Origin of the sequence: Pedobacter flavus, from assembly GCF_036324285.1 — a bacterium.
Lineage (GTDB): Bacteria > Bacteroidota > Bacteroidia > Sphingobacteriales > Sphingobacteriaceae > Pedobacter > Pedobacter flavus.
Map to the genome: position 1 here is coordinate 1,059,132 of NZ_JAZDQU010000002.1, position 101,365 is coordinate 1,160,496.

110 protein-coding genes, 1 tRNA gene, 1 rRNA gene and 1 pseudogene (1 of these 113 running past the window's edge) are annotated in these 101,365 nt (G+C 32.2%); 44 read left to right on the plus strand and 69 right to left on the minus strand.

Annotated features, from left to right (window positions below; genetic code table 11):
- A protein-coding gene (locus VRU49_RS10870) for an FUSC family protein (RefSeq protein ID WP_330146809.1) crosses the window boundary here: on the minus strand, nucleotides 1–214 show its 5' portion. Its footprint begins 344 nt before the window's first position; only the first 214 of its 558 coding nucleotides appear in the window; its start codon is at nucleotides 212–214; its stop codon lies off the left edge, out of view.
- Between the two features lie 157 nt (nucleotides 215–371).
- On the opposite strand from VRU49_RS10870, the gene VRU49_RS10875 reads away from it, so the two are divergent.
- Complete coding sequence (locus VRU49_RS10875; protein ID WP_330146810.1) at nucleotides 372–752, plus strand: DoxX family membrane protein; 381 nt, start codon at nucleotides 372–374, stop codon at nucleotides 750–752.
- Nucleotides 753–811: 59 nt separating this feature from the next.
- Here VRU49_RS10875 and VRU49_RS10880 read toward each other — a convergent pair whose 3' ends face one another.
- Nucleotides 812–1,282 (minus strand): Dps family protein, encoded by a 471-nt coding sequence (locus VRU49_RS10880; protein ID WP_330146811.1) that lies wholly within the window; start codon nucleotides 1,280–1,282, stop codon nucleotides 812–814.
- Nucleotides 1,283–1,413: 131 nt separating this feature from the next.
- On the opposite strand from VRU49_RS10880, the gene VRU49_RS10885 reads away from it, so the two are divergent.
- Nucleotides 1,414–1,725 carry a phosphoribosylpyrophosphate synthetase gene (locus VRU49_RS10885; protein ID WP_330146812.1) on the plus strand — a complete coding sequence of 104 codons (312 nt, stop codon included), beginning with the start codon at nucleotides 1,414–1,416 and terminating at the stop codon, nucleotides 1,723–1,725.
- Between the two features lie 2 nt (nucleotides 1,726–1,727).
- Here VRU49_RS10885 and VRU49_RS10890 read toward each other — a convergent pair whose 3' ends face one another.
- Nucleotides 1,728–2,309, minus strand: coding sequence for a YceI family protein (locus tag VRU49_RS10890; protein ID WP_330146813.1), 582 nt, complete (start codon nucleotides 2,307–2,309; stop codon nucleotides 1,728–1,730).
- 213 nt (nucleotides 2,310–2,522) lie between these two features.
- Complete coding sequence (locus VRU49_RS10895; protein ID WP_330146814.1) at nucleotides 2,523–3,407, minus strand: carboxypeptidase-like regulatory domain-containing protein; 885 nt, start codon at nucleotides 3,405–3,407, stop codon at nucleotides 2,523–2,525.
- Between the two features lie 200 nt (nucleotides 3,408–3,607).
- Between VRU49_RS10895 and VRU49_RS10900 the strand changes: the two genes are divergently transcribed.
- Nucleotides 3,608–5,254, plus strand: a complete 1,647-nt coding sequence (locus VRU49_RS10900) for a M28 family peptidase (protein ID WP_330146815.1) — start codon at nucleotides 3,608–3,610, stop codon at nucleotides 5,252–5,254.
- Between the two features lie 29 nt (nucleotides 5,255–5,283).
- On the opposite strand, the gene VRU49_RS10905 is transcribed toward VRU49_RS10900, so the two are convergent.
- Nucleotides 5,284–6,756: an aminotransferase-like domain-containing protein gene (locus tag VRU49_RS10905; RefSeq protein WP_330146816.1), complete on the minus strand. Its 1,473-nt coding sequence runs from the start codon at nucleotides 6,754–6,756 to the stop codon at nucleotides 5,284–5,286.
- Nucleotides 6,757–6,819: 63 nt separating this feature from the next.
- Here VRU49_RS10905 and VRU49_RS10910 point away from each other — a divergent pair, with 63 nt between their 5' ends.
- Nucleotides 6,820–8,679, plus strand: coding sequence for a TonB-dependent receptor plug domain-containing protein (locus tag VRU49_RS10910; RefSeq protein WP_330146817.1), 1,860 nt, complete (start codon nucleotides 6,820–6,822; stop codon nucleotides 8,677–8,679).
- Between the two features lie 50 nt (nucleotides 8,680–8,729).
- On the opposite strand, the gene VRU49_RS10915 is transcribed toward VRU49_RS10910, so the two are convergent.
- Nucleotides 8,730–9,188: a GNAT family N-acetyltransferase gene (locus VRU49_RS10915; protein ID WP_330146818.1), complete on the minus strand. Its 459-nt coding sequence runs from the start codon at nucleotides 9,186–9,188 to the stop codon at nucleotides 8,730–8,732.
- A gap of 159 nt (nucleotides 9,189–9,347) precedes the next feature.
- Here VRU49_RS10915 and map point away from each other — a divergent pair, with 159 nt between their 5' ends.
- Complete coding sequence (gene map / locus VRU49_RS10920; RefSeq protein WP_330146819.1) at nucleotides 9,348–10,109, plus strand: type I methionyl aminopeptidase; 762 nt, start codon at nucleotides 9,348–9,350, stop codon at nucleotides 10,107–10,109.
- Between the two features lie 37 nt (nucleotides 10,110–10,146).
- On the opposite strand, the gene VRU49_RS10925 is transcribed toward map, so the two are convergent.
- The gene (locus VRU49_RS10925) at nucleotides 10,147–11,781 is read right to left on the minus strand and encodes an ABC-F family ATP-binding cassette domain-containing protein (RefSeq protein ID WP_330146820.1); all 1,635 of its coding nucleotides are present in this window, start codon (nucleotides 11,779–11,781) and stop codon (nucleotides 10,147–10,149) included.
- A gap of 314 nt (nucleotides 11,782–12,095) precedes the next feature.
- Here VRU49_RS10925 and VRU49_RS10930 point away from each other — a divergent pair.
- Nucleotides 12,096–12,175, plus strand: a tRNA-Leu gene (locus VRU49_RS10930).
- Between the two features lie 396 nt (nucleotides 12,176–12,571).
- Here the strand turns inward: VRU49_RS10930 and VRU49_RS10935 are convergent.
- The 13 genes from VRU49_RS10935 to VRU49_RS10995 all read right to left on the minus strand — a co-directional run bounded on the left by VRU49_RS10935 (nucleotide 12,572) and on the right by VRU49_RS10995 (nucleotide 25,375).
- Nucleotides 12,572–13,963, minus strand: a complete 1,392-nt coding sequence (locus VRU49_RS10935; RefSeq protein WP_330146821.1) for an MORN repeat-containing protein — start codon at nucleotides 13,961–13,963, stop codon at nucleotides 12,572–12,574.
- 468 nt (nucleotides 13,964–14,431) lie between these two features.
- Nucleotides 14,432–14,707, minus strand: coding sequence for a DUF3817 domain-containing protein (locus VRU49_RS10940; RefSeq protein ID WP_330146822.1), 276 nt, complete (start codon nucleotides 14,705–14,707; stop codon nucleotides 14,432–14,434).
- Between the two features lie 26 nt (nucleotides 14,708–14,733).
- Nucleotides 14,734–15,261, minus strand: coding sequence for an iron-sulfur cluster co-chaperone HscB C-terminal domain-containing protein (locus VRU49_RS10945; protein ID WP_330146823.1), 528 nt, complete (start codon nucleotides 15,259–15,261; stop codon nucleotides 14,734–14,736).
- 12 nt (nucleotides 15,262–15,273) lie between these two features.
- On the minus strand, nucleotides 15,274–16,590 hold the full coding sequence (gene rseP / locus VRU49_RS10950; RefSeq protein ID WP_330146824.1) for an RIP metalloprotease RseP: 1,317 nt from the start codon (nucleotides 16,588–16,590) through the stop codon (nucleotides 15,274–15,276).
- Nucleotides 16,591–16,662: 72 nt separating this feature from the next.
- Nucleotides 16,663–17,808 (minus strand): 1-deoxy-D-xylulose-5-phosphate reductoisomerase, encoded by a 1,146-nt coding sequence (locus VRU49_RS10955; protein WP_330146825.1) that lies wholly within the window; start codon nucleotides 17,806–17,808, stop codon nucleotides 16,663–16,665.
- A 56-nt stretch (nucleotides 17,809–17,864) separates the two neighbouring features.
- Nucleotides 17,865–19,352: a GH3 auxin-responsive promoter family protein gene (locus VRU49_RS10960; protein WP_330146826.1), complete on the minus strand. Its 1,488-nt coding sequence runs from the start codon at nucleotides 19,350–19,352 to the stop codon at nucleotides 17,865–17,867.
- A 1-nt stretch (nucleotide 19,353) separates the two neighbouring features.
- Nucleotides 19,354–20,226: a hypothetical protein gene (locus VRU49_RS10965; protein WP_330146827.1), complete on the minus strand. Its 873-nt coding sequence runs from the start codon at nucleotides 20,224–20,226 to the stop codon at nucleotides 19,354–19,356.
- Between the two features lie 19 nt (nucleotides 20,227–20,245).
- Nucleotides 20,246–21,211: a glycosyltransferase family 2 protein gene (locus tag VRU49_RS10970; RefSeq protein ID WP_330146828.1), complete on the minus strand. Its 966-nt coding sequence runs from the start codon at nucleotides 21,209–21,211 to the stop codon at nucleotides 20,246–20,248.
- 6 nt (nucleotides 21,212–21,217) lie between these two features.
- Nucleotides 21,218–22,168 (minus strand): glycosyltransferase family 2 protein, encoded by a 951-nt coding sequence (locus tag VRU49_RS10975; RefSeq protein WP_330146829.1) that lies wholly within the window; start codon nucleotides 22,166–22,168, stop codon nucleotides 21,218–21,220.
- A 279-nt stretch (nucleotides 22,169–22,447) separates the two neighbouring features.
- Nucleotides 22,448–23,020: a DUF4199 domain-containing protein gene (locus tag VRU49_RS10980; protein WP_330146830.1), complete on the minus strand. Its 573-nt coding sequence runs from the start codon at nucleotides 23,018–23,020 to the stop codon at nucleotides 22,448–22,450.
- An 11-nt stretch (nucleotides 23,021–23,031) separates the two neighbouring features.
- Entirely contained in the window at nucleotides 23,032–23,703 is a 672-nt protein-coding gene (locus tag VRU49_RS10985; RefSeq protein ID WP_330146831.1) for a hypothetical protein, read from the minus strand.
- A complete protein-coding gene (locus tag VRU49_RS10990) occupies nucleotides 23,696–24,952 on the minus strand; it encodes a dihydroorotase (protein ID WP_330146832.1) in 1,257 nt (418 codons plus the stop codon). The genes VRU49_RS10985 and VRU49_RS10990 overlap by 8 nt, the downstream gene beginning before the upstream one ends.
- A 39-nt stretch (nucleotides 24,953–24,991) precedes the next feature.
- A complete protein-coding gene (locus tag VRU49_RS10995; RefSeq protein WP_330146833.1) occupies nucleotides 24,992–25,375 on the minus strand; it encodes a hypothetical protein in 384 nt (127 codons plus the stop codon).
- A gap of 243 nt (nucleotides 25,376–25,618) precedes the next feature.
- On the opposite strand from VRU49_RS10995, the gene hisG reads away from it, so the two are divergent.
- The 9 genes from hisG to VRU49_RS11040 are packed head-to-tail and all read left to right on the plus strand — an operon-like array spanning nucleotide 25,619 to nucleotide 33,604.
- Nucleotides 25,619–26,470: an ATP phosphoribosyltransferase gene (gene hisG / locus VRU49_RS11000; protein ID WP_330146834.1), complete on the plus strand. Its 852-nt coding sequence runs from the start codon at nucleotides 25,619–25,621 to the stop codon at nucleotides 26,468–26,470.
- Between the two features lie 45 nt (nucleotides 26,471–26,515).
- Complete coding sequence (hisD, locus tag VRU49_RS11005; protein WP_330146835.1) at nucleotides 26,516–27,796, plus strand: histidinol dehydrogenase; 1,281 nt, start codon at nucleotides 26,516–26,518, stop codon at nucleotides 27,794–27,796.
- Between the two features lies 1 nt (nucleotide 27,797).
- Nucleotides 27,798–28,847, plus strand: a complete 1,050-nt coding sequence (hisC, locus tag VRU49_RS11010; protein ID WP_330146836.1) for a histidinol-phosphate transaminase — start codon at nucleotides 27,798–27,800, stop codon at nucleotides 28,845–28,847.
- Between the two features lies 1 nt (nucleotide 28,848).
- Complete coding sequence (gene hisB, locus VRU49_RS11015) at nucleotides 28,849–29,979, plus strand: bifunctional histidinol-phosphatase/imidazoleglycerol-phosphate dehydratase HisB (protein ID WP_330146837.1); 1,131 nt, start codon at nucleotides 28,849–28,851, stop codon at nucleotides 29,977–29,979.
- Between the two features lie 11 nt (nucleotides 29,980–29,990).
- A complete protein-coding gene (hisH, locus tag VRU49_RS11020; RefSeq protein ID WP_330146929.1) occupies nucleotides 29,991–30,578 on the plus strand; it encodes an imidazole glycerol phosphate synthase subunit HisH in 588 nt (195 codons plus the stop codon).
- A 2-nt stretch (nucleotides 30,579–30,580) separates the two neighbouring features.
- Nucleotides 30,581–31,330, plus strand: coding sequence for a 1-(5-phosphoribosyl)-5-[(5-phosphoribosylamino)methylideneamino]imidazole-4-carboxamide isomerase (locus VRU49_RS11025; RefSeq protein WP_330146838.1), 750 nt, complete (start codon nucleotides 30,581–30,583; stop codon nucleotides 31,328–31,330).
- Between the two features lies 1 nt (nucleotide 31,331).
- A complete protein-coding gene (gene hisF / locus VRU49_RS11030; RefSeq protein ID WP_330146839.1) occupies nucleotides 31,332–32,111 on the plus strand; it encodes an imidazole glycerol phosphate synthase subunit HisF in 780 nt (259 codons plus the stop codon).
- Nucleotides 32,108–32,704: a bifunctional phosphoribosyl-AMP cyclohydrolase/phosphoribosyl-ATP diphosphatase HisIE gene (gene hisIE, locus VRU49_RS11035; protein ID WP_330146840.1), complete on the plus strand. Its 597-nt coding sequence runs from the start codon at nucleotides 32,108–32,110 to the stop codon at nucleotides 32,702–32,704. The genes hisF and hisIE overlap by 4 nt, the downstream gene beginning before the upstream one ends.
- Before the next feature lie 9 nt (nucleotides 32,705–32,713).
- Nucleotides 32,714–33,604, plus strand: a complete 891-nt coding sequence (locus VRU49_RS11040) for a WD40 repeat domain-containing protein (RefSeq protein WP_330146841.1) — start codon at nucleotides 32,714–32,716, stop codon at nucleotides 33,602–33,604.
- On the opposite strand, the gene VRU49_RS11045 is transcribed toward VRU49_RS11040, so the two are convergent.
- The 6 genes from VRU49_RS11045 to VRU49_RS11070 form a co-directional block, all read right to left on the minus strand.
- On the minus strand, nucleotides 33,601–34,377 hold the full coding sequence (locus VRU49_RS11045) for a C40 family peptidase (protein ID WP_330146842.1): 777 nt from the start codon (nucleotides 34,375–34,377) through the stop codon (nucleotides 33,601–33,603). The two genes, VRU49_RS11040 and VRU49_RS11045, sit on opposite strands and share 4 nt — an antisense overlap.
- 131 nt (nucleotides 34,378–34,508) lie before the next feature.
- Nucleotides 34,509–35,669, minus strand: coding sequence for a molecular chaperone DnaJ (gene dnaJ / locus VRU49_RS11050; RefSeq protein WP_330146843.1), 1,161 nt, complete (start codon nucleotides 35,667–35,669; stop codon nucleotides 34,509–34,511).
- A 31-nt stretch (nucleotides 35,670–35,700) separates the two neighbouring features.
- Nucleotides 35,701–36,261 (minus strand): nucleotide exchange factor GrpE, encoded by a 561-nt coding sequence (locus VRU49_RS11055; RefSeq protein ID WP_330146844.1) that lies wholly within the window; start codon nucleotides 36,259–36,261, stop codon nucleotides 35,701–35,703.
- Nucleotides 36,262–36,371: 110 nt separating this feature from the next.
- A complete protein-coding gene (locus VRU49_RS11060) occupies nucleotides 36,372–37,055 on the minus strand; it encodes a cell division ATP-binding protein FtsE (RefSeq protein WP_330146845.1) in 684 nt (227 codons plus the stop codon).
- 1 nt (nucleotide 37,056) lies between these two features.
- Entirely contained in the window at nucleotides 37,057–37,260 is a 204-nt protein-coding gene (locus VRU49_RS11065; protein ID WP_330146846.1) for a fructose-6-phosphate aldolase, read from the minus strand.
- A gap of 65 nt (nucleotides 37,261–37,325) precedes the next feature.
- Nucleotides 37,326–38,339, minus strand: a complete 1,014-nt coding sequence (locus tag VRU49_RS11070) for an aldehyde dehydrogenase family protein (protein ID WP_330146847.1) — start codon at nucleotides 38,337–38,339, stop codon at nucleotides 37,326–37,328.
- A 72-nt stretch (nucleotides 38,340–38,411) separates the two neighbouring features.
- Here VRU49_RS11070 and VRU49_RS11075 point away from each other — a divergent pair, with 72 nt between their 5' ends.
- The 4 genes from VRU49_RS11075 to VRU49_RS11090 all read left to right on the plus strand — a co-directional run bounded on the left by VRU49_RS11075 (nucleotide 38,412) and on the right by VRU49_RS11090 (nucleotide 42,090).
- The gene (locus VRU49_RS11075) at nucleotides 38,412–38,762 is read left to right on the plus strand and encodes a 4Fe-4S dicluster domain-containing protein (RefSeq protein ID WP_330146848.1); all 351 of its coding nucleotides are present in this window, start codon (nucleotides 38,412–38,414) and stop codon (nucleotides 38,760–38,762) included.
- Between the two features lie 189 nt (nucleotides 38,763–38,951).
- On the plus strand, nucleotides 38,952–39,860 hold the full coding sequence (locus tag VRU49_RS11080; RefSeq protein ID WP_330146849.1) for an ABC transporter ATP-binding protein: 909 nt from the start codon (nucleotides 38,952–38,954) through the stop codon (nucleotides 39,858–39,860).
- The gene (locus VRU49_RS11085) at nucleotides 39,857–41,194 is read left to right on the plus strand and encodes an ABC transporter permease (protein ID WP_330146850.1); all 1,338 of its coding nucleotides are present in this window, start codon (nucleotides 39,857–39,859) and stop codon (nucleotides 41,192–41,194) included. Before VRU49_RS11080 ends, VRU49_RS11085 begins: the two co-directional genes overlap by 4 nt.
- Nucleotides 41,194–42,090, plus strand: a complete 897-nt coding sequence (locus tag VRU49_RS11090; protein ID WP_330146851.1) for a Ppx/GppA phosphatase family protein — start codon at nucleotides 41,194–41,196, stop codon at nucleotides 42,088–42,090. The genes VRU49_RS11085 and VRU49_RS11090 overlap by 1 nt, the downstream gene beginning before the upstream one ends.
- On the opposite strand, the gene VRU49_RS11095 is transcribed toward VRU49_RS11090, so the two are convergent.
- The 12 genes from VRU49_RS11095 to VRU49_RS11150 all read right to left on the minus strand — a co-directional run bounded on the left by VRU49_RS11095 (nucleotide 42,076) and on the right by VRU49_RS11150 (nucleotide 51,535).
- The gene (locus VRU49_RS11095; RefSeq protein WP_330146852.1) at nucleotides 42,076–42,648 is read right to left on the minus strand and encodes a Maf family protein; all 573 of its coding nucleotides are present in this window, start codon (nucleotides 42,646–42,648) and stop codon (nucleotides 42,076–42,078) included. The genes VRU49_RS11090 and VRU49_RS11095 overlap by 15 nt on opposite strands.
- A gap of 175 nt (nucleotides 42,649–42,823) precedes the next feature.
- The gene (locus tag VRU49_RS11100) at nucleotides 42,824–43,216 is read right to left on the minus strand and encodes a DUF4890 domain-containing protein (protein ID WP_330146853.1); all 393 of its coding nucleotides are present in this window, start codon (nucleotides 43,214–43,216) and stop codon (nucleotides 42,824–42,826) included.
- An 82-nt stretch (nucleotides 43,217–43,298) separates the two neighbouring features.
- Nucleotides 43,299–43,829, minus strand: a complete 531-nt coding sequence (locus VRU49_RS11105) for a KdsC family phosphatase (protein WP_330146854.1) — start codon at nucleotides 43,827–43,829, stop codon at nucleotides 43,299–43,301.
- A gap of 3 nt (nucleotides 43,830–43,832) precedes the next feature.
- A complete protein-coding gene (gene iscX / locus VRU49_RS11110) occupies nucleotides 43,833–44,078 on the minus strand; it encodes a Fe-S cluster assembly protein IscX (RefSeq protein ID WP_330146855.1) in 246 nt (81 codons plus the stop codon).
- Between the two features lie 11 nt (nucleotides 44,079–44,089).
- A complete protein-coding gene (locus tag VRU49_RS11115; RefSeq protein WP_330146856.1) occupies nucleotides 44,090–44,422 on the minus strand; it encodes a 2Fe-2S iron-sulfur cluster-binding protein in 333 nt (110 codons plus the stop codon).
- Nucleotides 44,423–44,462: 40 nt separating this feature from the next.
- Nucleotides 44,463–45,224, minus strand: coding sequence for a Rossmann-like and DUF2520 domain-containing protein (locus tag VRU49_RS11120; protein ID WP_330146857.1), 762 nt, complete (start codon nucleotides 45,222–45,224; stop codon nucleotides 44,463–44,465).
- Nucleotides 45,224–47,695: a heme lyase CcmF/NrfE family subunit gene (locus tag VRU49_RS11125; protein WP_330146858.1), complete on the minus strand. Its 2,472-nt coding sequence runs from the start codon at nucleotides 47,693–47,695 to the stop codon at nucleotides 45,224–45,226. Before VRU49_RS11125 ends, VRU49_RS11120 begins: the two co-directional genes overlap by 1 nt.
- Complete coding sequence (locus tag VRU49_RS11130; protein ID WP_330146859.1) at nucleotides 47,695–48,111, minus strand: cytochrome c maturation protein CcmE domain-containing protein; 417 nt, start codon at nucleotides 48,109–48,111, stop codon at nucleotides 47,695–47,697. Before VRU49_RS11130 ends, VRU49_RS11125 begins: the two co-directional genes overlap by 1 nt.
- Before the next feature lie 298 nt (nucleotides 48,112–48,409).
- Nucleotides 48,410–49,828: a Glu/Leu/Phe/Val family dehydrogenase gene (locus tag VRU49_RS11135; protein ID WP_330146860.1), complete on the minus strand. Its 1,419-nt coding sequence runs from the start codon at nucleotides 49,826–49,828 to the stop codon at nucleotides 48,410–48,412.
- 144 nt (nucleotides 49,829–49,972) lie between these two features.
- The gene (locus VRU49_RS11140) at nucleotides 49,973–50,191 is read right to left on the minus strand and encodes a CcmD family protein (protein ID WP_330146861.1); all 219 of its coding nucleotides are present in this window, start codon (nucleotides 50,189–50,191) and stop codon (nucleotides 49,973–49,975) included.
- Nucleotides 50,192–50,201: 10 nt separating this feature from the next.
- On the minus strand, nucleotides 50,202–50,867 hold the full coding sequence (locus VRU49_RS11145; RefSeq protein WP_330146930.1) for a cytochrome c biogenesis protein: 666 nt from the start codon (nucleotides 50,865–50,867) through the stop codon (nucleotides 50,202–50,204).
- Between the two features lie 14 nt (nucleotides 50,868–50,881).
- Complete coding sequence (locus VRU49_RS11150; protein WP_330146862.1) at nucleotides 50,882–51,535, minus strand: heme exporter protein CcmB; 654 nt, start codon at nucleotides 51,533–51,535, stop codon at nucleotides 50,882–50,884.
- A gap of 75 nt (nucleotides 51,536–51,610) precedes the next feature.
- Between VRU49_RS11150 and VRU49_RS11155 the strand changes: the two genes are divergently transcribed.
- On the plus strand, nucleotides 51,611–52,099 hold the full coding sequence (locus tag VRU49_RS11155) for a methylated-DNA--[protein]-cysteine S-methyltransferase (RefSeq protein WP_330146863.1): 489 nt from the start codon (nucleotides 51,611–51,613) through the stop codon (nucleotides 52,097–52,099).
- 7 nt (nucleotides 52,100–52,106) lie between these two features.
- Here the strand turns inward: VRU49_RS11155 and VRU49_RS11160 are convergent, their stop codons facing one another.
- From VRU49_RS11160 to VRU49_RS11175, 4 genes are read right to left on the minus strand one after another with little or no spacing between them, the layout of a single operon-like run.
- Nucleotides 52,107–52,511, minus strand: coding sequence for a hypothetical protein (locus VRU49_RS11160; protein WP_330146864.1), 405 nt, complete (start codon nucleotides 52,509–52,511; stop codon nucleotides 52,107–52,109).
- 6 nt (nucleotides 52,512–52,517) lie between these two features.
- Nucleotides 52,518–52,853 carry a gliding motility protein GldC gene (gldC, locus tag VRU49_RS11165; RefSeq protein WP_330146865.1) on the minus strand — a complete coding sequence of 112 codons (336 nt, stop codon included), beginning with the start codon at nucleotides 52,851–52,853 and terminating at the stop codon, nucleotides 52,518–52,520.
- A gap of 25 nt (nucleotides 52,854–52,878) precedes the next feature.
- Nucleotides 52,879–53,157, minus strand: a complete 279-nt coding sequence (locus VRU49_RS11170) for a hypothetical protein (RefSeq protein ID WP_330146866.1) — start codon at nucleotides 53,155–53,157, stop codon at nucleotides 52,879–52,881.
- Nucleotides 53,157–54,497 (minus strand): DEAD/DEAH box helicase, encoded by a 1,341-nt coding sequence (locus VRU49_RS11175; RefSeq protein ID WP_330146867.1) that lies wholly within the window; start codon nucleotides 54,495–54,497, stop codon nucleotides 53,157–53,159. The genes VRU49_RS11170 and VRU49_RS11175 overlap by 1 nt, the downstream gene beginning before the upstream one ends.
- A gap of 202 nt (nucleotides 54,498–54,699) precedes the next feature.
- Here VRU49_RS11175 and VRU49_RS11180 point away from each other — a divergent pair, with 202 nt between their 5' ends.
- The 3 genes from VRU49_RS11180 (at nucleotide 54,700) to hscA (ending at nucleotide 59,056) form a co-directional block, all read left to right on the plus strand.
- On the plus strand, nucleotides 54,700–56,034 hold the full coding sequence (locus VRU49_RS11180; RefSeq protein WP_330146868.1) for a dihydroorotase: 1,335 nt from the start codon (nucleotides 54,700–54,702) through the stop codon (nucleotides 56,032–56,034).
- The gene (locus VRU49_RS11185) at nucleotides 56,027–57,124 is read left to right on the plus strand and encodes a DUF3810 domain-containing protein (RefSeq protein ID WP_330146869.1); all 1,098 of its coding nucleotides are present in this window, start codon (nucleotides 56,027–56,029) and stop codon (nucleotides 57,122–57,124) included. The genes VRU49_RS11180 and VRU49_RS11185 overlap by 8 nt, the downstream gene beginning before the upstream one ends.
- 75 nt (nucleotides 57,125–57,199) lie before the next feature.
- Nucleotides 57,200–59,056, plus strand: a complete 1,857-nt coding sequence (gene hscA, locus VRU49_RS11190) for a Fe-S protein assembly chaperone HscA (RefSeq protein ID WP_330146870.1) — start codon at nucleotides 57,200–57,202, stop codon at nucleotides 59,054–59,056.
- A 48-nt stretch (nucleotides 59,057–59,104) separates the two neighbouring features.
- On the opposite strand, the gene VRU49_RS11195 is transcribed toward hscA, so the two are convergent.
- Together VRU49_RS11195 and VRU49_RS11200 are read right to left on the minus strand one after the other, a co-directional pair.
- Nucleotides 59,105–59,524 (minus strand): OsmC family protein, encoded by a 420-nt coding sequence (locus VRU49_RS11195; protein ID WP_330146871.1) that lies wholly within the window; start codon nucleotides 59,522–59,524, stop codon nucleotides 59,105–59,107.
- A 79-nt stretch (nucleotides 59,525–59,603) separates the two neighbouring features.
- A complete protein-coding gene (locus VRU49_RS11200; RefSeq protein ID WP_330146872.1) occupies nucleotides 59,604–60,023 on the minus strand; it encodes a thiol-disulfide oxidoreductase DCC family protein in 420 nt (139 codons plus the stop codon).
- 92 nt (nucleotides 60,024–60,115) lie between these two features.
- On the opposite strand from VRU49_RS11200, the gene VRU49_RS11205 reads away from it, so the two are divergent.
- The 20 genes from VRU49_RS11205 (at nucleotide 60,116) to VRU49_RS11300 (ending at nucleotide 83,819) form a co-directional block, all read left to right on the plus strand.
- Complete coding sequence (locus VRU49_RS11205; RefSeq protein WP_330146873.1) at nucleotides 60,116–60,583, plus strand: nucleoside triphosphate pyrophosphohydrolase family protein; 468 nt, start codon at nucleotides 60,116–60,118, stop codon at nucleotides 60,581–60,583.
- 3 nt (nucleotides 60,584–60,586) lie between these two features.
- Nucleotides 60,587–61,714 carry a P1 family peptidase gene (locus tag VRU49_RS11210; protein WP_330146874.1) on the plus strand — a complete coding sequence of 376 codons (1,128 nt, stop codon included), beginning with the start codon at nucleotides 60,587–60,589 and terminating at the stop codon, nucleotides 61,712–61,714.
- Nucleotides 61,711–62,541 (plus strand): aminotransferase class IV, encoded by an 831-nt coding sequence (locus VRU49_RS11215; protein ID WP_330146875.1) that lies wholly within the window; start codon nucleotides 61,711–61,713, stop codon nucleotides 62,539–62,541. The genes VRU49_RS11210 and VRU49_RS11215 overlap by 4 nt, the downstream gene beginning before the upstream one ends.
- A gap of 87 nt (nucleotides 62,542–62,628) precedes the next feature.
- On the plus strand, nucleotides 62,629–63,171 hold the full coding sequence (gene pyrR, locus VRU49_RS11220; protein WP_330146876.1) for a bifunctional pyr operon transcriptional regulator/uracil phosphoribosyltransferase PyrR: 543 nt from the start codon (nucleotides 62,629–62,631) through the stop codon (nucleotides 63,169–63,171).
- Nucleotides 63,172–63,175: 4 nt separating this feature from the next.
- Complete coding sequence (locus VRU49_RS11225; RefSeq protein ID WP_330146877.1) at nucleotides 63,176–64,108, plus strand: aspartate carbamoyltransferase catalytic subunit; 933 nt, start codon at nucleotides 63,176–63,178, stop codon at nucleotides 64,106–64,108.
- 504 nt (nucleotides 64,109–64,612) lie between these two features.
- Nucleotides 64,613–65,200: a sensor histidine kinase gene (locus tag VRU49_RS11230; RefSeq protein WP_330146931.1), complete on the plus strand. Its 588-nt coding sequence runs from the start codon at nucleotides 64,613–64,615 to the stop codon at nucleotides 65,198–65,200.
- The gene (locus VRU49_RS11235) at nucleotides 65,184–65,819 is read left to right on the plus strand and encodes a response regulator transcription factor (RefSeq protein ID WP_330146878.1); all 636 of its coding nucleotides are present in this window, start codon (nucleotides 65,184–65,186) and stop codon (nucleotides 65,817–65,819) included. Before VRU49_RS11230 ends, VRU49_RS11235 begins: the two co-directional genes overlap by 17 nt.
- A 153-nt stretch (nucleotides 65,820–65,972) precedes the next feature.
- A complete protein-coding gene (locus VRU49_RS11240) occupies nucleotides 65,973–68,996 on the plus strand; it encodes a tetratricopeptide repeat protein (RefSeq protein ID WP_330146879.1) in 3,024 nt (1,007 codons plus the stop codon).
- A gap of 4 nt (nucleotides 68,997–69,000) precedes the next feature.
- Nucleotides 69,001–70,683 (plus strand): TonB-dependent receptor, encoded by a 1,683-nt coding sequence (locus tag VRU49_RS11245; protein WP_330146880.1) that lies wholly within the window; start codon nucleotides 69,001–69,003, stop codon nucleotides 70,681–70,683.
- Nucleotides 70,684–70,735: 52 nt separating this feature from the next.
- Nucleotides 70,736–71,779: an SPOR domain-containing protein gene (locus VRU49_RS11250; RefSeq protein WP_330146881.1), complete on the plus strand. Its 1,044-nt coding sequence runs from the start codon at nucleotides 70,736–70,738 to the stop codon at nucleotides 71,777–71,779.
- 5 nt (nucleotides 71,780–71,784) lie between these two features.
- On the plus strand, nucleotides 71,785–72,498 hold the full coding sequence (locus tag VRU49_RS11255) for a MotA/TolQ/ExbB proton channel family protein (RefSeq protein WP_330146882.1): 714 nt from the start codon (nucleotides 71,785–71,787) through the stop codon (nucleotides 72,496–72,498).
- A complete protein-coding gene (locus VRU49_RS11260; RefSeq protein ID WP_330146883.1) occupies nucleotides 72,498–72,902 on the plus strand; it encodes an ExbD/TolR family protein in 405 nt (134 codons plus the stop codon). Before VRU49_RS11255 ends, VRU49_RS11260 begins: the two co-directional genes overlap by 1 nt.
- Before the next feature lies 1 nt (nucleotide 72,903).
- Nucleotides 72,904–73,710, plus strand: a complete 807-nt coding sequence (locus tag VRU49_RS11265) for an energy transducer TonB (protein WP_330146884.1) — start codon at nucleotides 72,904–72,906, stop codon at nucleotides 73,708–73,710.
- A gap of 11 nt (nucleotides 73,711–73,721) precedes the next feature.
- Nucleotides 73,722–75,008: a bifunctional folylpolyglutamate synthase/dihydrofolate synthase gene (locus VRU49_RS11270; protein WP_330146885.1), complete on the plus strand. Its 1,287-nt coding sequence runs from the start codon at nucleotides 73,722–73,724 to the stop codon at nucleotides 75,006–75,008.
- A gap of 65 nt (nucleotides 75,009–75,073) precedes the next feature.
- Nucleotides 75,074–76,747: an alkaline phosphatase PafA gene (gene pafA, locus VRU49_RS11275; protein WP_330146886.1), complete on the plus strand. Its 1,674-nt coding sequence runs from the start codon at nucleotides 75,074–75,076 to the stop codon at nucleotides 76,745–76,747.
- Nucleotides 76,747–77,172 carry a hypothetical protein gene (locus VRU49_RS11280; protein WP_330146887.1) on the plus strand — a complete coding sequence of 142 codons (426 nt, stop codon included), beginning with the start codon at nucleotides 76,747–76,749 and terminating at the stop codon, nucleotides 77,170–77,172. The genes pafA and VRU49_RS11280 overlap by 1 nt, the downstream gene beginning before the upstream one ends.
- 118 nt (nucleotides 77,173–77,290) lie before the next feature.
- Nucleotides 77,291–80,671 carry a methylmalonyl-CoA mutase family protein gene (locus VRU49_RS11285; RefSeq protein WP_330146888.1) on the plus strand — a complete coding sequence of 1,127 codons (3,381 nt, stop codon included), beginning with the start codon at nucleotides 77,291–77,293 and terminating at the stop codon, nucleotides 80,669–80,671.
- A gap of 8 nt (nucleotides 80,672–80,679) precedes the next feature.
- Entirely contained in the window at nucleotides 80,680–81,204 is a 525-nt protein-coding gene (locus tag VRU49_RS11290; RefSeq protein ID WP_330146889.1) for a PH domain-containing protein, read from the plus strand.
- Entirely contained in the window at nucleotides 81,194–82,663 is a 1,470-nt protein-coding gene (locus VRU49_RS11295) for a PH domain-containing protein (protein ID WP_330146890.1), read from the plus strand. Before VRU49_RS11290 ends, VRU49_RS11295 begins: the two co-directional genes overlap by 11 nt.
- 100 nt (nucleotides 82,664–82,763) lie before the next feature.
- Nucleotides 82,764–83,819, plus strand: a complete 1,056-nt coding sequence (locus VRU49_RS11300) for an NAD(P)-dependent alcohol dehydrogenase (protein ID WP_330146891.1) — start codon at nucleotides 82,764–82,766, stop codon at nucleotides 83,817–83,819.
- Between the two features lie 74 nt (nucleotides 83,820–83,893).
- Here the strand turns inward: VRU49_RS11300 and VRU49_RS11305 are convergent, their stop codons facing one another.
- A complete protein-coding gene (locus VRU49_RS11305) occupies nucleotides 83,894–84,874 on the minus strand; it encodes an acyl-ACP desaturase (protein ID WP_330146892.1) in 981 nt (326 codons plus the stop codon).
- A 272-nt stretch (nucleotides 84,875–85,146) separates the two neighbouring features.
- Here VRU49_RS11305 and VRU49_RS11310 point away from each other — a divergent pair, with 272 nt between their 5' ends.
- Nucleotides 85,147–85,509 carry a hypothetical protein gene (locus VRU49_RS11310; RefSeq protein ID WP_330146893.1) on the plus strand — a complete coding sequence of 121 codons (363 nt, stop codon included), beginning with the start codon at nucleotides 85,147–85,149 and terminating at the stop codon, nucleotides 85,507–85,509.
- Nucleotides 85,510–85,624: 115 nt separating this feature from the next.
- On the opposite strand, the gene VRU49_RS11315 is transcribed toward VRU49_RS11310, so the two are convergent.
- The 24 genes and pseudogenes from VRU49_RS11315 to rrf form a co-directional block, all read right to left on the minus strand.
- On the minus strand, nucleotides 85,625–86,113 hold the full coding sequence (locus VRU49_RS11315; protein ID WP_330146894.1) for a DUF4199 domain-containing protein: 489 nt from the start codon (nucleotides 86,111–86,113) through the stop codon (nucleotides 85,625–85,627).
- A gap of 157 nt (nucleotides 86,114–86,270) precedes the next feature.
- A complete protein-coding gene (locus VRU49_RS11320) occupies nucleotides 86,271–86,906 on the minus strand; it encodes a trimeric intracellular cation channel family protein (RefSeq protein WP_330146895.1) in 636 nt (211 codons plus the stop codon).
- Nucleotides 86,907–86,921: 15 nt separating this feature from the next.
- On the minus strand, nucleotides 86,922–87,746 hold the full coding sequence (gene ygiD, locus VRU49_RS11325) for a 4,5-DOPA-extradiol-dioxygenase (protein ID WP_330146896.1): 825 nt from the start codon (nucleotides 87,744–87,746) through the stop codon (nucleotides 86,922–86,924).
- A 107-nt stretch (nucleotides 87,747–87,853) separates the two neighbouring features.
- Nucleotides 87,854–88,261 (minus strand): OsmC family protein, encoded by a 408-nt coding sequence (locus VRU49_RS11330; protein ID WP_330146897.1) that lies wholly within the window; start codon nucleotides 88,259–88,261, stop codon nucleotides 87,854–87,856.
- A 4-nt stretch (nucleotides 88,262–88,265) separates the two neighbouring features.
- Nucleotides 88,266–89,150, minus strand: a complete 885-nt coding sequence (locus VRU49_RS11335; RefSeq protein ID WP_330146898.1) for a pirin family protein — start codon at nucleotides 89,148–89,150, stop codon at nucleotides 88,266–88,268.
- Between the two features lie 33 nt (nucleotides 89,151–89,183).
- Nucleotides 89,184–89,969: an SDR family oxidoreductase gene (locus VRU49_RS11340; RefSeq protein WP_330146899.1), complete on the minus strand. Its 786-nt coding sequence runs from the start codon at nucleotides 89,967–89,969 to the stop codon at nucleotides 89,184–89,186.
- Between the two features lie 8 nt (nucleotides 89,970–89,977).
- A complete protein-coding gene (locus tag VRU49_RS11345; RefSeq protein ID WP_330146900.1) occupies nucleotides 89,978–90,508 on the minus strand; it encodes a YceI family protein in 531 nt (176 codons plus the stop codon).
- Nucleotides 90,509–90,604: 96 nt separating this feature from the next.
- Complete coding sequence (locus VRU49_RS11350) at nucleotides 90,605–91,435, minus strand: AraC family transcriptional regulator (protein ID WP_330146901.1); 831 nt, start codon at nucleotides 91,433–91,435, stop codon at nucleotides 90,605–90,607.
- A 71-nt stretch (nucleotides 91,436–91,506) separates the two neighbouring features.
- The gene (locus tag VRU49_RS11355) at nucleotides 91,507–92,196 is read right to left on the minus strand and encodes a hypothetical protein (RefSeq protein WP_330146902.1); all 690 of its coding nucleotides are present in this window, start codon (nucleotides 92,194–92,196) and stop codon (nucleotides 91,507–91,509) included.
- A gap of 151 nt (nucleotides 92,197–92,347) precedes the next feature.
- Nucleotides 92,348–93,067 (minus strand): DUF2490 domain-containing protein, encoded by a 720-nt coding sequence (locus tag VRU49_RS11360; protein WP_330146903.1) that lies wholly within the window; start codon nucleotides 93,065–93,067, stop codon nucleotides 92,348–92,350.
- Nucleotides 93,068–93,073: 6 nt separating this feature from the next.
- The gene (locus VRU49_RS11365) at nucleotides 93,074–93,583 is read right to left on the minus strand and encodes a DUF6691 family protein (RefSeq protein ID WP_330146904.1); all 510 of its coding nucleotides are present in this window, start codon (nucleotides 93,581–93,583) and stop codon (nucleotides 93,074–93,076) included.
- Between the two features lie 12 nt (nucleotides 93,584–93,595).
- Entirely contained in the window at nucleotides 93,596–94,162 is a 567-nt protein-coding gene (locus VRU49_RS11370) for a YeeE/YedE family protein (RefSeq protein ID WP_330146905.1), read from the minus strand.
- Entirely contained in the window at nucleotides 94,162–94,455 is a 294-nt protein-coding gene (trxA, locus tag VRU49_RS11375) for a thioredoxin (protein WP_330146906.1), read from the minus strand. Before trxA ends, VRU49_RS11370 begins: the two co-directional genes overlap by 1 nt.
- A complete protein-coding gene (locus tag VRU49_RS11380) occupies nucleotides 94,452–94,658 on the minus strand; it encodes a hypothetical protein (protein ID WP_330146907.1) in 207 nt (68 codons plus the stop codon). Before VRU49_RS11380 ends, trxA begins: the two co-directional genes overlap by 4 nt.
- A complete protein-coding gene (locus tag VRU49_RS11385; protein ID WP_330146908.1) occupies nucleotides 94,642–94,875 on the minus strand; it encodes a hypothetical protein in 234 nt (77 codons plus the stop codon). Before VRU49_RS11385 ends, VRU49_RS11380 begins: the two co-directional genes overlap by 17 nt.
- A 139-nt stretch (nucleotides 94,876–95,014) precedes the next feature.
- Nucleotides 95,015–95,221, minus strand: coding sequence for a YgaP family membrane protein (locus VRU49_RS11390; protein WP_330146909.1), 207 nt, complete (start codon nucleotides 95,219–95,221; stop codon nucleotides 95,015–95,017).
- Nucleotides 95,222–95,226: 5 nt separating this feature from the next.
- On the minus strand, nucleotides 95,227–95,880 hold the full coding sequence (locus VRU49_RS11395) for a methyltransferase (RefSeq protein WP_330146910.1): 654 nt from the start codon (nucleotides 95,878–95,880) through the stop codon (nucleotides 95,227–95,229).
- A complete protein-coding gene (locus VRU49_RS11400; protein ID WP_330146911.1) occupies nucleotides 95,873–96,190 on the minus strand; it encodes a rhodanese-like domain-containing protein in 318 nt (105 codons plus the stop codon). The genes VRU49_RS11395 and VRU49_RS11400 overlap by 8 nt, the downstream gene beginning before the upstream one ends.
- 21 nt (nucleotides 96,191–96,211) lie before the next feature.
- A complete protein-coding gene (locus VRU49_RS11405; protein WP_330146912.1) occupies nucleotides 96,212–97,624 on the minus strand; it encodes an MBL fold metallo-hydrolase in 1,413 nt (470 codons plus the stop codon).
- Between the two features lie 87 nt (nucleotides 97,625–97,711).
- Nucleotides 97,712–98,509 (minus strand): sulfite exporter TauE/SafE family protein, encoded by a 798-nt coding sequence (locus VRU49_RS11410; protein WP_330146913.1) that lies wholly within the window; start codon nucleotides 98,507–98,509, stop codon nucleotides 97,712–97,714.
- A 718-nt stretch (nucleotides 98,510–99,227) separates the two neighbouring features.
- Complete coding sequence (locus VRU49_RS11415) at nucleotides 99,228–100,055, minus strand: hypothetical protein (RefSeq protein WP_330146914.1); 828 nt, start codon at nucleotides 100,053–100,055, stop codon at nucleotides 99,228–99,230.
- A gap of 99 nt (nucleotides 100,056–100,154) precedes the next feature.
- Entirely contained in the window at nucleotides 100,155–100,346 is a 192-nt protein-coding gene (locus VRU49_RS11420; protein ID WP_330146915.1) for a GNAT family N-acetyltransferase, read from the minus strand.
- Nucleotides 100,347–100,666: 320 nt separating this feature from the next.
- Nucleotides 100,667–100,939 (minus strand): annotated as a pseudogene (locus tag VRU49_RS11425) (IS3 family transposase); the annotation flags it as partial.
- A gap of 337 nt (nucleotides 100,940–101,276) precedes the next feature.
- Nucleotides 101,277–101,365, minus strand: a 5S ribosomal RNA gene (gene rrf / locus VRU49_RS11430); the annotation flags it as partial.

A 101,365-nucleotide genomic window follows, 5' to 3' on the forward strand; every position in this document is an offset into this window, starting at 1 on the left:
ATATATTCGCCATAATTCTATTGAAGGCGAGTGTAAGAGAATCAGTCCCATCTGGCGACAAAATTAATAACATAGATAATAAACACCAGATGGTATCATGATATGTTAATCCTTCAATTATGCCGGTTAATGTCAAAATAACTAGAGTTCCGACGGCACATTTTGTAGCATAAACTAAAAAATCTTTAATTCTTCTTTTTGTATTAATGGTCATGAATATAAAAAATTGATAACCAAGAATATAAATAAAAAAAATGACATTAACAATTATATTTGATTATTCTTAATCTTTATAAAAAATCAATAAATTGGTAAATAAAATTTAATTTTTTAATAATAGACATCCACATACATAAAATCAAAATTACATTATGAAATCTAAATTTATTTTTATCGCAAGTCTGCTTTTTGGGTTGGTATTTATTAATTCTGGACTAAATAAATTCTTTAATTATATGCCTATGCCGGCAGATTTACCTGAAAAGATGGTTAAGCTAAATGCAGCATTTGTAGAAATTGGATGGTTATTACCATTAGTAGCAATCGTTGAAATTATTGCTGGTTTGTTATTTATTTTTACAAAAACTAGAGCTTTAGCAGCTGTTATGATTTTTCCAATTATGGTAGGTGTAATGCTAATTCATACGCTACAAGCACCGGAAGGATTATTAATTGCTTCGATATTATTTTTAATAAATATTTGGGTTTTATACGAAAACAGAGGAAAATACAAAGGATTAATAAATGAATAACTTATAAAAAAAGCAGGATCACTCCTGCTTTTTTTATATTAGTTACAAAATATAATAACCTATAGATGAGCTCTTAACATCCATGCCATTTTTTCATGCGCCTTTAATAATCCTGTTAAGAAATCATTCGTTCCTTCATCCTTTAAATCCTCTCCTACTTTATCTAACTGCTCTCTAATATGAATAATAATAGATTCATGATCCTCTAACAAGATTTTCATAAAAGTAGCGCTATCTGTTTTAGAATTAGACTTTTCAGACAAATGAGTAAGTTCCAAAAACTCAGTTAAACTGCCAACAGCATAATGACCAATTGTCCTAATTCGCTCTGCCAACTCATCAATTATAGTTTCAATTTGCTTATACTGGTCTTCAAAAAAGTTATGCATCGTTAAAAAATCCTTTCCTTCTATATTCCAGTGAGCTTTCCTGGTTTTTATATAAAGGATATGCTCATCCGCAAGGAGAACATTTAACACTTTAGATACTTCTAATAAATTTTTAGGAGTAATACCAATTGATGTTTTCATATTCGTTATAAATTAAAATTTTATTAACAATTAGAACAATTTAGCACAATAAATCACTAACTTAGAATATGTTTGACCTTCAAGATTAAGCTTATTTAAGTTATTTTTTTATTAAATTTTATAAATATCTTATGGAACCAATGACTACAGTTTCTGAAATACTAAACAAATTAAAATCAGAAGGTTATACTGAAGATTTTAATTTAAAAGAACATTGTTTAGAATGTCAATCCAACTATATCAATTTATTTCCTGGTGAGTTTAAAGTCGATAGAAGCTTTAGGTTTGAAGGCCCTACAGATCCTGCAGACGAAGCCATAATTTATGCTATTTCATCAGAAAAGCACCAATTAAAAGGTACATTAATTAACGGTTATGGTGTTTACAGTGATAGTTTAGTAGATGAAATGGTTAAAGCTCTAAATAGCACACATCCAGAATAACCTTAGTTAGATTTTATAAACTCTCCATCCGCCTTTATCATTACTTCTTCACTTAACATAGTTGAAGGAAATGTTGGTCCAATTCCAAAATCCGAACGTTTTAATGTTCCTTTAAGTTGAAATCCAGCAATTCTTGCCTTTGATTGAGGTGTATTATTCGTTATTGTTCCTCTATACCACAATTCCATAGTTACTGATTTGGTAATGCCATGCATAGTTAAATTACCCGTTACCTGGTATTTATCCTTTGATATCATTTTAATGCCTTCACTTTTGAAAGTAATTGTAGGAAATTTAGCAACGTCAAAAAAATCTGCACTTTTTAAGTGATCATCGCGCATGGTAATCCCAGTATTTATGGATGATGCCTCTGCGTTTAATTCAATAACCGCATCACTAAAATCAGATTTTTCAGATTTTATAGTTACCATAAACCTAGTAAAAGCTCCATCAACAGTAGAAATACCTAAATGGGTTATTCCAAATCCCAATCTAGAATGCATAGGATCTACTTTCCAAGTAGTTTGAGCAAATGATGTTGTTGAAACAAAGATAATGGCCAATAGAAAAAGGAATCTTTTCATAATATATTTGTTTAATAATGATAATGATCTAATTTTAGATAGGTTAAACTCTATAACAAAAACTTTAGAAAGAAGTTTTAAATCAATTAACCCAAATCATAAACACTTAAAATTCAAATAAATATAATTAATAAACAGGGGAATACCTAATAAATTGCTTCTATTTTATTGATAACGGACTTTCAATACTAACCAACTAAAATATAGTTGTGCTTAATATTTTAAGGTGATTTTGAAATTAGGTTCATGAAAATAAACCCCTGGCCCTTCCTTTTTTTCTTTTTTACTATTTGCTGCAGTATAACTCACTAAATATTGTTCCCAGTCCTTTTCCATAAAACGGGTATAGATTTGCCCTGCACTTTTAGACTTACTACTTGTATAATAAGGATTTGTAATATTCGAGGTTTGAGTAAAATCTGCATTCCCTAACCATTCCAATGCAACAAAAACTCCATTATTATCAATAAATATTTTTTGATTTTCTAATTTATAGTGGAGTTTATTTTGTCCATTTTTCACTTTGATAATATTTTTTTCCAAGAATATTTCTTCACCAGGCTCACCCGTATCAGGATCAACATTAAACAAATGAACTTTTACCAAGGCTTCTTGAATACTTGAAATCCCAAACTTTAGCGCTGTAATTTGCCCGATTTTTAAATTTTTAGGTTGTACATATAATGCAACAGTCCTTCCTTTTATTCCAGAAATTAAAGTGCTTTTATCTCGAGATAAATTTCCTATATCAATTTTTTTATTTCCAATAGAACGACTAACATTATTAAAAAATTCTACATTCTCTAATTGAAAAACCAATGGTTCCATTTTTATTTTAAGAAAACTACTTAAATCGGACGAAGGGATTTCTATTTTCTTATAACCTAATGCACTTATAATTAATGTGTCGTTAGGGATCTGATTAAATTTAAAATTTCCGTTTAAATCTGTATAAACCCCTGAATTTTTTATTTTATAATAAACAGAAGCAAATTCTATTGGCTTACCTACTTCGGCATCCTTAACATTACCTTGCATATTTTGAGCATAAAGATTCTGCCCAAACCATAATAAAATACCTATTAAGAAAATCCGCATAAACAATGAAATTTTATAACTAACAGCCTTTCAATAACTAATATAAATATTTAATGAATAATTTAATATAAAAACTAAAATTTAAAACCAATTTGGGCTAAAATTTTAAATTGCTGAATTAAATTTAAAAATCGTCAATTTTAAACAAGAAATTTACGTTCAAAGATTGTATAACCTTATATTTTTCACTTAATTGCATTATGAAATTCAGATACTTATTAACCTTATTATCTTGCGCGGTACTGTCTAACGCGACTTTTGCCCAAGAACGTATTAGTAAAGATGTTGCATCTGCTATGGAATTAGCAAGTGCCGACCAAATGAAAGCAGACATTACCTACCTTGCAGACGACAAATTAATGGGTAGAAAACCTGGAACACCAGGTTATAAAATGGCAGCAGATTATGTTATTGAACAGTTAAAGAAAAATGGTGTTAAACCTGCTGGCGATAACGGAACTTGGTTGCAATCTCTATTAATGAGAAGTGCATCATTAGATCCAAATTTTACTGCAACACTTAGTTCGAAAAACTCAAACGATGTTTTAGCTTCAGTAAAAGATATTACAATTAGTGCAAATCCTGTTTCAAAAACTTCTAATGTAAATGCTGAAATAGTTTTTGTTGGTTATGGAATTAAAGATGCATCTAAAAACAGAGACGATTATAAAGGATTAGATGTTAAAGGAAAAATTGTTTTAATCGTTAGAGGTGCTCCTTCATCTTTTTCTCAGGCAGACGCAACTGCTATTTCAAGTGTAGCTAATATTCAAAAAACTGCAATTGAAAATGGTGCAATTGGTGTTATTACAGCTACAACTGTAGATAGACCAAACAACAACCCAAATGCAGCAGCAATGGCCAGCAGACCAAGTACTTCGGTTATGACTCCAAAAGGAGAATTAGTAATTTCATCAGGTTTTACTTCAGATAAACTTCAAATAGTAGGTAGTTTAAGTTTTGGAATGGTAAACAAAATATTTACTGCTGCTAATAAAAACTTAACTGAAGTTTTAGAATCACTAAAAAGTGGTAATATTCAATCTTTTGCTACAGGTTTTACTTTAAAAGCTAATTATAAAACCAACCATTCAGATTTCACAACTTTTAATGTGGCTGGTAAAATTGAAGGCTCTGACCCTAAATTAAAAAATGAATATGTTGTGCACAGTGCACATTTAGATCATATGGGTATTGGCAGACCAGTTGAAGGTGATTCAATTTATAATGGAGCGCACGATAATGCTTCTGGAGTAGCAAGTTTACTGCAAATAACAAAAGCTTATTCTGGATTAAAAGCAAAACCAAAAAGATCTATTTTAATCTTAATGGTTACGGCAGAAGAAATGGGCTTATTAGGTTCAGCTTATTTTGCATTAAAACCTACAGTAAATATTAATCAAGTTGTAGCTAACGTAAATACAGATATGCCAGCTATTATTGCACCGCTTTTATCTGTTACTGCTTTAGGCGCTGATCACTCATCATTGGTAAATCCTGTTAACGAAGCTTCAGCTTATTTAGGCTTAACCGTTGAACCAGATCCTGAACCAAATGAAAATAGATTTGTAAGAAGCGATCAATACAGCTTTATTAAAGAAGGAATTCCTGCTTTACACATTAAGTACGGAAATAAAACGCCTGATGGCAAAAACAATTTAGATGTTTTCGTTAAAGAATGGAGAGCTAAATATTATCATAAACCTCAAGATGATATCAATGGTATTTTTGATTTCAATGCGGGCAGAAAATATGCACAATTAAATTTCTTAATTGGATATTTAATCGCAAATGATGTTGAACGACCTAAATGGAATCCAGGTGATATTTTCGAAAAGAAAAAATAAATATAAAGGGTAGCTAGTCTACCCTTTTTTTATGCAGTTAAATTAGCTAAGCTTTTCTTTAATATAGAGAACACTTTATCCATTTCCTCTTTATTAAAATTCCCAAAACCTAATCTAGTGGCGGTTCTATATCGGTCTTGAAACAATAAGTGAGACGGTATAAACAAGCCTTGCTTTGCACATTCTTTTTTGAATTTTACTAAGTTAAATTTCACTTTCCATTCTATCCAAATTCCCAATCCACAGGTTGGAATTTCAAATTCAATTTTATTTTTAAAATTTAAGTTTAATAATTGAATAAAATAATCCCTCCTATCTTTATAAATCTTTCTATTCTTCTTATCAGAGCGATGAATTTCTCCTTCATTTATCCATTCTATTAAAACACTTTCTTTTAATAAATCGGAATTCGGTTCTATTAATTTCTGATGTTTACTCAACTCTTTTATTAATTCTGGTGTTGATGCAATAAATCCAAATCCAAATCCTGGCGGTAAAGTTCTTGAAATAGAGCCTACATAAATTACTCGTTCGGAAGCAGCCATTGCGGCTAATGGAAGTACAGCGTGACTATCAAAATGGAAATCATAATCGTAATCATCTTCCAAAATTATGAAGTCGTATTTTCTGGATAATTCCAACAATTCTATTTTTCGTTTTGCACTTAAAATTTTTGTTGTCGGGAAATGATAATTAGAGTTCAAATAAAAAATTCTAATTGGAGATTGTTCTAAAACCCTCAATAAATAGTTTAAATCTAAACCTTCTTCATCTAAAGGAATAGGCAAGATTTCGGCTCCCGCATCTGCAAAAACCATGTTGCTTAAATAATAACCCGGATGAATAATTGCCACTCTATTTCCTGACTCAATCAACGCTTTAATTAATACAAACAAAGCCAATTCGTGACTATTGGTCGTTAATAAATTAGATGCTTCTTTATTTATTCCTCGGGTTAGATTTAAATAATTAGCAATTGTTCGCTTAAATTCAGCATGAATGATTGGATTTAAAGTGTCTTGTTTCCTATGTTTTTCACGTTTTAATTGCGACAAATAAATCTTAGCCAGTACATCTGAATGGATTATTCTACTGTCAGGAAATCCCTCATTAAACTGCAATGGTAAATTACTTGTTTCTATGGGAGACTCTAATAAGGTTGATTTTTTAAATCTAATTTCTTTCAGCTTTTTCCCTGTATTCTGATTAGAAATTACTGGCTTTGATTTTACAAAAGTCGACAAGACAAATGTCCCTTTATTCGGCCTGATTTCAATAAAACCTTGAGATTCTAAATCGTTAAAAGACTTTATTAAAGTGTTTCTATTAAGGTCTAAAATTTCACTCAAAATTCTAGTGCCTGGCAATTTTGTCCCCTCCGGTAACCATCCCATTTGTATGGCCTTTATAAATTCGAATACAACTTGTAAATAAATAGGCGTGGTTGCCTTTTTATCAATTTTTATAAAGCTTTTAAAAGGAATTTTAACCGGACTATCCATTTTGTTGAAACTGGTTTATATAAGTGGTACGGCAAGTTAATAGTTTTGCACAAACTAATAACCATGAAATATTTAATTATATTATTTTTTCTAACATTACCTACAATATTAATCGCCCAGCAAACACCCGATTCATTATATAAAATCTCTGAAGTAAGTATCCTAGAAAATGGATTAAAAACACCAATTTCTAAACAAAACAGAAATGTTTACGTTATAAATCAACAACAAATTTCCAATTTTCCGGCTCGAACTTTACAAGAAGTTTTACAATTTGCTAATGGGGTTGATTTAAGACAACGAGGTCCATTTGGGAGTCAGGCCGACATAAGTATAGACGGCGGCAGTTTCGAACAAACGGTAATATTATTAAATGGAATTAAAATTATAGACGCCCAAACTTCTCATAATGTTTTAAACTTACCTATCCCTTTAGATGCTATTGAAAGAATAGAAGTTATTAGGGGTCCGGCCGCTCGTGTTTATGGGATTAATAGCTTAACAGGTGCATTAAATATTATAACTAAAGTTCCAACTTCGCCTAGCTTAAATATTAAAGCAGAAATTGGGAGTAATTTTGAAAAGAATGAACTAAATAAAAAAGCTTATTTGGGCAACAGTATTCATTTAGATAAGTCATTTATTGCGGATAAACATAAACATACTATTTATGGCAGATATGATAATAGCAATGGTTATAGATACAATACTGCTTTCGAAAACCTTAAGTTGTTTTATCAAGGAGACCTTATTATTAATGAGAATAATATTATAAACACCAATATTGGCTATATAAACAATGATTTTGGAGCTAATGGTTTTTATGCGCCACCGGGCGATAAAAATGCCACCGAATTGGTTCAAACGAGTATTGCAAATTTTCAATCAACCCATAAACTCTCGGAAAAACTCACACTTAACCCGAAATTATCCTATAGATATAACGATGACCATTACAAATATTTAGGACCAAATTCGCCATCAGGCAGAAGCAGACATTATTCAACAAGCCTAACTTCTGAATTAAATACCGTCCTACAAACTGATTATGGAGATTATAGTTTTGGCGCTGAATTTAGAAATGAACAAATTACCTCAACCAATATTGGTAAAAGAGAAAGATCTAATATGGGCGGATTTGCGCAATTCCGTACAGATTTTGGATCCAAAATAAATGTTAGTGTTGGTACCTATTTAAATTATAACACAGATTATAAATGGCAAATTTACCCGGGAATAGATTTTAGTTATGCTTTAAATAGTAAAATGAAACTATTGGCAAATATTGGAACTAGCCAGAGAATACCTTCATTTACAGATTTATATTTAGATCAACGACCAGGAAATATTGGAAACCCAGATGTAAAATCAGAAAACGCAATTCAATATGAATTAGGATTTAAATATTTAGCAGATAAATTAAGTATTCAAACCTATGCATTTCATAGAGAAATAAGTCGATTTATAGATTGGACCCGAGAATTAAACAATCAGCCTTGGCAAAGTAATAACATAGGCAGTTTAATTACGAATGGAATTAATACTAGAATTAATCTTAACGCTTTTAAAAGTTTACAACAAGATTTTAATATAAATTTAGCTTATACCTATTTGCACAGCAATTTTAAAGATGTAAACTTGGTATTGCCTTCTAAATATCAAATTGCAACTTTACAACATCAATTAACAGGCTTAATTAATTACAAGGTTGGAAGATACGCTTTATCAACAGCTTCAAGATTAAATAAACGAATTTTAGGGCCGGCATACTGGATACACGATATCAGAATTAGTAAAAATTATAAAAACTTTAACCTGTTTTTAGACGCAAACAATCTATTCAATGCAAATTATACCGAAGTAGGTGCCATTCCATTACCAGGAACATGGACAAGCTTTGGATTTAGAATTACAATAAATTAAATATTTTATTTTACGATTTTTTCAAATAAAAAGATCAGAAATTCAACTAATTAAAGGACTTTCTGAAAACAGATACTATCTTCAACTCCTTCATACTGACCGTAATTTGGAATTACTTGATAACCATTTTTTCGATATAAAGCTATTGCATCTTCCATAAATACGCCCGTTTCTAAAATAAATTGATTGAAACCCATTTCTTTACCCCAATTTTCTAACTCATTTAAAATAATTGAACCAACTCCCTTATTTCTATACGCTGGTGTAACAAACATTCTTTTTATTTCTAATGCTGATGGCGAATAAGCTTTAATTGCCCCTATACCAACCTTTGTAGAACCATCGTACACAACAATTACATGTTTAATAGAATCTATTTGATTAAACTGATCAAAAAAATCATGCAAATCACCATTAACTACAGCTAAATATTTATCTAATTCTACAACTAATGTTTTGAAGTCATTATGATCAGAATTGGTTCGAATAACATTATAATTAATTTTCATAGGGACGATTTTTTTCAAAGATAAAATTTATGAACCATAACAAAACGTAAAATATTTTTGATGAAAAAAGTAATTGGATTTAGACAACTTCTATAATAGAATATAAAAGCCTTTTGATGCAAAAATTTCCTATTTTTATTTAGCTGTAGTTAAAAAATTATGATTATTAGGTCTGAAGAAGAATTAAAAGGAATTAAAGCAATTAGCGATATTGTAGCCCTTACTTTAAGAAAGATGATAGATTATACCAAAATAGGTATGTCGACTTTAGAAATAGATGCCTACGGTAAAACAATTTTCGATACTTATGGGGCGGTATCTGCCCCCATTAAAGATTATGGGTTTCCTGGTAATACTTGTATAAGTGTAAATAATGTAATTGCACATGGTATACCCAGTCAAGATACCATCCTAAAAAATGGTGATTTAATTAATATTGATGTATCAGCAGAATTAAACGGATATTACTCGGACAATGGGTGTTCATTTATTTTAGGCGACGATATACAAGGTTTACAACCCTTGGTAGATACTTCTAAGAAAATTCTTAAACATGCTATTTCAATTATAAGTGGAGGAACTAAAATAGCTGATGTTGGAAAATTGATAGAAAATCAATCAAAAAACGCAGGATATAGAGTAATTAAAGATTTAGGCGGACATGGAATCGGCAGAAAACTACATGAAGATCCTGATGGAATAATGAATTATTATGTTGCGGATGATAAAATAAGAAGATTTAGAAAAGATTCTGTGGTAGCAATTGAGACTTTCATTGCTACCAAATCAAATCATATAATCACAGCAGAAGATGGTTGGACGCTAACCGGAGATAAAGGAGGATTTGTTGCACAGCACGAACATTCCTTATTAATTACCTCCGGAAAACCAATTATCCTTACTTCCTTAAACGGAATATAAAATACAAATTTTGATTTTTTATAGCTCAGTCTACAGTCTATCCTTGCTCAACTTGTCTTAAATTATCCATTTTTTTATAAGCCAAGAACCCTTTAATATCTTCGAAATGCTCGCGCACACGTTTATTACCGAATTCGAAAACTTTTTGAGCAAGACCATCAAGAAAATCTCTATCGTGGGAAACCAGAATTAAGGTTCCATCGAAATCTTTTAGTGCATCCTTAATAATGTCTTTAGTTTTCATATCCAAATGATTGGTAGGCTCATCCAGAATTAAGAGATTAACAGGCTCCAACAATAATTTTATCATTGCTAAACGCGTTTTTTCGCCACCAGAAAGTACTTTAACCTTTTTAGTTGTATCATCGCCGCTAAACATAAAAGCACCCAATAAGTCTTTTATTTTTATCGTTCCATCAGAAAGTGGGATTTGATCAATTGTTTCAAAAACAGTTAAATTCTCATCCAAAAGAGCTGCTTGATTTTGAGCAAAATAACCGATTTTGGCATTGTGTCCCACTTTAAGTGATCCTTCAAAATCAATTTCACCCATTATTGCCTTAATCATAGTAGATTTACCTTCCCCGTTTTTCCCAACAAATGCTACCTTTTCTCCTCTTTCTATAACCATTGATGCTTTTTCAAATACCGTATGGTCTCCATATTTCTTGGTCAACTCCTCAACAATAATCGGATATTGACCTGATCTTGGAGAAGGTGGGAATTTTAATCTTAATGCAGATGTATCCACTTCATCTATCTCAATAACCTCAAGCTTTTCTAACATTTTAACCCTCGATTGTACTTGAAGTGTTTTAGAATAAGTACCTCTAAATCGGTCAATAAATTCTTGATTATCGGCTATAAAACGTTGTTGCTCTTCATAAGCTTTTAATTGATGTAGACGGCGATCGGCACGCAATTGCAAATAATGAGAATATTTAGCTTTATAATCATAAATTCTGCCCATTGTTACCTCAATGGTTCTATTGGTAATATTATCAACAAATGCACGGTCGTGCGATATTACCATAACGGCTTTAGCCGAATTAATTAAAAAATCTTCTAACCATTGGATACTTTCAATATCCATGTGGTTAGTAGGTTCATCTAAAAGAATTAAATCTGGCTTTTTAAGCAAAATTTTAGCCAATTCTATACGCATACGCCATCCACCAGAAAACTCTGACGTTAACCTATTAAAATCCTTACGTTCAAACCCTAATCCTTTTAAAACCTTCTCAACCTCGGCATCGTAATTGGTTTCTTCAACAGAGTAAAATTTTTCACTTAATTCAGAAACACGTTCAATTAACTTCATGTAATCGTCGGTTTCGTAATCTGTTCTAATGGTCAGTTGTTCATTCAACTCATCTAACTCTTTCTGCATCTGATTAATTTCTTCAAATGCCTTCATGGTTTCCTCAAACACTGTAACCTTATCTTCTGTCAACAAATGTTGCGGTAAATAAGCGATAACCACATCTTTAGGAACAGTTACATTGCCAGATGTTGGTTTAGTTGCATTCGCAATAATCTTTAAAATAGTAGATTTTCCAGCACCATTTTTACCCATTAAGGCAATTTTATCATTTTCATTAATAGAGAAAGTAACGTCGCTAAAAAGGGTTGTCCCACCAAATGAGACAGAAATATTATTAATATTAATCACAGGTATTAGAAAATTGAATGAGCGGCAAAGATAAGTTAATGCCTTGAAAATTTTAAGTGCTTCAACAACAATATTGCTATTTGTAAAATAATAAAAAATATACCATTTGTAAAGATTTTTAGAAACAACAAAAAGATAACTGTTTTAATATCAGTACTCCACCAATTTTAACAGGAAGATTTACAACCTATACAATTGCCTACCGCTCATTAATTTAAAAAATAAATAAATAATTATTCAATTTCATAATTGCAAAATCAATCAATATAATTAACTTTGTTATCTGTTAAGCGAAAAGTCTAATGCTTATAGCTGCCCAGCTGGCGGAATTGGTAGACGCGCTGGTCTCAAACACCTGTGGGAAACCGTGCCGGTTCGACTCCGGCGCTGGGTACTAAAAATCTTCAGAACTCTGAAGTTCAATTAAGAAAAGTTCTTAATATTTATTTATTGAGAACTTTTTTTTAAAAAAACATCCATTATAACCCCACTTATTATTTTCCAAAAACATATTTTTCAAAAATTTTAAGACTTTATAGAAACTTTCGTATCTATTTATCTAAACAATTAATATTGAGAATTACGTTATTTACTATCTTTTTTAATAAAACAATTAGAATCTTGGGTTTTTAAGTTGAAATTAAAATTTATTCTTCAAAAAAACTTTGTTTTATCGCAATTATTATTTAGCTGAATTAAATCTGATCAACCTTAATTTTAATATCTCAATAACTTTAAAAGAATTACAATAAAAGTAATTATTGACTATAATTTTCATTAATAAATAGTTTTAATCACCACAACTTTTATCCAGAGGATCAAAAACTCCTTTTTTCCAACATCCACTATTTAAAATTTTTCCCGATTTATCGTACAAGATACCTTTCCCATTAGGCAAACCTTTGTCTAAAATTCCTTCGTATCTTTTTCCTGATGACTTATAATACAAGGTTCCTTTATACTCTCCAAACAGACTATGTTTGCCTTCGAAAAAATCCCCGTTTGGATAATAAGTAATTCCATTAATAGGAACTGGAAGTCCTCCAATTACAAATGAAACAAGTTCTCCTTGATATCTATTACCGTTTTTATAGGTCACAGTACCTATACCTGTACATTTTCCGTTATAAAATTCACTTTTATAAATATCACCAGAAGAAGAAGTTACAGTACCAAATCCATTTTCATATCCATTTTTAAATGGTCCTTCGTAAATCATATTATTAATATACTTCATCTTACCCATGCCTTCCATATTATTATAATTAAAATCGCCCTCATAAATAGAGCCGTTTTTAAAAATATAAACCCCCTTTCCCTGCTTCAAACCCTTTACAAAATCGCCCTCATAAACATTTCCATTTTCATACCAAAATTTACCTTTTCCATTAGGTTGCCCATTTAAATAATCGCCTTCATAAACTACTTTCCCCGAAGCCAATATCATTTTACCTTTTCCATTTGGCAAATTATTTTGAAATATTCCATCCAATACCCTGCCATCATTATAAATCATTTTTCCTTTTCCACTAGCTTTTCCATTCTCTATTTCACCTTCATAGGTTCCCACATTTAAAATAAGCTTTCCAACTGATTTTAACGTAACTTCAGTCTTATTGGTTTTATTAACGTTATCTACTGGAACCGCTTCTACTTTTGAATTACTTCCTAAATATTTATTCTTATCAAATAAACCTTCCTCTACCTTTCCGTTTGCATAGGAGTATTTCCCATATCCGGTACGATATCCCCCTTGCCATTCTCCTTCATATTTACTTCCGCTTTTCCAGAAATAACTTCCTTTTCCACTCTTTTGTCCGTTTACAAATTCCCCGATATATTTATCACCAATCAGATAAAAATAAGTTCCTTTACCATGAAATTTACCATAAGCCCAATCTCCTTCATATTTATCTCCTTTTGGCGCATTTACATGACTGTAATCAAGTGTTCCTTGACCGTGAAAATAATTATCCTTCCAATTTCCTTTATATGTACCTCCAGGTTTGCCCATATATTTAATTATACCTTCGCCATACCCATTTGCTTTACCGTTAATTACAGAACCGGAATACTCTATGGTCTGGTTGGTATTAGAAGGTAGAACAAAGCTTAGCTTTTCTTGAGCATAAGTGTTAAAACAAAAAAATATTGACAAAAGGAGTAAAAATGATTTTTTCATCTGAAGTAGGAAATACTTTAAAATAAATATAACTATTTAATTTTTAAGTTCTTAAGGGAATCAAAAATAAAAAATCTATTGATTTTTTTATATATATTAAGAGTGGATATTGAATTTTGTATTTATCCTTTAGAAAGTAAACGGTAAATGAAAAAATTAAATGATACTAAATATTCATAAAAAAATTAATATTTACTTAATTTCCAACATAATAATAAGCATTTTGTTCTACAAAAAAACAAAAACTAAACCTTTATCAGGCGCAGAATGCTTTGATTAATAATTTGCATTTAAGCAACATAATTTTAAATTACACCTCCTCAATGTTCAAGCCTGATTCATAAAACAGCAAGCTTTATAGTTCAGATTGATCCCTGAAACAAACAGAAAAACTTAATCAACAGTATGCATTTAAGGAAGTTTACTCAACAAAATCAAAAAACAGAAATAGAACAAGATTAAGCTATTTTACAAATACTTCTTCTCTACCCAAAAAGTAGCGAATGGAATTAAAGAAGCTCCACCTATTAATGATGCTTTCCAAAATGGCCATTTTAATTTTGACCACAACACGAAAAACATAGCTATATAAACCACAAAAAGTAGTCCATGTGCCCAACCCACATAAGTAACCATTAAAGGCATATCTGCTAAGTATTTTAAGGGCATAGCCACAAAAAACAACAATACGTTAGACACACCTTCCCAGATGGCAACTTTTTTAAATAATGATAGTAATCCCATTTTAGTTTTTAGAATAGCTTAAATAATTAACCCATTTTAGTTAGGGTTTCATTTAAACGCGCAAGATACTTAGAGCGATAATAAAGATCTTTAATTTTAGATAATTTTACCTGTTTATGATCTTCATCTACAACATCAAAGTCATTAGTATGAAGGTTCAATTCATCGTTTAAACCTGCTTCAAATTTAGAAATTAGGGATTTAACTTTTTGCAGTTCTTCTACATTAGGATCAAACTGCAAATCCATAAGTTTTTCATTTATTTCCATCATTTCTATAAGAAAATCTTGAGGTAAATTATAATGCTCTTCTTCTTTAATAGCGCCTAATAATTGCAATACATACTCTATAAGCCTTTTTTTATCGCTAAAAGTTTGATAAGCTTTGGTGTTTTCTGTAGATAATTGCAATACTTCTTCCTGTATTTCTGCAGATTGATTTGCATAAAAATCAGGATGATATTTTTTACTCAACGCATAATACTGCTTTTTTACAATTGCAGGGTCTGGCGAAAAAGAAACAGGCAAATCATAAAGTTCAAAGAAATTCTTCATTACTATATGGATTTAAATGCCAAAGAATTTCAATATATCGTTACCAAATGCAAATATCATTAGTGAAATAAGTATTAAGAATCCAGCAATTTGTGCTTTTTCCATAATTACATCACTAACTGGACTTCCTTTAATCATTTCAATTAATAAGAATACAACATGTCCGCCATCTAAAGCCGGAATTGGCAATAAATTCATAAACGCTAGTCCAATTGAAATTAAAGCTGTTAAACTCCAGAAATTAATCCAATCAAATTCAGATCCATATATTTTAGCAATACCAATCGGACTGCTTATATTTCTTGCACTTGCATCACCTTTAAGAATTTTACCAATGCCTTTTACGTTATCCATGAAACTATTAGCCGCCATTTTAACGCCAATAGGAAATGCTTCAAAAAATCCAAAATGTGTTGTCTCTCGCTTAATTTCACCAATAAATGGGTAGTAACCTATGGTTCCCAAAGAATCTATACGTACATTGAAATTTTGAACATCATTATTTCTTAAAACTGCAATCTTGGCTGTAGAATTCTTATTAGCTGTTATAATTTCTTTCACTTGATCTTGGAAATTAACTTTCTTGCCATTTATAGAGACAATCTTATCGCCCTTCATCAAACCCGCTTTTGCAGAAGCAGAATTTGGTATAATGGAATCAATTGTTGATGTTAATCTAGGCTCTACAAATAAACCTTTAGCATCAGCAATTTTATTAAGAAAATCATCTGGAACTTTAACGTATAAGGTTTTATTTCCTCTAACAACAGTTAAAGTAGTTTTATCTAAAAGTACCTTAGAGCTTTTAATTTCTTCGAAACGAAGTACTTTCTGACCATTAATAGCTATAATTTTATCGCCATTTTGTAATCCAATTTCTTTTCCTACCGGACCAGCATGAATTCCGTTAACAACTGATGAGTTGGGTGTATAAGTTTGACCGTACTTAAACGTCATGATCCAAAATATCACGCAGCCAACAATAATGTTAACAATAATTCCACCCAACATCACAATTAAACGTTGCCAAGCGGGTTTAGCTCTAAATTCCCATGGTTGAATAGGTTGTTCCATTTGCTCGGTATCCATAGATTCGTCTATCATACCTGCAATTTTAACATAACCACCCAATGGTAGCCATCCTATACCATATTCTGTATCTCCATATTTAAATTTGAAAAGCTTTATTCCGTATGCATCGAAAAACAGATAAAACTTTTCTACTTTAATACCAAATGCTCTTGCTGCTAAGAAGTGTCCTAGCTCATGTAAAATAACTAATATTGATAACCCCAGCAACAGCTGGCCCGCCATAATCAATCCATCCATTCTTTATTTCTTATTTTTTAGTGTCGACATTTTAAATGCCGAATATAGTTAGAATCTTTTTTATTTATACTGTTACGAATTCAGTAATTTTTCGGCAAAAATACGTGTCTTTTTGTCGCTATCTACAAAATTCTCAATCGATGAAGTTACATTAAATTCAACTTCTTCCATACATTTTTTTATCAAATTACTCATTTCTAAGAAGCCTATTTTATCCTTCAAAAAGGCCTCCACAGCTACTTCATTCGCTGCATTTAAAATAGTTGGCATGTTCCCTCCCTTTTCCATAGCTTGATAAGCTAAACCTAAATTCGCAAACACTTCCCTATCTGGTTTAAGAAAACTTAAAGTAGGAAAATCTATAAAATTAAACCTCGGGAAACTTGTTGTAATTCTATGAGGATAGTTTAACGCATAATGAATAGGCAATTTCATATCAGGTAAGCCCATTTGCGCTTTCATTGAACCATCTTTAAACTGAACAATAGAATGTATAATAGATTGTGGATGTACAATAACATCAATTTGTTCTGGCTTTAAACCAAACAACCATTTTGCTTCAATTACTTCCAATCCCTTATTCATTAATGAAGCCGAATCGATAGTTATTTTAGCACCCATTGCCCAATTAGGATGTTTAAGGGCTTGTTCCTTACTAACTGTAGCTAAGTAATTTAAATCCTTGCCTAAAAACGGTCCGCCAGAAGCAGTTAAATATATTTTTTCAATTGTATTATAATCTTCTCCTACCAAGCATTGGAATAATGCTGAATGCTCAGAATCAACTGGAATTATTTCCACGTTATGCGATGTAGCTAATCCCATAATTAACTCACCTGCAACCACTAAAGTTTCTTTGTTTGCTAATGCGATATTTTTTCCGGCTTTTATAGCTGTAATTGTAGGTTCTAATCCCGCAGCACCAACCAATGCAGTTAATACGATGGTAGTTGATGGTAAATTTACAGCATTTAAAAGTCCAGATTTACCTGTTTGTACTTCGAAATCAGGCAAACTCATTTTTACTTTATCGAAATGATCTGTATTACCAATTACAACTAGTTTCGGTTTAAACTCTAATGCCTGTTCTATTAATAATTTATAATTCTCTTGAGCAGTTAATGCATCAATCGTATATAAATCTGCATTATCCCGAACAACCTCCAAAGCCTGTGTGCCTATTGAACCCGTTGATCCAAGTATAGATATATGTTTCAAATGTAATTTCTAATTAATTCTTGTTGATGTTATTTTCTATTACGCACTTAGTAAGATTACCCCAATTTATCTACAATATTTCTATCGTTTGATAAACGAGGAACTTTGTTTTGTCCACCCAATTTCCCCTCACTTCTCATATAATTCACAAAACTCCCTTTTGGCAAACTTACCATTTTTAAAGGTTGTAAAATCTTTCCTTCAATTAAGTCAAAATAATAAATATTTTGTACTTGCAATGCTTTATCTACTTTTAAAGCGAAATTATTTAAGTCTTTTGGAGGATTAGAAAATTCGACAAACCATTCATGATAAGGTAAATCGCCAACTGGCGGATTAACTTGTGGTGCCACTGTAAATTCTGTGATTCCAACTTTCTCTTCTTCGGCAACAGATAAGATAGCCTTTTCTACTTCTTCACCTATTACATGTTCACCAAAAGCAGAAATATAATGCTTAATACGACCAGAAACTATAATTTTATATGGATTTAAGGAAACAAACTTAACTGTATCGCCAATACTATAACCCCATAATCCCGCATTTGTGTTCATTATTAATGCATAATTCTTACCTAGCTCTACCTCCGTTATATTTAATCTGGTTGGGTTTTCATCAAAATATTCTTCAGCAGGAATAAATTCAAAAAATATACCGGCATTGGTGAGCAATAAGAGGCCTTTATCATCCTGTTTATCCTGATAAGCGATAAATCCTTCAGAAGCTGGATAAGTTTCTATGGAATCAATCTTTCTTCCTATACTTTCTTCTAATTTCGCTCTGTATGGCTCAAAATTGACACCGCCATAAACAAAAAGACTAAAGTTCTTAAAAATATCCTTGATTTTCTTACCACCAGATTTTTCTGTTAATCTGTCGAAATACATTTGCACCCAAGGTGGAATCCCCGAAATAAGGGTCATATCTTGATGGATAGTTTCCTCCACTATAGCATCTACTTTTTCTTCCCAGTCTTCAATACTATTGGTTTTAAATGATGGCAATCTGTTTTTTTGCAAATAATTTGGAACATGATTCGCTACTATACCAGAAAGTCTTCCAACAAAAACACCATTCTTTTTATCCATAACCGGACTTCCTTGCAAAAATATCATCTTCCCATTTACAAAGTCGGCCTTTCCAGTTTCATGAATATAATTTAACAATGCATTTCTGGCAGCTTTAATATGTTGTGGCATAGATTCTTTAGAAATTGGAATATATTTTACTCCAGAAGTCGTACCACTGGTTTTAGCAAAATATTGTGGCTTTCCACCCCATAAGATATCGGCCTCACCATTTACCATTCTATCAACATAAGGCTTTAAATCTTCATAATCCCTAATCGGAATATGCTTTTTAAATGACTCATAGTCTTTTATTTTAGAAAAATGGTGATCTTTTCCAAAAGCAGTATTTTTTGCCAAGGCTACGTTTTTCAGCATAATAGCCAATTGGTCTTCCTTAGCTGTTTTTTTTCTACGCTCAATTCCACGAACTACCCATGCCGCAAACGGCTTACTCAAAGCTGCTTTAAAACCCATATTAAATAATATTATGCAATATATCTGGATGTTCTTCTCCCTTATATTCGTTCATAATTTTTCTATAAGCTACAGAAAACAATGAAGTTGTAAACGGAACCACCACAAATGAACTAAAAATGGCAGCTAAAAGAGATACATAGGAATTAATATCATAATTAAAAAACATGGATATCATATTAAAACCCGATAAAGTCCAATAAAAAAATCCAAAAACAATTACTTGAATTAACACCAAGGTTATTAAAATATAAAGGAGTTTAATAAAATTTCCCTTCGTGGTTGCCAAACTTAATTTTATAGATTCAAATGGAGAAGCTCCCTTATCTATGATAAAGAACGGGAAAAATATAATTCTAATAAAAGTAAAAAATATACTGATTACAGCTATAGCAACAGCAATTTTCACAATTACATCCCCAACTTGGGTAAAGCTATCAATCAAGCCTGCATCTACGGCTAAACGCAAAACGAAATCCAAAATATAAAGAACCGGAAACAAAGCAATTCCAACAAAAAATATACTTAACCCAAAATATAAAGTCCCGATTAAAAATCGGATAATTTCATTTCTGGTTGGCAAAGTTTCTATAATCTGAGGCTGAACATCTTTACTATCTAATACTTTAAAAATGTACTTAATTAGCGATAAATGAACCATACAATATAAAATCATAAAGATAATTAGCATTACCACTCTTACTCCTATATGCAATTGACCCATAAAAAAAGCCAAAAAAGTAGAAGTAGAGAACGTTATAAACAACATGAAACAAAAGGTGGCGATAGAAAAATAATTATCGCGTGTTACTGCCCATGCTTGCATTATTACATCCTTAACAATAAATGTACTTTCCTTTAAATATTGAATCATAATTTAAATAATTATAGAATTATTTTTTAAAAACCACTCTTTTAACAAAATCTTGAATAAAGCCTAATCCATAAGCTGTTAACTGAATAAAAGCAGCAGCAATACTCAAAATTGCGATTTTAAATGATTTATTTATATAGAATGAGTGTAAAAATAAAAGTGAAAAATAGAAACCTAATATAGCATTCCCTAAATAAGCTAATTTGCATCCAAATAAGTTTAACAGAATTAATATTGCAAAACCTACAGTAAAAATTGCTGGAAAAAAATGAACAGGTTTAAGCTCTGATGGGAAATGTTTATAGATATTTATTCTGGCTCGACCAAAAAAATGCAACTGTTTATAGAATTGAGATAAACTAGTTCTGCGTTTATGATAAACCTTAGCATTAGGAATTAAGCCTATTTTAAAACCAGCATTATGAATTCTAATACTATATTCGATATCTTCACCTAACCTAGTTAATTTAAATCCGCCTACTGTTTCATAAACTTTTCTCGACACACCCATGTTGAAACTTCGGGGATGAAACTGACCCAAATGCTTTTTATTTCCCCTAATTCCTCCAGTTGTAAATGGAGAAGTCATGGCATAACTAATCGCTTTTTGTAAGGGTGTAAAACTTTTATGCGCTGCATCTGGACCACCAAAAGCATCTAAAGGATGTTCATATAAATAATTACAAACTATTTCCAAGTAATCTTCTGGAATTAAGCAATCTGAATCAAAAATTATGAAATAATCGCCTTTAGCTCTCTCAAATCCATAATTTCTTGCAAAACCTTGTCCGCCGTTCTCTTTAAAATAATAATGAAGATCTAATCTATTTTTAAATTGATCCGCAATTTCCCGAGCATCTAATTTGGAACCATCTTCAATTATAATTACTTCAAACTGTGTATAGGTTTGTATAACTAAGGTTTCTAATAGCTCTAAAATTTCTTGAGGTCTATTATAAAGTGGTATGATGATAGAAAAGAACACCTTGATTTAGATTTCAGATTCAATTAAATAAGCATTTCTCTCAGGGGCATTTCTAGTTACTAATTCAGCCACAAATCCCGCTAAAAACATCTGTGAACCTAATATTATGGCTACTAAAGCTAAGTAAAACAAGGGTTGTTCAGTAATTTCCCTTTTATAAGGAATATGTGCCCAAACATGATATAATTTCACACCAATAATCCACAAGGTCATTATCATACCCAAGAAGAAACTTAGAACACCAATTGCACCAAAAAAGTGCATAGGTCGCTTACCGAACTTACCAACAAAAAATATTGATAATAAATCAAGGAAACCGTTAATAAATCTGCTTAACCCAAACTTTGTTACACCATATTTTCTTGCGCGATGCTCTACAACTTGTTCTCCAATTTTTTTGAACCCTGCCCATTTAGCAATAACTGGGATATAACGATGCATTTCGCCATAAACTTCAATGGTTTTAATAACATCTTTACGGTAAGCTTTTAGTCCGCAGTTAAAATCGTTTAAATGAATTCCGCTCATCTTTCTAGTTGCGGCATTAAACAATTTGGTAGGTATGGTTTTGGTAATTGGATCGTATCTTTTCTTTTTCCAACCAGAAACTAAATCGTAACCTTCTTCTTTTATTCTTTTGTATAAAACTGGAATTTCATCAGGACTATCTTGTAAATCGGCATCCATAGTAATTACTACTTCGCCATTTGCAGCTTCAAATCCAACATTTAAAGCAGCCGATTTACCATAATTACGTCTAAATTTTATACCTCTAACTGATGAGTTTTCAGCTTTAAGTTGATTTATTACCTTCCAGGAACTATCCGTACTACCATCATCAATCATAATTACCTCATAGGTGTATTGATGGGCTAACATTACCTTATTAATCCAACTGATTAATTCGGGCAATGATTCCTCCTCATTATAGAGCGGGATGATAATGGAAATATTCATTTATAGAGTTAAGATGCTTATTTATGCAAAAATACTGAATTTGTAAAGATAATTAAAAAACATATAGTTGAGTGCAGTAGAATTATTAGCAATTTTTATTCCTAATTTACTGTAACCGCTTATCTTCTAGCCCCAGTCATTATTCGCTCTTGGAAACCCTAATCTAAAGACTAAATTAAATTTAGAAGATTACCATTTTGATGTTCTAACGTAAATAAAATTCACAAAAAAAGCTGCACTTTAATAAAGTGCAGCTTAATTATTAAAATTCTAAATATTTTAATCCTCGTTTACAAATAAAGGAGGGTTCTTTTTAAAAATTCCAGCAAAAATTAAAGAGATAATAAAAACAAATATAATTGCAATTAAATATCCTTGAGCTTGTTGCATAAAAGTTCCGTTATTTCTTTTATCGAAATCATCACGCATTTTTTGAATTTGAGTATCAACAACATCAGATTCCATACCTTGATCTAACATCATTGTAGAAGTTAATCCTTCAATATTATCTTGTAATCGCTCTTGTAAACCCGGTGAAATATATTTACTGTAAACAACATTTCCTGCTGTAGAAATAGCAAAAGAAATTAAAAACATAATAAAGATTTTAGATACGGCTTCTTTAAATGTCCAATAACCTCCTACCTTCTTTCTTAAATCCTTAGTAAAGAATATTGATATAACTATAGGGATAATTATACTAATAATTATTGGTGCAAGGGTTAAGGTTAATAAAGAGTCTGTACCTACAATAATGTAAGTTGAAAGAATGGTTAAAAATAACATGCATAAGCCTAAGCCCAAGCCATTTTTTAATGCTTCATTATTAGCATTTGTTTTCACTGTTTCCATAAATAAGTTTGTTAAATTTTATTAAAATTAACAATTAATGTATAAAGTGCAACATCAAATGATGCATTATTGCTAAACTTCTCTAACTCCTCAATAGATTTTTCATCAATATTTGGTTGGTTAAAAAAGCACATAAATGGAACAAATAATTCTTCCATTTCTTCATTTAAATTCATAAGTCCAGCATTATTACAAATATCTTCGATACTTGATTCAGCTAATGCTTGATTGCTGATTAAATCTTCATAAATATGGAATTCATCTTGAAATTCGTCCTCATCAACCAATAAAAACTCCTTTAAAAAGTCGTCTAAACTGGGTTGAATATGCTCATCTTTACATTCATTCACATATAAAAGAAGGTTTAAGAACTCTGTACCACGATCTAAAGTTTGCTCTTCAATATCTGCCCACTCTTCGCTATCCAAATAATCTGCTTCCAATTTTGCTGCATCAGCAGTAAAGAAATTTATCATCATTAAATCGAAATAAACTTCTTTTAATTCTTCGAAACCTTCATTAGATTCAAATACAGCATCAAATTTATCTGTCTTCTCAAGAAAATTTCCTTCCCAATTAAAAACCTCTAAAATTTGATTTAAGAAATTCTGACTATCGATTTTTTCTATCTCTGCAAATTTCTTGATTGATGCTTTTAAAGCTTTTTCTACTGCCTTATTCATAACGTTTTAATTGTTTTTGGTGATAGGTTGCGATTACTTTTCCTGTTAATTCTTGATTTAAGAAAGGCGAATTCGAAGACTTAGAATAATTATTTGATGTATCATACAACCATTTTTTATCTGGTTGGTACAATACAAAGTTAGCTTTTGAATCTAAGTTTATTGATGATGTTTCTAATTTTAATATTTTTCTCGGACTTTTCCCTAATTTCTCAGCTATGAGTTCATAGCTTAAGCCAGCTTTTAACAAAATTGGCAACACGGTTTGTAAACCAATCATGCCATAAGCGGCTACTTCAAATTCAACCGCCTTAAATTCTATCTCATGTGGTGTGTGTTGGGATGTAATGGCATCAATAGTTCCATCTTTTAAGCCGGCAATTAATGCTTTTACATCAGCTTTTCCTCTTAATGGAGGTTTAACTTTATAATTACTATCGAAATCACTTAAAGCTTCTTCTGTAAGCAGCAAATGATGAGCTGCAACATCACAGGTAACTTGTACGCCTTCTTTTTTAGCTTTTTTAATTAAAGCTACAGATCCTGCAGTGGAAATAGTTGAAATATGAATTGGGGCATTATGATAAGCTGCCAAAAATAAATCTCTACTGATATGCAACTCTTCGGCCAATGCCGGATTTCCTTTCATTCCCAACATTACGCTATTGCTACTTTCATTAATCATTGCCTTCCCTGCAATTTCTCGATTTTCAGGGTAAGAAAAAATCAACGCTCCAAAACCATTTGCATATTGAATAGCCCTACTCATAAATCCAGCATCTTGTATTGGATTTACGCCATCTGAAAATGCTTTTGCACCAGCGATGAACATATCGTAAAGTTCTGCTAAATCTTTTCCTTCGGCATTTACGCTTACAGCTCCTATAGGTTGTATTTCTACCTGAAATTCCTTAGTTCTATTTAAAATATACTCTACGGCAGATTTATTATGAACTACCGGCTTTGAATTTGGCATTAATGCTACACCTGTAAACCCTCCAGCACTTGCTGCTGCCTGTAAGCTTACAAGATCTTCCTTGGTTTCTATTCCAGGATCTCCAGCAACAACATTTAAATCGAAAAATCCTGGCGATAACACTCCGCCAGAGATAACTTCTTTATCAGAAGATTTTAAATCCAATGTTCCTATTTCAGTATAAATACCTTTTTCTATTCGTACATCTACTTTTTGTAAATTAAATGCACTCTCTGAATCGGCAATGATAACACCTTTAAGAAGTATATTCATGAGTTGGTTTGGATTGATTTTTTATTAAATAATTAATTTTCAATGATTATTAAAGCAAATTGAATTTAACAAACTTGGTTTCTTCTGTCCCATGCCAAAATGCTTTGCAATTAAGCGTAATGACTGACTAAAAATTTCTACAAATGTAGATGGTAAATTCCCCTTTTTCGCATCAATATCGTTTTTATTACCTAAAACAGGATCAATTTCAATTATTAAGTTGCTGCTATAAATCAATTCATCGCTCCAAGATCGATTGTATAAATTTGGGTATAAGGTTGTAATCCAACCAAAAATTGAATTCCCAAGAGTTTTACTAAATCTTAGATTAGCATTAATATTTAAGTGCGAAAAAAAATGAGAAATAACCGCAAATTGGATTAAAAAAGGGGCAAATAGAAATCCTGGGTTAATGAAATTCATTAAAAATCAAAGTTAATATTTTTTTATAAACAAAAAAAATTGATGTATTAGTTTCAATTTATAAATTCCTTGCATTATATTTGCCCCATCAAAAAGCCAATCTATTGGCAACTTTTATGGTAAATATTTTAAAACATCATCATCTGCATCATAACCATCATCATTGCGCATAAGCAATCGTTGCAGACTCTGTTTTAACTAATCTTTTTACCTAACACTCCCCCTTTTTAAATTTTATACATCTTGAAAACGATTAAAATCGCTATCCAGAAATCTGGTAGGCTAAATGAAAAATCTGTTGAGCTACTAAAAAATTGTGGCCTAAATTTCGAAAATTACAAAAGTTCGCTTATATCTAAAGTTACCAATTTCCCATTAGAAATACTGTTTTTAAGGGACGACGATATTCCAGAATATGTGCAAGACGGAATTGCTGATTTGGGTATTGTGGGCGAAAACGTAATTGCTGAAACAAAAGTTTCTACACATACACTTCAAAAGCTAGGATTCGGAAAATGTACGCTGAAAATTGCGGTTAAAAAAGATGAATTAATTAGTGATATAGCCGAACTGGAAAATAAAACCATTGCTACTTCCTATCCAATCATTCTACAAGATTATTTAGATAAAAATAATATCAAAGCTAATATTAGAACCATCTCTGGATCGGTAGAAATTGGACCTGGTTTAGGATTGTCTGATGCAATTTGTGATATTGTTTCTACAGGAGCAACTTTAAAAAGTAACGGATTAGTTCCGTTCGCCGATGTGTTAAGTTCAGAAGCTGTTCTGATAACTAAAAACACCAATGAAAGCTCGCACCTAATTGAAGAGTTACTGCAAAGAATTCAATCTGTATTAAGAGCAAAAAATACTAAGTATGTCGTACTAAATACACACCAAGGCAACCTAGAAAAAATTGTCGATTTATTGCCAGGTGTTAAAAGTCCAACCATTGTTCCACTTCACGAACCAGGTTGGTTAGCGGTTCATTCGGTTATCCAAGAATCAGATTTTTGGCCAAAAATAAATAGCTTAAGAAAAGCAGGTGCAGAAGGCATTGTGGTTATGCCAATTGAAAAAATCATACTATAAATTGAATATTTTATCATTAACTAAAAGTTAAATTAAAAATATAATATGCTTAAAATCTACAACTTAAAAGAGTTATCTAAATCAAAAATTGAAGAAATAAGCTCGAGAGCATTAACGGACGATAAAGACATAGAAGTTGATGTAAAAGTTATTTTAGAAGGGGTAAAATCTGACGGCGACGAGTATTTAAAATCATGCAATAAAAGATTCGATAATTATAATGGAGATAATTTATATCTAGAACTGAGTACTCTTCAAGAATTGGCCTCAAAAGTGAGTGAGGATTTACAGCTTGCCATTAAAACGGCCATAACTAACATCAAAAAATTCCACCAAACACAACTTATTAAGGAAGAGAGAATTGAAACCACCAAAGGAGTTGTTTGTTGGAGAGAAAACAGAGCGATTGAAAAAGTAGGCTTGTATGTCCCAGGAGGCTCTGCTGTACTACCAAGTACATTTTTAATGTTGGCAATTCCTGCTTTAATTGCTGGTTGCAAGGACATAGTTGTTTGCACCCCACCCAATGATAAGGGCTTAGTTAATCCCGCTATAGCTTTCTGTGCCATTAGCCTAGGTATTGATAAAATTTACTTAGCCGGAGGCGCGCAAGCTATTGGCGCTATGGCATTTGGCACACCTTCTATACCTAAAGTTTATAAAATATTTGGCCCTGGAAATCGATATGTTAATTTCGCAAAATCGTTGGTCCAAAAATGGACGGCTATTGATTTACCAGCTGGCCCATCAGAAGTTCTAATCATAGCTGATGAGTTTGCAAATCCTGAATTTTTAGCAGCCGACCTATTAGCACAAGCAGAACATGGATCTGATAGTCAAGTTGTTTTAGTTTCCACCTCAAGTGATATTTTAGATAAAACAAATCGAGCTATTGCAGAACAATTTACAAATTTGCCGCGTAAAGAGATCGCATTAAACGCATTGAAAAACTCTTATGGCGTTCTAATTGATCGATTAGAAGATGGATTTTCTTTCAGCAACGAATACGCTCCAGAACATTTAATCTTAGCCGTTAACAACCCAGAAAGTTATACTCATCTCATTATTAACGCAGGATCTGTATTCTTAGGAAATTACACCCCTGAAAGTGCTGGTGATTATGCTTCTGGAACTAATCATACTTTACCTACCGCCGGTAATGCAAAGGCATATTCTGGGGTATCTGTTGACAGTTTTTTAAAAAAAATCACGTTTCAAAAGATTAATAAAGAAGGAATTAACAATTTAGGCAACACAATTGAGATATTAGCAGAAGCCGAAGGCTTACAAGCACACAAAAACTCAGTTACATTACGTTTAAAATAAAATGGATATACAAGATTTACAAAGAGATAATATAAAACAGCTTAAACCTTATTCCACCGCAAGAGCAGAGTTTAAAGGTAATGCAGAAATATTTTTGGACGCAAATGAGAACCCCTACGGCTCCCCCCTGCCCCAAGCACACAACAGGTACCCTGATCCTATTCAAGCGGCTCTGAAGGAGCGTATCGCGCAAATAAAGGGTATTCCTCCTAAGCATATCTTTATTGGAAATGGAAGCGATGAAGCAATCGACTTAATTATTCGAGCTTTTTGCGAGCCTAAACAAGATAATATTATTATTATGACACCAACTTATGGGATGTATGAGGTTTCAGCTCAATTAAACAACGTAGAAATAAAACGGGTTTCCTTAACTCCAGATTTCCAACTCGATTTAAATAATATCGCCGAAACCATCAATTCAAACACAAAAGTTGTGTTTATATGCTCGCCAAATAACCCTACAGGTAATTCAATTAAAAAATTAGATATAGAGACCTTATTAAATAATTTTCAAGGACTTGTAGTAGTGGATGAAGCCTATATTAATTATTCAAAGCAATACTCAATTATAAATGAATTAACCGAATATCCAAATCTGGTTGTATTGCAAACTTTCTCAAAAGCATGGGGTTTGGCTGGACTAAGAATAGGAATGGCTTTTGGTTCATTGCCTTTAATTGAAATCTTAAACAAAGTAAAACCTCCTTATAATTTGAGTGAAGTAACTCAAAAATTAGCTGTTGAAGCTTTAGATAATTTACCGCTAATAAATAGCTGGATTAAGGAAACAGTTGCAGAAAGAGAGTTATTGAAAGACAATTTAATAAAATTAGATTTCGTAGTTAATGTATATCCATCCGATGCAAATTTTCTGCTGGTAAAGTTTAATGATGCCAATGCAGTTTACAATTATTTATTAGAAAACGGCATAATAGTTAGAAATAGATCATCAATTGAAATGTGTGAAAACACGCTCCGAATTTCAATTGGAACACCTCAAGAAAATGAAAAACTTATTGCTTGTTTAACTCGTTATAATGTAGCCTAACATGAAAAAAATATTATTTATAGACCGAGATGGTACATTAATAGAAGAATCTCCAGACGAACAAATTGACGCTTTTGAGAAGTTAAAGTTTTATCCGAAAGCGATCTCTAATTTAGCGAAAATCGCAAAAGAGATGGATTTTAAACTTGTAATGGTAACCAACCAAGATGGTTTAGGAACGGAAATATACCCAGAAGATAAATTCAATTCGATCCATAATTTTATCATTAATACTTACGCAAATGAAGGGGTGATATTTGAAGAACAATTTATTGACCGAACCTTCGCAAAAGATAACTTACCCACCCGTAAACCAGGTTTAGGTTTACTAATAAACCTAATAAATGAAGGTTTTAATAAGGATGAATCTTATGTGATTGGAGATAGATTTAACGATGTTTTACTTGCCAAAAACTTGGGCATAAAAGCTCTATGGCTTAGAAATGATGATAATTTAGGCGCCAATGAAGGGATGGATTTGCAAAATATAGAAGATTCAGTTGCACTTCAATCATCAGATTGGGATAAAATCTATCAATTTCTAAAAAGCAAGGATAGAAAGGTCGAAATAAGTAGAGTTACCAATGAAACCGATATAAAAATTGAGCTCAATCTTAATGGTTCTGGTAAATCTGAAATCTCTACTGGACTTAATTTTTTCAATCATATGTTAGAACAGATTGCAAAACACGGCCTAATAGACCTAAATATAAAGGCTGTGGGCGATTTACATATCGATGAACACCATACGATTGAAGATTCCGGTTTAGCTTTGGGAGAGGCCTTCCAAAAGGCTTTAGGTAATAAATTAGGAATAGAAAGGTATGGATTCTGTTTACCTATGGACGATTGCTTAGCAACTGTTGCATTAGATTTTGGAGGTAGAAATTGGCTAGTTTGGGACGCCGAATTTAAAAGGGAACGCATTGGTGATGTACCTACAGAAATGTTCTTCCATTTTTTTAAATCATTTAGTGATGCTGCAAAATGTAATCTAAACATTAAGGCCGAAGGTGAAAACGAACACCATAAAATTGAAGCTATTTTCAAAGCATTTGCAAAAGCTATTAAAATGGCAATTAAGCAAGATCCAGATAAAATGTTCTTACCCAGTACCAAAGGATTATTATAATGAATAAAAATATTATTGGGATAGTAAATTACGGGGGTGGCAATATTTTCTCGCTTAAATCGGCTTTAAATAGAGTTAACGTGCCTTATGGTATGATTAACGTGCCTGAAGATTTCGACAAATTTACGCATATTATTATCCCAGGTGTTGGTCACGCAGGAAAATGTATGATGGAATTACAGAATTCGGGCTTGGTAGAAGCAATAAAAAATTTAAAAAAGCCTGTTTTAGGAATCTGTGTAGGTATGCAATTGTTAACTCAATTTTCAGAAGAAGGTAATTCTAATTTATTACAACTTTTTCCATTAAATACTAAGCGTTTTCCTGCAAATCTAGATATAAAAATTCCTCATATGGGCTGGAATGAGGTTAATTACCAGCACAATGATTTATTTTTAAATATAAAAACTAATAGCCATTTTTATTTTGTTCATTCGTATTATGTTGAAAATCAAGACATTTACAGTATAGCAACAACAAAACACGGTGTAGAGTTTGCCGCAGCAATCCAAAGAGACAATTTCTATGGTGTGCAATTCCACCCAGAAAAATCTGGGAATGCAGGCGAACAATTATTATTTAACTTCCAAAACTTATAATTATGTATATCATTCCTGCAATAGATATCTTGGACGGAAAAGTTGTAAGACTTTCTGAAGGGGATTATAACCAAAAAACAGTGTACAACATCTCCATTAGCGAGATGATTGAAAAGTATAGAAGTCATGGAACTGATATGATTCATATTATTGATTTGAATGGCGCAAAAGGAGATTTTTCAAACCAAAAGCTCTTATTTGACCTGATCAAAAAAACAGATATGAAGATTCAATATGGCGGAGGGATTAGAAGTATTGAACAAGTGAAAAACCTTTTAGATGCAGGTATTTATCGCGTTATTGTGGGTACTCAAGCTATAACTGAACCTAATTTTCTAGATGATCTAAGAAAAGATTTATCACAACAACAAGACTATGCAAACAGAATTGTAATTGCAATTGACGTATTGGATGAGGTGATAAAATATAATGGCTGGCTAGAAAGCTCACCGATAAAGCTGTACGATTATATAGACAAATGTTTAAGATTAGGGTTCTTTAGGTTTTTATGTACCGACATAAGTAAGGACGGAAAATTAGGCGGAACAGCGGTTGACCTATATGAAAAGCTTATGAATTACGCCCCTATTATAAAGTTAATTGCCTCTGGTGGAATCGCTAGTATGGAAGATATAAAACAATTAGATGCACTAAGAATTAGTAGTTGTGTGGTTGGAAAAGCTATTTATGAAGATAAAATATCTATCGAAGAGATAAAAGAATGGAATTTAAAAACTATGACTACACTATAAAATGGACAATAATTCTCACATAACTAATCTTACTAAACGAATTATTGCCTGCTTAGATGTTAAAGTTGGAAGAACTGTAAAAGGTGTAAATTTCGAAGGACTGAAAGATGCAGGCGATCCTGTTCAATTAGCTGAAGTTTATTCTCATCAAGGTGCAGACGAATTAGTTTTCCTTGATATTTCTGCTACCAATGAAAAAAGAAAAACTATGATTTCATTGGCAAAAGAGGTGGCAAGAGTGGTTAGTATTCCATTTACTATTGGTGGAGGAATTTCTAGCCTAAAAGATGCTGGAAATTTATTAGAAGCAGGTGCCGATAAAATTTCTATTAACTCAGCGGCTGTTAAAAATCCAATTTTAATTGAAGAATTAGCTAAAGAATTTGGAAGTCAGTTTGTAGTAGTGGCAGCAGATAGTAAGCAAATAGAAAATTCACAACGTATTTTTCTTAATGGCGGAACGCTGCCTACAGATTGGAATACCATAGATTGGCTAAAAAAAGCAGAAAGTTTAGGTGCAGGTGAAATTTTACTGACCTCAATGGATAAAGATGGAACAAAGAATGGATTCGATATTCCAACTTTAAAAATCGTATGTGAAACACTTAAAATTCCTGTTATTGCTTCAGGTGGAGCAGGTAGTGAACAGCACTTTATTGATGTCTTTAAAGAAACTAATGTAGATGCAGCATTAGCAGCTTCTGTGTTCCATTTCAGGGAAATTAATATTCCCATTTTAAAAAAGAATATGCTTAACAATAATATACCCGTAAGAATATGAATATAAATTTCGAAAAAGGTGAAGGATTAATTCCTGTTATCATTCAGGATTTTACAACCCTAGAAGTACTTATGCTAGGTTATATGAATGAAGAAGCCTATCAAAAAACTATAGAAGAAAACCGTGTAACTTTTTTTTCAAGATCAAAAAATAGATTGTGGACTAAAGGAGAATCGAGTGGCAACTATTTAATGGTAAACAAGATACACTTAGACTGCGATCAGGACACTTTATTGATTTTTGCAACGCCAAATGGTCCAACTTGTCATACAGGCAGTAAAAACTGTTTTAATTTAACTAACGACAAATCTTTTCTTTTTGAACTAGAAAACATCATTAACAGCAGGTATAACCACCCTAATCAAGATTCTTACGTAAATAAATTAAGAGAAAAAGGACTCAACAAAATTGCCCAAAAAGTAGGAGAAGAAGGGGTAGAAACAGTAATTGCTGCATTAGCAGAAAGTAGAGAGCATTTAATAAACGAAAGTTCTGATCTCCTTTTCCATTTATTAGTTCTATTAAAAGAAAAGGGCATATCTTTGGAAGAAATAGGATTAAATTTAAAAAACAGGCACGTTCAAGCGAACTAATAGCAACTTATGTTCAAACTACACACAACATTAACTGGTCATCGTAATCCAATTTATGCATTGGCAGAATCCGCAAAACCTGGAATATTATTTAGTGCAGGAAACGATAAAGGTATTGTTGAATGGAGTTTAAATAAAATGGAATTTATTATGGTAAAATGGCCAATAAATTCATCAGCTTATTGCTTATGCAGTCACGAACATCTTCTATTTGCTGGAGAAAGAAGCGGAAAGATAACTTGTTTTAATTTTATTGACCAAAAATTAGTTTGGAATGAGATCATTCATCAAAAACCAATATTTGATATAAAAATTCTTAAAAATAAAAATGAATTATTGGTTTGTAGTGAAGATGGAAGTATTAGTATTTGGTCGTTAAGTGATTTTAAAGAAATAAAAAGAATCCCTTTATCAAACCAAACCATTAGAAAAATAGGGGTTCATCCCGAAGAAAACATTATTGCACTTGCGTGTAAAGACAATAGAATTATTATTGTAAATACCAATGACTATAGTATTATAAATTCATTTGAAGCACATCTCCCTTCAACAACAAGCATCTCTTTCCATCCAAATGGCGATTATTTAATATCAGGTGGACGAGATGCTCAATTAAAAATTTGGGACACTAAGGATTATAAATTAATAAAGCAAATCCCTGCTCATATGAATTCTATTTATAAAATAGCCTTCCACCCCACTCTACCCATATTTGCTACCGCTAGTCAGGATAAAAGCATTAAAATTTGGGATGCAGAAAACTTTAAACTATTTAAAATTTTAAGCCTTGAAAAACTAGGTATTGGACATAAACACTCGGTAAACGACTTAATTTGGACTAAAGATGGAAAGCAATTAATATCAACAGGCGACGATTGCTTAATTCATATTTGGGATTAAAACATTCGTCTTATAATTCTCAGTTTATGGGTATATTTTCCTAGATCCTTATTATAAATTCCCTGATCATCAATTGGATCTATTCTAACTTTACCAGATGCATGGATAATCTCATGATTGTTTAGCAAGATTCCAACATGTGTGATTTTACCCTCCTCATTATCAAAAAACGCTAAATCTCCCAATCTTCCTTCAGTTAGAAATGCTACCAATTCGCCATTTTCTGCTTGCATACTAGCATCTCTTTTTAAATTTATTCCATGAAGTTTAAATACCACCTGAGTAAAACCAGAACAATCTATTCCTAAAATATTCCTGCCACCCCATAAATATGGTGCATTTAGAAAAAATTTAGCAGTGGTTTCTATTTTTTCACTATTTATTGGTGAGCTTAAAGGTGTAAATTCTACAGAATAAGTAGCATCACCTAGAATGCAAGTAGCATTAGAAAAAAACGGCAAATTAGATCCGGGGTTTAAATGGATAATAGAACCGTCAGGACATTTAATTACATTATCAAATTGTAAAGGAGCTAACGTAAATTGCTCTTTTAGCAATATATAATCTTTTTCAGAAATTGGTGTAAGTTGCTTAAAATCCATCCAACCTTGGTAGTTATCGGCCGCATTTTCAACCAAACACCAATTATCTTCTACACCTAAAACTTCCACAAAATCGCCGAAAAGTAGTTGAGATACCATTTCGGCTCTATCGCTTTTATCTGAGCGAAGTGGAGCAACTGCTATATTACAAATTCCAAAAACTAAATCCATCAAATAAATTGAATTGAAATTTAAAACTACTTAAAATTACTTATTGGAGCTATACTTGATGTATAATTTACACCCCATTGATAATATTTTCACTAGAAACAAAAAATCCCGCAGTATTTGCGGGATTTATATTATTCAAAATATTCTTTCATTCTTTCGAAGAAACTTTTATCATTTTTACCTGGCTGAGGTTTAAAGTTCGAAGAGTCTCTTAATTTTTCTAAAATTGCTCGCTCTTCAGCATTTAAAGCTTTTGGTGTCCATATATTAATATGAATAATCTGATCACCTCTATGGTAACTATTTACTTCAGGAATACCTTTTCCTTTAAGTCTTAATAATTTTCCACTTTGAGTACCTGGTTCAATTTTAATTTTTGCCTTACCATCTATAGTAGGTACTTCTACACTCATCCCTAAAGCTGCATCAACAAAATTTAAATGTAGGTCATAAACAACGTTATTCCCTTCTCTTTTTAAAGTTTCATGAGGTATTTCTTCAATCAAAATAATTAAGTCGCCCGGAATCCCTCCATTTGGAGCAGCATTTCCTTTACCGCTCATACTTAATTGCATACCATCACTAACTCCAGCAGGAATATTAATGGTTATGGTTTCTTCTCCTCTCACTACCCCATCACCATGACAAGAATTACATTTTGCTGTAATTTGTTGACCACTACCATTACAATTTGGACAAGTAGCTGTAGTTTGCATTTGACCAAGAATTGTATTGGTAACTTTTCTTACCGCACCACTACCTCCACAAGTACCACAAGTACTTACAGAAGATTTATCTTTTGCTCCAGTTCCATTACATGATTTACAAGAAATCTGCTTGTTAACTTTAATTTTCTTTTCGGTGCCATTAGAAATCTCTTCTAACGTAAGCTTAACTTTGATTCTAAGATTACTTCCTTTTACAACTCTTCTTCCACCGCCACGTTGGCCACCACCAAAAAAGCTATCAAAAGGACTTCCGCCACCGCCAAAAATATCGCCAAACTGACTAAAAATATCCTCCATATTCATAGAGCCGCCGTATTGACCACCGCCACCACCTGCGCCTCCCATGCCAGCATGACCAAATTGGTCATATCGCTGTTTCTTTTCTGGATTACTTAAAATTTCATATGCTTCTGCTGCTTCTTTAAACTTTTCTTCAGCAGCTTTATCACCCGGATTTTTATCTGGGTGATACTTTATCGCCAACTTTCTGTAGGCTTTTTTGATCTCATCAGCAGATGCACTTTTAGTAACACCTAAAATATCATAGAAATCTCTCTTGCTCATTTTCTTATTTATAAAAGGCTATGCCTGATGATTAACTACCGACTACAACTTTAGAAAAACGGATAACTTTATCATTAAGCATATACCCCTTCTCTAAAGTATCAATTACTTTTCCTTTCAATTCTTCTGAAGGAGCAGGGATATTCGATAAAGCTTCATGTAAATCAGTATCAAAATCTGCATTATTGCTCTCAATTTCTTTTAAACCTTTTTGTCCTAAAATAGAATTCAGTTTATTATGTATTAAAACTACCCCTTCTCTAATCGGACTATCCATTTCAGCTTCTGTAGCTTTTAACGCTCTATCAAAATCATCTAAAACAGGTAACAAAGAAACAATAACATCTTTTCCAGCTGTTTGTAATAGCTCTACACGTTCCTTTTGAGTACGTCTTTTATAATTATCAAATTCAGCAAATAAACGTATAAATTTATCGTTTAACTCCGCTTTTTCTTGCTCTAATTTCTCTTCAACTGAAATTTCAGGAGTAACATTTTCTTCAACAGGTGTATTTTCAATTGTATTTTCTTTTAATGGCTCCTGTTCTTGATTCATTTCGTTCTTCACTTTATTTTTCTTCTTATTGAACATTATTGTTTTTTTATTGTACGAATCAATTTTATTGCCAACACAAAAAACCCGCCAACGTGGCAGACATATTGACTAAAGACTGTACAGAATGACTGATTTTTGGTGTTTTATTAGACGATTGTGGCATCTTGATGTACCACACCACCCTCGCATTTTATAATTCGAGAAGGGAAAGTTTTAATTATTTGATAATTATGCGTAGCCATAATCACTGTTGTACCCATAGAGCTAATTTGCAACAACAATTGTACAATTTCTTCAGACGTTTCAGGATCCAAATTACCCGTTGGTTCATCCGCCAAAATAATTTCTGGGTTATTTAATAATGCTCTTGCAATTACTATTCTCTGCTGCTCACCTCCTGATAATTCGTGAGGCATTTTGCGGATTTTACTTCTTAAACCTACTTTATCTAAAACATCTTTTATACGTTCTGCTATTAATGAAGCATCTTTCCAACCTGTAGAACGCAATACAAACTCAAGGTTTTTCTCTACAGTTCTATCAGTAAGTAATTGAAAATCCTGGAAAACAATACCCAGTTTTCTTCTTAAAAACGGAACATCTTTTTCTGCTAAAGTTTTTAAATTAAACCCTGCTACCTCACCATTTCCATTTCCAATATGTAAATCACCATATATAACCTTTAATAAACTACTCTTTCCAGATCCAGTTTGACCAATAAGAAATAAAAAGTCCCCTTTATTTACTGTCAAGTCTACATTAGATAATACCAAATGTTTCTGCTGAAATACATCTACGTTTCTAAGGGTAATAACTGGTTGGTTTGTCATGTTATATATCTAATTTTTCAATTTTACCGAATGGAAGTGTTTCAATAAGCTTCATAATTTGATCTTGTTGTTCTCCCAATCCTAACTTTTCCAAAGATTTATCAGGCCTGTCTACCCTAAAATATGCCAATAAAGTGAATTTTTCATCCCTTAATTGAACATAATCTGGAATTTTGGCAATGCCTTTAACCTTTACAATATACATTATGGTCAAAAATAAGATTTATATAGCATAAAATCATAAAAACTTACTACAAAGAACAACGAATATTAATTGTTTAATCCAATCAAAAATTCAATAGTATTTATGTTATCAGCATAATCCGTTAATTCTGGAGATTGACTTTTCCCAAAATTTACTGTATTTAATTTTGAAAACATATTAGCATGACCTACTATGCATTGAATTTGAGCACTATTATTAAGTATTTTACTTTCCAAATCTTCTAAAGATTTATAATTTTCATAAAATAAAACTGCCAATGGAGATATAAAACCACTATCCTCCTTTACCAACAAAAATCCATTATCGAAATGCACAACCCCATTTACCAGATAAATAGATTTGTTGTAATCGTAATTATTATTGTATTTAAAATGATTAATAATAGGCTGAAAGTGCTCTATAGCTTCGAAAAATTTACTAATCTTATACCCTTCTGGCAAGTATATTTTAGACACATTTCTACAGCCCAACCCAAAATAATCAAAAATATCATTCCCTAAATTTTGAAGTTCTTCTGCGCTTTCATTTCCAGAAATTACAGCAATGCTCGTTCTATTTTTTCTGATTATATGAGGTACCTTTCCAAAATAATAATCAAAATATCTTGACGAATTATTACTACCCGTAGCTATTACAGCATCAAAATTCATCAATCTATCTGTAAACTCTATTTTCTTAGCTATTTCTGGTTGAATTTCTACTAAAATTTTCACCATCAATGGAATTAATTTATCATCAGAAGACGACAATTTTACAACCGCATAATTTCCTGTAGCCAGTACACAAAGTAAATCGTGCAAACCTACCATTGGAATATTACCTGCTAAAATTAATCCTACTCTTTTTGAATTGTCATTTTCAGGTATACTTTTAAACCAAGCATCTACTTTTTCTTCAGAAAGCATGTCACCAAATGAAACTATTGATTTTCGAACCATTTCTGGTGTAAACCAAGCATTTGAATGTTGAGCACTATTTATTGCGTTTTCTATTTCAGAATTAGAAGCACGTAAAATCTTCCCAAATTCGATAAAAGTATTGCGTATGTTGGTATTCATATTGAATATTTTTTAAACAATTATTGATATATTTGCAATGCAAAGTTAAACTTAGCATTTGATTAAAGTAGAATGGCAATTAAAATAACAGACGAATGTATCAATTGTGGGGCCTGCGAACCTGAATGTCCAAACAATGCGATATATGATGCAGGTACTGCATGGCGATTTTCTGACGGCACAAATCTTTCAGGTTTAATTAGTTTCAAATCAGAAGAAATAGATGCTGATGCTTCTATGGATGCAATTTCTGATGAAATTTATTTTATTGTTTCCGAAAAATGTACAGAATGTAAAGGTTTTCATGACGAACCGCAATGCGCAGCTGTCTGTCCGGTAGATTGTTGTGTGGATGATGAAGATGTAAGAGAAACAGAAGAAGAATTATTAGCAAAAAAAGCTTGGTTACACCAAGAAGCCTAAAGAATTAAAAAAAATTAAAATGAACACCCAAAATTAAATTTTGGGTGTTTTTTTTTCCTCATTTTTTCCATATTAATATTAAATATATATCTTTTGTAATTGTGCAAAAGTTTAGCTTAAAGATTAACATATTGATGTAACAATTAACCTAAATTAGCATCAAAATCCATAAATTAATAAACTAAACATATGCTAAAGGTCCAAAATATTGTAAAACAATATGCGAATCATCGTGCCCTCGACGATGTAAGTTTGGAGGTTGAACAAGGTAAAATATATGGCTTGTTAGGTCCAAATGGCGCAGGAAAAACATCATTAATTAGAATTATAACTCAAATAACTGGTCCAGACAGCGGATCTGTTTTATTCAACGGAGAAAAATTAGATTCGAGCCATATAAACCAAATTGGTTACTTACCAGAAGAACGTGGTTTGTATAAAAAAATGGAAATCGGCGAACAAGTTCTATACCTAGCACGATTAAAAGGTCTAAATACTGCCGAAGCCACTAAAAGATTAAAATATTGGTTCGAAAAATTAGAAATGGCCTCTTGGTGGAACAAGAAAGTTGAAGACTTAAGTAAAGGTATGCAGCAAAAAGTACAATTTGTAGCCACCATTCTTCATAATCCAGAACTTATAATTTTAGATGAGCCTTTCTCTGGATTCGACCCAGTAAATGCCGATGTAATTAAAAATGAAATCCTAGAATTAAACAAAAAAGGCACAACTTTTATCTTTTCAACCCATAGAATGGAAAGCGTGGAGGAGCTTTGCGACAATATCGGCTTAATTAATAAATCTAAAAAAATATTAGATGGATCGGTAGAATCTATAAAAGCAGCGTACAGAAATAACACTTACTTAATTGAATTTTCGGGCGAATTTAATTTCCAAAATTTAAGTAATGAAGTCGAAATTTTAGAACAACAACAAGTTAAGCATGCTCAAATTGTGAAATTAAAATTGAAAAATAATTTCACTCCCAATCAATTATTAACCCAATTATTACCACAAGTATCTATAAATCGATTAGAAGAGGTAATCCCTTCTATGAATGAAATATTTATTGATAAAGTTAAAAATCAAAGCATATGAACAAAATTTTATTAATCATTCAACGTGAATATTTATCGCGCGTAAAGAAAAAATCGTTCATTGTAATGACTTTACTTACGCCTTTATTAATAGCTGGTTTTTATGGCTTGATTATTTATTTCTCTATAGTTGGTGCAAACTCTGGTTTTGATAAAATTGGAGTAATTAGCAACAATACAGCCTTAGAATCAAAACTAAATTCAAATGAAAATTTTGAGTTTATATATTTAAATACCGACTTAGAAAAAGCTAAATCAGAGTTAAAAAAGGAAGCTTTCGATTACCTGCTCTATATACCTGAATTTAGTTTAGATAAACCAAAAGGAATTGAATTATATGGAAATAACCAAGCTAGTCTTACCTTAAGCCAAAAAATTTCTAATCAAATTGAAAGTATAATTAAGGATCAAAAGCTTAAAAATTCAGGCATTTCACAAGCCGATATCGATAAATTAAAAACCAATGTTGATATAGAAACCAAGAAAATTGGCGACAAAGGTAAGGAAGAGAATTCTAGTGCAGGCGCAAGTACTATGATTGCAATTGTAGCGGGAATTATGATGTTCATCTTCATTATGATTTACGGAATACAAGTAATGAGAGGTGTGATTGAGGAAAAAACCAATAGAATTATTGAGGTAATGATTTCTTCGGTTAAACCATTCCAATTAATGATGGGAAAAATTATTGGTATTGCACTAGTTGGCTTAACTCAATTTATATTATGGATTGTATTAACCATGACAATTTCTACCGCAGCTGTTAGTTTATTGGTTGATAAAGAATCGATTACTAAAACTGTTACAAGTGCTCAAACACAAGCTACTTCACAACTTCCTCAAGATGCTGTTGATGAGATTAATGAACAAAACCCCGTTTTAAAGATTCAAAAAAGTTTAGAGGGATTAAATATTCCTTTAATTGTTGGACTATTTTTATTTTATTTCCTTGGAGGTTATCTTTTTTATAGCGCACTTTATGCAGCAATTGGTTCTGCGGTAGATAACGAAACAGAAACTCAACAATTTATGATGCCAGTAATGTTGCCACTCTTGCTTGGATATACACTATCTTTAAGTGTAGTTACGAGCGATCCATACGGTAGTATTGCTTTTTGGTTATCAATTATTCCATTTACATCGCCAATAGCTATGGTTGTAAGATTACCTTATGGTGTTCCTGATTGGCAATTAGCATTATCTATATTTTTATTAATAGTTGGTTTTTTAGCCACAGTTTGGCTGGCATCAAAAATTTACAGAGTAGGTATTTTAATGTACGGTAAGAAACCTAGTTTTAAGGAAATGATTAAATGGTTTACTTATAAAAACTAATGCGGATAGCAGCAATAGACATGGGAACAAATACCTTTCATCTAATTATAGGTGAAAGGTATTTTAATGATATTAAAATTCTACATAAGGAAAATTCCCCTGTTAGATTGGGGGAAAAGACTATAAATGATGGGATTATTAATGAAGATGCAATTAATAGAGCCCTAGTAACCCTAAAAAATTATAAGACTAAAGTTGAAGCATACGATGTAAAGAAGGTTAGAATTATGGCTACGTCCGCTGTTAGATCTGCAAATAACGGAAATGCTTTTATTCAAAAAGTTAAACAAGAAACCGGATTTGAAATAGAAATTATTTCAGGAGATACTGAAGCTACATTTATTTACAATGCGGTTAAATTATCTGGCAGCATTGAAGGAATGAGTTTAATTATGGATATTGGAGGTGGAAGTACCGAATTTCTAATTGCTGATGAACAACAAATTTATTGGAAAAAAAGCTATGATTTGGGGGCATCTAGAATGTGGCAAAGGTATTTTTTATTAGACCCTCTCCCCTTTGAAGATAATTTATTAATCCAATCTACACTAAAGCTGGAACTAAAAGAACTATTTGATAATTGTAAAAAATACAATCCTTCCATGTTAATAGGTTCTGCTGGAGCATTTGAGTCTTATTATTCAATTATAAATTCTGCTCAACAACTAGAAAAAAATTATGAAGATATACATTTAGTAGCATTCAAAAATCTTTCATGTATGTTGAGTAAATCCAATCACGAAGAAAGATCAAAAATTAAGGGATTAATTCCTTTAAGGGTTGATATGATTGTAGCAGCATCCTTGTTAACCAATCTAATCTTAGAAGAAACTCAAATACAAAAATTAAGAGCCACTAGTTTTGATTTAAAAATGGGGATATTAGATTCTATTTAAAGCTTGGTAAAGTTTTTCGGTTGGCAATCCCATTACATTGGTATATGACCCAACGATATTACTTACCACTACTAACCCCCACCAGTCTTGAATTCCGTAGCTACCAGCTTTATCAAACGGATGAAAATTATCGATGTAAAACGCTATCTCTTGATCTAAAACTTCTCTAAAGGTAACTTCTGTACAATCAGTAAATGTATGAATATGGTTATTTACATTTCTGATAGAAACACCAGTATAAACTTGATGGGTACAACCGCTTAGTTTCTTAAGCATTGTAGTTGCTTCCGTTTTATCCTTTGGTTTTCCTAATATTTCATTATTTAATACAACAATCGTATCAGCAGTAATAATTGGTTTTGTTATAGCTTCTAAATAAGCCTGTGCCTTATTTCTTGAAATATATGCTGCAACTTCATGGCATGGCAAATCTGAAGGGTAACTTTCATCTGCATCTAAATCTACTACTTCAAAATTTATGCCCATACCTCTTAATAATTCGTGCCTACGAGGAGATTTACTGGCTAAGATATAATGTTGATTGTTGTTATTAAGCATATTTTGTAAAAGTAAGGAAAATAAAATCCACTAACTATTCTTAAAAACACTGATGAGCGTAGAAAAATTAAATTTAAGACAGATGAAACCTAAATATAGGACATAAAAAAATGGCCAAACATTTAATATTTGACCATTTTAATTTCTAAAAAATTAGATAGTTTTTTTAATGGAATTATTTTCCACCACCGCCACCACCCATTTGGCGATTTTGCATTTGTTTAGCTCTTTCTTCTAAATAAGCTTTAAAATCTTTTTTCTGAGCATCAGTTAATAAAGCTTCAATTTTAGCATTTACTTCTGTAGTCATTTTTTCCATTTTAGAACGCATTGCTTCTCTATCTCCTGCTGCTTCTTGCATTAAAGTAGATTGTGCTTTAGATTGTTCTAAATAGATTTTAGTAACACTTGCTTTCTGGTCATCATTTAATTTTAAACGCTCCACAAGCATGTCTGTACTTCTTTTTGCACGCTCCTCAGGGGTAGCCATTTGACGGCCGCCACCTTGTGCATTCGCCATTGAAATTGTACCTAATAATAAGGCACAGATAAATAATAATTTTTTCATTGTTTTTTAAATTTAGAACTTATTAGATAAAAAAAACATGAAAGAGTTTAATACTCAAATAGTAATATTGATGTTGCAGAATTTAAATAGCAGAAGCAGCAGCTGAAGGATGCTCATCATGCCATGTACCTTGAACCAACATTACCTTCTCAATGATGTCCCTAACTGCAGTTTTACCTCCATTAAATGGTGAAATAAAATGTGAAATAGCTTTTATTTCGGCAACTGCATCATTCGGACATGTTGCTATCCCTACTTCCTTCATTATTTCCTTATCAGGCACATCATCGCCCATATAAAGCACGGAAGAAGAGTTTATATTGTTTTGCAGAAGATAATTATGATAAACTGGAAGTTTATTAGAAATTCCTAAATAAAAATCTTGAATGCCCAAATTAGAGAATCTAGCTTCTAATGAAGATCCTTTAGCTCCTGAAATTATGCAAATTTTATAGCCCTTTTTTACAGCTAATTGCATAGCATAGCCATCTTTGATATTAAAAGTTCTAAGATATTCACCAGATTCGGTAACAGTAATAGTTCCATCTGTTAATACCCCATCTATATCAAAAATAAAGGTATTTATATTTTTCAGGTTATCTAAAAAAGCCATAAACTATGCTTGATTATCTCGCCATTCGTAAACCCAGGCAGATTGAATTTGCTCTAAATGCCCCTCATTACTTTCTTCTCTTGTACCTTTAAAATTTGGTAAAGAAAGTACCCATTCTAATAATTCTGTAAATCTTATACGATAGATTTTTGCTTCTGTAAATTCGTCACCAAATTTCTCATACAATTCTTGTGCAATATCTTCGTAATCATTCCAGTATATTGGTAAAGCAAATTTTTCGTTATTCATTGGTGTTTTTTTTAATGTCCTAAAAATTCTGACTGATCTGGAATAGTAATAACAATGTCGGAATCAATCACCTCACATTGACAACCTAATCTCGAATTAATTCGTGGTCTTATTGCACGATCAATAAAATCTTCTTCCTTTTCCGAAATTTCTTTAATATTATCCATTCCTTCATTAACATAAATATGACAGGTACTACATCCGCATACGCCACCACAATTATGCTGTAACTCAATATTATTGTCTAAACAAACATCTAATACAGACTCTCCAGCAGCAATAGGTAATACAACCTGCTCTTTTCCTGCTTCTTCAAAATTTATTGTTAACTTATAAATACTCATAATTCTTCTACAAAATTAATTACATAAGCTTCAAATCCTACTAAGAATGCATATTTTTTATGCTAACACTTAGTAATTTATAGATTTCTTGAAACTCAGGCTTACCATTTAATAATTCTAAATGATTGGCCATTACTTTTTTATCATCTCTAACAGCTGGTCCAGTTTGAACTTTAAGCGGATTATCCATTTTAATTTTTCTTACTGTTTCATCAATTAATGGCATTAAAATATCAAAAGAAATATGAGATTCTTTTAATAAATTATCACCAATTGCAAATAAATGATTAACAAAATTACAAACAAATACCGCTGCTAGATGTATTTGTTTTCGTTTTAAACTATCTATTACTTGAACAGAACCAGATAATTTATTACCGATTTCAATTAATTGAGATTCAATTTTTGAATTACATCCCTCAATACATAATGGAACTGTAGAGAAATCTAAATCGGTGTTTTTAGAGAAAGTTTGTAATGGATAAAGTACCCCATAATTTTCAAACTTGTTTTTAAAAACATCAATATTTGTTGCGCCTGATGTATGAACAATACAACCTACGTTAGTCTGGATTAGGTTAACGATATTAATGATTTCATCATCCTTTGCCGAAATCACCAATAAATCTGTTTCTTTTAATTCCGAAACATTCTCTAAATAACTCGCCTCAACTTTTTCTGCTAAAAGTTTAGCATGTTCTAAAGTTGGACTACATATTTCAAAAATGTTGAATCCGGCATGGTAAAATGCTTTTGCTAAATGCGTAGCAACATTACCGGATCCAACAAAACTAATTTTCATTAACTTTTATATTTAACTTCCTTATTTCGTCTGAATATTGAAATTATAAAACCAATTACCATTAAAATAGTTCCTACCCAATAGAAATTAATGTATGGGAATTCTATTGCTTTAAATACTACCCAATCTTTTGCTTGTTGAGGTTTTTCATAAACCATTAATTCATATTCTCCGGTTTCAGGGAAAATTCTAGTGAATTTGAATTTCATACTTAATTCTTCCAACTTCTTATCAAAGTTAAAAGTATTATTTCCCTTAACTAAGAAGATGGGCTCTGCAGTATAAATCTTACTGTTTTGGTCGATCTCTAAAGGTAAACCAACAGCTAAATCATTAGCACCAATTTTTAAATCTTTTATAACTGGATTAGGATTAATCTGTTTTACTTTTAAAATACCACCAGAAACATGTAAAGTATCTCCAGATTTAACTTTAACTACACGAGGAGCCATATAGTTCTCGTCGTCAGAGTGGCCTTCATGTGGCTCATGACCTGATTCTTTAGTTTCAGGTGCACTTGTAATGTGCGTATAAATATCTCTAAATAGATAATGCTTAGTATCAGGAGATGCGATTAAACCCATTGATTCATTTGACTGAATATTTGGATTTAAATCGAAATTCTCTTTCACATTTCCTTCTTCGTCTAGAACTTTAAAATTTAATTTAAAATAAGTATTTGGAAGGATTGTTGTATCGCTTACATAAGTAACCGTGTACTTACCCATTGTTTTAGGTTCGTTTTTATACAATACAATATTCTCTCCTGGCTTTTCAACTTTTTCAAAATCTCTAACTGGAATAAAGTTAGACTCATTAATAGATATTGGCTGAGAAGTTGCGGCTGCGATTAACGCACCCAATAACATCAATGCAAATCCAATATGAGCTACAGCAGAACCTGCTAACTTAAATTTACCTTCAAAAGCAGTAATTAATATTCTACCATTTGCCAATATTGCGAATATTGAACTAAACGTAATTAGAATATACATTAAGTTATTATAAACACCAGTTACGTAAGCAACGATTGCTGTTAAAACGATAGAGAAAATAAAAGAACTCAATAAACCGGCATAAAATCTCCTAGGCTCTGTTTTCTTATATTTCATGAATTGTGCGAAACCAGAAATTAAAAGAATTAATACAGCTGCAGGAGCCTGACGCTTATTATAAAATTGAATTGGATCTAATGGAGGTGCATAATTTGTTCCAAAAACTGCATTAAATACTGGAACCGAAGTAGAGAATATTAATTGGATACATGATAATGTAACCACTAATGCTCCAATAAACATCCAAAACTCCCTACTGTAAGTTTCTTCGTCTTTAGGAGAAATAGGTAATTCTTTCCATCTTAAAACTAAGAAAATTATTGGCAGGAATAAGAATACTACATTGTATAGTATTAAATGACCAAACATCCCCAAATCTGTGAATGAGTGTACAGATGTTTCACCTAAAACTCCACTTCTTGTTAAGAATGAAGCATATAATACCAATACAAAACTAATAAATACTAATGCTAATGCAGTAAAATAAGCATGACCTGTGTTTTTAAATGCGATCATTACGTGTACCGCACCAATAAGCGTTAACCAAGGTAATAGAGATGCATTTTCTACTGGATCCCATGCCCAGAATCCTCCGAAATTTAAAGCTTCATAAGCCCAGAAAGAACCCATGATAATCCCCAATCCCAAAGTCATAACCGCGAACAAAGTCCAAGGCATTGCTGGTACAATCCACTCTTTATATTTACGTTGCCATAAACCTGCGAAAGCATATGCAAACGGAACAATCATACTCGCAAAACCCAAGAACAAAGTTGGAGGGTGAATTACCATCCAATAGTTTTGTAACAATGGATTTAAACCTCGTCCGTTGGTAATAAATTTTAAATAATTAGCCAAATTTTCTGGGTTCGCAAAAACAACTGGAGCCATGGCTTTTAAGTCTCTTGCATCTCTTAACAAGATAAATGGCGAACTACCAATCTTAACACCCAAAATTTCTACACCAATAATCATAGAAGTTAAGAATGCTTGAGATAACGAAATGATCGTCATTACGCTATTTTCCCAATTTCTTGCTTTCCAGATTAAAAATGTTCCTAACACTGATTGCCAGAATGCCCAAAGCCAAAAACTACCTTCTTGTCCTTCCCAAAAAGCAGAAACAATATAATAAACAGGTAAATCTTTAGATGAATGCGAATACACATACATGTATTCGTAATAGTGATTTAATATGATATAAAATAATACAACACCAATTCCAATTACGGAAGCAAAGTTTATCAAAAAAGAAATTCTTCCAATTTTGTTCCATGAACGGTCTCCGGTAGCTTCATTTTTTGTAGCGAAAAAATAAGCAATTGTTGCTAACAACGATGCTCCAAAAGCTAAAACGATTAAAAATTGACCAATCTGACCTGGTAAAAGTCTTTCTCCTACGTATTGAATGTCCATTATTTAGTGCTGTTTTCGTTAACTGTTCCGTCTACATTTATCTCTACCAACTGATCATTGTATTTTGATGGACACTTCATTAAAATCTTGTTTGCATAAAATGTTCCTTCTCTCATCTCCCCTACCAACACTAGCTTTTCAGACTTTTCAAAATCCTGTGGTTTAGTGCCTTTGTAAATAACTTTAGAAACTACACCTGATTGATCTTCCATAAAGAAAGTAAACTTGTTTGCATCAACCATTGCATCGTAATGAATTGGTTGAGATTTGTCCCATACACCAACTACATGTTGTTCACCTCCACGAGTAGTTGCTTGAGTGAAATCTGAATAAGTATTTGTATCAGCATTTAAGGTAAGTAAAAACCCTACACTTATTGCAATGGTTATTAAACCAATAATGGCACTTTTCTTCATAATAGTGAGAATTATCAATTACAAAGATAAAAAATCTGTTCATCATTCAATTTTTAGACTAGGAAACTTTGGCCTTCTCAATAATAATTGATAGTACAATGACAAATGAAGAAATGTTGAAGGTTTAAATATCTATAACAGTAATGATTTACACAAAAATCAATCCTCGTAGAACAGCAACAGAATTACGCAAAATAAAAAGTGGATAAAATATTTTCGTTATTGATAAACCACCTTAATAACAAAAAATCCCGTAATCGGATAAACCAGTTACGGGATTTCTAATAAATATTAAATACTATGGCCAGATACCTAAGTTCATATAAGACATAGCAATTTTATCAATTGCACCAACAAAAGCTGCTGTTCTTAAAGTTTTGATATCCTTATTTTTAACCCATGTATTTCTAATTTCGATATAAGAATTAATCATGGTATCTTCTAATCCAGAATTTACTAACTCAATTTCAGACGCACCTTTAACAATTAAATCGCGGTGTTCTTTTAAAATGGTTTTTCCGGTAATATTTTCTAAAGTATTAATTAGAATTGCATTTGAATTGGTTGCATATCTATTTTCCATACGACCAAAAGCTACGTGCGATAAATTCTTTAACCATTCAAAATAAGAAACGGTTACACCACCTGCATTACAATACATATCTGGAATAATAATTCCACCCATTTCAGTAAATATTTCCTCTGCTTCTGGAGTACATGGTCCATTAGCTCCTTCAGCAATAATTTTAGCTTTAATATTCTTAATATTCTCTGAAGTAATTTGGTTTTCTAAAGCCGCAGGAACTAAAATATCGCATGGTTGCTCTAATCCTTCTTTTGAATTTTTAAACTCTTTTGCTCCTGGGAATCCTAAGATAGAACCCGTTGCTACTCTATGTGCAAATACCTCTTCTACATTTAAGCCATTTTCATTGTAAATTGCTCCTTCATATTCACATAAACCAACAATCGTAGCACCAAACTCAGCTAAAAACTTAGCTGAATGAAATCCAACGTTTCCTAGTCCTTGAACAATAACTCTTTTATTACCTAGACCTGCAGTTAAGCCTAATTTCTGCATATCTTCTGCATGATCTACACATTCTCTAACTGCATAAGCAACTCCTCTTCCTGTAGCTTCTTTACGACCACGTATTCCGTGTAAGGCAATTGGTTTTCCTGTAACACAACCCAAAGCGTCTAACTGACCAGGGTTCATAGTTTGATAAGTATCAGCAATCCAACTCATTTCGCGTTCACCTGATCCATAATCTGGAGCGGGAACATCAACTGCTGGTCCGATAAAGTTTTTCTTAATTAATTCTGTAGTGTATCTCCTGGTAATATTTTCAAGTTCTCCTACAGTATATTTTTTTGGATCAATACATATCCCTCCTTTTGCTCCTCCAAAAGGAACGTTCACTATTGCACATTTATAAGTCATTAATGCTGCAAGCGCCATCACTTCATCTTCATTTACCATATCACTATAGCGTATTCCGCCTTTTGTGGGACTCATATGGTGAGAATGTTCAACTCTCCATGCGTCTATAACTTCAAAACCATTTCCTCTTCTTATAGGAAATTGGAATCTATAAACACTGTTACAAGCTTTAATTTGCGACAATAGACCTTCTTGGTGGGAAGTATGCTTTGCGGCGTTGTCAAAATTTTTGCAGACATCTGCAAAGAAATTGGTATCAGAATGATTTGCCATTAGTTTAGGTTAGTTTTTTTTCAATTTTAATTTAGACGTAAATTTGATTAAAAAAAAACAAGATTTGCAAGAGGGAAAATCAATAGTGTAATTTATACACTATATAAATAATATCATAAATTGCGCATTTCTGCACTATTTCACTTATTTTTTCTTCTCGAAATTATTTTCAACTTTTTTAAGGCGTTTATCTAAATTAAAAAGATAAGCAAATACGCCTAGAACAATAATAACTAAACAACCTACTACCACATAGATTTTACCACTGCTGTACAATCCATCAGCCATTTCTACATTGCTTTCAGCTTTCGCAAAGGATAAGGTAACCAGCATTAAATAAATAAAACTTAATAACTTTTTCATTTTCAATAGGTTAATTTATTTCGTTAATTTTATTTTCTTGAACTTTTAATCTGGTGAAGAGACTAAATATCCAAATTCCTGTTAAAATCCAACCTAAACAAGCTGGATAAAACACCAATCTCATATTACTATCTAAATCATATGCATTAAATCCTGGATTTCCACCATTACCAGGATGCAAAGAATCTTGCATTCTTGGAAGTATAAACAATAATACGACCATCATAGGGAATGCAAAAACGTTATATACCGCAGCAATTTTGCCTCTTTTTTGTTCCTCATCCATTGAGTTTCTTAAAATGGAATAAGCAAAATATAATAAGATGGCTATGGCTGCAAAATTTTGTTTGGGATCCGAACTCCATGCTTGTCCCCAAGTAAATTTTGCCCAAAATGCTCCGGTTACTAACCCTAAAATACCTAAAACTATCCCAACATTAACAGCTTGAGAGGCTTTTATATCATGTAACATATCGCCAGTTGCAAGGTGTCTGATACTGTGATATACCGAAATACCAAACAATACTACCATTGAAAACCACATCGGCACATGAAAATATAAATTCCTTATGGATTCATTTAAAATAGCTAATGCTGGTACTTTAATTAAAAAACCCGCGATAACAGAGTATAGTACCAATAAAAATGCTAATATTTTCCACCAATTTTTCATGATAATATGTGTATGAATTAATCCCTATAAAGATAAGGGAATAGTAAAATAGAAAAAACTATTGCTAGTATATTTATAATTATTAATGTAAAAATTTCATCAACATTTGCTGAGTAATCTAAACCATCCATGGCATTTTTTGCCAGTTTAGACAATACAATTAAAGCTGGAATAATAATTGGAAAACTCAATATAGCCATCAAAACCCCACCATTACCTGCCTTACTCGCAATTGCTGAAATTAAAGTAAACAAGGTAGAAAAGGTTATGCTACCCAAAACAATGGTAATTAAATACATCCACAAATCGTGAGCTTGCATTTTAAAAAACATGGTATATAATGAAAACGCAATTAGCGTTAAGAAAATCATTAAGCAACAATTGTATAAAATTTTTGCCACCAATATTGAGGCTGGCCCAGCAAGTCCAGAAATATACATTTGTCGGCCCTTGCTATCTTGAAGGAAGCTTTTTGATACTGCATTAATTGCCGAAAAAAGCATAATTATCCAGAAAAGCGCATTCCATGTAAATTTTTCTACATGAATAATAATTAATGAAGAAACAAAAATGGTACTAAATACATAGAGAACAACTCCAGAAAGGGCAAATTTAGATCGCCATTCTAAAATCAGTTCTTTCTGAAACAATAATTTTATTTCTTTTAACATTTGCATTGGCGCAAAGATAGTTCACAATTTTTCTATTTTACAAAATGGTTTGTAGGAATGTTGTAATATTGTAATATGGCCAAAGAAGCATATCTATCTGTTTTACAAACCCCTATAGGTGATTTGAAGATTTTGGGTAATGAAAATTTTATCCACACAGTAAGTTTCACACAAAAATATGAAGAAATTTTCTCTGAAAATGATATTACTCGAATGGCTTATCATCAATTAAAAGAATATTTTGAAGGTACAAGATTCGAATTTGATTTTCCTTTTTCTCAATCTGGCACACCTTTTCAACAAGAAGTTTGGCGAAAATTATTGGAAGTTGAATATGCACAAACAAAAAGTTATAAAGAATTTTCGAGCTATTACCCTTTAGCTATTAGAGCTATAGCCGCCGCCAATGGCAAAAATAACCTCGCTATTATTGTTCCATGTCACCGAATAATTGGCAATAATGGCAAATTAGTTGGCTATGCAGGTGGTTTAGAAAGAAAAAGGTGGCTTTTAGAACATGAAATAAAAATTAAAGGTATCGGACAAGCTACCTTTAATTTTTAGTGAGTTATTAATTTATTTCTTTTACAACTTTAGTGCTTTTTACACTGAACAGTAAAAATACTATCCCTAAGAAAAGCACAACCCAACCCCATTGAAAATGAAGGGTTTTAGCTAATAATTTATCCGCTAGTTTAAAATTAAAATAATTATTTACTTTAAAATACACCGCTCCAATGCAAAGAAAATACCATACAAACAAAACGATTACCATTAGTCTAAATCCGGCCAATCTTCGAATTACAAAGAAAAATAAGCATACCGCAATCATACCATAGGTTATAAAGAACAATCTTGAATCTAATTGATATAAATTCCAACTGCCTTTAAAGGGAACTTTTAACATTGGAGAGATACTCGCAATTAAGCAAAGTAAAATACCAACATAAGCTCTAAACTTACTGATAACTAACATAATTATTTATTTTCTAGTATCTATACCCATTTTTTCAGCAAAATGAGCACAATAATCTCTTAAATCTTCAACTATATTTTCTTCGCCGGTTGCTTTTAAAAATGAATCGCCCATGGTTTGAAGGGTTTCATAGAAGAAACGTTTCATTTCATCAACTGGCATATCTTTAGTCCACAAGTCAATTCTAAGTGTATTCTTATAATTATGATCCCAAAATGCCATCATCAACGATTTTACAGGCACTTGTTCTTTATTGGCAGAATCTGTACTTTCCCATAACATACGCTCAGGAATATTTTGCTCATCTAACTCAACTGTAACTTTAATTTCTGCTTTTTTCATTTTATTATATTCTTAAATCCTATTCTTAAGGTAAAATACTTTTTAAAATTAAAACTATTACCGCCGTCAAAGTTATTAATGAAAGTTCAATTAACCACAATCTTTTTATTGAAGGAATCATCTTTCTAAAAATTAAATCAGAAATAAATGCAACTATTGCAGCCACTAGAAACAATACCACAAAAAGAATTTTCATGGCAGGAACTCCAATGGAGAACAATTGAATTTGATCAAATAATAACAATACAGCGAATACCAACAGGGCCGCAGCAATAAAATTTAATGGTGTAACTCTAATTTTCATTATTTCTTTTTATCGAAACGCTTTTTATTTGGTTTAAAAGATTTTTTATTTTTCACTTTAGCTTTTTCACGTTCTTTTGCTGCTATGGCAGCTGCATTTTTCTTTTCGTGAAAAGCGCCTTTGAATGTAGGGTCTTCTTTTCTTTTTTGTAAATCTATTTCCTTAGCAATTTGCTGATTTTCATTATAAGGCGTTTCTTCCACAAATACTTCTTTAGGTATTTCAGCAACTGGAATAGTTTGTCTTATTAATTTCTCAATTTTTTTAACATAATATTCTTCTGCTGGATTACAAAAAGTTATTGCATCACCTAGTGAATTAGCTCTTCCAGTTCGCCCGATTCGATGTACATAATCTTCAATAATTATTGGCACATCGAAATTAATAACGTGACTTACTTCAGACACATCAATTCCTCTAGAAGCCACATCTGTAGCAACCAGAACCCTTAATTCTCCATTTTTAAAAGCTTGCAAAGAATTAATTCTGGTATTCTGACCTTTATTAGCGTGAATTACGCGCACAGCATCTTCTCCAAATCTTCTACTTATAAAGCTGAATATATTGTCTGCAACTAATCTAGTTTTACAAAAAATAATCAATCGCTTAACTGCTTCTTCGTCCTTTAACAGATGTTGAAGTAGGTTTATTTTAGTTTTAAAATTTGGGACATAATAAAGTACTTGCGTTACTGATTTTGCTGGCGTAGCCTGTGGAGCAACTTGAATAATGGTAGGATGCTTTAAAAAATCGCCAGCTATTTTTTCTACTAACGGACTCATAGTCGCTGAAAACAATAAATTTTGACGTTTCCTAGGCACTACTTCCAAAATCCTATGTATTGATCCGATAAAACCCATATCCATCATTTTATCAGCTTCATCTAATACCAAATGTCTTAAATAGCTCGTATTAATTTTACCTGCTAAATAAAGATCTAAAAATCTTCCAGGCGTGGCTATTAAAAGATCACAACCTGCTTTTATACTATCTCCCTGTGCTTTACCTCCTACTCCACCATAAATTACTACAGTTCTTAAATCTGTATATTTAGAAAACAAGGTTACATGTTCTGAAATTTGCATTGCCAATTCACGTGTCGGCGCTAAAATTAACGCTCTTGGAGCATCTCCTTGAGCATATTTAAGCTGCATAATTAATGGCAAAACATACGCTGCTGTTTTCCCTGTACCTGTTTCCGCAATACCAAAAATATCTTGCCCAGATAATACAGGGCCAATTGCTTTTTCTTGTATTGGCGAAGGATGGGTAAATCCAGCATCTTCTACAGCATTAAGAATTTGTCTATTTAGCTTGAAATCTTCGAACGTTTTTACCATATCGACAAAGATACAAATAATCCCTTTGCTGTTTTATGCGTAAAAATCCATTCAAATAACACCCTAAATTTTGCCTTTGTAGATCAAAATCTTTAGTTAAGTTTTACTATTCCTAAACAGTATCTAAATTTCAAAAATTCTACCAGGTTAATTTTGATTTATTAGCCGAATTAAAAAAAAACTTATCCTTATATTTACCTACATGAATTCTTACCTCATAAAAGGTGCAACAATTGTTAATGAAGGCAAACAATTTGTAGCTGATGTTCTTATCCAAAATGGGATAATCGAAAAAATAAATCCGTCTATTTCACATCCTTCTGCACAAGAGATAAATGCTGAAGGATTATATCTTTTTCCTGGAATGATAGACGATCAAGTACATTTTAGGGAACCCGGATTAACGCATAAAGGAGATATTTTTTCGGAAAGTATGGCAGCAGTAGCTGGAGGAATTACTTCATTTATGGAAATGCCCAACACGGTTCCTAATACGTTAACTCAAGCGTTATTAGAAGACAAATATGCAATCGCTGCTGATATGTCGCTCGCTAATTATTCATTTTTTATGGGGGCTTCCAATGATAACATTGAGGAAGTTTTAAAAACAAACCCTAAAAATGTTTGTGGAATTAAAGTTTTCATGGGCTCATCAACAGGAAACATGTTGGTTGATAACACTGAAACGCTTTCAAATATTTTCGAAAAAGTACCCATGCTAATTGCTACACATTGTGAAGATGAAGCCACCATTAGGCAAAATTTACAAGCAGCTCAAGAAAAATATGGGGAAAACATTCCTGTGGAAATGCACCCGATTATTAGAAACGCTGAGGCTTGTTATAAATCTTCTTCTGCAGCAGTAGAATTAGCTAAAAAACACAACACACGACTTCATATTTTACATATTTCTACAGAAAAAGAGCTTTCCTTATTTTCTGATGCTCCAATTTCACCTGAAAAAAGAATCACTGCTGAGGCCTGCGTTCACCACCTGTGGTTTACAGATGAAGATTATGCTTCGAAGGGAAATTTCATTAAATGGAATCCTGCGGTTAAATCTAAATCAGATCGACTAGCGATTCGCGAGGCTATAAAAAGAAATAAAATTGATGTTATTGCCACAGATCATGCGCCGCATACATTAGAAGAAAAATCTAAACCTTATAGCCAGGCACCATCTGGCGGACCACTTGTTCAGCATGCACTACCGGCCTTATTAGATTTATGCCACGAAGGCGTTTTTACCCTCGAGGAAATTGTAAACAAAACTGCGCATAGTCCGGCTATTTGTTTTAACATAAGTAAAAGAGGCTTTATAAGAGAAGGATATTGGGCCGACTTAACATTAGTTTCTTTAAACGACCCTTTTAAAGTAACTAAAGCTAATATTTTATATAAATGTAACTGGTCACCTTTTGAAGGGCATACCTTTAAAAGCTCTATTGAATATACTTTTGTTTCGGGTAATTTAGCCTATTCAAAAGGAAAATTCACTTCAAATATGCCAGGTCAAAGGCTCGAATTTAATGCGTAAAAAAAGTTTTTCTTTAGAAAAAAGTGTCTTTAAGCTAATTGTATTAATTATAATCGCCATTCTATTAAATTGGCTTAAACACTATCCTTTTCTAATAGAAAATTTATATACAAATGGATTTTACCTTTATTGGTCCACACTATTAAGATTTGTGTTTGGCCAGATACCGTTTGCTATTGGCGATTTATTTTATGCAGTTTTTATAATTTTCCTGATTTATTCTGTTTTCAAAAGCATTAAATCCATTATTAAATCACGAAATAAAGGAGCTGAAGGAATTAAAAGGGGATTAAAATTCATCAATTTTACCCTCCTTTTTTATTTGATTTTTCAACTAAGTTGGGGCATAAATTATGCGAGACCCAATTTTAATTCAACTTTAAACTTAAGTGCTGATTATTATGAAAAAGCAGATTTAATAAATCTGGCAGACCTATTAATAGCCAAAATAAATAAAATAGATTATTCGAAAGTTAAAGGCTTACGCATTAACGATCATAGCACCCTAATTAAAAATGCTCAATCTGATTTTCAAAATTTAAAACTAAATAATCCTCAAACTAAATATCTATTTCCTTCTGTAAAACCATCTTTAAGCTCAATAGGTTTAAGCAAATTTGGCTTAGAAGGTTATTACAATCCATTTACTGGGGAAGCCAATGTAAATAGATTACTGCCTGCGGTTACCTTACCATTTACTTATGCTCATGAAATAGCGCACCAAATGAGTTTTGCTAGGGAAGACGAAGCCAGTTTTATGGCTTATATAGCTGGTATAAAAAGTAATAATTTATCCTCTAAATATTCAGCCTATTTTGCAGCATTGAATTATGTATTATTTGAATTGTATAAAATAGATCCCAAACAATTCCAAGAAGTCTATAATTTAACCCCCCATAATTTTAAGAGTGATTTTAATGAGGAACGGACATTTTGGAAACAGCATAGATCTTTTTTATTTGATTATATGAGTTCAATGATCGACTCATTTCTAAAAGTTAATCAACAAGAAACAGGCATTTTAAGCTACCGAGAGGTGGTTATATGGATTTATAACTATCATAAAAATGAACTTCCTGCCAAACGCTAAGACGGGCCTATCTTTTACAAGTGTTTGACAGCCTTTATTACCATAAATTAACATTATAATCGCTAATTTTGCAGTATGGCAAAAATCGCAATTAATTTAGCAACCGGTTCTTTACAAAAAGAAGATATTATTGTTGGAATTGATTTAGGCACCACTAATAGTTTGGTCGCTTTTATAAATCCTGACAAAAATCCTCAAGTAATTAACGATACTGGAAAGGGACTATTAGTGCCATCTGTGATTCATTTTGGTGAAAACGAAACCATAACGGTTGGAAATGAAGCTAAATCATTTTTAACCACCGATCCATCAAACACCATATTTTCTATTAAAAGATTATTGGGAAGAGCTTATAATGATATTTCAGACAAAGCGAATTTATTTTCTTACAAAATAATCGACGACAATACAGATAGTTTGGTTAAAATTCAAGTTGGGAATAAGTTTTATACACCAATTGAATTATCTGCGAAAATATTAGCGGAATTAAAGGAAAGAGCAGAACATGCTTTAAAAACTCCTGTAAATAGAGCTGTAATAACCGTACCTGCCTATTTTAATGATACCCAGCGTCAGGCTACTAGAGATGCAGGTAAATTAGCAGGATTAGATGTATTAAGAATTGTAAACGAACCAACGGCTGCCAGCCTTGCTTATGGAATTGGTATCCAACAAGATGAACCTAAAAAAGTAGCTGTTTACGATTTAGGAGGCGGTACTTTTGATGTTTCTATTTTAAACATACAAGACGGCATCTTCGAAGTATTGTCTACACATGGAAATACATATTTAGGAGGTGATGATTTTGACCGTGCCATAGTAAAATATTGGTTAGAAAAACAAAACATTGCACCAGAAACCTTTGAAAACGATAAAGAACTTACTCAAGTATTCCGACTTAAAGCCGAAGAAGCAAAAATTGCTTTATCAACACAACAATTATTTAATGAAAAAGTCGGTGAATATTGGTTTACACTTGATAAAAACACATTTGAAAGCTTAATTAGCCCATTAGTTAACCAAACCTTAGAAGCTTGCAAACAGGCTTTGGAGGATGCCCATTTAACTATAGAAGAAATAGACGAAGTAATACTAGTGGGCGGATCAACTAGAACGCCGTTTGTAAAACAACAAATTGCAGAATTTTTCAATAAAACTCCGCACGACAATCTAGATCCTGATCAAGTTGTAGCTTTAGGTGCAGCCATTCAAGCCGACATTTTAGCGGGCAACCGTTCCGATATATTGTTGTTAGACGTAACCCCATTATCGTTAGGAATAGAAACTATGGGCGGACTAATGGATGTTATTATCCCTAGAAATGCTAAAGTACCTAATAAAGCGGGCAGACAGTATACAACATCTATAGATGGTCAAGTAAACATGAAAATCACCGTTTATCAAGGTGAAAGAGACTTAGTTAGTGAAAACAGAAAATTAGCAGAATTTGACTTAAAGGGTATTCCAGCTATGCCAGCTGGCTTGCCTAAAGTGGATATTAATTTCATCTTAAACGCTGATGGCATTTTAACCGTTCAGGCAATCGAGTTAAGATCTGGCGTAAAACAAGAAATAGAAGTAAAACCGAGCTACGGATTAACCGATGAAACAGTAGAAAAAATGTTGATTTCTAGTATAGAAAATGCTCAGCAAGATGTTTCTGCGAGAATGGTAATCGAAGCTAGAAGTGAAGGCGAACAGTTAGTTTATACGGCAGAAAGATTCATCGAAAAAAATAAATCTTTTCTTTCAACCGATGAAATTGAAAAAACCACGACTTACATACAAGCTCTAAAAGAAGTTTTAGATAAAGGCGATAAAGACTTAATTCTTGAAAAAACAGAAGCTTTAAACGAGTTTACTAGACCATTTGCAGAAAGAGTAATGGATGCAGCGGTTAGCCAAGCTATGAAAGGTAAATCTTTAAATTAAACCATAAAATCTCGATTGTTTACGAGACTTTATGGTTTAAATACTAGTTTACGAATTGATATTTAATGAATAGGTGATTTCTATTCCACCTGCAGCCAACATATCGTGAACTGAACAATATTTTTTAACGGCTAATTCTGCTGCTTTTTCAGCTTTTTCAGGATCAATTTTACCTTCTAAGTTGAAAGTTAAATGAATTTTAGTGAAAATATTAGGTACTTCCGACCTACGTTCGCCTTCTGTATCAACCGAAAACTTCGTAATTTCTTGTCTTTGTTTTTTAAGAATCGTTACTAAGTCTAAAGAACTACAAGAAGCTAAGGCAAGCAATACCATTTCCATAGGTCTAACACCTAATTCTTGTCCACCAATATCGGGTGGTCCATCAATATGCACTTTAACTTTTGAAGATGGAGCCGTTCCTTCAAAATGAACAGCATCGTTTACTAAATGCAACTGGACTTTCATATATAATTTTGATTTAATTTGATTTGAAATAAACCAAAAGTACTAATTTAACAAGGCATCACAAAGAAATTGAAATCATTTATAAAATAGGTTGATCTATAAATCTCCAAGCAATTTCAGGCGTAGGCACCCAACATTCCTCCTTCTTACCCCAAATTTTATTCCTGTTATTAGCAATCCATCCATATACCCAATCCCTGAAAAATTTAGGAATAAAATAAAAGCAAAAAAGCAATGGCCATAATCCATCTAATTTTCTTGCAATTTGCAGTGCTGCCGAAGAAGCTGTAAAAATTCTATCCCCTTTTTTAAGGACAACCCCTTTTTTTAAGGCTGATGAAGAGAATTCTTCCCCTAAACATGTTTTCGCAAATTCACTTTGTAAGGAAGCGAATTTAAAATTCAATTTACTATCTCTTTTAATAATAAATTGAACCGATGAATTACATAAATTACATAATCCATCAAAAAATATAATTTGATCTTCTTGTTCAATCATTTTATCATCCACCGAACTAAAATTACTAAATCTTTATTAATTCTCCTTTTTATAAAACCTGAAATAACTTATCTTCAACAAAAATTTAATACATGGAAGATCCTAAGACTTTAACGGCTGTAGCCGAATTTCATCAAACATTTAAACACCCCATTGTAGCTACTCCTTCAATTCCTTCGAGAACAAGATCAGAATTACGCGTTTCTTTAATCGCTGAAGAACTAAAAGAACTTCAGGAAGCAATAGATGACAATGATATTGTAGAAGTTGCTGATGCCTTGTGTGATATTCAGTACGTACTTTCTGGAGCAATTTTAGAATTCGGATTGGCGGATAAATTTAAAGCGCTTTTTGAAGAAGTTCAGAGATCTAATATGAGCAAAGCTTGTAAAACTATTGAAGAAGCTGAAGCTACTATTGCTCATTACCAAGCTAAAGGAACTGAAGGATATTACAAACAAGAAGGTGATTTATTCTTAGTATTTAGAAAAGGTGATAACAAAACCTTGAAATCTATAAATTACTCGCCTGCTGATTTAAAATCAATATTAAATTCTTAACAAATGAGATTCCTAATACTCTTTCTGATTTTACTTCCCATTATATTAATGGCTCAAAATAATACCAGACCAAGAGCTTTGGGAATTGAAATAGGTGTAATTTCTCCAGGGAAATTAAATTCGATAACTGATGTAAGTGGTGTAAGCGTTGGCCATACTACGCTAAAAAAAGGTGATTCCATTTTAACAGGCATCACTGCTATTCTGCCTCATTCAGGAAATTTGTTTCAAAATAAAGTCCCTGCGGCAGTCTTTACTGGGAATGGCTTCGGTAAATTGGCTGGAACAACGCAAATTATGGAGTTAGGAAATTTAGAAACCCCTATTGTGTTAACCAATACATTAAGCGTACCTGCGGCCATGCAAGGATTAATTCAATATACCTTAAATGAGCCAGGAAACTCCAACGTAAGATCTGTAAATGCAGTAGTTGGAGAAACAAATGATGGTTATTTAAACGATATTAGAGGGATGCATATTTCTCCAAATGATGTTCTAACCGCCATAAAATCTGCAACCCACACAAATATTGAAGAAGGAAATGTTGGTGCGGGTACAGGAACAGTTGCATTTGGTTTTAAAGGTGGAATTGGTACCTCTTCGCGTAAACTACCAGAAAACTTAGGTGGATATACAGTTGGGGTAATTGTGCAAACCAATTTTGGAGGCGTATTACAAATAAACGGTGTTCCGGTTGGAAAAGAGTTAGGTAAATTTGACTTCAGTAATCAGTTAATCAACAAAGTTGATGGATCATGCATGATTATTGTTGCAACGGATGCACCTATGGACGCAAGAAACTTAGAAAGATTAGCAAAAAGAGCATTCCTAGGGTTAGGAAAAACTGGAGGTATTGCTTCCAATGGAAGTGGTGATTATGTAATTGCTTTCTCTACTAATGAAGCCTTACGCGTCCCAAATAACCCTAAAGAAAGAACATTAAAACAGGAAGTAATAATAAACGATGCCACATCTCCCCTTTTTATGGCAGCCATAGAAGCAACAGAAGAAGCCATTATTAATTCATTGTTCGCTGCAGAAACAGTTAAAGGGAAAAATGGAACCATTTCTAAAATTCCATTGGAAAAGGTAATCGAGATTCTAAAAAAATATAACGGAATAAAGAAATGAGTGAAATTTATGTATCAATAAATTCAGCATTAGTAAAATATGAAAACGCTTCACTACATATAAGTGATCTATCTATTCAACGTGGATTTGGAATTTTCGACTTCCTAAAAACCATAAATGGGGTACCTGTATTTATTGATGATTATTTAGATAGATTTTTTAATTCTATAAAAGAAATGTCGATGGACATAAATTTTAATAGAGAAACTCTTTTGAATAATATCAATAGCTTAATGGCAAAAAATCAGATTCCAGATTCTGGAATTAAAATTATACTTACTGGAGGTTATTCTGAAGATGGATATACTTCTACCCAACCCAACCTATTAATTATACAAACTCCTTTTAAATTAAATCCCGATAATTTTAATCATGGAATTAATTTAGTTTCCTATTCACATCAGCGACAATTACCAAGTGTTAAAACCATTGATTATTTACAAGCCATTCGGTTAAATAAATTTATAAAGGAAAATAATGCTCAAGATGTATTGTATCATAATAATGGACAAATTTGCGAATGTCCTAGAGCAAATATATTTGTAGTAATGGGCCGTAAAATAATAACACCAAAAACTAATATATTAAAGGGAATCACTAGAAAGAGAATTTTGGAAATGGAGATTGAGGGTTATGAAATTGTAGAAAGCGACATAAACATGAAAGATTTAAGCAGTTTTGATGAAGCTTTCATTTGTAGTTCAACCAAAAATATACTTCCAGTTTTTTCTATCGACAACCATTCCATAAATCAAGGAATAATTGGTCATCTTACTTTAAAACTGAATGAAAAATTAAATGCAATGATTTCAGAGTATGTAAATTAATTGCTAAAAAGGCTAAAAAAACCTATAAAATTCAAATTTTAACAATTCATTTTTAATTTTTTTATACATTTGTCTAATCCTATTTAAATGCAAAAGAGAACCCTTCTTAACGGTAAACAGTTCGACATAACCATTAAAAGGCTTTGCCATCAATTAATTGAAAACCATAATGATTTCTCAAATACCGCTTTAGTTGGTATTCAACCTAGAGGAAGTTATTTTGCTGATAGAGTTCATTCGGAATTATCTAAAATTTTAAAAATTAAATCAATTGAAAAAGGTCATTTAGATATTACTTTTTTCAGAGACGATTTTAGAAGAAAAGATGGATTAGTAACCGCTAATACCAACGATATAAAATTTATTCTAGAAGGCAAAAAGGTTGTATTATTTGATGATGTACTTTGGACTGGGCGAACCATTAGAGCTGCTTTAGACGCATTATTGGCTTATGGAAGACCAGAAAAAGTAGAATTAATGGTTTTAATAGATAGAAGATTCAGCAGACAATTACCTATTGAACCCAATTATATAGGACAACAAGTAGATAGTCTAAGCCACCAAAAAGTAAAAGTAAGTTGGTCGGAATTAGATGGAGAAGATAAAGTTATATTACTCTCAGAAAAATAAAAAAATGGCATCAGAAAAATTATCAACCAGGCATCTCTTAGGCATTAAAGACTTAAACCTGAATGATATTCAACTTATTTTTGAAACCGCACAAAATTTTAAAGACGTAATTAATAGACCTATTAAAAAGGTTCCTTCTTTAAGAGATATTACCATTGCTAATATTTTTTTCGAAAACTCTACTCGCACAAAACTATCATTTGAATTAGCCGAAAAGAGATTATCAGCGGACATCATAAATTTTGCCGCATCCTCTTCTTCAGTAAGTAAAGGCGAAACCTTAATAGATACCGTTAATAACATCCTAGCTATGAAAGTAGATATGGTAGTTATGCGCCATCCATATGCTGGAGCTGGAGTATTCTTAAGTAAACATATAAATGCACAAATAGTAAATGCCGGAGATGGTGCTCATGAACACCCTACACAAGCCTTATTAGATGCGTTTTCTATTAAACAAAAACTGGGAGACCTAGAAGGTAAAAAAGTAGTAATTGTGGGGGATATTTTACACTCAAGAGTTGCACTTTCAAACATTTTATGTCTCCAAAAATTGGGTGCAGAAGTTATGGTTTGTGGCCCTACTACTTTAATTCCAAAACACATTAATCAGTTAGGAGTAAAAGTTGAACACAATCTTAAAAAAGCTCTAAATTGGTGTGATGTGGCAAATATGCTTAGAATTCAATTAGAGCGTCAGGATATTAAATATTTCCCTTCTCAAAGAGAATATGCTTTGATGTATGGCTTAAATAAAGAAATTCTTGATAACCTTGATAAAGAAATCATTGTTATGCACCCTGGCCCAATTAATAGAGGAGTAGAGATTACCAGTGATGTGGCCGACTCTAAACAATCCATAATTTTAGAACAGGTTGAGAATGGAGTTGCGGTAAGAATGGCTGTTCTTTATTTATTAGCGGCTCAACAAGATTAGATTCATTTTCAGAAAATAGAACTTAGTTTAATTACCAATCTTTTTAGCTTCCCACTTTAGAAGGTAAGTATCGCTTGCTCCTCCAGAATAGGCCACCCGATAAGTACCTTGTGCAGAGGTAGAAGAGATAAACTTACCTGAAAATTCCCACCACATTCTAGCCTTTTCAACTTTTTTTATTTCTGAAAATTGTCCATTTGTAATATTAAAGGTTCCCGGTGGATCTTCATCAACTAATACCTCTGTCCTACCTGATGCCCGCCAAAATCCAATGAATTCTACATTTTCAATTCGTTTACTATCATTATTAACAGTAAATGTTAAAACACCTCCTTAACTCTAGCTATTTGCTTACTCATTGAAGTAATTGTATTAACTATCGGATTAACTATCAGGTATAATAATTATAAAAGCAACTATAAAAAACTAGAAATAAACCTTATAAATCAGAAAAACTTAACCTTAAACAAGGTCTTAATAGCGATTGAAGACGAAAAAAAACGAATCGCAGAAGATTTACATGATGAAATTGGAGGTACACTTTCGGTTGTAAAAGGAATAATTTCGAATATCGACAACAATAGTAATCTAGAAGTGAAAGAAAAACTTTTACATTCACAACAGCTACTTGATAATATTTGTACTGATTTAAGGTATATAACACACGATCTTATGCCTTCAAATTTTATTAATAATAGCCTTGAAAATACTTTAGAAGAAACTATAAAAAAAGTCAATTTAGCAACATCAAATTTACATTTCACTTTTATAAAAGAGGGGGATGTAATAGCGATGGATAAAAGAGTAGAATTAAATATATTCAGGATCGTTAACGAATTAATTCATAACATAAAAAAGCATGCCAATGCGACCCAGGCAATTATTCAACTAAATTACCATCAAAATTTCTTACAACTTATGGTGGAAGATAATGGAAAAGGAATATTATCTAAAAACTATTTAGACCAAGGCATCGGCTTTAAAAACTTAAAATCTAGGGCTGAATATATTAATGCCAAATCACATATAGATTCAGGACAAAATGGAACCACTATAATTTGCAACATTCCTTACCATGAAAAACTTGGATAATATTAAAATAATAATTGCTGATGACCATGCTTTAATTAACGATGGTATAAAAAGTATGTTATCAAATGAAAAAAATATTGAAGTAATAAAACAAGTATTTTCAGGAGATAAAGTATTAGAAAATTTACCTAAAAACATACCTATAATCCTTCTATTGGATATAAATATGCCTCAAATCAATAGCATTGAATTAGCAAAAATTATAACTGAAAATTATCCCTTAATCAACATAATAATATTATCAATGTACAGCGATAATAAATTTGTTCAAGAATGTATTAAATTAAAAATCAAAGGATATATTTTAAAAAATGCTTCAAAAGATAAACTTATAAAAGGTATAAATGCAGTATTTAACCAACAGCCTTTTTTCGATGAAGATTTAAAAAGCAAGCCAAATTCAATTCAAAATGATGAATTTTTGAAGAAATTCAAACTTACTAAACGAGAAATTGAAATAATAAGGCTAGTTAAAGAAAATTATACTTCTCAAGAAATAGCTGCTATGTTATTTTTAAGTGTATTTACCGTAGAAACCCACAGAAGGAATATCAATTTAAAATTAGGCATTAAAAATACCGTGAGTTTAATAAACTTCTCGACTGAACAGGGTATTTAAATGTTGAATTAATTATAAATCTTTCTTATTCAACTTATGGTTTTATAATTTTTAAACCATATTCCCGTTTTACCGTTATTAACACATGTTAGTTATTAATGTTGATAAACTAAAGCAATAATCCTAATTTAGTAAGCTACCCTAAATACACAAATGATGCAGAAAAAATACAGGCTAATATTACCGTTAATTTTTTGTTTATTAAGCAGTTACGCACAAGAGAGTGCATTAGTAAAAGAAAACAAATACTACAATTCTGGATTAGAACTTTTAAGGAATCAGAAATATGCTGCCGCCGCTCAGCAATTTAGGATGGTAGAACAGAGTAGATTTCAACCAGATAATCAAATTGAAAGCAATGCTTCCCTTTCTTTATTAAAAGAAAATTCGAAGTTTTATTTAGCACTTTGTGCTTTAGAATTAGGTAATTCTGATGCGGAAGATCTATTCCAAAAATTTATTCGCGAATATCCATTAAATCCAAATACCAAGCTGGCCTATTTTTTTGTAGGCGGTTCTTATTTTAATCAAAAAAACTATAATAAAGCCTTAGAATGGTATGAAAAAACAGACCCATCCATGTTGTCAAAAAAACAAGAGATGGAATATCTTTTCAAGCAGGCTTATGCCAATTTCGAACTAAACAAAATAGATAAAGCTGAAGAACTATTTGAAAAAGTAAAAAATAATGAGTCGGTTTATAAAGAAAGTGCAACTTATTATTTCGCTTACATTAATTATTTAAATAAAGAATATAAAACTGCTTTAAATAATTTCGAAAAATTAAAGGGATCCCCTACATACCAAAAAACATATCCTTACTACATCACTTCTATGTATTATTTAGACAATAGACATGAAGATGTAATTAAATATGCGGTTCCTATTTTACAAAGCACTAAACAACTTTACGAAGCAGAAATGTTAAGTTTAGTTGCAGCTTCGTATTTTGCTAATAATGATTATACCAATTCGGTTAAATATTTCGCTGAGCATTATTCTAAAAACACCAATACAAAGCCAAACAATTTATACATTTATCAGTATGGCTATGGCTTACATATGCTTAAAAACAACACAAAAGCTATAGAGGTACTAGAAAAACTTACTACAGACGATGTTTACCTTCAAAGTGGTATGTACACCTTAGGTAAGATTTTTGTTGAAGCAAAAAACAAAGACAAAGCAAGAAGTGCATTTTTTAGAGCAAGCAGATTAGAGTTTAATAAAGAAATTCAAGAAGAAGCGTGGTTTAATTATGCCAGATTGAGTTATGAATTAGAATTTAATCAGCAAGGTTTAGAATCTATTCAAGCATTTATTAAGCAATTCCCAAATTCACAAAAGCAAAATCAAGCGAAAACATTATTGGGTGAAATTTTACTAACCAGCAAGAACTACCAAGCTGCGATAGATATTCTAGAGCCTATGCAAAATAGAACTGCGGAAGCTAATGAAGCATACCAAAAAGCAACCTATTACAGAGGTTTAGAGTTTTACAATGAGCGTGCATTTCCAAATGCATTATCTATGTTTTTAAGATCTGCCAACTTCACTAATGATGCAGAAACTCATGCTTTAAGTACCTATTGGATGGCAGAAGCTATGTACGAATTAAGAAAATTCGGTGAATCTGTAAGTGCATTTGAAAAATTCTTATCCTTACCTGCTGCTCAAAAAACTGAGGTTTATACGTTTGCAAATTATGGATTAGGCTATGCTGCATTTGAAGACGAAAAATACAGTAAGGCAGTTACTTATTTCGAGAGATTTTTATTAAGTAACGACAAAGATCAAAAAACAATTAATGATGCCATATTAAGGCTTGCAGATGCCTATTTTGTGAATAAAAGCTATGCAAATGCACTGAAAAACTACAATAAAATTATTGCTAAAAAAGTTCCAGGTGAAGATTATGCATTATTCCAAAGAGGAATGATACAGGGATTAGAAGGTCAGGATGATGCGAAGATTCAAACCATGCAAAACCTATTAGTTCAATATCCAAATTCTAATTATGCCGATGATGCAGGTTTTGAAATGGCCTATACCTACTTTAGTAAAGGAGAATTAGAAAAATCTAAGTCAGATTTAATAAATCTGGTTGCAAAATATCCGCGTAGTAGTTATATACCAAGAGCTATGGTTACCATTGGTTTGGTTTACGCAAATGAAGATAAAGAGGATGAGGCATTAGCATCATTTAAAAGGGTAATTGCAGAATATCCAACTACAACCGAGGCTCAACAGGCTTTAGAATCGGTGAAAATTATTTACAAAGACAGAGGTGATGCTGAAGGATTTTTAAATTATGCGAACACCACTTCTATTGGAAATTTAACAACTGCTGAGCAAGATAATTTTACATTTCAAACTGCTAAATCAAGGTATTTAAAAGGAGATGCTAAAGGCGCTTTTGAAGCTATTAATGCCTATTATGATAAATTCCCTAAACCTATCCATGATAAAGAAGCTAGGTTTATTAGGGCAGAATCATTGGTTAAACTTAACCGTCCTTTAGAAGCTGTTCCTGATTATGATTATATTTTAAATGATTGGACCAGTGATTTCACAGAAAGATCACTTATTAGCATAAGCAGACTATTCTTAAATCAGAAAATGTATAATGAAGCTATAGTTTACTTAAAGCGACTAGAAACAACTTCTGATTATAAATCAAATTACTCGTTTGCAATAAACAATTTATTAAAAGCTTATAATGCATTGGGTGCAGCAGATGACATGTTGAAATATGCCGACTTAACTCAAGAGTCTGAAACCGCATCAGAAGAAGAGAAAAATATTGCCGATTTATATAGAGGAAATGCATATCTAGTTAAACTAGATACCGCACAAGCTATAAAAGCATTTACAAATGTTGTTGCTAAAACCAAAACAATTGCCGCAGCTGAAGCTAAATATAAATTAGGCCATATAGAGTATCTTAAAAAAGATTACAAAGGTTCACAAAAAACACTATTCGATTTAATAAATACCATGCCTTCTTATGATTATTGGGTAGCTAAATCGTTTATATTATTGGCTGATAATTATGTTGCCTTAAAAGATAATTTACAGGCTAGAAGTACCTTGTTGAGTATCATTGATAACTATGAGGGTGACGACGAAATTATTCAGGTAGCTAAAGAAAAGTTGGACAAAATAAATCAGAAGTAATTCCATGAAAATAAAATATTATATAATTCCATTAGCTTTTTTAAGTTTTAACGCTGTTGGTGCTTTGGCTCAAGATAAGAAGGTTGAAGAAAAAACTGTGGAAGAGATGATCGAAATTGTTAGACCTTATAAACCGGTTTTAGCAGATGCTTTTAAATTAAGAAGAAGCCCTGATTTAGAGAATATTCAAACTTATAAAGCAAAATTTAATTATACAATTACCGAAAGAAGATTGGAACTGAATAGTGATATTAATAAAGTTGAAGCAGAGAAATTAATTGATGAAAGACCAGAAGTTTTGGTTAATAATTATTTTAAACTTGGTGCTGGTTTATTAAATACATTTACAACTGAGGGCTATATTAATACCGGTAGCGATGAAGCACTGCAAGCAGGCCTTTTCTTTAGACACTTCGGGCAAAAAAGTGGTGATTTTGGTCAACTTTCTAACCACCAGCAAGTAACTGCATTTGGTAAAAGTATTTTAGATAAATTTTCATTACAGGGTAAATTAAATTACCAACGTCAAGGTTTATCTTTTTATGGCTTTGATCCCTTAGTTTCTACTGTTAATCCTAGCTATGCAAAACAAAGTTTTAACTTAATTGAAGGTGAAGGAGAAGTTTTTAGCAACTATTCTACAGACCAAAATGCATTAAGTTATGCTGCAAAAGCAAACCTTTATACTTTTAAAGATGCATTTTCTGCGAAAGAGAGTCTATTTACTTTAAGTGCTTCGTTAAACAAAAGAATATCTGATTTAAATTTAGGATTGAATTTTTCTACCGAATTGGGAAAAACTTCTGATGTTACCATATCAACTAACAACAATCTTTTAAGGTTAAATCCTTATATAAAATTCCAAACCAATGATATTAAATTAACAGCAGGTGTAAATTTTGTTCAAGAATTTGGAAGTACATCCGACACTAAAATATTTCCTACTGCAACGGCCGATTTAACCGTAGTTCCAGATTATTTACAACTATTTGCAGAAGTAAAGGGTGATGTAAACAGAAATACTTTAAGAGATTTAACTAAAATAAATCCTTATTTAGGTCAAAATCAAATCTTAGAGAATAGTATAGAAAAATTAAGCATCCAAGCTGGAATTAAGGGAACGGCAGGGCCAGGTTTCGGATATAAAGTAAAAATATACAGTCAGAAAGTTAATAATCTACCATTATTTGCAAATAGATATGGTGATATAGCGAAATTTGACATTATTTACGACAGAGGAAATACCACCATTACTGGAATTGAAGGCTCTATGTCTGTGCAAGTAAGTAACGACTTAACGTGGACTGGAAAAATTAATTTTGAACAATTTAGTCCAGCAACAGAACTTCATGTTTGGATGCGTCCTGGAGCAAGAATCAATTCTGATTTAGCGTATAATATCAATAAAAAATTAACCTTAAATGGTGCTGTTTATATTCAAAGTGATACTAAAGCTAAAATTTATAATGGTCCCGTAGCACAACCTTATGTTGTAAACCATTCTAATGAAACCACTAAAAAAATTAAAGGTTTTGTAGATTTAGGAGCAGGAATAGACTATAAAATAAACAATCAGTTTGGAGTCTTTGTTAAGGCTAACAATTTATTGAACCAAAATAACTTCCGTTATTTATACTATCCTTCTTTTGGAATTAATATCTTCGGAGGAATTTCTTATTCTTTTTAGGATTTTGAACGTTTTAAGTTAGGGAAGAAATTAAATTTTTATTTTTACAGGAATGAATGTCTTAAATTATATAGTAGAACGCTTAAAATCGGAAACAGAAGTATCCGTATTAGGATTAGGTACATTTAGTAAAAATAAAGTTGCCGGAAGATATGATCATGTATTAGAAAGTTTTCTTCCCCCTAGTATAACCTTAAGTTTTTCAGAAGCATTAACTGATGTAGATGCTTTTTCAAAATTCATTTCTATCCATGAAAATATTGAGTTAGAAGAAGCAAAAAATGAAATCCAAATTTTTTCAAATTCAGTTTTAAGTCAACTCAGCGAAAATAAAAAAGTATCACTTGAAGGACTAGGTACGTTTGAGCAAATTGATCATCAAATAGTATTTACGCCTACAGCACATACAGATTTAGACGATGATTTTTTCGGATTCCCTTTCTATAGTGAAGAAACTTCCGACATAGAAACTCATATTGAGCCAATTGTTGAAGAGGAAATTGCTAATCATAATTTAGAAGAAGAAACTGAAATTCAAGAAGCTCCTTCTGTGGCACCTGAAATTGAAACACCTGAATCAAATTATACAACTGATCAAGAAACCTTAGTTGAAGAAGAAATTGAAGATGCTGATTCATCTAATAATTCATGGGTAAAATGGATCTTGGTTATCGTAATTCTTGGCATTGCTGCTACATTGTTCTTTATGGCAAAACCAGAAATTTGGAATCAACTCATTCAGAAAAATCAAGAAACAGAGCAACCAACAGTTGAATATACAACTCAGCCAGACACATTAGCAACAACTATAGACTCCAACACCTTAAAAATAGACACACCAATAGCTCCTCCAGTAGTAGAAAAAACTACCACTTATGAAGTTGTTGTATCTGCAGAAAGAAGACAGGACAGGATCGATAAACTAGTCGCTAATTATGAAAAATTAGGTTATAAAGTAAAAGTATTACCTGGCAAAACATTAAAGAAAATAAGTGTAGGTTCTTATTCTACTAGCAAGGAAGCTTTAGATAGCTTAGAAATCGTCCGCATAAAATTAAAAAATCCAGAGGCGTATGTTTACCCTCTAAACAACTAACACATATGACCAATTTACTACTTTTTATTCAAGACTCTGCTGCGAATCTTGTTGATACAAACGCAGTTACAAATAACAGAATCGTAACCCCTCAGGGCGAAGATTTACATTTTATAGATTTATTATTTAAAGGTGGATGGGTAATGATTCCACTTGGAATATTGGCCTTTTTAGCTTTAGTAATTTTTATTGAACGTTACATCACCATTCGTAAAGCAAGTAAAGATGAATCTAATTTAATGCTTCAAATAAAACAATATATTAAAGAAGGAAGATTAGAAAATGCAATTGCACTTTGCAGAAATAACAATTCTCCTTTAAGCAGAATGTTAGAAAAAGGTTTGAAAAGAATTGGCAGACCGATTAAAGATATTGAAGGAGCAATTGAGAACGTTGGAAAATTAGAAGTTTCCCGACTAGAAAAAAACACAGGAATTTTAGGAATTATTGCTGGTATTGCTCCTATGCTAGGTTTCGTAGGTACAATTATTGGGGTAATTACAATTTTCCATGAAGTATCTATAAAGGGAGCTATTGAAATTGGAACAATTTCTGGCGGACTTTACACGAAAATGATTACTTCGGCTACAGGATTAATCATAGGTATTATTGCATACGTATTATATCATGTTTTAAATCAAATGGTAGAAAAAATTGTTCTACGTATGGAAACAGATGCTTTAGATTTTATTGACCTATTAGAAGAACCAGGTAAATAATGAACTTTAGAAACAGAAAAAAAGGAAATGTAGAAGTTCATACTTCTGCCTTAAACGACATCATGTTCTTCCTGATGTTGTTTTTCCTACTGGCTTCTGCAGTAGCGAATCCGCAGGTTGTGAAATTATTGCTTCCAGAATCATCATCAGGTCAACAATCTAATGCTCAAAAAACTGTTACCGTTTCTATAGACGATAAATTAAATTATTACGTTGAAGATAAAATAGTTCCCAAAGAAGGATTAAAAACTGCATTGGAATCCTATCAACGAAATGCACCAGATTTAACAATTATATTGTATGTAGCTAATAAAGGGGTAACATTTCAAGACGGTTTGGAAGTTTTTGATATTGCTAATCAACTGAAATTAAAAGTTGTTGTTGCTGTTGAACCAAAAAAATAATATGTACGTTAAAGAAGAAAATAACTATCCAAAAGCCCTCCTAATTTCTACCGGAATTATGGCAGGCCTTATTGCATTAAGTTTTCTTATTGTTATAAATTCTTTTGAGCCTGAAGAAGAATTTGGGATGGGGGGAATTCAAGTAAATTACGGAACTGTTAAAATTGGTATGGGCGACGATTATACCAGCATAGATGAACCATCTGTTGCTCCAAATGCCAATGGCGAATTACCTGATAAAGTTACTTTAGAGGAATTAACTTCAAATGCTCAAAACGCTACACCAGATGCAAAAAATGTGGCTACCCAAAGTGTAGAAAGTTCTGTTGCACTTAATTCTAAAAATACCACTAATAATTCTAGCTCCAATAACGCAAATAAGTCAAACACGCCGCAAATTAACCAGCAGGCCTTATACCAAGGAAAGAAAAATAATGGTACAGGTCGTGGAGATGGTACAGGAAACGTACCTGGAAATCAAGGCGATATTGATGGCGATCCATTAACTCCAACTTATGGAGAGGGAGGTTCTGGATTTGGCGATACGCCGATAGAACTAGGGAAATTTAGCAATTTGGTTAAACCAATTGATAACACCCAGGAAAAAGGTAGAGTTGCAATTAGAATTACCATGAATAAACAAGGTATTATTACCAATGCTGAAGTTTATCCTAAACTATCAACCACCTTAAACAAAGAATTGGTCGACAAATCTATAAAAGCCATGTTAGGTGCCAGGTATAAAGAAAATGAAAAAGCACCTGACTTAAGAAGAGGAATCGTTGTTTTTAACTATGGCCTAAACTAGGTTATACTAATATGACTTATAAAGATACTATTGAATATTTATATTCAACCCTTCCCATGTTTACCAAAGTGGGTAGTTCTGCTATTAAACCTGGCTTAAAAAACATTGAGCATTTTTGTGAAACATTAGGTCATCCTGAAAATAAATTTAAAACCATACATGTTGGTGGAACCAATGGCAAAGGTTCTTCTTCTCACATGCTGGCTTCCATATTTCAATCAGCGGGTTATAAAACAGGGTTATACACTTCTCCCCATTTATTAGATTTTAGAGAACGAATTAGGGTGAATGGGGAAATGATACCTGAAACTGAAGTAATAAATTTTGTAGAAAAACATAAAACCTATATCGATACATTACAACCATCGTTTTTCGAAACTACGGTTGCTATGGCTTTCAATTATTTTGCTGATGAAAAAGTTGATATAGCCATTATAGAAGTAGGATTAGGTGGGCGATTAGATTCTACCAATATAATTACCCCTGAAATTTCCTTGATCACAAATATCAGCTTTGATCATACAGCAATTTTAGGCAATTCAATTGCAGCAATAGCATCAGAAAAAGCGGGCATCATTAAGCCGAACCAACCTGTTATTATTGGTGAATTTAATCCAGAGTCTGCACCTATTTTTATTAAAAAAGCAGCAGAAAATAATAGCAACATACTATTTGCTGATCAAACATTAACCGCTGAAGTATCGTCCATTGAAGAAAATCACCTTTTTTTAAATATCTATTCAAACCAAGAATTGATGTTTGAGAACTTGAAACTAGATTTAAAAGGTAGCTATCAACAAAAAAACATAAAAGGTGTACTCACAACCATTATTGAATTAAATAAACAAGGTTGGAAAATTAGCGAAGCAGCCATAAAAAACGGATTGGCAAACGTTAAAAAACTAACAGGATTAGCAGGAAGATGGCATCAATTAAAACATCAACCTTTAGTGTTTTGTGATACCGGACATAATGAAGCGGGAATAGAAGAAGTCTTAAAGAACATACAAAACACCTCACATAAGCAACTGCATATGGTTTTTGGTATGGTAAAAGATAAAGACATCAGTAAAGTTTTATCAATGCTTCCTACAAATGCTACTTATTATTTTTGCACGCCTTCTTTCGAAAGAGGCTTGCCTCCTACCGAATTAAAATCTCAAGCTCAAAATTTTGGCTTAAATGGAACAACTTACACAAGCGTTAAAAATGCTTATGAAGCAGCACTAAAAGTAGCCGAAAATGATGATTTAATCTTTATTGGAGGCAGCACCTTTGTTGTAGCAGAAATTTTATAAACTCTTAATCTTTATTGACGGATTGATAATTTGATAATGTGTAACTTCACATCAAATATTTTATTATGTTTAAGAAAAATTTTCTAACTGTATTATTAATTGTACTTCTTGCTAATCAAGCATTTAGTCAAGCTAAAACTCAAAAAACCAGCACCTCTCCTGCTACCAAATATCCTGCTAAAATAGATCGTCCTAAATTAGTTGTTGGATTAGTAGTAGATCAGATGAGATGGGATTATTTATATAAATATTATAAAAGATATGGTGATGGAGGCTTTAAAAGAATAATAAACGAAGGTTTTTCTGCCGAAAACACATACATTCCATATACGCCTACTTATACTGCTTGTGGACATGCTTCAATTTATACAGGTTCAGTACCATCTATCAATGGAATTATTGGAAACAATTGGTATGATACAGAACTAGGAAAAAACATGTATTGTACAGAAGATTCATCTGTAAAAACAGTTGGCAGTACAAGTAAAGCTGGAGAAATGTCGCCGAAAAATTTATTAACCAGCACCATTACAGATGAGTTAAGAATTGCAACCAACTACAGAGGTAAAACAATTGCTTTATCTATGAAGGATAGAGGATCAATACTTCCAGGCGGACATACCGCAAATGGTAGTTATTGGTATGATGGTGAAACTGGGAATTTTATTACTTCAACATTTTACATGGAGAAATTACCTAATTGGGTTGAAGATTATAACCGTATAAAATTGGCGAATAAATTCTATGAAAAAAACTGGACGCCTCTTTATGCGTTAAGTACTTATGTAGAGAGCACGAGCGACAACAAAGCCTATGAAGGAAAATTTAAAGGCAATGATAAAACCACCTTCCCTTATACACTTTCAAGTTTTATAGATAAGGATTTTGACATCATCAGAACTACGCCACATGGCAACACCTTTACATTAGACTTCGCTAAAACGGCAATAGTTGCTGAAAATTTAGGTAAGGATGACGACACTGATTTTCTTGCAGTGAGCTTATCATCAACCGATTATATCGGTCACCAATTTGGACCAAATTCAGTTGAAGTAGAAGACACTTACTTAAGATTAGATAAAGACCTTGAAGAATTTTTCAATTATTTAGACAAGCAAGTAGGAAAAGGAAATTATTTGTTTTTTATATCTGCAGATCATGGTGCAGCGTATGTACCTGGCTATATGAAAGAAAACAAACTGCCAGCTGGCACAATAAGCAATAGAACATTAAAAAACGGACTTAATGAATTAATTGAACGTAAATTTAAAGTTCAAAATGCAGTAACTACCGTTATAAATAATCAAGTAATTTACGATCAAAAAGTACTAGAAAACGTAGACTTTAAAGCTGTAAAAGCTGCATCAACTGCATGGCTTAAACTTCAAGAAGGAATTAATGACGCTGTAGATTTAAGTGCTGTTGCTTCTTATCCAATGCCTGAACTTATAAAAAATAGAATTCAAAATGGTTATAACGCCAGAAGAAGTGGAGATGTATATTTTATTCTAAAACCAAATTGGTTTGATGGTGGATTAACTGGAACTACGCATGGCGCTTGGAACCCATACGATTCGCATATCCCATTGGTATTTATGGGCTGGAATGTAAAACCAGGAAAAACCAATAAAGTATATCACATGACAGACATTGCTCCTACCATTGCTGCCATGTTGAGAATACCATTACCTAATGGAAATATAGGTGTTCCAATTACCGAAATAACCAACCAAAAATAATGAGCTATAGTTTGGGTAAAAAAATATTATGGTATGCAAGCATAATAATATTATTAGCAGGCATTATACATTTATGGCTACCCGGCACTAGTAAAGAATTCTTTTTGACTTATAAAAATTCATATTATATAGTCAACAACTTACATTTAACCATCTTCCTAAGCGGACTAAATCTGGCCTTAGGAAGTGGTTATTTCTTACTTCAAGATCAAAAAATAAAAAATGCACCACTTATTTCTTCAGTGCATATTATTATCACCATACTCACTTCTTTAGGAAGTTGGATAATGGGTTTTTTATTAAACAAATCTTCTTTAGAATATCTTTCTCTCTACTCCAATATATTCTTGTTGTTTATTACAACATTACTTATTGCCCAATTACTTTACTTCTTTTCGCTCATTAAAATATTAGCTGGTAAATAAACTTATAGACTTTTTAATAAGGCTAATTTTCAGCAAATAATTTACAAAGAAAAACCGCTTATAAGGCTTAAAAGTAGACTAATCCATTGCTTAATTTTATTAACTTTGTTTACAAATTATGGATTTAATACAACCTTACCAGCCAAAAAACAAAATTCGTTTTGTTACTGCCGCAGCCTTATTTGATGGTCACGATGCGACCATAAATATTATGCGTAGAATTTTACAATCTACAGGAGCCGAAGTAATTCATTTGGGCCACAATAGATCTGTAGATGAAGTAGTTAATTGTGCCATTCAGGAAGATGTACAAGGTATTGCTATGACCTCTTATCAAGGTGGTCACGTGGAATACTTTAAATATATGCGCGATTTATTAAATGAGCGTGGAGCTAGCCACATCAAAATATTTGGTGGTGGAGGCGGTGTAATTCTACCTTCAGAAATTAAAGAATTAGAAGCTTACGGTATCTCTAAAATTTTCTCTCCAGATGATGGTAGAAAAATGGGCTTACAAGGCATGATAAATTTTATGTTAGAGCAAACAGATTATATTACTGTCTCTGAATTGGGAGATGAATTAAAAAACATCCCTTCTAAAAACATAAAAAGTATTGCATCTGCTATTACTGTAGCAGAAAATGATCCTGAAAAAGCTATTCCATTTGTACACGAACTTTTAGAAAATACGAATCAAAATAAAGTGCCCGTTTTGGGAATTACCGGAACTGGTGGATCAGGGAAATCTTCATTGGTTGATGAATTAGTAAGAAGATTTTTATCAGATATTTCTGATAAAACATTAGCTATTATTTCTGTTGATCCTTCGAAAAGAAAAACTGGTGGTGCATTATTAGGTGATAGAATTCGGATGAACGCAATAAATCACCCTCGTATTTATATGCGCTCTTTAGCAACTCGTCAGGCTAACCTAGCCCTATCAAAGAATGTTAAAGAAAGTATTGATATCTGTAAAGCGGCAGGGTTCGATTTAATTATTGTGGAAACTTCAGGAATTGGGCAATCTGATACAGAAATCACAGAGCATTGCGATGTTTCTTTGTATGTTATGACACCTGAATTTGGTGCTGCAACTCAACTTGAAAAAATTGACATGCTAGATTTCGCAGATTTAGTGGCCATTAACAAGTTTGATAAAAGAGGAGCTCTAGATGCATTAAGAGACGTAAAAAAACAATACAAGAGAAATCATAACCTTTGGGATGCAGACGATGAAACCCTTCCTGTGTTCGGAACTATGGCATCGCAATTTAACGACCCAGGTATGAATCAATTATTTGTTGCTTTAATGCAAAAAATAAGAGAAAAAACTGGAGCTGATTTAAATCCAATTTCCATAGTTAAAAACACAAGAACCGAGAAAACGTTTATAATTCCGCCTGATAGAATTAGATATCTTGCAGAAATCGCAGAATCTAGTCAGACTTACAATGAATGGGTAGAAAAACAATGTGGAATTGCTCGTAAACTATACCAACTAAAAGGTGTTTTAGAAATGGAAACATTAACTAAAACTGAAGGTTGGGATGGACTAAAATTAAATTTAGAAGCACAATATAAAGATTTAGAAGAGGCTTTAGATGGAGAATGTAAAAAGCTATTAAGACAATGGCCAGAAACTAAAGAGAAGTATAAAGCCGAGAATTTCATCTATAAAGTTAGAGATAAAGAAATTAAACAACCTTTATATTATAAATCACTTTCAAAATTAAATATCCCTAAAGTCTCTGTTCCTAGATATGAAGATTGGGGAGATATTTTACGTTGGTTGTTAACAGAAAATGTACCAGGAGAATTTCCTTATGCAGCTGGAGTATTCCCATTAAAAAGAGATGGCGAAGACCCTACTCGTATGTTTGCAGGCGAAGGTGGACCAGAAAGAACCAATAAAAGATTCCATTATGTTTCATTAGGGCAACCTGCACATCGATTATCAACTGCATTTGATTCTGTTACTTTATATGGCGAAGATCCTCATCATCGTCCAGATATTTACGGAAAAATTGGTAACTCTGGGGTTAGTATTGCAACCCTAGATGATGCAAAAAAACTGTATTCTGGCTTTGATTTATGTGCTCCATCTACGTCAGTTTCTATGACGATCAATGGTCCGGCACCTATGTTGTTGGGATTCTTTATGAATGCGGCCATCGACCAACAATGCGAAAAATACATCATTGAGAATGGTCTGGAGAAAGAAATTGAAGATAAAATCAATAAAATTTACCAAGAAAAAGGACTAGAACGCCCAGTTTACAATGGTACTTTACCAGAAGGCAACAATGGTTTAGGATTAATGCTTTTAGGTGTTACTGGAGATCAGGTACTTCCAGTAGACATTTATGAAAACATAAAAGCTAAAGCGATGAGTGCCGTTAGAGGTACCGTACAGGCAGATATTTTAAAAGAAGATCAAGCTCAAAATACTTGTATTTTCTCAACTGAATTTGCCTTGAGGATGATGGGTGATATTCAAAAATATTTCATCGATAAGTCTATTAGAAATTTTTATTCAGTTTCTATTTCTGGCTACCACATTGCTGAAGCAGGTGCTAACCCAATTTCTCAATTAGCCTTTACTCTAAGTAATGGATTCACTTTTGTAGAATACTACTTAAGTAGAGGAATGAAAATTGATGATTTTGCGCCAAATCTTAGTTTCTTCTTTTCAAATGGACTAGATCCAGAATATTCTGTAATTGGACGTGTGGCTAGAAGAATTTGGGCAAAAGCCATTAAAAACAAATACAAAGGAAATGATAGGTCTCAAAAATTAAAATACCATATCCAAACATCAGGGCGATCATTGCATGCTCAGGAAGTTGATTTTAATGACATCAGAACTACTTTGCAAGCCTTATATGCCATTTACGACAATTGTAATTCATTACATACCAATGCTTACGACGAAGCCATTACCACGCCTACAGAAGAATCAGTACGCAGAGCGATGGCAATTCAGTTGATCATAAACCGTGAGTTAGGATTGGCAAAAAATGAAAATCCATTACAAGGTTCATTTATTATTGAAGATTTAACCGATTTAGTTGAAGAAGCAGTACTGGCAGAATTTAAAAGAATAAATGATAGAGGTGGTGTTTTAGGTGCAATGGAAACCATGTACCAACGTGGAATGATTCAAGAAGAAAGTTTGTATTATGAAACCTTAAAACATAATGGCGAGTTTCCTATTGTCGGCGTAAATACTTTCTTAAACAAAAATGGATCACCAACTATAGTTCCTGCAGAAGTAATTAGAGCTACGGAAGAAGAAAAACAATTCCAAATAAAAGCTTTAGAAGCATTCCAAAAAAGAAATGAATCTCATTCTGCAGAAGCCTTAATAAAATTACAACAAGCAGCTATTCAAGAGAAAAATATTTTCGAAGAGTTAATGCATGCTTGTAAAGTTTGTTCAATTGGACAAATTAGCAAGGCTTTATATGAAGTAGGTGGACAATACAGAAGAAATATGTAATCTGGTATATGGAATTTGAAAATAAAGTAATAGGAATTAAAGATATACCTACGATTGAATCGATTGTACTTACTCCCATAGAAAAATCCTATAGAAAAGTTCAAATCTATAATCAATTACTATTAATTTCAATTCTATTAATTGTAGCTACTTTAGCTCTATATTTTATCAAATCTTTACAAAATACCACCATCTTTGCAATAGCAGTTGGTGGTATTTTACTATTTTCTTTCGCTCTATTCCGACTTTCCTATTTATCTTTTTTAAATAAATCATACGCCATAAGGGAACACGACGTAGTCTATCAGACTGGGTGGTTATATAAAAAAATACATGTATTACCTTTTGCTAGAATTCAACATTGCACGTTAAATTCTGGAGTTTTTGAAAGAAAATTCAACTTAAGTTCACTTTCTATTTTTACAGCAGGAGGAGATTCATCTACCTTAAAAATTGAAGGATTATTGGTTCAAGATGCCGAAAAATTAAGAAATTTTATCATTAATAAAATTAAGCAAGAAGATGAACAATAATTTGAATGAACTAAAACGACAGCCTGCAGAAGCCATAGTATTAGTATTTATTCAAACCATTCTTTCGCTGTTAAAATCACTTTGGCCCTTCCTTTTATTGATGCTTTTTAGAGCCGAGAAAAAAGGTAGAATGGATATTCAATTACTCTTAATACCCACTATTTTAGTTATCCTCCTATCTATATTCAATTATTTTTATTTCAAATATGGAATAATTGAAAATAATTTTAAGATTAAAAAAGGGTTATTAAAAAAAGTAGAAATAAACATCCCATTAGAAAATATTCAAGCTGTCCACATCAATCAAACCTTATTAGATAGGATCTTAAACTTGGTTAAATTAACCATAGATGCTACAGGTTCTACTAAAAATGAAGCCGAACTTCATATAAAAAAAGAGGACGCTTTAACCTTAAAACAACTAATCCTACAAAAACAGGAAAATAAACATACTATTTCCGAAGAAAAAGAAAACGAGGACTTCTCCGAAAACATAGTAACAGAACTAAGCACTAAAGACTTAATTAAACTTGGAATTTCTGCCAACCATATAGAAACTTTAGCTGTATTAATTGGATTAAGCTTTTCATTTTTTCAAAACCTTAAAGATTTATTCGACAATCTATTTAAAGAAATTCTGGAAAAATCTGAGCGCTTAATAATAATTTCAGGCTTTACAATGGTGGTTTATTTCATCTTATTTGTTGTTATTATTTCAGTAATCGTAAGTTTTTTTAGAACCATAATTAAATACTTAGACTTCCAGCTTAAAAAAGATCGAAACGGCTTTAGTGTAAGCAGTGGAGTGGTAAATAAAACTGAAAGAGTTATTAAATTCAATAAAATTCAATACATCAGTTGGTCGGCGAATTGGATTAGAAAATATATCCCTATTTATTTATTAGATTATAAATCTGTAGGTATTCAGAGCGACGAGAAATTAAACGTAAAAATTCCGGTTACTTCATTTGATTTACTCAACAAACTATTAAATATTTACGATCAAATTATCCCTGAAAATCATCCACATTATCGTATTTCAAAACAATATACTATTAGAAAAACTTTGATATTGGGCGTAATTCCTGCCTTAATTCTAGAAACTATTTTATTCTTTAATTTTGGCAACATAGGTATTCTATCACTTCTTTTAATACCGATAGTTTATGGCATTTGCTTCTTTATTCAAAAGAAATATAGGATTTATTATAATCAAGACGTCCTACATATAAGAAAAGGCCTATTTGGCGATCATCAAATCCTTTTGCAGTGGCATAAAATTCAAAACATTACTGTCGTTCAATCTTATTATCAACAAACAAATAAATTGGCCAATATTAATATTTATACTGCAGCTGGACTTATTTCTATTCCTTATTTAAAATTGGAAGATGCGCATCAGATTTTAAATTTTGGAATTTACACCATTGAAAATCGGTTAGATAGAAAGTGGATGTAAAACATTCAATTGTTAATATATCGTTATATTTTCAAATCCCTTAAAAATTATAAAAATCGGTAGCGATTTTGCGTTAATTTTACAATAAACAATTTCAATTATGAGCACATTTAACGTAAAAGCATTTGGCACACCTGCTGCTGATGCTGATTTAAAAGAAATTCAAATTCAAAGAAGAGAGGTTAAAGAAAACGACATAGAAATAGACATTCTATATTGCGGAGTATGCCATTCTGATTTACATACAGCTAGAAATGAGTGGGGTGGTACAATTTATCCAAACGTTCCAGGTCACGAAATTGTAGGAAAAATAACCAAGGTTGGATCTAATGTAACCAAGTTTAAAGTTGGTGATTTAGCCGGAGTAGGTTGTTTGGTTGATAGCTGTAGAACCTGCGAAAGTTGCAAAGAAGGATTAGAGCAATTCTGTGAAGTTGGAAGCACAGGAACTTATAATAGTAAGGATAAGCACCTAAATCAGCAAACTTTTGGTGGTTATTCAGAAAAAATTGTCGTGGATCAAGATTTTGTTTTAAGCATTCCAGAAAATTTAGATTTAGCAGCAACTGCACCACTTTTATGTGCTGGTATTACTACTTATTCGCCATTAAGACATTGGAAAGTTGGTCCGGGTAAAAAAGTTGGTATTGTAGGAATCGGTGGATTAGGACATATGGGTGTTAAAATTGCAAAAGCAATGGGTGCTGAAGTTGTAGTAATAACTACCTCTAGTTCGAAATTTGAAGATGCTATGCGATTAGGTGCCGACAAAGTGATCTTATCTTCAGACCCTCAGCAAATGAAAGAAAATGCTGGATCATTACATTTTATTTTAGATTGTGTTTCTGCTGATCATGATATAAATTCTTATATCAACCTATTAAAAAGAGATGGAAACTTAACCTTAGTAGGTGCGCCAGAAAATCCACTTCCAGTTGCTGCATTTAGCTTAATCGGTAAACGTAGAAGTTTTTCAGGCTCATTAATTGGAGGTATAAAAGAAACCCAAGAGATGTTAGATTTCTGTGCTAAACACAATATCACATCTGATATTGAGATGATTTCTATTCAGGATATTAATAAAGCTTATGAAAGATTATTAAAAAGCGATGTGAAATATAGATTTGTGATAGACATGTCTACTTTAAAGAATTAATCTATTATAATTAATAAAAAAAGCCTCTGTTAAAATTTTAACAGAGGCTTTTTTATGTTTTCAAAAATCGGGAATTATCCAACGATCCAGCTAAATTTATACTCTAAAGTAGGGTTTTTCATACGCTCAGCTACACGTAATAAACGAGCAGGCAAATTCATTAAATAATCTCTGGCTTTTTCTCCAGATTCATTTAAATCTTTAAGCGTATCAATTTTCCATTCATTTAATAAAGATTGCATAATTTCCACATAATCTACTGCAGTATAAACCCCTAAACGTTGTGCTGCATCTGTAAAATGACCGAAAGTTTGGCCAATATTTAAACCAACTTCTCTTAAAAAGTGTGCTGGCATAACAATTTTCTTACGCATCATATCTTCAAAAGCTAAAATAGCTTCGTTCTGATCTACTTCAAAAATGCGAGACATAAAATCTTTGTAAGCTTTAGCGTGTCTAGCTTCATCAGAAGCAATAACACCACACATTTTAGACAACAATGCATCACCATCCTTTTTAGCTAATGAAGCTACTCTCCTATGCGATACGTTTGTTGCTAATTCTTGGAAACTTGTATAAATGAAATTTCTGTATGGATCATGACCAGTGCCAATGTCGAAACCATCTGCTATTAAGTATTGAGTAGATGTTTCCATCGCTCTCATATTTACTCTTCCGGAAAGATATAAATACTTGTTTAATACATCACCATGTCTATTTTCTTCTGCTGTCCAATGTCTAACCCATTTCATCCAACCACCTTCTTCATCTCTACTTACTCCATTAACCATAGTTAACCAGCTCTCATATGTAGGTAAAGCTTCCTCAGTTATGGTATCTCCAATTAAAACAGCCACCAAATCATAAGAAAGATTATCGGCACTCGCTCTTAAATCCTTAATTGAATTATAAAAATTCTCGTTAGTAGAATCTGGCAAAAAATCTGCAGGTTGCCAATTGGTATCGATAGGTTTTAAATAAGTATCCATCGCCTCAAGCATATACTTCTCAAGGTACATTAAAACTTCTCTACGTCTTTCTACATAAAAACTCATATATTATTTAATTTTAGTCTAACCAAAGATACAACTATTGTAATAAACTTTATTTAATAGCCTTGTTTGTCACTAATTAACTACCAAATCACGCTTATATTTTACAATTCATAAATAATTTAAATTGAGATCACATTAATATATGATTTAGATTATTTGTTTAAATGATAATCATCACAGTAAGGCATTTTAAATTATTCCTTATAATTAATTTTTATAGAATTACTTAATTTTATATATTAGAATAACCCTAATTACTAAAATCCTTTAAAATGAAAAGAATAATATTATTAATCACTCTTATTTTAGGAATTACTGCTGTTGCTCATAGCCAAAATTTAAATTGGAGTTTAAAGTATGGGAAATATTCATGCACTGCTTCTAAGTATAACAACGGAAGTTATGAATTTGTTCCAAGAGGATCATTTATAATTACAAAAGACAAGAAATACACCTATAATGGTTTCGAAAAACCAAGCTCTGGTACTTTTACGATAGATAAAAACGGAAATTTATTATTTAAAGGTGGATATTTTGATGGAGGAAAGGCTGAAAAAACCGACCGGGAAGATAAATTTTTGTTGGTTTTCCCATCCAATCCAGATAATAGGTGGACTAGTAGCTATGTAAAATAGAATAATTCAAGAGCCACTTTTTGTTAAACTCAAGACGCAACCTTTAAGATCACTCTTTATATCTATTTGGCCTCTTGAACGAGTTTAAAATATATATAACCTTTCCTCTTTGGGATTAGTTAGAAGGCTTAGATCTTATAAAAATCATTGAAATTGCTGTGGTAATTACACCGAAAATAAAGGCAAAAATGGTAGAGTTAATGGCATAATTTTTATAATTAAAATTAGCCTCAGCTAATTCGGTCGTTTTATAATAACCAATTTCAACCGAGCGTTTTATTACATTCGGAAAATACTCTGGTGAAATAACAAAAGTAATTACCCATTGAGTTAGTGGACTTAATAAAGCGATAAAAAACGATAATATTATTCCTGATAATAAGCCTTGTTTATAAGATATTATGCCCGCATAATAATTTTTCTTTTTGTCTTTAAGCGCCATTACCATAAACCAAATCGCTGGTATTGCAAAGAGATTTGTTAAATATAAATGGTAATCTATATACTTTCCATGTAAGCCAGCCAATTTTTCTAAAACCATCCAAACCAATGTCATTATTGCAAAAAAGATGGCCCATTTAATTTCAATTTTTAAATTTTTCATAGGTTTACAAATTACTAAACTTTAATTAAGCTAATGATTATCAATTTATTTTACTTAAATGTAAGTAAATAAAAAATTAAGAATGCAAAAATTAAGAAAACGATGATTAATTAATTAATTGTCCCAATCAAAGCAAAAGCAACGCACTTAACAATCTTTATTTTTTCTTCCCTGAATTAGATTCTAAAGGTTTAAGTTGTGGTAAATGAATATGAAATTTAACAGCAACAATCCTAAAAATTATAACAGTTAAAGAAGCTAATAATTCTAAAATGCCAACTGGCAGATTAATAAAATTCCCAAAAAAATAAACACCTCCACCTGCAATTGAAGCGAGCGCATAAATATCCTTTCTAAAAATTAAAGGAACTTCATTTAACAAAACATCTCGCACAACGCCTCCTACCGATCCAGTTATGGTACCCATTACAATACAAACCCAAATAGGAAGTCCAGCGTCTAAGCTTTTTGTAATACCCACTATTGTAAACAAACCCAAACCAATTGTGTCGAATAAAAAGAGCGTATTACCCATTTTAAATAATTTCTCTTTAAACACTAATGTAGCGAGAAGGGCAACCCCAGTTGTTATAAAATATTTAGCATCTAAAATCCAAAATGGGGTAACCCCCAAAAGTAAATCCCTAAAAGTTCCCCCACCTATTGCAGTAACCAAACCAATAATATAGGCCCCAAACCAATCTATTTGTTTATGAGAAGCTAATCTTATTCCACTTATGGCAAAAGCGAAAGTTCCAATAAGATCTATAATTATTGTAAAATCTACTTGCATGTTTTTGTTTAATTTTTAACCAATTTTTACCGATGTCATGGTCAATGACCCTGCTACAGGTTTATCGTTAAAAATGGTTAGCACTTCATCTTTTTCTTGCAAAGCTAGCGAATATAATAACGGTAAATAGTGTTCTGGAGTTGGAATAGACCAATCAAAAGTTTTCCCTTGTGATCTAAAATTAATAAGCGATTGATGATCACCTTTTAACATAAAAGATTTCATTTTTTCATTGGCCTCTATCGCCCAATCATAGCCAAAGGTTTCATTTAATCGCCTCCACTCTACCATTCGCAGGTTGTGAACTATGTTACCGCTTCCAATTATCAATACACCTTTATACCTCAGCGATTTTATTTGCTGTGCCAATTCATAATGATATTGTGGCGTTTGGGTATAATCTAAACTTAATTGTATTACTGGAATATCTGCATTAGGGTATAAATGTTTAATTACACTCCACGCACCATGATCAAGCCCCCATTTATCGTCTAAACCTACCGCAGTATTAGTTATTAATGCTTGGGTTTCTTTTGCTAAAGCCGGACTTCCAGGCGCTGGATATTGAACTTCAAACAGCTCTTTAGGAAAACCTCCAAAATCGTGAATTGTAACCGGATTTTCCATCGCTGTAACATAAGTTCCTCGGGTTTCCCAATGCGCAGAAACGCATAAAATTGCATTTGGTTTAGGAATTTCTTTTGCAATATTCCTAAATCCAGTAACGAACTCGTTTTCTTCTATAGCATTCATGGGACTACCATGACCTAAGAACAATGCTGGCATTTTTGGCGTATTTCCAAAAGCTGAGCTTATTTTATTTAAATCACTAAGTTTCATTTTTTAATGTGTTATCTAGAAAAATATCAAATATTTAAGTACTAATAATCTTGGAATGACCTTTTAAAACCACTCCTAATTTTCGGCATCCGTTTAAATATTACTTCTTAATCCGCTATTTTTCCTACCTCCGATTGAATATTAAATTCGTTTGAGAGCATCTTATGAACTGGACAAAGATTTGCTATAGCCAATAATCTATCCTTTTGGACTTGATCTAAATCCCCAATAAATTCCAGTTTTCTTTTAACATTTGTTTTATTTACTGCTGCATCAAATTCCAATTCAACATTTATTTTAACTTCTTCTAATAGCCATTGCTTTCTATCGGCATACATTTTTAAGGTTGCCGAGGTACATGCAGCTAATGCTGATGCTAATAATTCCTTAGGTGAAAAACCTAAATCCTTACCACCCAATTCAATAGGCTCATCTGCTATTAATTTATTTCCTGTTTCAGAGATTATTTCAATTTTATAATTTTCTGTTTTTATACTAGACGAAATTTTTGCCATACTTCTATTTTTTTCTAAAATTTGGATAAGGAATAAATTCTTCTTGATCATCTTTTACTTTATCAAAAAGCTGCGCATCCCAATTTATTTTTGCTTTTTCAATTAACGCTTTATCGGTTGCAACAAAATTCCAGTCGATTATTCGTTCTTCTGAAAATGGTTCTCCTCCAAAAATGTAAACTGTACTATTTTCGTGGATTGTAAATTCACATAGATGACTATCTTTTGTAACCAACATTTGTTTGGATCCATATACATTTCCATCACTTTCTACTGCCCCCTCTAAAATATATAATCCAGATTCCCCATATAAATATTGGCCTATAGATAATTTTTGAGTCTTAGTGCTTTTAAGTTCAATCATGTACAATTTACTGTAAACAGGAACTTTAGATTTTCTATTAAATGCTTCTCCTGCAATTAACTTATACGCTACACCATCCTCTTCCCATTCCGGAATTTCATGTTTGGAAATATGAAAAAACTCTGGATTCATCTCTTCCAAATGCTGTGGCAGCGCCACCCAAATTTGCAATCCATGTAAATGTTTTTCAGAATCCCTTAAATATTCGGGTGTTCTTTCGCTATGTACAATTCCCTTTCCTGCTGTCATCCAGTTTACTTCACCTGGTTTTATTTCTAAGGCATTCCCAATAGAATCCCTGTGCATAATACTACCTTCAAATAAGAATGTTAAGGTAGATAGGCCAATATGTGGATGAGGAAGTACGTCAAAATTATTCCGCTCATTTAGCTTTACTGGACCCATATGGTCTATGTAAATAAATGGGCCAACCATTCTTTTTTGACGAAAAGGGAGCAGCCTACCAACCAAAAACTTGCCGATATCAGCTGCTCTTTCCTCAATAATTAAATTAATATTCGACATATAAATAATTTTCTATTTATTAAAATAGGCTGATTAAGAGTTTCCATACATATTAGATTCTCCCCCATCAATAGCTATGGTTTGTCCATTTATATAACCATTATCATCACTTAATAAGAAAGCAACTAATTTGGCTACTTCGTGCGGCTGACCTAAACGCTTTGTTGGATTACGTTGTGCGTATTCTGATTCTGCTGCTTTCGGATCAGCTGGATTTACTTCTCTAAAAGCTTCGGCTACCATTGGAGTTAAAATAGCTCCAGGTGCAATAGCATTGGTTAAAACACCATCTCTACCATATTCTAATGCTGCATTTTTAGACATACCCGATACAGCATGTTTACTAGCCACATAAGGCATTTGATTTAAAACACCACGAATACCACCAACAGAAGCAGCATTTACAATACGGCCATATTTTTGTTTTTGCATAACAGGAATTACATAACGTAAGCCATAATAAACCCCCATTAAGTTAATATCAATTACCTTCTTAAATACATTCACATCATATTCGGTAATACTTGCTTGTTTACCTTCAATTCCAGCATTATTGTATAAACCATCAATCGTACCAAATGCCTTTACTGCTTCATTTACATAGTTTTTAACAGCTTCTTCGTTAGAAACATCTGCTACTACCGAAATTATTTTTACAGCTGGATATTCCTTAGCAATAGCAGCCTTGGCTTCCTCTAATACTTTATCATTATAATCTACTAAAACTAAATTTGCCCCTCTAGATGCTAATTCTTTTGCAGTTGCTAATCCAAGTCCCATACCAGCACCTGTTACAATCATTACTTTATTTTTCATCATTATAATTTTTAAGATTGTTTAATAAATTGAAATTCACCTGAAATTTTTACTTCATCACTAACTAAAACACCACCGGTTTCTAATGCAGCATTCCAGTTTAAACCCCAATCTTTACGATGTATTTTACCACTCATAGAGAAACCTGCTTTTTCATTACCCCATGGATCTTTGTTTATCCCGCCAAATTCTAATTCAAGCTTTACTTCTTTTGAAACTCCCTTTATGGTTAATATTCCTTTTAACTCATACTCTTCATCATCCTTTTCTTCCATTGAAGTGCTTTCGAAAGTGATTTGAGGAAAGTTTTCTACATCAAAAAAGTCGGCAGATTTTAAATGCCCATCTCTATCTGCATTGTTTGTATTGATAGAAGATGCATCAACTTTAACTTGAACTTTCGAATCAAAAATATCTTCGCCCTCAATATCAATTGAAAAATTATTAAAAGCACCATTAACATTCGTAATCATCATGTGCTTAACCTTAAAAGTTAATTCACTGTGCGTAGGATCTAATACCCATTTTGTTGTTGTTTCCATGATTCAGTAATTTTTAGGATTTAATTAATTTATATAGTAAAGATGCAATTAATTAAATATCAATGGGTATGAGTATTCGGAAGAAGTGTTGTAATTTTAGGAAAGTAGATTTTTCATCTCTTCTCTAAATTCTGTTGGTGTTTGTCCGGTTTTCTTTTTAAAGACGGTAGTAAAGTACGCTTTATCAGCATAACCCAATTCAAATCCTATTTCAGCAATATTTTTATCGCTATGGATCAACTGGTTCTTAGCTTCAATAAGCTTCCTAGTTTCTATTAATTCACTTACAGATTGGTGAAGTATGTTATTGCAGATTAAATTTAAGTTGCGTGCCGACATAAACAATTTTTGAGCATAGAAATCTACGCCTAACGGCCGATGATAATTCTCCTCAAGAATCTGTAGAAAATTTTGCATCGTGGTATTTTTAGTTTTCGCCATTCCGTTTAAGCCCTTTGTAGATTTGTTATTCTCCGACTCAATCATCACAAATAAAGTGCTCAACAATTGTTTTACTACACTAAAATCAGGCACCTCTTGCTTCATTTCCTCGTTTATAAACCCACAAATGGTTAATAAACGATTAAAATTATCGTTACAACTAAATTTTAATGAAGCATGATTATGAAAAGATGCGTACAATTGAAAGGTAGTTTCTGGGATAAATTCGCTTTTAAAACGCATTACCCACATATCACAATTCCCGTCTTTTAATTTTGGAATTACACGATGAACTTTTCCCTTGGTAACAAAACTTACCAATGGCGCCTCCAAAACAGTGGTTTTAAAATCTATAAAATGTTCCAATTTTCCTTCAATCGCTATAATCAGTTCTTCAAAATCATGATTATGCGGCGCATCAGGCGCTGCACTAATTTTGGTGGCTAGCTGATTATCTACTTTGAATATTTGAAAAAGCTGATTCATTTTATCAGAAATATTAACTTGAATATGCTTAATAAATTTTACTTTCTCAATAGATCTAGATCAAAATTCATTTAATATTCTATGACTCTGCCATCAATTTTTCCACTTTCGTCGAAATTATCGAACTCCGGACCAGTAATAATTGAAAACCCCATTTTAGCCAATTTATCTTCAGTTAATCGCTCAACATTAAATTCTGTAATGTGTAAATTCCCGTATTTACATAGATTAAGCTGAATTTGCTCCTTGCTATCGAATAAAAAAATATATTCTGGTGCCGAGGGGTCACATCTGGTGATCCAAAAAAAGATGTCCACAAATTTCAATAAATCGTGGATATTAAATTTAAATGCTTCATTGTATTTTGAACCGCCAACCACCTTTTCTAATTCATCATAAACGGCATCTAAAGGCACAAAATCGTTATCTCTATTCCCAAAAAAATCTAACTTAAAATGGGAAACTACAATAAAATCAGTTGCATTTATTGCTTCAAATAATGGTGTTAATTTTTGAGTTAGCGTAGCCGTAAACGATTCTAATTGGGTATGATTTATGGTGATGACTTTATGAAAAACAGGATAATCTAATACTTCCTTGTTATAACAATCATACATTTCCCAAAACAGCGATAATTCTCCTTGATCTTTATAATATTGTTCTACTTCTTCATCGTAAAATGACTTTTGAATTTTTGCTAATTCAGAACAAATTATTTTTTTCGATTCAATGATATCCTTTCTGTTTGCGGTGGTAAGCATAATTAAAGCTGAAAATTAAAGATTTAAAAATCAACAACAATTACGCAATAATTTTTGATAGTTCTCTTAAATATTTGACATTCTTATCCGCTCCAATACATCATTTGCTTTATGACAAACCACAGAAAAAGAACAAATCACCTTACGATGACTACAAAGAAGGCATTAAATAATTTAAACTCAACGTGAGGTTATTTTCCTTCACATAGGTTGTATTATTTAATGGTAACCTAGAAACTCTCATATAACCAACATCAACTTTTAAATTCTCCAGCAATTTAGATTCTAAATTAATTCCAATCCTATTGTGATCGAAAATATGGCGATCAGAAACCCCACTTAAATTTAGTAAAGGTTCGTCATGGATAGATAATTTCTGGTGTTTATTTAAAACATATTGAAGGCCAACACGAGAACGAAACCTAATAATATTTGACGATTGATTTAAGAAAATCCTATACTCAAATGCACTTCTACTTATAAAAACCCAGTTATTGTGAATAGTATTATGAAACTCAACCGCAGCAGAAGATCTAATTTCTTTATTGGCCGCAGCTAACTCATCTGATTGCTGATTAATTATTTTATGAGCTGAAAAATAAGAAAACGGTGATAAAGAAAATTTAAAAGCTTCATTATACTGATAATGAATCCAATTTCTATAAGAAATCATTAGATCTTTATCGAACATATTATTGTTCTCAAAACCATTTTGTCTTCTATATTGAAACTCATTATCGAGTTTTAATTTATCGTTTATGGGTGTTGTTATAGTGGATCGAAACCAGAAATTTTCGTGATCTTGAGCCATCAACCTAGGTGCTATAAAAACACCCATAATTGCGATATAATATTTCAACAACTTACTCATTTACAATTAATGAGGAAGCTTTTCTCTAACTAATCCGTAAACCCAAGTTCCAGCAACGGCACTTAGTAAGGTAACAATAATAACAGTGGCCCCTGTTCCAATTTGTGCAAAAAGTGGACCTGGACAAGCGCCAGTAATTGCCCATCCAAAACCGAAAAGCAATCCGCCGTAAATCTGACCTTTATTAAAAGTTTTATCGGCAATTTTTATAGGCTCACCATAAATAGTTTTAACCTTAAATTTTTTAATCAGCCATACCGAAATTACGCCTACAAATACTGCACTTCCAATTACGCCAAACATATGAAAAGATTGCAATCTAAACATCTCTTGAATACGAAACCAACTCACCACTTCAGCTTTCACGAAAACGATTCCGAATAAAATACCTACTGCTAAATATTTTAAATTATGATACCATTTATGAGCCAATTGACTTTCATTTACACACATAGCATCTGTTTCGCGCTGTTGTAAATCTTTATCTATTTTTAGATTTTTTATAGTGTTTTTCATCGAAGATCTCAATTAAAGTGAAAGAATGTGAGGTAAAATTAAATTAGCCATTATGAAACCTCCAACCATAAAACTAATAGTAGCTACTAACGATGGCCATTGTAAATTTGACAATCCCATAATAGCATGCCCACTTGTACATCCTCCTGCATATCTAGTACCAAAACCAACTAAAAACCCACCTACAACCATTAAGAAAAAGCCTTTAAGTGTAAATAGCGATTGCCAGTTCATAATATCCTGAGGTACCAAATTATTAAAATTGGTAATACCATAAGTTGCAAGCTCTTCTACCAAATTAGGGTTAACCTGAATTGGATTTGGATTGGACAATAAATTAATAGTAATTACACCACCAAAAAACACACCCAATACAAAAAGCAAATTCCAAACTTCTTTTTTCCAATCGTACTTAAAGAATGAAATATTTGCTGGAAAACATGATGCACATATATGTCTTAAAGAAGAACTTATTCCAAAAGATTTATTTCCAATTATTAAAAGAATAGGCACCGTTAAACCGATTAATGGGCCAGCCACATACCATGGCCAAGGTTGACTTAAAAATTCTAACAACATTATTTATTATTATTAATTAATTTTTCCAATTCATTTGCAGAAACCACACCAGACTGTCGCCAAATAGTTTCTCCTTTTTTAAACAAAATAAAAGTAGGCACTCCCATTACTTGATAAGCTCGCGCTGCATGTGGATTTTTATCTACATCTATTTTAATTATACTGGCATCATCGCCAATTCTCTTTTTTAAATCTTCTAAAATGGGTGCCATAGTTTTACATGGTCCACACCATTCTGCAAAAAAATCTACCAATACTGGTTTATCTTGATTTATTATTTCTTGAAAAGTCATACTGCTTCCTTTTTATCTTTTTTAAACATATTTAATATTAAACCGCCCATTAAAGCCCAATATATTGTACTATTTATTGGGTCTGATGTAATTGCGCAGTTTGCAGAATCACACCCTATTTGTAACCAATATAGGAATCCTGCTACTGCCCCTAAACCAACACCTACAAAGGTTAAATAATTATTCTTAACGAATTTCTTCATATTTAATCTCCTCATTAGGATTAACTTTTTTATTGATTGGTGTATAACAACCCGTCGGACCACAACAACCTATATTCAACAAAGGCATTAATGAAAATAATCCGCCCAACACAATAAAAGTCCAATCGTTCGCCGCAATTCCTTGTCCAACTATGAAAATGCCTAATGCTAAACGAAGCACCCTCATAAATCCCCAATGCTTTAAATAATTTCTCATAATCTTCCCATTAATCTGAATTTTCAACTTTTTTTTTGAAAAAATATATACTCAGAAGTTCCTTATAAACTAGCTTCCTGAACACTAAAAACCTGGAATAATTACCTTAAATTTTAGTGCGGAATAAAAACAATAACCTTTAATGCTCTTTCTTACAAGTATTAATACCTAATGGTAAATACAGGGGGCAAAAACTTATAAATGAAGTAAGCACAAATACAACGGCAAACACGCCCAAAACAATGGCTAAGGTACCTGAAATGACATTTGTGAAATACAAAACGCCGATCACTATTGCCATTAAAATGCGAATAGTTTTGTCTAAAGATCCCATGTTTTTTTTCATAATTCTTATCTTTTAACTAGGTTTATAAATACTTCTGAATTAGCTCTTGGTGAAATACTATTATAACATGCATTCATAGTTTTAATGGTAAAGTAATTATTAAATAGCGATTTATATTCCCCTACACTTCCACCAAAAGGGGGAAAGGTATAGTTAAACTCTCTATCAAATAAAACACCTATAATTTTTCCATTTTCATTTAATAATGATGCAGCTTTACTTACATATTCAGCTCTCCTACTTGGGCTAATTGCACAAAAGAAAGTCTGCTCAATAATTAAATCATATTGACCTTCGTGTAGAAAAAAATCTTCACATAAAACCTTAACCTGTTTGTTCCCAGAAAATTTCTCCTTAAGTGTAGCCACTGCAGCTGGTGCAATATCTATTAATGTTATATTAGTAAACCCATTTTCCAATAAGTACGATGCTTCATGTGCATTCCCACATCCCGGAATTAGAATGGCTGCATCTTTATTTACATATTGATCCATGTATGCAGTAATTACTGGCGATGCATAACCAATATCCCAACCTGTTTCCTTATTCTCCCATTTCTGGTTCCAGAAACGTTGGTTAGATAAATCGGCCTCTTGATTTCCAAGATATGTCTCGCCATCAACTACACAACAATTCATATGGTTTACTGTATTATCCATTAACCACTTTATTTACATCTTCCCAAGTCCCACCATTTATCACTTGCTTAAAACCACTTTGCTCTAAAATAGACTTTGCTTGACCGCTACGATTTCCGCTTCTACAAAAAACAACGATGTTCTTATGGTTATCAAATTTTGATAATTGACTGATTATTTGATCCAACGGAATATTAACCGCGCCTTTAACGCTCCCGCTCGAAAACTCTCCCGGCGTACGAACATCTACTAAAAATGCTCCGTTTTTTACCGCTTCTATTAGTTCAAGATTATCATTTTGAACCAAAATATTTTTAAAAATTCCAAACATGACCTTTTCTATTTAAAATAATTAACTCAACATTTTACTTTGGCAAACGAAATCTGTTTTAGGAACATCTGTTTGTTTAATGGCATTAAATCCGCCTTCCACTTCAGTAAAGTTTCTATAACCTCTTGCTTGCAAAATACTTGCTGCAATCATACTTCTGTAACCGCCTGCACAATGAATATAAAAATGCTCTTGAGGATCTATATCCTTAACCCATTCGTTAATATAAGCCAATGGTTTACTGTAGGCAGCATCAACATGTTCAGCAGCATATTCAGTTTCTTTTCTCACATCAACAACTTTATCTTTCTCCACATTTATAGCAGAAGCAAATTCTTCTGGAGTAATTCTGTTTACCACATCAATATCCTTATCTGCAGCTTTCCAAGATTCAAAACCACCATCGAGATGACCAACCACATTATCAAAACCTACACGACTTAAACGAGTAACCGCTTCTTCTTCCCTACCAATATCGGTAACCAATAAAATAGGTTGTTTAACATCTACAATCATAGCACCTACCCAAGGAGCAAAATCGCCATTAAGGCCGATGTTTATTGATTGAGGAATAAACCCTTTAGCGAATTCTTTATCATTTCTGGTATCTAAAATTAAAGCACCAGTACTTTCTGCATAAAGCTCAAACTCAGTTGGAGAAAGCTTTTTCATTCCATTTTGCAATACCTCATCGAAACTATCATAACCTTTTTTATTCATGGCTACATTCATTCCGAAATAAGCTGGAGGAGGTAACAATCCATCCGTTACCGCTTTTACAAATGCTTCCTTATTTGGCTGATTTAAAGCGTAATTCATTTTTTTTTGATTACCTAAAGAATCCACCGTTTCCTTCATCATATTTTTACCACATGCAGAACCTGCTCCGTGAGCCGGATAAACAGTAATATAGTCTGCTAAAGGCAATATTTTATTGTATAAACTATCGTAAAGCAATCCTGCTAATTCTTCTTGTGTCATACTAGCTGCTTTCTGAGCTAAATCTGGACGACCAACATCACCTAAGAATAAAGTATCTCCACTAAATAAAGTAGTTTCTTTACCCTGCTCGTCGATAAGTAAATAACAAGAACTTTCCATCGTATGTCCAGGTGTATGTATTACTTTAATTTTCACATCACCAATTTCAAAAATCTGATTATCAGCAGCTACAATAGCTTCGAACTCTGGATTTGCAGTAGGACCGTAAACAATTGGGGCTTGTGTTCTTTTACTTAAATCGACATGACCGCTTACAAAATCAGCATGGAAATGCGTTTCAAAAATATATTTAAGCTTAACGCCATCTTTTTCTAAACGATCAATATAGGGTTGTGTTTCACGAAGTGGATCAATAATAGCAGCTTCGCCATTTGAAGTTATATAATAAGCACCTTGTGCTAAACATCCTGTATAAATTTGTTCTACTTTCATCTGTATTATTTTTTTATTTTTTTTTTGATACATCAAAGTTCCGAAGATATTTTAATGCCATCAGTTACATAAGTTACATTACTTAATTTATTTTAGAATCGTTTCCTTAATAAGGATATAAATACCCATTACCAATACGAACCAACCAAATGCGGGCTTTAATTTAGAGCCATCAATTTTCTTAGATAAAGCCATACCTATAAAAATACCAGCAATCGCAAAAGCGGATATTTTAACCAAGAACAACCAATCAATAGTTGTTTCTCCACTTTCTCCAAAAAATCCAATTAAAGATTTTAAGGCAATAATTACCAACGAAGTTCCTACTGCCTCTTTCATTGGTAACTTACTTAACATCACCAATGCAGGGATAATTAAAAATCCACCGCCAGCCCCCACCAAACCTGTTAAAACACCAACTATTGCCCCTTCTACAAGAATCAATGGATAATTAAATTTTTGCTTTTCTGGTAAATCTTCTGCTGATTTTTTATCCTTCTTAATCATACTATACGATGCTACAATCATCAGAATAGCGAAAATCAACATCAAAAAAATACTCTTAGTAACTACAAAACCTCCCAGACTAAAAATTTCGTGCGGGATAGCTGGAACAATATATGCCCTGGTTAAGAATACCGATATGATAGAAGGTATACCAAAAACTATAGCTGTTTTAATATTTACCAATCCCTTTTTAAAATAAGACAAAGACCCTACAACACTTGTAGAACCCACTATAAAAAGCGAATACGCTGTTGCTAAAACTGCATCTATCTGGAACAGATAGACCAATACGGGAACGGTAAGAATACTTCCACCACCCCCAATTAAACCTAAAGAAACTCCGATAAAGATAGAAGCTATGTAACCTGCAATTTCCATTTATATTATAATTTATGATGTAAAATTATACTAATTAATAACTTTAAACAGTTACATATGTTACATAAGCAAAATATTCAATCGAAAAGTTAATTATTAATAAACTTTAACAGATTAAACAATCATTAAAAATGTCATAAAATCAACTACTATAGTTTAAAAAAAGTATAGATAAACAACAATAAAAAGTTGAATATTATTCTTTTTCATTAAATAAGTACTTGGTAGTTAGTACAAAGACACTTTTATTATATAGTGTTTAATAAGTTCTGTTTACAAAAAAACAATGTACAAACGCTATCACTCGGTCTCCCCGACTTTCCAACATTCAGACTTTCAGACTTTCCCGTCTTCCCGACTTTCAGACTTTCCAAACTTCCCTGATTCGTAGAAATGACTCCTACTTTGCTTTATAATTTTAAACTTCAAGGAATCGTAAATAATACCGAAAATAAGTACCGCTACTGCGATTAAAAGAACATGCAATTCAAGCGAAGAATAAAATATACCGCCTAAAAGACCACCTAAAAAGAAAAACGAAATAATTCAAATTTATTGATAGAATTCTATTTAAAATATTTACCTCCTCATAAACGTATTCACTAGAAAGGATGCATTTATGGTAGACTGAGTAGGTTTGATGGTGGGTTTTGTACAAGCGGGACTGTTGCACTAGAGAGGTGAATACTAAACTTCTATGTTCACTATATATTTGAAATCAATTGTAACCTACCCATGCACGACTTTGAATATCAAACAGCCAATAAATACCATTTGCATAAGAAAAATTAAATTTTTCTTCCAATTTAACAGAATCAGGAAGCTTAAGAATTTTGGTTAGAAAACCTGTTTTAATTTCATATAGTTCTACTTGCTTTTTTAAAACATTTAAAAAGCCTAACTCCTGCCCCTTAGTCCCTGTGTAGGCAAGCGAATGATAACTATAAGAGTCTTGTAATAAATCGGGATATGTTTCAATGTCTGTTTTCATACTACTGGTGCGGCCCCAATGAATGGCTATGGTTTCCTTAAAAGAACCTTTATGAGTATAAACATGTACCTTTGCATCGTAAGACAAAAACAAAACTACATTTGCATCAGCATTATAAACACCTACCGCATTATCTTCCGCTTGTGAGGTCTCATCTTCTGTTTCACTTTCTATTCCAATTACGAGGCCGGTAGATGAAAGTTTATAAGAAAACCAACCACTTAAATAATATCCATTTCCCCAGACTTCCTTCTTATTAGGATTGTACCACAGTCCTCGCACATCTATTAGGGTTTTCATATCATCATTACTTAATCTATCTCCATTGGCACTAAATACGCCTAAAGGATAAGAGCTCCTTCCAGCAAAAGCAGCATAATATTTTTTTTGTCCTGGATGCCAAACAACACTAGCCCCATTCTTCCCACTATGTTCGCCATCAATCTTGGGCATCTGCAACACTAAGGTCTTCTTTAGGTTTACAACCGATTGACTATTCCCTGAAAAACACCAAAAAAACAACAGAAAAGTAAAAAGAATAAGTCGCTTCATCATCTTAAATTTTCTTTCAAATATAAATTACACAGCTGATAATCACAACACTATCCAATAGAGTAGGTAAAATAAATCCCCACCAATTTTACCAAACCCTTCTTAACAGTTCAGATTTTTATTTTCCCAAGTAGTCTTTTTCAATTCATACCAATCCGTTGGGTCGCCTTTATAATCAAAAGTTTCTTTAAAGACAAAGCCCAATTTAGATAATACTTGTTTTGAATTTATATTTCTCGGATCAGTAATTGCAAAAATTTTGGCAACATTAAAGTTTGCAAATCCATAGTTCAAAACTGCGATTGAAGATTCTGTAGCAAAACCTTCCCCCAGTGTTTTTTCTTAAACCTATAACCTAATTCGTAAAAATCATTGTGTTTATTTAATGGTTAGTTAATATATTTTAGTCCAGACCAACCTATACATTCGTTTGTTAATTTGTCAATTACAGCCCAACGAGCAATACCATTTTCCTTGTATTGCTTTTTAAGCATTTCAATTACTTTTGCTATTTCGTCAATTGATTTTACAGGATTATGTCTTGTCCTGAAATAGGTTTACATAATTTGTAAACTTATGAGAAGAGAAAATCAACAAAAAAAGTCTTACACAAAATCTTTCAATGCAGCTTCCAATTGTTTTATTCTCTGTTCAGGTGTTAGCTCTTTATTTGGTTCCATTGTATATTGCTTGGGAAGAGTCCAATCTAAGGCACCATGTTTTCGTAACCAAACCAAAACAGTACTTCTGCCCTGGATCCCATAATTTAATTGAGCTTGCTTGTAAGTGTAATCGCCTTTTTCAACCTGTTGTACTACCAGTAATTTAAAAGCCATGCTATAATCTCGCTGACTACGCTTAAGTTCATGTTTGCCTCGTGTTTTCATAATAAGTCAATTTATATGTCAACTTATTTCAGGACGGGACAACCTAAACAAAAAAGCATCACAACTTTCGTTGCAAGGCTTTTAGTAAAATTTGGCACCGACCTACTCTCCCATCCCGAGACTTCGGGACAGTACCATAATAAGTAGATGGTAGTCAGTAGTCAGTAGTTAGATACTTTTTACTAAAGACTATTTATACAGTACCCTGTAATAAACAAAATGACTTCTGTAATAATTCTCGACAGCCAACCTCTCAGACTTCCTCACTTTCGGACTTTCGGACTAAAAACTCCTACAAAAAAAAAGCCTCACAACATTCGTTGTAAGGCTTTATAAAATTTGGCACCGACCTACTCTCCCACATGTTACTGCAGTACCATCGGCTCTGGCGGGCTTAACTTCTCTGTTCGGAATGGGAAGAGGTGG

Bases quoted from the DNA above. Each gene is read 5' to 3' on its own strand.
- VRU49_RS10875 (WP_330146810.1), top strand. From the start codon at position 372: ATGAAATCTAAATTTATTTTTATCGCAAGTCTGCTTTTTGGGTTGGTA.
- VRU49_RS10880 (WP_330146811.1), bottom strand. From the start codon at position 1,282: ATGAAAACATCAATTGGTATTACTCCTAAAAATTTATTAGAAGTATCT.
- VRU49_RS10885 (WP_330146812.1), top strand. From the start codon at position 1,414: ATGGAACCAATGACTACAGTTTCTGAAATACTAAACAAATTAAAATCA.
- VRU49_RS10890 (WP_330146813.1), bottom strand. From the start codon at position 2,309: ATGAAAAGATTCCTTTTTCTATTGGCCATTATCTTTGTTTCAACAACA.
- VRU49_RS10895 (WP_330146814.1), bottom strand. From the start codon at position 3,407: ATGCGGATTTTCTTAATAGGTATTTTATTATGGTTTGGGCAGAATCTT.
- VRU49_RS10900 (WP_330146815.1), top strand. From the start codon at position 3,608: ATGAAATTCAGATACTTATTAACCTTATTATCTTGCGCGGTACTGTCT.
- VRU49_RS10905 (WP_330146816.1), bottom strand. From the start codon at position 6,756: ATGGATAGTCCGGTTAAAATTCCTTTTAAAAGCTTTATAAAAATTGAT.
- VRU49_RS10910 (WP_330146817.1), top strand. From the start codon at position 6,820: ATGAAATATTTAATTATATTATTTTTTCTAACATTACCTACAATATTA.
- VRU49_RS10915 (WP_330146818.1), bottom strand. From the start codon at position 9,188: ATGAAAATTAATTATAATGTTATTCGAACCAATTCTGATCATAATGAC.
- map (WP_330146819.1), top strand. From the start codon at position 9,348: ATGATTATTAGGTCTGAAGAAGAATTAAAAGGAATTAAAGCAATTAGC.
- VRU49_RS10935 (WP_330146821.1), bottom strand. From the start codon at position 13,963: ATGAAAAAATCATTTTTACTCCTTTTGTCAATATTTTTTTGTTTTAAC.
- VRU49_RS10940 (WP_330146822.1), bottom strand. From the start codon at position 14,707: ATGGGATTACTATCATTATTTAAAAAAGTTGCCATCTGGGAAGGTGTG.
- VRU49_RS10945 (WP_330146823.1), bottom strand. From the start codon at position 15,261: ATGAAGAATTTCTTTGAACTTTATGATTTGCCTGTTTCTTTTTCGCCA.
- rseP (WP_330146824.1), bottom strand. From the start codon at position 16,590: ATGGATGGATTGATTATGGCGGGCCAGCTGTTGCTGGGGTTATCAATA.
- VRU49_RS10960 (WP_330146826.1), bottom strand. From the start codon at position 19,352: ATGGGTTTTAAAGCAGCTTTGAGTAAGCCGTTTGCGGCATGGGTAGTT.
- VRU49_RS10965 (WP_330146827.1), bottom strand. From the start codon at position 20,226: ATGATTCAATATTTAAAGGAAAGTACATTTATTGTTAAGGATGTAATA.
- VRU49_RS10975 (WP_330146829.1), bottom strand. From the start codon at position 22,168: ATGAATATTTCCATTATCATCCCGCTCTATAATGAGGAGGAATCATTG.
- VRU49_RS10980 (WP_330146830.1), bottom strand. From the start codon at position 23,020: ATGGAAACAGTGAAAACAAATGCTAATAATGAAGCATTAAAAAATGGC.
- VRU49_RS10985 (WP_330146831.1), bottom strand. From the start codon at position 23,703: ATGAATAAGGCAGTAGAAAAAGCTTTAAAAGCATCAATCAAGAAATTT.
- VRU49_RS10990 (WP_330146832.1), bottom strand. From the start codon at position 24,952: ATGAATATACTTCTTAAAGGTGTTATCATTGCCGATTCAGAGAGTGCA.
- VRU49_RS10995 (WP_330146833.1), bottom strand. From the start codon at position 25,375: ATGAATTTCATTAACCCAGGATTTCTATTTGCCCCTTTTTTAATCCAA.
- hisD (WP_330146835.1), top strand. From the start codon at position 26,516: ATGCTTAAAATCTACAACTTAAAAGAGTTATCTAAATCAAAAATTGAA.
- hisC (WP_330146836.1), top strand. From the start codon at position 27,798: ATGGATATACAAGATTTACAAAGAGATAATATAAAACAGCTTAAACCT.
- hisB (WP_330146837.1), top strand. From the start codon at position 28,849: ATGAAAAAAATATTATTTATAGACCGAGATGGTACATTAATAGAAGAA.
- VRU49_RS11025 (WP_330146838.1), top strand. From the start codon at position 30,581: ATGTATATCATTCCTGCAATAGATATCTTGGACGGAAAAGTTGTAAGA.
- hisF (WP_330146839.1), top strand. From the start codon at position 31,332: ATGGACAATAATTCTCACATAACTAATCTTACTAAACGAATTATTGCC.
- hisIE (WP_330146840.1), top strand. From the start codon at position 32,108: ATGAATATAAATTTCGAAAAAGGTGAAGGATTAATTCCTGTTATCATT.
- VRU49_RS11040 (WP_330146841.1), top strand. From the start codon at position 32,714: ATGTTCAAACTACACACAACATTAACTGGTCATCGTAATCCAATTTAT.
- VRU49_RS11045 (WP_330146842.1), bottom strand. From the start codon at position 34,377: ATGGATTTAGTTTTTGGAATTTGTAATATAGCAGTTGCTCCACTTCGC.
- dnaJ (WP_330146843.1), bottom strand. From the start codon at position 35,669: ATGAGCAAGAGAGATTTCTATGATATTTTAGGTGTTACTAAAAGTGCA.
- VRU49_RS11055 (WP_330146844.1), bottom strand. From the start codon at position 36,261: ATGTTCAATAAGAAGAAAAATAAAGTGAAGAACGAAATGAATCAAGAA.
- VRU49_RS11060 (WP_330146845.1), bottom strand. From the start codon at position 37,055: ATGACAAACCAACCAGTTATTACCCTTAGAAACGTAGATGTATTTCAG.
- VRU49_RS11065 (WP_330146846.1), bottom strand. From the start codon at position 37,260: ATGTATATTGTAAAGGTTAAAGGCATTGCCAAAATTCCAGATTATGTT.
- VRU49_RS11070 (WP_330146847.1), bottom strand. From the start codon at position 38,339: ATGAATACCAACATACGCAATACTTTTATCGAATTTGGGAAGATTTTA.
- VRU49_RS11075 (WP_330146848.1), top strand. From the start codon at position 38,412: ATGGCAATTAAAATAACAGACGAATGTATCAATTGTGGGGCCTGCGAA.
- VRU49_RS11080 (WP_330146849.1), top strand. From the start codon at position 38,952: ATGCTAAAGGTCCAAAATATTGTAAAACAATATGCGAATCATCGTGCC.
- VRU49_RS11085 (WP_330146850.1), top strand. From the start codon at position 39,857: ATGAACAAAATTTTATTAATCATTCAACGTGAATATTTATCGCGCGTA.
- VRU49_RS11090 (WP_330146851.1), top strand. From the start codon at position 41,194: ATGCGGATAGCAGCAATAGACATGGGAACAAATACCTTTCATCTAATT.
- VRU49_RS11095 (WP_330146852.1), bottom strand. From the start codon at position 42,648: ATGCTTAATAACAACAATCAACATTATATCTTAGCCAGTAAATCTCCT.
- VRU49_RS11100 (WP_330146853.1), bottom strand. From the start codon at position 43,216: ATGAAAAAATTATTATTTATCTGTGCCTTATTATTAGGTACAATTTCA.
- VRU49_RS11105 (WP_330146854.1), bottom strand. From the start codon at position 43,829: ATGGCTTTTTTAGATAACCTGAAAAATATAAATACCTTTATTTTTGAT.
- iscX (WP_330146855.1), bottom strand. From the start codon at position 44,078: ATGAATAACGAAAAATTTGCTTTACCAATATACTGGAATGATTACGAA.
- VRU49_RS11115 (WP_330146856.1), bottom strand. From the start codon at position 44,422: ATGAGTATTTATAAGTTAACAATAAATTTTGAAGAAGCAGGAAAAGAG.
- VRU49_RS11120 (WP_330146857.1), bottom strand. From the start codon at position 45,224: ATGAAAATTAGTTTTGTTGGATCCGGTAATGTTGCTACGCATTTAGCA.
- VRU49_RS11125 (WP_330146858.1), bottom strand. From the start codon at position 47,695: ATGGACATTCAATACGTAGGAGAAAGACTTTTACCAGGTCAGATTGGT.
- VRU49_RS11130 (WP_330146859.1), bottom strand. From the start codon at position 48,111: ATGAAGAAAAGTGCCATTATTGGTTTAATAACCATTGCAATAAGTGTA.
- VRU49_RS11135 (WP_330146860.1), bottom strand. From the start codon at position 49,828: ATGGCAAATCATTCTGATACCAATTTCTTTGCAGATGTCTGCAAAAAT.
- VRU49_RS11140 (WP_330146861.1), bottom strand. From the start codon at position 50,191: ATGAAAAAGTTATTAAGTTTTATTTATTTAATGCTGGTTACCTTATCC.
- VRU49_RS11150 (WP_330146862.1), bottom strand. From the start codon at position 51,535: ATGTTAAAAGAAATAAAATTATTGTTTCAGAAAGAACTGATTTTAGAA.
- VRU49_RS11155 (WP_330146863.1), top strand. From the start codon at position 51,611: ATGGCCAAAGAAGCATATCTATCTGTTTTACAAACCCCTATAGGTGAT.
- VRU49_RS11160 (WP_330146864.1), bottom strand. From the start codon at position 52,511: ATGTTAGTTATCAGTAAGTTTAGAGCTTATGTTGGTATTTTACTTTGC.
- gldC (WP_330146865.1), bottom strand. From the start codon at position 52,853: ATGAAAAAAGCAGAAATTAAAGTTACAGTTGAGTTAGATGAGCAAAAT.
- VRU49_RS11170 (WP_330146866.1), bottom strand. From the start codon at position 53,157: ATGAAAATTAGAGTTACACCATTAAATTTTATTGCTGCGGCCCTGTTG.
- VRU49_RS11175 (WP_330146867.1), bottom strand. From the start codon at position 54,497: ATGGTAAAAACGTTCGAAGATTTCAAGCTAAATAGACAAATTCTTAAT.
- VRU49_RS11180 (WP_330146868.1), top strand. From the start codon at position 54,700: ATGAATTCTTACCTCATAAAAGGTGCAACAATTGTTAATGAAGGCAAA.
- VRU49_RS11185 (WP_330146869.1), top strand. From the start codon at position 56,027: ATGCGTAAAAAAAGTTTTTCTTTAGAAAAAAGTGTCTTTAAGCTAATT.
- hscA (WP_330146870.1), top strand. From the start codon at position 57,200: ATGGCAAAAATCGCAATTAATTTAGCAACCGGTTCTTTACAAAAAGAA.
- VRU49_RS11195 (WP_330146871.1), bottom strand. From the start codon at position 59,524: ATGAAAGTCCAGTTGCATTTAGTAAACGATGCTGTTCATTTTGAAGGA.
- VRU49_RS11200 (WP_330146872.1), bottom strand. From the start codon at position 60,023: ATGATTGAACAAGAAGATCAAATTATATTTTTTGATGGATTATGTAAT.
- VRU49_RS11205 (WP_330146873.1), top strand. From the start codon at position 60,116: ATGGAAGATCCTAAGACTTTAACGGCTGTAGCCGAATTTCATCAAACA.
- VRU49_RS11210 (WP_330146874.1), top strand. From the start codon at position 60,587: ATGAGATTCCTAATACTCTTTCTGATTTTACTTCCCATTATATTAATG.
- VRU49_RS11215 (WP_330146875.1), top strand. From the start codon at position 61,711: ATGAGTGAAATTTATGTATCAATAAATTCAGCATTAGTAAAATATGAA.
- pyrR (WP_330146876.1), top strand. From the start codon at position 62,629: ATGCAAAAGAGAACCCTTCTTAACGGTAAACAGTTCGACATAACCATT.
- VRU49_RS11225 (WP_330146877.1), top strand. From the start codon at position 63,176: ATGGCATCAGAAAAATTATCAACCAGGCATCTCTTAGGCATTAAAGAC.
- VRU49_RS11235 (WP_330146878.1), top strand. From the start codon at position 65,184: ATGAAAAACTTGGATAATATTAAAATAATAATTGCTGATGACCATGCT.
- VRU49_RS11240 (WP_330146879.1), top strand. From the start codon at position 65,973: ATGATGCAGAAAAAATACAGGCTAATATTACCGTTAATTTTTTGTTTA.
- VRU49_RS11245 (WP_330146880.1), top strand. From the start codon at position 69,001: ATGAAAATAAAATATTATATAATTCCATTAGCTTTTTTAAGTTTTAAC.
- VRU49_RS11250 (WP_330146881.1), top strand. From the start codon at position 70,736: ATGAATGTCTTAAATTATATAGTAGAACGCTTAAAATCGGAAACAGAA.
- VRU49_RS11255 (WP_330146882.1), top strand. From the start codon at position 71,785: ATGACCAATTTACTACTTTTTATTCAAGACTCTGCTGCGAATCTTGTT.
- VRU49_RS11260 (WP_330146883.1), top strand. From the start codon at position 72,498: ATGAACTTTAGAAACAGAAAAAAAGGAAATGTAGAAGTTCATACTTCT.
- VRU49_RS11265 (WP_330146884.1), top strand. From the start codon at position 72,904: ATGTACGTTAAAGAAGAAAATAACTATCCAAAAGCCCTCCTAATTTCT.
- VRU49_RS11270 (WP_330146885.1), top strand. From the start codon at position 73,722: ATGACTTATAAAGATACTATTGAATATTTATATTCAACCCTTCCCATG.
- pafA (WP_330146886.1), top strand. From the start codon at position 75,074: ATGTTTAAGAAAAATTTTCTAACTGTATTATTAATTGTACTTCTTGCT.
- VRU49_RS11280 (WP_330146887.1), top strand. From the start codon at position 76,747: ATGAGCTATAGTTTGGGTAAAAAAATATTATGGTATGCAAGCATAATA.
- VRU49_RS11285 (WP_330146888.1), top strand. From the start codon at position 77,291: ATGGATTTAATACAACCTTACCAGCCAAAAAACAAAATTCGTTTTGTT.
- VRU49_RS11290 (WP_330146889.1), top strand. From the start codon at position 80,680: ATGGAATTTGAAAATAAAGTAATAGGAATTAAAGATATACCTACGATT.
- VRU49_RS11295 (WP_330146890.1), top strand. From the start codon at position 81,194: ATGAACAATAATTTGAATGAACTAAAACGACAGCCTGCAGAAGCCATA.
- VRU49_RS11300 (WP_330146891.1), top strand. From the start codon at position 82,764: ATGAGCACATTTAACGTAAAAGCATTTGGCACACCTGCTGCTGATGCT.
- VRU49_RS11305 (WP_330146892.1), bottom strand. From the start codon at position 84,874: ATGAGTTTTTATGTAGAAAGACGTAGAGAAGTTTTAATGTACCTTGAG.
- VRU49_RS11310 (WP_330146893.1), top strand. From the start codon at position 85,147: ATGAAAAGAATAATATTATTAATCACTCTTATTTTAGGAATTACTGCT.
- VRU49_RS11315 (WP_330146894.1), bottom strand. From the start codon at position 86,113: ATGAAAAATTTAAAAATTGAAATTAAATGGGCCATCTTTTTTGCAATA.
- VRU49_RS11320 (WP_330146895.1), bottom strand. From the start codon at position 86,906: ATGCAAGTAGATTTTACAATAATTATAGATCTTATTGGAACTTTCGCT.
- ygiD (WP_330146896.1), bottom strand. From the start codon at position 87,746: ATGAAACTTAGTGATTTAAATAAAATAAGCTCAGCTTTTGGAAATACG.
- VRU49_RS11330 (WP_330146897.1), bottom strand. From the start codon at position 88,261: ATGGCAAAAATTTCGTCTAGTATAAAAACAGAAAATTATAAAATTGAA.
- VRU49_RS11335 (WP_330146898.1), bottom strand. From the start codon at position 89,150: ATGTCGAATATTAATTTAATTATTGAGGAAAGAGCAGCTGATATCGGC.
- VRU49_RS11340 (WP_330146899.1), bottom strand. From the start codon at position 89,969: ATGATGAAAAATAAAGTAATGATTGTAACAGGTGCTGGTATGGGACTT.
- VRU49_RS11345 (WP_330146900.1), bottom strand. From the start codon at position 90,508: ATGGAAACAACAACAAAATGGGTATTAGATCCTACGCACAGTGAATTA.
- VRU49_RS11350 (WP_330146901.1), bottom strand. From the start codon at position 91,435: ATGAATCAGCTTTTTCAAATATTCAAAGTAGATAATCAGCTAGCCACC.
- VRU49_RS11355 (WP_330146902.1), bottom strand. From the start codon at position 92,196: ATGCTTACCACCGCAAACAGAAAGGATATCATTGAATCGAAAAAAATA.
- VRU49_RS11360 (WP_330146903.1), bottom strand. From the start codon at position 93,067: ATGAGTAAGTTGTTGAAATATTATATCGCAATTATGGGTGTTTTTATA.
- VRU49_RS11365 (WP_330146904.1), bottom strand. From the start codon at position 93,583: ATGAAAAACACTATAAAAAATCTAAAAATAGATAAAGATTTACAACAG.
- VRU49_RS11370 (WP_330146905.1), bottom strand. From the start codon at position 94,162: ATGTTGTTAGAATTTTTAAGTCAACCTTGGCCATGGTATGTGGCTGGC.
- trxA (WP_330146906.1), bottom strand. From the start codon at position 94,455: ATGACTTTTCAAGAAATAATAAATCAAGATAAACCAGTATTGGTAGAT.
- VRU49_RS11380 (WP_330146907.1), bottom strand. From the start codon at position 94,658: ATGAAGAAATTCGTTAAGAATAATTATTTAACCTTTGTAGGTGTTGGT.
- VRU49_RS11385 (WP_330146908.1), bottom strand. From the start codon at position 94,875: ATGAGAAATTATTTAAAGCATTGGGGATTTATGAGGGTGCTTCGTTTA.
- VRU49_RS11390 (WP_330146909.1), bottom strand. From the start codon at position 95,221: ATGAAAAAAAACATGGGATCTTTAGACAAAACTATTCGCATTTTAATG.
- VRU49_RS11395 (WP_330146910.1), bottom strand. From the start codon at position 95,880: ATGGATAATACAGTAAACCATATGAATTGTTGTGTAGTTGATGGCGAG.
- VRU49_RS11400 (WP_330146911.1), bottom strand. From the start codon at position 96,190: ATGTTTGGAATTTTTAAAAATATTTTGGTTCAAAATGATAATCTTGAA.
- VRU49_RS11405 (WP_330146912.1), bottom strand. From the start codon at position 97,624: ATGAAAGTAGAACAAATTTATACAGGATGTTTAGCACAAGGTGCTTAT.
- VRU49_RS11410 (WP_330146913.1), bottom strand. From the start codon at position 98,509: ATGGAAATTGCAGGTTACATAGCTTCTATCTTTATCGGAGTTTCTTTA.
- VRU49_RS11415 (WP_330146914.1), bottom strand. From the start codon at position 100,055: ATGATGAAGCGACTTATTCTTTTTACTTTTCTGTTGTTTTTTTGGTGT.